This is a genomic window from Bradyrhizobium sp. WSM1253, assembly GCF_000244935.1.
Taxonomy (GTDB): domain Bacteria; phylum Pseudomonadota; class Alphaproteobacteria; order Rhizobiales; family Xanthobacteraceae; genus Bradyrhizobium; species Bradyrhizobium canariense.
This window is the reverse complement of the sequence record NZ_JH600073.1, coordinates 4,507,850-4,620,802: the sequence shown is the minus strand read 5'-3', so window position 1 is coordinate 4,620,802 and position 112,953 is coordinate 4,507,850. Positions and strand designations below refer to the sequence as shown.

99 protein-coding genes and 1 pseudogene (1 of these 100 running past the window's edge) are annotated in these 112,953 nt (G+C 64.8%); 29 read left to right on the top strand and 71 right to left on the bottom strand.

All coding sequences use genetic code 11. The annotated features are described in order from the left end of the window. From addA to ubiE, 10 genes are all read right to left on the bottom strand, one after another. Nucleotides 1-2,564, bottom strand: partial view of a double-strand break repair helicase AddA gene (gene addA / locus BRA1253DRAFT_RS23260; protein WP_007598397.1) — the 5' portion only. The gene continues 946 nt to the left of window position 1, outside the view; 2,564 of the gene's 3,510 nt are visible here — the first part of the coding sequence; its start codon is at nt 2,562-2,564; its stop codon lies off the left edge, out of view. Continuing rightward, entirely contained in the window at nt 2,558-5,704 is a 3,147-nt protein-coding gene (gene addB / locus BRA1253DRAFT_RS23255; protein WP_007598396.1) for a double-strand break repair protein AddB, read from the bottom strand. The genes addA and addB overlap by 7 nt, the downstream gene beginning before the upstream one ends. A 219-nt stretch (nt 5,705-5,923) precedes the next feature. After that, complete coding sequence (locus tag BRA1253DRAFT_RS23250) at nt 5,924-6,646, bottom strand: nucleotidyltransferase family protein (RefSeq protein ID WP_007598395.1); 723 nt, start codon at nt 6,644-6,646, stop codon at nt 5,924-5,926. 124 nt (nt 6,647-6,770) lie between these two features. Continuing rightward, nucleotides 6,771-7,088, bottom strand: a complete 318-nt coding sequence (locus BRA1253DRAFT_RS23245) for a PilZ domain-containing protein (protein ID WP_007598394.1) — start codon at nt 7,086-7,088, stop codon at nt 6,771-6,773. Nucleotides 7,089-7,217: 129 nt separating this feature from the next. Further along, the gene (locus BRA1253DRAFT_RS23240; protein ID WP_007598393.1) at nt 7,218-8,750 is read right to left on the bottom strand and encodes a bifunctional tRNA (adenosine(37)-N6)-threonylcarbamoyltransferase complex ATPase subunit type 1 TsaE/phosphotransferase; all 1,533 of its coding nucleotides are present in this window, start codon (nt 8,748-8,750) and stop codon (nt 7,218-7,220) included. Continuing rightward, complete coding sequence (locus BRA1253DRAFT_RS23235; RefSeq protein ID WP_007598392.1) at nt 8,747-11,251, bottom strand: PAS domain-containing sensor histidine kinase; 2,505 nt, start codon at nt 11,249-11,251, stop codon at nt 8,747-8,749. Before BRA1253DRAFT_RS23235 ends, BRA1253DRAFT_RS23240 begins: the two co-directional genes overlap by 4 nt. Before the next feature lie 376 nt (nt 11,252-11,627). After that, nucleotides 11,628-12,086, bottom strand: coding sequence for a dUTP diphosphatase (gene dut / locus BRA1253DRAFT_RS23230; RefSeq protein WP_007598390.1), 459 nt, complete (start codon nt 12,084-12,086; stop codon nt 11,628-11,630). Further along, nucleotides 12,083-13,546, bottom strand: coding sequence for a bifunctional phosphopantothenoylcysteine decarboxylase/phosphopantothenate--cysteine ligase CoaBC (coaBC, locus tag BRA1253DRAFT_RS23225; RefSeq protein ID WP_007598388.1), 1,464 nt, complete (start codon nt 13,544-13,546; stop codon nt 12,083-12,085). The genes dut and coaBC overlap by 4 nt, the downstream gene beginning before the upstream one ends. Nucleotides 13,547-13,602: 56 nt before the next feature. Then, on the bottom strand, nt 13,603-15,177 hold the full coding sequence (ubiB, locus tag BRA1253DRAFT_RS23220; protein WP_007598375.1) for a 2-polyprenylphenol 6-hydroxylase: 1,575 nt from the start codon (nt 15,175-15,177) through the stop codon (nt 13,603-13,605). Beyond that, nucleotides 15,174-15,935, bottom strand: coding sequence for a bifunctional demethylmenaquinone methyltransferase/2-methoxy-6-polyprenyl-1,4-benzoquinol methylase UbiE (ubiE, locus tag BRA1253DRAFT_RS23215; RefSeq protein WP_007598374.1), 762 nt, complete (start codon nt 15,933-15,935; stop codon nt 15,174-15,176). The genes ubiB and ubiE overlap by 4 nt, the downstream gene beginning before the upstream one ends. A gap of 81 nt (nt 15,936-16,016) precedes the next feature. Here ubiE and mutM point away from each other — a divergent pair, with 81 nt between their 5' ends. Then, on the top strand, nt 16,017-16,898 hold the full coding sequence (mutM, locus tag BRA1253DRAFT_RS23210) for a bifunctional DNA-formamidopyrimidine glycosylase/DNA-(apurinic or apyrimidinic site) lyase (RefSeq protein ID WP_007598373.1): 882 nt from the start codon (nt 16,017-16,019) through the stop codon (nt 16,896-16,898). 6 nt (nt 16,899-16,904) lie between these two features. Then, the gene (locus tag BRA1253DRAFT_RS23205; RefSeq protein WP_007598372.1) at nt 16,905-17,474 is read left to right on the top strand and encodes a GNAT family N-acetyltransferase; all 570 of its coding nucleotides are present in this window, start codon (nt 16,905-16,907) and stop codon (nt 17,472-17,474) included. A 191-nt stretch (nt 17,475-17,665) separates the two neighbouring features. Here BRA1253DRAFT_RS23205 and BRA1253DRAFT_RS23200 read toward each other — a convergent pair whose 3' ends face one another. Continuing rightward, on the bottom strand, nt 17,666-18,409 hold the full coding sequence (locus BRA1253DRAFT_RS23200) for a ParA family protein (RefSeq protein ID WP_007598370.1): 744 nt from the start codon (nt 18,407-18,409) through the stop codon (nt 17,666-17,668). A gap of 280 nt (nt 18,410-18,689) precedes the next feature. Beyond that, nucleotides 18,690-20,048, bottom strand: a complete 1,359-nt coding sequence (locus BRA1253DRAFT_RS23195; RefSeq protein ID WP_007598368.1) for a serine protease — start codon at nt 20,046-20,048, stop codon at nt 18,690-18,692. A gap of 250 nt (nt 20,049-20,298) precedes the next feature. Here BRA1253DRAFT_RS23195 and BRA1253DRAFT_RS23190 point away from each other — a divergent pair, with 250 nt between their 5' ends. Further along, entirely contained in the window at nt 20,299-21,102 is an 804-nt protein-coding gene (locus BRA1253DRAFT_RS23190; protein ID WP_007598366.1) for a molybdopterin-synthase adenylyltransferase MoeB, read from the top strand. Between the two features lie 9 nt (nt 21,103-21,111). Here the strand turns inward: BRA1253DRAFT_RS23190 and BRA1253DRAFT_RS23185 are convergent, their stop codons facing one another. Beyond that, on the bottom strand, nt 21,112-22,119 hold the full coding sequence (locus BRA1253DRAFT_RS23185; RefSeq protein WP_007598364.1) for an aldo/keto reductase: 1,008 nt from the start codon (nt 22,117-22,119) through the stop codon (nt 21,112-21,114). Between the two features lie 115 nt (nt 22,120-22,234). Here BRA1253DRAFT_RS23185 and BRA1253DRAFT_RS23180 point away from each other — a divergent pair, with 115 nt between their 5' ends. Continuing rightward, complete coding sequence (locus tag BRA1253DRAFT_RS23180; protein WP_007598362.1) at nt 22,235-23,143, top strand: LysR family transcriptional regulator; 909 nt, start codon at nt 22,235-22,237, stop codon at nt 23,141-23,143. Between the two features lie 140 nt (nt 23,144-23,283). Here the strand turns inward: BRA1253DRAFT_RS23180 and BRA1253DRAFT_RS23175 are convergent, their stop codons facing one another. Beyond that, entirely contained in the window at nt 23,284-24,285 is a 1,002-nt protein-coding gene (locus BRA1253DRAFT_RS23175) for a D-glycerate dehydrogenase (RefSeq protein WP_007598360.1), read from the bottom strand. A 327-nt stretch (nt 24,286-24,612) separates the two neighbouring features. Between BRA1253DRAFT_RS23175 and BRA1253DRAFT_RS23170 the strand changes: the two genes are divergently transcribed. Further along, a complete protein-coding gene (locus tag BRA1253DRAFT_RS23170) occupies nt 24,613-25,143 on the top strand; it encodes an SH3 domain-containing protein (RefSeq protein WP_007598358.1) in 531 nt (176 codons plus the stop codon). 152 nt (nt 25,144-25,295) lie between these two features. Here the strand turns inward: BRA1253DRAFT_RS23170 and irrA are convergent, their stop codons facing one another. Further along, nucleotides 25,296-25,787, bottom strand: a complete 492-nt coding sequence (gene irrA / locus BRA1253DRAFT_RS23165) for an iron response transcriptional regulator IrrA (RefSeq protein ID WP_007598357.1) — start codon at nt 25,785-25,787, stop codon at nt 25,296-25,298. Nucleotides 25,788-26,141: 354 nt separating this feature from the next. On the opposite strand from irrA, the gene fabA reads away from it, so the two are divergent. The 3 genes from fabA to fabI all read left to right on the top strand — a co-directional run bounded on the left by fabA (nt 26,142) and on the right by fabI (nt 28,883). Beyond that, complete coding sequence (gene fabA, locus BRA1253DRAFT_RS23160; RefSeq protein WP_007598355.1) at nt 26,142-26,663, top strand: bifunctional 3-hydroxydecanoyl-ACP dehydratase/trans-2-decenoyl-ACP isomerase; 522 nt, start codon at nt 26,142-26,144, stop codon at nt 26,661-26,663. A gap of 39 nt (nt 26,664-26,702) precedes the next feature. Continuing rightward, nucleotides 26,703-27,926: a beta-ketoacyl-ACP synthase I gene (gene fabB, locus BRA1253DRAFT_RS23155; protein WP_007598354.1), complete on the top strand. Its 1,224-nt coding sequence runs from the start codon at nt 26,703-26,705 to the stop codon at nt 27,924-27,926. Nucleotides 27,927-28,082: 156 nt separating this feature from the next. After that, the gene (gene fabI / locus BRA1253DRAFT_RS23150; protein WP_007598353.1) at nt 28,083-28,883 is read left to right on the top strand and encodes an enoyl-ACP reductase FabI; all 801 of its coding nucleotides are present in this window, start codon (nt 28,083-28,085) and stop codon (nt 28,881-28,883) included. Here fabI and BRA1253DRAFT_RS23145 read toward each other — a convergent pair. From BRA1253DRAFT_RS23145 to BRA1253DRAFT_RS23130, 5 genes are all read right to left on the bottom strand, one after another. Next, on the bottom strand, nt 28,880-29,476 hold the full coding sequence (locus BRA1253DRAFT_RS23145) for a glutathione S-transferase family protein (RefSeq protein ID WP_007598352.1): 597 nt from the start codon (nt 29,474-29,476) through the stop codon (nt 28,880-28,882). The two genes, fabI and BRA1253DRAFT_RS23145, sit on opposite strands and share 4 nt — an antisense overlap. 101 nt (nt 29,477-29,577) lie before the next feature. Continuing rightward, complete coding sequence (locus BRA1253DRAFT_RS45330) at nt 29,578-29,832, bottom strand: hypothetical protein (protein ID WP_245285956.1); 255 nt, start codon at nt 29,830-29,832, stop codon at nt 29,578-29,580. Beyond that, nucleotides 29,786-30,385: a hypothetical protein gene (locus BRA1253DRAFT_RS23140; protein ID WP_245285955.1), complete on the bottom strand. Its 600-nt coding sequence runs from the start codon at nt 30,383-30,385 to the stop codon at nt 29,786-29,788. The genes BRA1253DRAFT_RS45330 and BRA1253DRAFT_RS23140 overlap by 47 nt, the downstream gene beginning before the upstream one ends. 112 nt (nt 30,386-30,497) lie before the next feature. Next, entirely contained in the window at nt 30,498-30,962 is a 465-nt protein-coding gene (locus BRA1253DRAFT_RS23135) for a GNAT family N-acetyltransferase (protein ID WP_007598350.1), read from the bottom strand. Nucleotides 30,963-30,969: 7 nt separating this feature from the next. Beyond that, nucleotides 30,970-31,896, bottom strand: coding sequence for a hydrogen peroxide-inducible genes activator (locus BRA1253DRAFT_RS23130; protein ID WP_007598349.1), 927 nt, complete (start codon nt 31,894-31,896; stop codon nt 30,970-30,972). Between the two features lie 114 nt (nt 31,897-32,010). Between BRA1253DRAFT_RS23130 and katG the strand changes: the two genes are divergently transcribed. After that, nucleotides 32,011-34,179 (top strand): catalase/peroxidase HPI, encoded by a 2,169-nt coding sequence (katG, locus tag BRA1253DRAFT_RS23125; protein WP_007598348.1) that lies wholly within the window; start codon nt 32,011-32,013, stop codon nt 34,177-34,179. A gap of 242 nt (nt 34,180-34,421) precedes the next feature. Here the strand turns inward: katG and pnp are convergent, their stop codons facing one another. From pnp to rimP, 8 genes are all read right to left on the bottom strand, one after another. Beyond that, a complete protein-coding gene (gene pnp / locus BRA1253DRAFT_RS23120) occupies nt 34,422-36,575 on the bottom strand; it encodes a polyribonucleotide nucleotidyltransferase (RefSeq protein WP_007598347.1) in 2,154 nt (717 codons plus the stop codon). A 376-nt stretch (nt 36,576-36,951) separates the two neighbouring features. After that, entirely contained in the window at nt 36,952-37,221 is a 270-nt protein-coding gene (gene rpsO / locus BRA1253DRAFT_RS23115) for a 30S ribosomal protein S15 (protein WP_007598346.1), read from the bottom strand. A gap of 3 nt (nt 37,222-37,224) precedes the next feature. After that, on the bottom strand, nt 37,225-38,343 hold the full coding sequence (gene truB, locus BRA1253DRAFT_RS23110; RefSeq protein ID WP_007598345.1) for a tRNA pseudouridine(55) synthase TruB: 1,119 nt from the start codon (nt 38,341-38,343) through the stop codon (nt 37,225-37,227). Further along, nucleotides 38,340-38,771 (bottom strand): 30S ribosome-binding factor RbfA, encoded by a 432-nt coding sequence (gene rbfA / locus BRA1253DRAFT_RS23105; protein WP_007598344.1) that lies wholly within the window; start codon nt 38,769-38,771, stop codon nt 38,340-38,342. Before rbfA ends, truB begins: the two co-directional genes overlap by 4 nt. 156 nt (nt 38,772-38,927) lie before the next feature. Further along, the gene (infB, locus tag BRA1253DRAFT_RS23100; protein ID WP_007598342.1) at nt 38,928-41,633 is read right to left on the bottom strand and encodes a translation initiation factor IF-2; all 2,706 of its coding nucleotides are present in this window, start codon (nt 41,631-41,633) and stop codon (nt 38,928-38,930) included. A 70-nt stretch (nt 41,634-41,703) separates the two neighbouring features. After that, nucleotides 41,704-42,387, bottom strand: a complete 684-nt coding sequence (locus BRA1253DRAFT_RS23095) for an RNA-binding protein (RefSeq protein ID WP_007598339.1) — start codon at nt 42,385-42,387, stop codon at nt 41,704-41,706. Between the two features lie 22 nt (nt 42,388-42,409). After that, nucleotides 42,410-44,020 carry a transcription termination factor NusA gene (gene nusA, locus BRA1253DRAFT_RS23090; protein ID WP_007598336.1) on the bottom strand — a complete coding sequence of 537 codons (1,611 nt, stop codon included), beginning with the start codon at nt 44,018-44,020 and terminating at the stop codon, nt 42,410-42,412. A gap of 2 nt (nt 44,021-44,022) precedes the next feature. Beyond that, nucleotides 44,023-44,802 carry a ribosome maturation factor RimP gene (gene rimP, locus BRA1253DRAFT_RS23085; RefSeq protein WP_035993842.1) on the bottom strand — a complete coding sequence of 260 codons (780 nt, stop codon included), beginning with the start codon at nt 44,800-44,802 and terminating at the stop codon, nt 44,023-44,025. 363 nt (nt 44,803-45,165) lie between these two features. Here rimP and BRA1253DRAFT_RS23080 point away from each other — a divergent pair, with 363 nt between their 5' ends. Next, a complete protein-coding gene (locus BRA1253DRAFT_RS23080) occupies nt 45,166-46,248 on the top strand; it encodes a DUF2336 domain-containing protein (RefSeq protein WP_007598332.1) in 1,083 nt (360 codons plus the stop codon). On the opposite strand, the gene BRA1253DRAFT_RS23075 is transcribed toward BRA1253DRAFT_RS23080, so the two are convergent. The 16 genes from BRA1253DRAFT_RS23075 to murJ form a co-directional block, all read right to left on the bottom strand. Then, a complete protein-coding gene (locus tag BRA1253DRAFT_RS23075; RefSeq protein ID WP_007598330.1) occupies nt 46,245-46,955 on the bottom strand; it encodes a tRNA (guanine(46)-N(7))-methyltransferase TrmB in 711 nt (236 codons plus the stop codon). The genes BRA1253DRAFT_RS23080 and BRA1253DRAFT_RS23075 overlap by 4 nt on opposite strands. Continuing rightward, nucleotides 46,952-48,109 carry a M20 family metallopeptidase gene (locus BRA1253DRAFT_RS23070; protein ID WP_007598328.1) on the bottom strand — a complete coding sequence of 386 codons (1,158 nt, stop codon included), beginning with the start codon at nt 48,107-48,109 and terminating at the stop codon, nt 46,952-46,954. The genes BRA1253DRAFT_RS23075 and BRA1253DRAFT_RS23070 overlap by 4 nt, the downstream gene beginning before the upstream one ends. Before the next feature lie 85 nt (nt 48,110-48,194). Then, nucleotides 48,195-48,608, bottom strand: a complete 414-nt coding sequence (locus tag BRA1253DRAFT_RS23065) for a helix-turn-helix domain-containing protein (RefSeq protein ID WP_007598327.1) — start codon at nt 48,606-48,608, stop codon at nt 48,195-48,197. 210 nt (nt 48,609-48,818) lie between these two features. Continuing rightward, a complete protein-coding gene (gene lnt / locus BRA1253DRAFT_RS23060) occupies nt 48,819-50,432 on the bottom strand; it encodes an apolipoprotein N-acyltransferase (RefSeq protein ID WP_007598326.1) in 1,614 nt (537 codons plus the stop codon). Beyond that, on the bottom strand, nt 50,429-51,547 hold the full coding sequence (locus BRA1253DRAFT_RS23055; RefSeq protein ID WP_007598324.1) for a hemolysin family protein: 1,119 nt from the start codon (nt 51,545-51,547) through the stop codon (nt 50,429-50,431). The genes lnt and BRA1253DRAFT_RS23055 overlap by 4 nt, the downstream gene beginning before the upstream one ends. 1 nt (nt 51,548) lies before the next feature. Next, nucleotides 51,549-52,058, bottom strand: a complete 510-nt coding sequence (ybeY, locus tag BRA1253DRAFT_RS23050; RefSeq protein WP_007598322.1) for an rRNA maturation RNase YbeY — start codon at nt 52,056-52,058, stop codon at nt 51,549-51,551. A 61-nt stretch (nt 52,059-52,119) separates the two neighbouring features. Next, on the bottom strand, nt 52,120-53,178 hold the full coding sequence (locus BRA1253DRAFT_RS23045) for a PhoH family protein (protein ID WP_007598320.1): 1,059 nt from the start codon (nt 53,176-53,178) through the stop codon (nt 52,120-52,122). 4 nt (nt 53,179-53,182) lie between these two features. Beyond that, nucleotides 53,183-54,571 carry a tRNA (N6-isopentenyl adenosine(37)-C2)-methylthiotransferase MiaB gene (gene miaB, locus BRA1253DRAFT_RS23040; protein WP_007598314.1) on the bottom strand — a complete coding sequence of 463 codons (1,389 nt, stop codon included), beginning with the start codon at nt 54,569-54,571 and terminating at the stop codon, nt 53,183-53,185. A gap of 190 nt (nt 54,572-54,761) precedes the next feature. Beyond that, complete coding sequence (locus tag BRA1253DRAFT_RS23035) at nt 54,762-55,442, bottom strand: HAD family hydrolase (RefSeq protein ID WP_007598313.1); 681 nt, start codon at nt 55,440-55,442, stop codon at nt 54,762-54,764. Continuing rightward, on the bottom strand, nt 55,443-55,898 hold the full coding sequence (locus BRA1253DRAFT_RS23030) for a Fur family transcriptional regulator (RefSeq protein ID WP_007598312.1): 456 nt from the start codon (nt 55,896-55,898) through the stop codon (nt 55,443-55,445). It abuts the gene before it with no gap. Nucleotides 55,899-55,936: 38 nt separating this feature from the next. Continuing rightward, a complete protein-coding gene (gene rimI / locus BRA1253DRAFT_RS23025; protein WP_007598311.1) occupies nt 55,937-56,422 on the bottom strand; it encodes a ribosomal protein S18-alanine N-acetyltransferase in 486 nt (161 codons plus the stop codon). Beyond that, nucleotides 56,419-57,114 (bottom strand): tRNA (adenosine(37)-N6)-threonylcarbamoyltransferase complex dimerization subunit type 1 TsaB, encoded by a 696-nt coding sequence (gene tsaB, locus BRA1253DRAFT_RS23020; RefSeq protein WP_007598310.1) that lies wholly within the window; start codon nt 57,112-57,114, stop codon nt 56,419-56,421. The genes rimI and tsaB overlap by 4 nt, the downstream gene beginning before the upstream one ends. An 84-nt stretch (nt 57,115-57,198) precedes the next feature. After that, nucleotides 57,199-57,768: a NifU family protein gene (locus BRA1253DRAFT_RS23015; RefSeq protein ID WP_007598309.1), complete on the bottom strand. Its 570-nt coding sequence runs from the start codon at nt 57,766-57,768 to the stop codon at nt 57,199-57,201. A gap of 172 nt (nt 57,769-57,940) precedes the next feature. Beyond that, nucleotides 57,941-58,435 (bottom strand): universal stress protein, encoded by a 495-nt coding sequence (locus BRA1253DRAFT_RS23010; RefSeq protein WP_007598307.1) that lies wholly within the window; start codon nt 58,433-58,435, stop codon nt 57,941-57,943. Nucleotides 58,436-58,542: 107 nt separating this feature from the next. Then, nucleotides 58,543-59,595, bottom strand: coding sequence for a tryptophan--tRNA ligase (gene trpS, locus BRA1253DRAFT_RS23005; RefSeq protein ID WP_007598305.1), 1,053 nt, complete (start codon nt 59,593-59,595; stop codon nt 58,543-58,545). Between the two features lie 67 nt (nt 59,596-59,662). Beyond that, nucleotides 59,663-61,219 carry a murein biosynthesis integral membrane protein MurJ gene (gene murJ, locus BRA1253DRAFT_RS23000; RefSeq protein ID WP_007598304.1) on the bottom strand — a complete coding sequence of 519 codons (1,557 nt, stop codon included), beginning with the start codon at nt 61,217-61,219 and terminating at the stop codon, nt 59,663-59,665. A 125-nt stretch (nt 61,220-61,344) separates the two neighbouring features. On the opposite strand from murJ, the gene BRA1253DRAFT_RS22995 reads away from it, so the two are divergent. Next, nucleotides 61,345-62,346: an adenosine kinase gene (locus BRA1253DRAFT_RS22995; RefSeq protein WP_007598303.1), complete on the top strand. Its 1,002-nt coding sequence runs from the start codon at nt 61,345-61,347 to the stop codon at nt 62,344-62,346. Nucleotides 62,347-62,464: 118 nt separating this feature from the next. Here BRA1253DRAFT_RS22995 and BRA1253DRAFT_RS22990 read toward each other — a convergent pair whose 3' ends face one another. Both BRA1253DRAFT_RS22990 and BRA1253DRAFT_RS22985 read right to left on the bottom strand, forming a co-directional pair. Continuing rightward, complete coding sequence (locus BRA1253DRAFT_RS22990) at nt 62,465-64,159, bottom strand: AMP-binding protein (RefSeq protein WP_007598302.1); 1,695 nt, start codon at nt 64,157-64,159, stop codon at nt 62,465-62,467. A gap of 78 nt (nt 64,160-64,237) precedes the next feature. Continuing rightward, on the bottom strand, nt 64,238-65,431 hold the full coding sequence (locus BRA1253DRAFT_RS22985) for a serine hydrolase (RefSeq protein ID WP_007598301.1): 1,194 nt from the start codon (nt 65,429-65,431) through the stop codon (nt 64,238-64,240). A 348-nt stretch (nt 65,432-65,779) separates the two neighbouring features. Between BRA1253DRAFT_RS22985 and BRA1253DRAFT_RS22980 the strand changes: the two genes are divergently transcribed. Then, nucleotides 65,780-66,100 carry a hypothetical protein gene (locus BRA1253DRAFT_RS22980; RefSeq protein ID WP_007598300.1) on the top strand — a complete coding sequence of 107 codons (321 nt, stop codon included), beginning with the start codon at nt 65,780-65,782 and terminating at the stop codon, nt 66,098-66,100. Nucleotides 66,101-66,224: 124 nt separating this feature from the next. Then, nucleotides 66,225-67,718, top strand: coding sequence for an NAD-dependent succinate-semialdehyde dehydrogenase (locus BRA1253DRAFT_RS22975; RefSeq protein ID WP_007598299.1), 1,494 nt, complete (start codon nt 66,225-66,227; stop codon nt 67,716-67,718). Nucleotides 67,719-67,929: 211 nt separating this feature from the next. On the opposite strand, the gene BRA1253DRAFT_RS22970 is transcribed toward BRA1253DRAFT_RS22975, so the two are convergent. From BRA1253DRAFT_RS22970 to BRA1253DRAFT_RS22960, 3 genes are all read right to left on the bottom strand, one after another. Beyond that, nucleotides 67,930-70,146 carry an SLC26A/SulP transporter family protein gene (locus BRA1253DRAFT_RS22970; protein WP_007598298.1) on the bottom strand — a complete coding sequence of 739 codons (2,217 nt, stop codon included), beginning with the start codon at nt 70,144-70,146 and terminating at the stop codon, nt 67,930-67,932. Between the two features lie 293 nt (nt 70,147-70,439). Continuing rightward, a complete protein-coding gene (locus BRA1253DRAFT_RS22965) occupies nt 70,440-71,354 on the bottom strand; it encodes a phosphoribosylaminoimidazolesuccinocarboxamide synthase (RefSeq protein WP_007598297.1) in 915 nt (304 codons plus the stop codon). Nucleotides 71,355-71,431: 77 nt separating this feature from the next. Continuing rightward, nucleotides 71,432-72,349, bottom strand: coding sequence for a pirin family protein (locus BRA1253DRAFT_RS22960; RefSeq protein ID WP_007598296.1), 918 nt, complete (start codon nt 72,347-72,349; stop codon nt 71,432-71,434). Between the two features lie 272 nt (nt 72,350-72,621). Between BRA1253DRAFT_RS22960 and BRA1253DRAFT_RS22950 the strand changes: the two genes are divergently transcribed. Both BRA1253DRAFT_RS22950 and BRA1253DRAFT_RS22945 read left to right on the top strand, forming a co-directional pair. Next, entirely contained in the window at nt 72,622-73,683 is a 1,062-nt protein-coding gene (locus BRA1253DRAFT_RS22950; RefSeq protein WP_007598284.1) for a helix-turn-helix domain-containing protein, read from the top strand. A gap of 145 nt (nt 73,684-73,828) precedes the next feature. Continuing rightward, on the top strand, nt 73,829-75,253 hold the full coding sequence (locus tag BRA1253DRAFT_RS22945) for a serine hydrolase (RefSeq protein ID WP_007598283.1): 1,425 nt from the start codon (nt 73,829-73,831) through the stop codon (nt 75,251-75,253). Nucleotides 75,254-75,259: 6 nt separating this feature from the next. Here BRA1253DRAFT_RS22945 and BRA1253DRAFT_RS22940 read toward each other — a convergent pair whose 3' ends face one another. Beyond that, on the bottom strand, nt 75,260-76,627 hold the full coding sequence (locus BRA1253DRAFT_RS22940) for an MmgE/PrpD family protein (protein ID WP_007598282.1): 1,368 nt from the start codon (nt 76,625-76,627) through the stop codon (nt 75,260-75,262). A 123-nt stretch (nt 76,628-76,750) separates the two neighbouring features. Between BRA1253DRAFT_RS22940 and BRA1253DRAFT_RS22935 the strand changes: the two genes are divergently transcribed. Next, nucleotides 76,751-77,866, top strand: a complete 1,116-nt coding sequence (locus BRA1253DRAFT_RS22935; protein ID WP_007598281.1) for an aromatic acid exporter family protein — start codon at nt 76,751-76,753, stop codon at nt 77,864-77,866. A 1-nt stretch (nt 77,867) separates the two neighbouring features. Here the strand turns inward: BRA1253DRAFT_RS22935 and BRA1253DRAFT_RS22930 are convergent, their stop codons facing one another. From BRA1253DRAFT_RS22930 to rpsT, 11 genes are all read right to left on the bottom strand, one after another. Further along, on the bottom strand, nt 77,868-78,518 hold the full coding sequence (locus tag BRA1253DRAFT_RS22930) for a 2-hydroxychromene-2-carboxylate isomerase (RefSeq protein WP_007598280.1): 651 nt from the start codon (nt 78,516-78,518) through the stop codon (nt 77,868-77,870). After that, nucleotides 78,515-79,003: a DUF2867 domain-containing protein gene (locus BRA1253DRAFT_RS22925; protein ID WP_007598279.1), complete on the bottom strand. Its 489-nt coding sequence runs from the start codon at nt 79,001-79,003 to the stop codon at nt 78,515-78,517. Before BRA1253DRAFT_RS22925 ends, BRA1253DRAFT_RS22930 begins: the two co-directional genes overlap by 4 nt. Continuing rightward, a complete protein-coding gene (locus BRA1253DRAFT_RS22920; protein ID WP_007598278.1) occupies nt 79,000-80,394 on the bottom strand; it encodes an MATE family efflux transporter in 1,395 nt (464 codons plus the stop codon). The genes BRA1253DRAFT_RS22925 and BRA1253DRAFT_RS22920 overlap by 4 nt, the downstream gene beginning before the upstream one ends. Nucleotides 80,395-80,608: 214 nt before the next feature. Next, the gene (gene murA / locus BRA1253DRAFT_RS22915; protein ID WP_007598277.1) at nt 80,609-81,904 is read right to left on the bottom strand and encodes a UDP-N-acetylglucosamine 1-carboxyvinyltransferase; all 1,296 of its coding nucleotides are present in this window, start codon (nt 81,902-81,904) and stop codon (nt 80,609-80,611) included. 312 nt (nt 81,905-82,216) lie between these two features. Beyond that, on the bottom strand, nt 82,217-84,652 hold the full coding sequence (gyrB, locus tag BRA1253DRAFT_RS22910; RefSeq protein ID WP_007598276.1) for a DNA topoisomerase (ATP-hydrolyzing) subunit B: 2,436 nt from the start codon (nt 84,650-84,652) through the stop codon (nt 82,217-82,219). 283 nt (nt 84,653-84,935) lie between these two features. Next, a complete protein-coding gene (locus tag BRA1253DRAFT_RS22905; RefSeq protein WP_007598274.1) occupies nt 84,936-87,104 on the bottom strand; it encodes a hypothetical protein in 2,169 nt (722 codons plus the stop codon). Between the two features lie 126 nt (nt 87,105-87,230). Further along, the gene (locus tag BRA1253DRAFT_RS22900; RefSeq protein ID WP_007598273.1) at nt 87,231-87,968 is read right to left on the bottom strand and encodes a hypothetical protein; all 738 of its coding nucleotides are present in this window, start codon (nt 87,966-87,968) and stop codon (nt 87,231-87,233) included. A 123-nt stretch (nt 87,969-88,091) separates the two neighbouring features. Further along, complete coding sequence (recF, locus tag BRA1253DRAFT_RS22895; protein WP_007598270.1) at nt 88,092-89,228, bottom strand: DNA replication/repair protein RecF; 1,137 nt, start codon at nt 89,226-89,228, stop codon at nt 88,092-88,094. Nucleotides 89,229-89,337: 109 nt separating this feature from the next. Further along, nucleotides 89,338-90,456: a DNA polymerase III subunit beta gene (dnaN, locus tag BRA1253DRAFT_RS22890; RefSeq protein ID WP_007598262.1), complete on the bottom strand. Its 1,119-nt coding sequence runs from the start codon at nt 90,454-90,456 to the stop codon at nt 89,338-89,340. Between the two features lie 280 nt (nt 90,457-90,736). Beyond that, complete coding sequence (dnaA, locus tag BRA1253DRAFT_RS22885) at nt 90,737-92,149, bottom strand: chromosomal replication initiator protein DnaA (protein WP_035995355.1); 1,413 nt, start codon at nt 92,147-92,149, stop codon at nt 90,737-90,739. Nucleotides 92,150-93,426: 1,277 nt separating this feature from the next. Further along, a complete protein-coding gene (rpsT, locus tag BRA1253DRAFT_RS22880) occupies nt 93,427-93,693 on the bottom strand; it encodes a 30S ribosomal protein S20 (protein WP_007598259.1) in 267 nt (88 codons plus the stop codon). A 404-nt stretch (nt 93,694-94,097) separates the two neighbouring features. On the opposite strand from rpsT, the gene BRA1253DRAFT_RS22875 reads away from it, so the two are divergent. Together BRA1253DRAFT_RS22875 and msrA are read left to right on the top strand one after the other, a co-directional pair. Continuing rightward, complete coding sequence (locus BRA1253DRAFT_RS22875; protein ID WP_007598257.1) at nt 94,098-94,415, top strand: hypothetical protein; 318 nt, start codon at nt 94,098-94,100, stop codon at nt 94,413-94,415. A 195-nt stretch (nt 94,416-94,610) separates the two neighbouring features. Further along, nucleotides 94,611-95,267 carry a peptide-methionine (S)-S-oxide reductase MsrA gene (gene msrA / locus BRA1253DRAFT_RS22870; protein WP_007598255.1) on the top strand — a complete coding sequence of 219 codons (657 nt, stop codon included), beginning with the start codon at nt 94,611-94,613 and terminating at the stop codon, nt 95,265-95,267. A 165-nt stretch (nt 95,268-95,432) separates the two neighbouring features. Here the strand turns inward: msrA and BRA1253DRAFT_RS22865 are convergent, their stop codons facing one another. Continuing rightward, nucleotides 95,433-96,446 (bottom strand): IS5 family transposase, encoded by a 1,014-nt coding sequence (locus BRA1253DRAFT_RS22865; protein WP_007592298.1) that lies wholly within the window; start codon nt 96,444-96,446, stop codon nt 95,433-95,435. A gap of 405 nt (nt 96,447-96,851) precedes the next feature. Between BRA1253DRAFT_RS22865 and BRA1253DRAFT_RS22860 the strand changes: the two genes are divergently transcribed. Continuing rightward, a complete protein-coding gene (locus tag BRA1253DRAFT_RS22860; RefSeq protein ID WP_035993830.1) occupies nt 96,852-97,598 on the top strand; it encodes a polysaccharide biosynthesis/export family protein in 747 nt (248 codons plus the stop codon). Between the two features lie 100 nt (nt 97,599-97,698). Here BRA1253DRAFT_RS22860 and BRA1253DRAFT_RS22855 read toward each other — a convergent pair whose 3' ends face one another. The 4 genes from BRA1253DRAFT_RS22855 to BRA1253DRAFT_RS22840 all read right to left on the bottom strand — a co-directional run bounded on the left by BRA1253DRAFT_RS22855 (nt 97,699) and on the right by BRA1253DRAFT_RS22840 (nt 100,292). After that, the gene (locus BRA1253DRAFT_RS22855; RefSeq protein WP_007598251.1) at nt 97,699-98,178 is read right to left on the bottom strand and encodes a hypothetical protein; all 480 of its coding nucleotides are present in this window, start codon (nt 98,176-98,178) and stop codon (nt 97,699-97,701) included. Between the two features lie 136 nt (nt 98,179-98,314). Continuing rightward, on the bottom strand, nt 98,315-98,986 hold the full coding sequence (locus BRA1253DRAFT_RS22850) for a dienelactone hydrolase family protein (protein WP_007598249.1): 672 nt from the start codon (nt 98,984-98,986) through the stop codon (nt 98,315-98,317). Between the two features lie 182 nt (nt 98,987-99,168). Beyond that, entirely contained in the window at nt 99,169-99,504 is a 336-nt protein-coding gene (locus tag BRA1253DRAFT_RS22845) for a hypothetical protein (protein ID WP_007598242.1), read from the bottom strand. A gap of 23 nt (nt 99,505-99,527) precedes the next feature. After that, nucleotides 99,528-100,292, bottom strand: coding sequence for an alpha/beta fold hydrolase (locus tag BRA1253DRAFT_RS22840; protein ID WP_007598240.1), 765 nt, complete (start codon nt 100,290-100,292; stop codon nt 99,528-99,530). Nucleotides 100,293-100,647: 355 nt separating this feature from the next. On the opposite strand from BRA1253DRAFT_RS22840, the gene BRA1253DRAFT_RS22835 reads away from it, so the two are divergent. Then, nucleotides 100,648-101,742, top strand: coding sequence for an HD-GYP domain-containing protein (locus BRA1253DRAFT_RS22835; RefSeq protein ID WP_007598238.1), 1,095 nt, complete (start codon nt 100,648-100,650; stop codon nt 101,740-101,742). Nucleotides 101,743-101,856: 114 nt separating this feature from the next. Here BRA1253DRAFT_RS22835 and BRA1253DRAFT_RS22830 read toward each other — a convergent pair whose 3' ends face one another. Then, entirely contained in the window at nt 101,857-103,437 is a 1,581-nt protein-coding gene (locus BRA1253DRAFT_RS22830) for an ATP-dependent acyl-CoA ligase (protein WP_007598237.1), read from the bottom strand. Nucleotides 103,438-103,617: 180 nt separating this feature from the next. Next, nucleotides 103,618-104,037, bottom strand: coding sequence for a VOC family protein (locus BRA1253DRAFT_RS22825; RefSeq protein ID WP_007598236.1), 420 nt, complete (start codon nt 104,035-104,037; stop codon nt 103,618-103,620). A gap of 125 nt (nt 104,038-104,162) precedes the next feature. Here BRA1253DRAFT_RS22825 and BRA1253DRAFT_RS22820 point away from each other — a divergent pair, with 125 nt between their 5' ends. Further along, nucleotides 104,163-105,137: a tripartite tricarboxylate transporter substrate binding protein gene (locus tag BRA1253DRAFT_RS22820; RefSeq protein ID WP_007598234.1), complete on the top strand. Its 975-nt coding sequence runs from the start codon at nt 104,163-104,165 to the stop codon at nt 105,135-105,137. A 167-nt stretch (nt 105,138-105,304) separates the two neighbouring features. Continuing rightward, nucleotides 105,305-105,583 carry a DUF3551 domain-containing protein gene (locus BRA1253DRAFT_RS22815; RefSeq protein ID WP_007598233.1) on the top strand — a complete coding sequence of 93 codons (279 nt, stop codon included), beginning with the start codon at nt 105,305-105,307 and terminating at the stop codon, nt 105,581-105,583. Between the two features lie 76 nt (nt 105,584-105,659). Here BRA1253DRAFT_RS22815 and BRA1253DRAFT_RS22810 read toward each other — a convergent pair whose 3' ends face one another. Then, the gene (locus BRA1253DRAFT_RS22810) at nt 105,660-106,907 is read right to left on the bottom strand and encodes a S1C family serine protease (protein WP_007598231.1); all 1,248 of its coding nucleotides are present in this window, start codon (nt 106,905-106,907) and stop codon (nt 105,660-105,662) included. 202 nt (nt 106,908-107,109) lie between these two features. Between BRA1253DRAFT_RS22810 and BRA1253DRAFT_RS22805 the strand changes: the two genes are divergently transcribed. The 5 genes from BRA1253DRAFT_RS22805 (at nt 107,110) to BRA1253DRAFT_RS22785 (ending at nt 110,074) form a co-directional block, all read left to right on the top strand. Further along, nucleotides 107,110-107,727, top strand: coding sequence for a hypothetical protein (locus tag BRA1253DRAFT_RS22805; RefSeq protein ID WP_007598230.1), 618 nt, complete (start codon nt 107,110-107,112; stop codon nt 107,725-107,727). Then, nucleotides 107,714-108,088 (top strand): transcriptional regulator, encoded by a 375-nt coding sequence (locus BRA1253DRAFT_RS22800; protein ID WP_007598229.1) that lies wholly within the window; start codon nt 107,714-107,716, stop codon nt 108,086-108,088. Before BRA1253DRAFT_RS22805 ends, BRA1253DRAFT_RS22800 begins: the two co-directional genes overlap by 14 nt. A 31-nt stretch (nt 108,089-108,119) precedes the next feature. Further along, nucleotides 108,120-108,860, top strand: a complete 741-nt coding sequence (locus BRA1253DRAFT_RS22795) for a di-trans,poly-cis-decaprenylcistransferase (RefSeq protein ID WP_007598228.1) — start codon at nt 108,120-108,122, stop codon at nt 108,858-108,860. 121 nt (nt 108,861-108,981) lie between these two features. Next, nucleotides 108,982-109,530 carry a GNAT family N-acetyltransferase gene (locus BRA1253DRAFT_RS22790; protein WP_007598227.1) on the top strand — a complete coding sequence of 183 codons (549 nt, stop codon included), beginning with the start codon at nt 108,982-108,984 and terminating at the stop codon, nt 109,528-109,530. Between the two features lie 58 nt (nt 109,531-109,588). Continuing rightward, complete coding sequence (locus tag BRA1253DRAFT_RS22785) at nt 109,589-110,074, top strand: Crp/Fnr family transcriptional regulator (protein ID WP_007598226.1); 486 nt, start codon at nt 109,589-109,591, stop codon at nt 110,072-110,074. On the opposite strand, the gene BRA1253DRAFT_RS22780 is transcribed toward BRA1253DRAFT_RS22785, so the two are convergent. After that, nucleotides 110,013-110,840 (bottom strand): metallophosphoesterase, encoded by an 828-nt coding sequence (locus tag BRA1253DRAFT_RS22780; RefSeq protein WP_007598225.1) that lies wholly within the window; start codon nt 110,838-110,840, stop codon nt 110,013-110,015. The two genes, BRA1253DRAFT_RS22785 and BRA1253DRAFT_RS22780, sit on opposite strands and share 62 nt — an antisense overlap. Nucleotides 110,841-111,059: 219 nt before the next feature. On the opposite strand from BRA1253DRAFT_RS22780, the gene BRA1253DRAFT_RS22775 reads away from it, so the two are divergent. Together BRA1253DRAFT_RS22775 and BRA1253DRAFT_RS22770 are read left to right on the top strand one after the other, a co-directional pair. Continuing rightward, a complete protein-coding gene (locus BRA1253DRAFT_RS22775) occupies nt 111,060-111,746 on the top strand; it encodes a DNA-3-methyladenine glycosylase I (RefSeq protein ID WP_007598224.1) in 687 nt (228 codons plus the stop codon). A 240-nt stretch (nt 111,747-111,986) separates the two neighbouring features. Further along, entirely contained in the window at nt 111,987-112,280 is a 294-nt protein-coding gene (locus BRA1253DRAFT_RS22770) for a hypothetical protein (protein ID WP_007598221.1), read from the top strand. Nucleotides 112,281-112,395: 115 nt separating this feature from the next. On the opposite strand, the pseudogene BRA1253DRAFT_RS22765 reads toward BRA1253DRAFT_RS22770, so the two are convergent. Beyond that, nucleotides 112,396-112,953, bottom strand: a pseudogene (locus BRA1253DRAFT_RS22765) (DNA polymerase IV); the annotation flags it as partial.

Here is a 112,953-nt window from a genome sequence, read left to right as displayed (position 1 = left end):
TCCTCGAGCATCGCCTTGCGGGCGTCGGCGACGGGCTTGGGATCGTCCGCCTTGCGTCCGGCCCAGACCACCACCTCGCCGCCATTGCCGCGCGGGACCTGGATCAGCCGGAGCCGCTGCGAATCCGCGGGCGACGATGTGGTGTCGACCATGAACACGACCGAGGCCTCCAGGCCCTTGGCGCCGTGCACGGTCATCACCCGCACCTCGTCGCGCGAGATCTCCATGTCGCGCTTCACCTCAGTATCGGCCGAGCGCAGCCAGGCCATGAAACCCTGCAGCGAGGCCGGCGCCTTGCGCTCGTAATTCAGCGCCAGCTCCAGGAACTCATCGAGCGCGTCATTGGCCTCATGGCCGAGCCGGCGCAGCATGCGCGCGCGTCCGCCGTCGCCCCCGAGCAACCAGGCGTAAAAGGCGAACGGCGTCTCCTCGCGGGCTCGGGTTTCGCAGGCTTCGAGGCGTCGCAACGCCGCAGTGAATGTCTCGCTTGTCGGGGCATGTTCGCCGAGCGCGCGGCGCAGCGATCCCTTGCGGTCATGGGCCAGCTGGAACAGATCGTCGTCATCGAGCCCGAACAGCGGGCTCTTCAGCGCCACCGCGAGCGCGAGATCGTCCTGCGGCAGCAGCAGCGCGTCCGCAAGATTCATTAGGTCGATGATTCCGATGTGCTCAGTGAGCTTGAGCCGATCGGCGCCGGCGACCGGAACGTTGGCGTGCTTCAGCGCCTGGATCACTGCATCGAACGCGTTGCCGCGGCGGCGCACCAGGATCAGCATGTCGCCATAACGCAGGGGACGCCGCTCGCCCTCGTGGCCCGTCAGCGTGCCGCTCTCGACCAGCCGCTTGATCTCGGTCTGGATCCGGCGCGCGAGCTTCACCTCTGGGCTGGTGGCGGCGACGCCGTCGAACGGCGCGCGCCAGCCCTCGATCTCCTGCCTGTCGTCGGCTTCCGCAAGGTCCCAGAGCTCGATCACGCTGGGACCTGCATCGCCGAGAGCGTTGTGCAGGGGATGACCGGTCTCGAGCGAATGGATGCTCTTGTAGATCGCGGGCTCGCGGAAGACGTGGTCCACCGAATGCAGGATCGCGGCGCCGGAGCGGAACGAATAGGTGAAGGCGACCGGATCGAATTTCAGTCCGGCCGCCGTGAACTTGCGGTGCAGCTCGCGTCGGCGTGCGTCGAACTCCCGGGGCTGAGCACCCTGAAAGGAGAAAATCGACTGCTTCTCGTCGCCGACAGCGAAGACGGTGCGATTCAGGCCTTCGCGCGCACCTTCGCCGGCGGTGAATTCCGAGATGATGTGCGCGACGATGTCCCATTGCCGCGGGCTGGTGTCCTGGGCTTCGTCGATCAGCACGTGATCGACGCCGCGGTCGAGCTTGTAATGCACCCAGCCCGAGGAAACGCGGTCGAGCATCGCCAGCGTCTTGTCGATCAAATCGTCATAGTCGAGCAGGCCGCGCTCCTGCTTCTCGCGACGGTAGTTTGCGGCGGCGGCGGTTGCGATATGCAGCAGGGCCGCGCTGCGGTCGCGCATGGTCACCGCGCGGCGCTTCTCGATCAATCCTGCCAGGCGTTGCGCCTCGTTCTCGAACAGGCGGGCGACGGATGGTTTCTGCTCGCCGAACTTCTTGGTCAGCACCGCCTTGCGCGGCAGCTTTTCGTCGGTCAGGAAGACGCAGAGATAGGCATCGACCTGCGCGGCACCGGAAAACGCCTTTGCTTCGCGGAGCCGGCTGGCCTGGTCGTTGTCGGACTTGCTGCCGTCTTCCAGCGCGAAGGCGATGTCGTCCCAGCGCGATCGCGGCAGATACGGGCCGTCGAGAATCTCCGTCTCGACATCCTCGATGCGGTCGTTTGCGTCCACGCCCAGCACGGCCGCCATCTGCGCAGCAGCGGCCTCGGCGTTGCCGGCCTCATCGGTCCAGGCCATGAAGTGGTCGCGGCTGAGACATGCCTCGCGCACGACCTCCTTGAAGGTGACGTCGGCGGCGCTCGCCATCGCGGTCTGCAGCGCGCGGCCGGTGATGCTTTCAGGGTCGCGCGCGGCCTCCAGCAGCACCTTCAGATTGGCGCGCTCCATCATGTCGGTCTGGTCGCGCTCGTCGATCACGGCAAAGCGCGCGGGGACATTGGCCTCGAACGGAAACTGCTGGAGCAGGCGCGTGCACAGCGCGTGGATGGTCTGCACCTTCAACCCGCCCGGCGTCTCCAGCGCGCAGGCGAACAGCTTGCGCGCTTCGCGCCGCAGTTTTCGGTCCGGATGGGGAATGCCGACGTCACGGATCGCCGCATCGAGCGCGGTGTCGTCGAGCGTCACCCAATGCCCGAGCGTGGTGAACACGCGCTCGGCCATGTTGGCGGCAGCCGCCTTGGTGAAGGTGATGCAGAGGATCTTTTCCGGCGGCACGCCCGAGAGCAGCAGGCGGATCACGCGCTGCACCAGCACATGCGTTTTGCCCGAGCCGGCATTGGCCGACACGAAGGCCGACGCGGTCGGATCCGATGCGCGCGCCTGTCGCGCGCGCAACTCATCCGGGATGGGGCGCGGTGCCTTCACCATTCCTCGATCCCCAATCCACCGGCCGCGGACCATTCCTTGATCCGGGCGAGATCGTCATAGGCGCCGTAGCGGTTGGTCCACATCGGCAGGTTCAAGGAGGTATAGGGCTGGTTCTCGTCGTCGAAGGCGCGAATCAGCGCCTCGAGCTTGGCCCTGGCCTCAGCAGCCGCGGTGTCCGGCGGCTGCGGCTCGTCGCCTTGCCTATACTTGAGCTCGAGAACGCGCTCCTCGCCCGGCGGATTGTTGCCGCTCAGGCGAACATAGACGAGCTGGCTCACGGACGCACCAGCATCGATGTCGGGAAAACCGCCCTCGCGCAGGATCGCGGCTTCCAGCGTGAGCTGCGGCGACAGGCCCATGCGGACCTGCTTGCCGGTCGGTGGCTGGCCGGTCTTGTAGTCGAGGATAGCGTAGCCGCCGCCTTGGCGCCGTTCGATGCGGTCGGCGCGAGCGGAGAGACGGAAGCTGCGCCCATGGTCGAGCGGGATCGAGATTTCGCCGCGGGTTTCCGCGGTGATCACCTCGATCGCGCCGCGCCGCGCCGTCTCCCATTCGCCGAACCAGCGCGCGATGCGCTGGAAGCGCGGCCACCACAGCGCCCGCGCCTCGGGTCGCTCCATCAATGGCGCAAAGTATTTTTCGCCGATCGCGCGCAGCACGCGTGAGGGATCATCTGGCAGATCGGTGGCGTAGCGTTCCGTGAACTCGCCGAGCGCATCATGGATTGCCGAGCCGCGGTCGGCGGCCGACAGCGGCATGTCGACGGGATCGAGCGCGTCGAGCCGCAAAATGTGTTTTGCGTAGATCGTATAGGGATCGCGCAGCCAGTCCTCGATCCCGGTCACAGACATCCTGAGCGGCCGGGTCGCGCGGGGCGGTCGCGGCTCGGGCTGCTTGATCGGTCTCACCTCGTCGGGCTGGTCCAGCGCGGCTGCGAACCGCACGTATTTCTCGCCCGCGCGAATCGCGGCCTTCCAGTGCGCATCGCCCGCGACCGCCTCTAACCGATGCAGGAAGCGCGAGGCGACCGCCGGCGCACCGCCGGCCTTGGCGGAGTGGGTGAGGATGACCTCGTCGCCACCGAGCAGTTGCGCAAAATCGTGGGCGGAGAGGCCGATGCGGCGTTCCGGCAGATCGAGGCCGAGCTGGTGCCGCATCGGTCGGCTCAGCCACGGATCGATCCGCGGCGCCGGTGGCCAGACCCCCTCGATCAGGCCGCCAACGATGATGCGGTCGGCCTGCATCAGGCGCGATTCCAGCGGGCCGTAGATCTGCAAGCGCGCGCCCGGCCTGTCCCGCCGCCGCACCGCGCGATCGCTGAACGCGGTCTGGAAGACGTCTGCGTAGTCGGGCAGCGTGACCATCAATCCGCTGGTCGTGCCGCCGCGCAGGAGATCGTCGAAGGCGCTCGCGAGCGCGAGGCCTTCGCGCTCCTCGAACGCCAGCGGGATGCCCTGCTCGTCGCGCGACAGCTCGATCATGATCTCGCGATGCCGATGCGCGAGTTCGGCGAAGTCATATGGTCTTGATGATGCAAGACTCTCGATCGGCGCCAAGGCTTGTCGTAAGCCATCGATCAGCACCTGAATGCGATCGAGGTCTTCGGCCTTGAGACGTGCACGCGGCTCGGCCTTGTGCAGCGCGGAGACCTCGCTGCGCCACAGCTTTGCCAGTTCCTCGCGAAAGCGATTGAATTCGCGCAACAGGCCGGCGGTGCCCGCGGGCGGGCGCGTGCCGCGCAACAAAGCGAGCTCCAGGTCTTCGATCGCCGCCTTCCATGCACCAGACGCCCGGCCGATCCGGCATAGCGGATGCTTCAGCATCGCCAGCAGCGTCGGCGGCTCCAATCCCTTGGTCGCAGCCTCCGCTGTCAGTCGCGCAAAGACGCCGGCGGCGGTTTCCATCAGGACATCGCCGCCGGAATCATCGAATGCGAGATCCCATCGTGTCAGCGCAGCCATCACCCGCCGCGCCAGCGCGCGATCGGGCGTGACCAGCGCCGCGGATTTGTCGAGGTGCCGCGCCTCGCGCATCGCGATGGCGATGGCGAGCGCTTCCATTTCCGGGTTGGGGGCTTCGACAACCGCGAGGTTCTTCATGCCGCCGGTGATCTTCGCGGCCACATCCGGCTGCTTCAGCCGGTCGTGCCATATCTCGGTCTTGGCCGAGGGCCGCATCGATTCCGACGCCAGCAGATCGCGACCGCCTTCCGCCGGTGGCTGGAGACTATCGACGTCGCTGCGCTTGATGCCAAACCGATCCAGCAGCGCGTGCATGGCATATTGCGGATGGTTCGAGACCGGGTGCTCAGCGAACTTGCCGAGCGAATCGCGTACGCCGCCGATGCTGCGCCATGCATCGTCGTCGAGATCAGTGTCGAGGCCGGGCAGCACCACGGCGCCATGCGGCAGCGAGGCGACTGCATGGAGAAATCTTGCCGTGGCCGGCATCGAGCCGGTCGAACCGGCCGCGATCACGGGGCCTTGGTGATGCGCGGTCAGCCGCTTGGCTTCGGCATCGATCAGGAGGTCGCGGCGGGCAGCGGGCTCGATGCGTTTGATTTCGGCGAGATGACCCGGCCAAGCGATGCGCGCGATACGCAAAAATTCAAGCGAGTGCTGCCAGTACCGGTCGAGCATATCAGGTACGAGGCCATCGAGCGCGCTCCAGTCGACGCCGCGCGTGACCATGTCGTCGATCAGACGCGCGAGATCGGAAGCCAGCGCCAGCGTCGAGGCGGGGCCCCCGACGACCAGCGGAGACAGCACCGGGCCCTTGGCCCAGGCCGCGACGAGCTGCGCCAGTGTCAGCCGCCGTTCGAGCTCGCCGAGCCGCGGCGGAATGTCGAGCGGCGTTGCGCCGGAAAACTGTTCGCCCTCATCGGCGAAAGCGAGCTCATCCTCGTCGATGTCGCCGAGCGCGACGATGCGCGGCAGCACGACCGCATCCGCCTTCATCTCGTCGAGGAAGATCTCGCGGACGACGCGCATGGCGCGCCGTGTCGGCAGGTACAGCGTGGCGTCCGCCAGCCGCGCCGGTTCCTTGCGCGCCTCAAAGCCCTCGACCAGCCGGCCGTCGAGCAGGCTGGAGACGACGGTGCGCAGGAACGGAACTGAGATGGGAACGCTGAAAACGCGCATGAGCTGCCTGATTCGGGAATCAGGCGCCAATATAGGGAGGCGGACTCAAATGGATATGGGTGGAGGGAGATAGTCCCCGCTGTTCGCCGGACCAGAACAGGTGCCGTAGGGTGGGCAAAGGCGCAACGCGCCGTGCCCACCATGTTTCCGCGAATTTCAGCTTAGATGGTGGGCACGCTTCGCTTTGCCCACCCTACGGCACCGTGCGCGAGAGCGGCCCTACGCCACGCTCTCCAGAAACGCCTCTTCGGCCGCGTGGACGGCATCAGGCGTGCCGACATGCATCCAGACGCCGTCGAGGCGAAGGCCGAACAGCCGCTCCTGCTCGTTGGCACGGTCGAACATCTTGGTCAGCGAGAACTCGCCCGTGGGGGCATCGGCGAAGATCGACGGCGACAGGATCGCCGCGCCGGCATAGACGAACGGAACGACCTCTTTTTCCTTGCGCTTGCGCAGGGCGCCGTCCGCCAGCATGCCGTAATCGCCGCGGCCGCTATAGCCGATGCTGGTCGCCGTCGGCGCCATCAGCAGCAAAATGTCCATGCGCTCAGGGTCGAAGTTTTCGGCGAGCCGCGTCAGGTTCGAGCGCACGCCGTCGATCCACAGCGTGTCGGAATTGACGTGAAAGAACGGTGCGTCCCCGAGCAGCGGCAGTGCCTTGACCACGCCGCCACCGGTGCCGAGCACCTGGTTGCGCTCGTCCGAGATGGTCACGCGCGGATGCTGGCGGGATGCGGTGTGATCGATGATCTGGTCCGGCAGATAGTGCACGTTGACCACCGCCTCGCTCACTCCGGCGTGGGCGAGCTTGTCGAGCACGTGGTCGAGCAGCGGCTGGCCGGCCACCGGAACCATCGGTTTCGGCATCTTGTCCGTCAACGGACGCATGCGCAGGCCGAACCCTGCGGCGAGCACCATGGCTTTGGTCGGTTTGACGGACATCCTTCGCTTTCTCAGACCTACTGATTTCGCGTTCGCAGCAATCCTAACACGAGGTTCGACTGACCGCACCGCGTCTTAATCGCCTTAACCACCTGCCGTGACGCTTGTACGACGGGTGTTGCCGTTACGCCCCGATGGATGTGGAACGCGTCTTTTTCTTCTTGTCGCCGAGCTTGAGAAAGTTGACGCCGATCTGGTCGCCATTGACCCAGGCGAGCTCGCAGCGTCGGTACGCAAGTCCGGTGGACGACAGCAGCAGAAAAAATTCCTTCAGATGCAGGCCTTCGACCGAGCCGTCGATGGTCAGCTTGGCGCCGCTGTCGGACACGTCCTCCATGGTGCAGTCGCGGCGCCAGGTGCCGTCGATACCCATCATCTGGGCCGCGATCCCGCGTTCGAAAACAACCCGGCTGTTGCCGCGCTGGTCCGTCTTCACCGCCATCTGCCCTGCTCCAGCCCCGTAATCATCCGGCTGCCTCGCCGCTAGATTACCGGTGTCTTGGCTAACAGCCGGTAAATCGGGCCCCGAATCAGCCTTTTCCGCCCCTGCTAGCCTTTTCAGCCTTGGGCCTCAGCCTTGGGCCGGCCTTTGGGGTGGCGGGACATTGGCGAGATACCAGTCGCGCAGATGGGCGAGCGCGGGATGCGCCAGCGAGCGCTGGAGATAGGTCCAGATCCGCGGCTGGTGACGCAGATAATGCGGCTTGCCGTCGCGGCGGTTGAGGCGGGCGAAGGTGCCGAGCAGACGCGTGTTCCGCTGCGCCGACATGATGGCGTAGAGCTCCGCGAAGCCGGCCGCGTCGAAGCTCGCGGCGCTGGCGCGGCGCGCCTTGATGTAGCGCGACAGCAGCGTCAGTTCGATCGCCTCGGGCACATCGATGCGGGCGTCCTGGAGCAGCGACACCACGTCGTAGGATTGCGGCCCCAGCACGGTGTCCTGGAAATCGATCACGCCGACGCGTTCGATGCCGGTGCGATTCCCGAGCCAGATCAGGTTCGGCGAGTGATAGTCGCGGATGATCCACGTCTTCGGCGAGGACTGCGGCTTCTGCAGCAGCTCGCGCCACATCGCGAAAAATTCGGCGCGCTTCCCGTCGTCCAGCGGCGCGTTGCGATCGGGCAGGTACCATTCCGGCATCAACCCAATTTCGGTCAGCAGTGCCTCGGTATCGAAGACGGGAATGGCGTAGGTCTGCCCCCCGAGCGGCAGCGTCTCCGGCAGCGTCTTGCCGTGCAGCACGGCTAGCAAATCGACGGCGGCTTCGTAGCGTTCGGTGATCGGGCGGGGCGGATCGCCCTCAATCACGCCTTCGCTGCCGAAGTCTTCGCTGATCAGGAATCCGTGGTCGAGGTCGGAATGATGGATCGCGGGCGCGGAGATTCCCTGCGCGCGCAGGCCCTCATCGATGGCGACGAAGGGTTTGATGTTTTCGGCGAGATGCACCGCGGCGCTGTAGGATTTTCCGTTGTACATCGCAGCGCCATCCGGGCGCTGCGGCGAGTTCATGAGGATGACGATCTCGTCGTCGCGCAGCAGCCGCGCATAGGAGCGCGTCGAGGCGTCGCCTGCCATCCGCTTGCGCGTTGCCTCCATGTAGCCGGATGCATCGAGGAATTCTCGCAGCGCCTTTAGCCGCGCGACGATGGCGGCAGCCTTGCCATGGCCGGTGATGTCGGCGGCGCGTGCGTTCGAGCCCAGTGCCGGCCGGTGCGTCAGCGCGATGTCGATGCGGTCTTGAGGCATCGCCGAGGGCGCGCGCTCCGGCCATTCGATCAGGACGAGGGTTGCTTCCGGCAGCGGCGACAGCCCGATCTCTTCGAGCTCGCTCTCGTCCTCGACGCGGTAGAGGTCGGCATGCATCACCGGGAATGGCGGCAGCTCGTAGCCCTGCACCAGCGTGAAGGTCGGGCTCGGCACTTCCAGTGCATCGTCGCCGGCGAGGTAGCGGATCATGGCCCGCGCCGCCGCGGTCTTGCCGGCCCCGAGATCGCCGGTGAGCGTGATGACGTCGCCGGGGCCGACCAGCAGCGCGAGGTCGGCCATCAGTTGCGCAGTGGCCGTCTCGTTGTGGAGCGCGACGCAGAATGTGGCTGGCGCAGTCATTCGGCGGCGTCGCGATGCGCCGCCTGGTCGGTCGGGAAATCACAGATCACGACCGTGCCCCTGCCCACGATCGAATCGACCCGGATGTTGCCGCCATGCAGCTCGACGAAGGAGCGCACCAGCGACAGGCCGAGCCCGGCGCCGCGATGACGCGAGCCCTGCGAGCGGCTCTCGAACCAGTTGAACACCTTGTCCTTCATGTCGGCAGGTATTCCAGGCCCGGAATCTGTCACCGTGAAGACCACACTGCGTTCGGTGCGGCGGGCGCTGATGCCGACGGTGGAATCCGGTGGAGAAAACCCGACGGCATTGGCAAGGAGGTTATAGAGCACCTGCACCACGCGCTTCTCGTCGCCGGTGAAGCTGCCGACATCGGGCGCGATCTCGACCTTGAGGCGGATGCGGTCGGTGGCGAGCCGGTCCTGGAGACCCTCGGCGGCAAGCTCGATGGTCTTGCTGACGTCGACCGGGCCGAGTTCCAGCTTCATGGCACCGGCGTCGATGGTGGCGAGATCCAGGATGTTGTTGGTCAGCGCCAGGAGCGCATTGGTCGATTTGGTGACGTAGTCGAGATATTCGGCCTGTTTCGGCGTCAGCGGCCCGGTCGAGGGATCGCTGAGGAAATGCGCGAAGCCGATGATGGTGGTGAGCGGCGAGCGCAGCTCGTAGGAGACATGGTGGACGAAATCCACCTTCATCTGGTCGGCGGCCTCCAGCGCCTCGTTGCGCTCGCGCAGCGCGCGCTCGACGTTCTCGGTGTCGGTGATGTCCTGGAACGTCAGCATCGTTGCGCCGTCGTGCAGGGGCCGGATCATGCCGTCGAGCACGCTGCCGTCCTTGCGCTCCAGCTTCAGCGGAACGTCGGCGCGGCTCTCGATCGAGGTGACAGCCTCGCGGATCTGGCGCCAGACGATCGCGTCGTCGAACAGCTGATGGCACCAGCCCTCGACCGTCTGGATGTGCGGCTCGTCGCGCATGGCGTCAGCGGACAGCTTCCACATCCGGACGAAGGCCGGGTTGAACAGCTGCGCCTTGCCGTTGCTGCCGAACACCGCGACGCCCTCGGCGAGGCTGTCCAGCGTCTCGCGCTGGACCCGGATCATGCCGTCGAAGCGGCGGGCGAGCTCGAGGCTCTCGGTGACGTCGTCGAACAGATAAGTGACGCCGCCTTCGGGGTTCGGCGTGGTGACGACGGAGAGCGCGCGGCCGTCGGGCAGGTACCAGGTGTCCTTGGCAGCCTCGACCGCCCGATAGGCCTCGTGCAGCTTCGCCTTCCAGGCGCGGAAGTCCGGCTGCTCCGGCAATTTGCGCGCGGCGCGGAGCTTGTCGAGCACGCTGGAATCGTCAGGGTTGGCGTCGAGAAAGCTGCGGTCGAGGTCCCACAGCTGACGGTAGGAATCATTGTAGAAGGCCAGTCGGCGCTGGCCGTCGAACACGGCAACGCCGGAGGAGAGCTGGTCGAGCGTGCGGCGATGCGCTTCCGCCATCCGCACCAGCGCCGAGCTCAAGGCATCCGCTTCGCTGGCATCAATGGCAACGCCGACATTGCCGCCGCCGACATTGACGGCGCGCACGTCGTAGATGCGCCGCTCGCCGCCGATCACGATCGGCAGGCGCGAGGTGAAATTGGCCGTTTCCTTCAGCCCCCGCTCCATCGCGGTGCGGTCGGCGCTGTCGAGCAGCTCGAGCTTGCGCTCCTGGGCGTCGGTGATGCTGGCCGCCTCGGTCGCACGGACATAGGCGGGGTTGGCGTAAGCCAGCGCGCCGTTCTCGCCCTTGGCCCAGATCGGCCAGGGTGCGGCGGTCGCGAAGCCGCGCAGCATTTCCGTCTCGTCGGAGAGGGCCTTGTAACGCAGATTGGTCTCGGCCAGATCGCGGCGGAGCCCTGAGAGCTCGCGAATCCTGACGATGGCCTGGCCGCCGATGGCGCGGCCGATAGCCTCCAGCGTGTGGCCATGCGCGGTGGTGAGCGTCAGCTGGAACCCGTCGCCGCGGTCGCGCAGCGCATCGACGGCGTGATCCATCCGGAGCGCCGGTTCCGGCGGCAACCAGGTTCCAAACGCGAGCACGCGCTGTGGAGAGGAGTCGCGCGGCAGCACCATGGAGATGTCACCGGAGATCTGCGCGCGATTGTCGCCGGCCGGCCAGGAGATCAGGATCTGCGGCTCGGCGAACAGCAGTGCGCCGAAGCGGTCGGCCTGGAGCTGGAGTTCCCCGATCCGGGCGCGCAGCCGCGCCTCATTCTTCGCCGTGCGCACGCGCGTGCGCATCAGGAGGATCGCGGCGACCACCGAGAAGCCGAGCAAGGCCAGCGCGGTGGCCAGCACCGCGAGCTCCTGCCGGTTGAAATCCAGCAATGCTGAGAGTGTGTCGACGAGGTCGGCGGCCTCAGCCGGCGCAGCCGGCAGCAGCGCTGCGAGAGCGCTTCCCAACAAGCCGTTGCGCACGAGCGATGTGCACGACAGCAGCGTCCGACGCATCGACACGATCACGCCTGACATAGTTGCCCCAAGATCGCACGAATTTGCGCGCGGCGACCCCCGTCGCGCGCGAATCAAACGACAATACCCTCACCGTGACTCCACCGGTAAGAGTCCAGACCGTGAACGCAACGGCGACCCCAAAAAAATGCGGGGCGCGGTGTTCCAATTCACGTAGTTCCTCGGGTGATTCGAGTGGAATTGCCGTGTGATCGCGCGTCATGCGGAGCTTACCGCGAAGCCGGTGCGTTCCCTCCCCCGCTCGCGGGGGAGGGTTGGGGAGAGGGTATCTCGGCAACGGGACAATCCCCCAGAGGATAGAACCCTCACCCGCGCCTTCGGCGCGACCTCTCCCGCAAGCAAGCGGGAGAGGTGCACACCCAACGCTCACCCCGTCTTAGCGGCCGGTCGAGCCGAATCCGCCGGCACCGCGGTCGGTCGCGGACAGGGTCGCCACGGGAACCAGCGCGGCCTGCACCATTGGCGCGATCACCATCTGTGCGATGCGCTCGCCGCGCTTGACCACGAAGGCGGTCTGGCCGTGATTGATCAGGATCACCTTGATCTCGCCGCGATAGTCCGCGTCGATCGTGCCCGGTGAGTTCAGCACGGTGACGCCGTGCTTGGCGGCAAGGCCCGAACGCGGCCGCACCTGCGCCTCGTACCCGGGCGGCAACGCTATCGCGAGGCCCGTCGGCACCAGCGCATATTGGCCGGGCGCAAGCGTCAGCGGCTCGTTCTCGGCCACCGCCGCCATCAGATCGAGACCGGCGGCATCATTGGTCTGATAGGCCGGCAGCGGCAGCCCTTCCGCGTGGGACAGGCGTTGCAGTTCGACGGTGACTTTGGTGCTCAAGATGCGGGCTCCCGGGATTTGCCGGTCACGCTCTTTGCGATATGCGCGACCAGTTCAATGGCGACCTGTTCCTTGGTCATCGCCGGCCAGGAATCAACTGCAATCTCGCCATCCTTCTTATCGTTCTTCTCACCATTGTTACGGCTGATGAGGTGCACGGTGTTGCGGTCCCCGCCCATCACGCCGGTTGCGGGAGAGACGTCGTTGGCGACAATCCAATCGCAGCCCTTGCGGGCAAGCTTCGACTTCGCGTTGTCGATGAGGTGCTCGGTCTCGGCGGCAAAGCCGATCACCAGTGGCGGACGCTTGTCGGTCAGTTTCGAGATCGTCGCGAGGATATCGGGGTTCTCGACCAGCTGGAGCGGCGGCATGCCGGCCGAGGTCTTCTTCAGCTTCTGCTCGCCTTCATTGACGACCCGCCAGTCGGCGACTGCGGCGGCGAAGATCGCGATGTCAGCGGGAAGCGCGGCCTGCACCTGCTCCAGCATCTGCCGCGCCGATTCCACATGCTTGACCGTCACGCCCTGGGGATCGCTGAGATCGACCGGGCCGCTGACCAGGATCACCTCAGCGCCCGCGGCCTGTGCGGCGGCGGCGATCGCAAAACCCTGCTTGCCGGAGGATCGGTTGGCGATGTAGCGCACCGGGTCGATCGGCTCGTGGGTCGGGCCTGCGGTGATCAGCACGCGCTTGCCGGCGAGTGGGCGCGGCACCGGCGGCCGCAGCAGCCGCTCGGCGGCGGTCGCAATCTCGATCGCTTCGGACATGCGGCCGATGCCGGCTTCACCTGCTTCCGCCATCTCGCCGGAATTCGGCCCGATCAACATCACGCCGTCGCGTTGAAGCTGCGCGACATTGCGCCGCGTCGCCGCGTTGTTCCACATCAGCGGATTCATGGCCGGCGCGAGCAGGACCTTGCGGTTGGTCGCGAGCAGGATGGCGCTGGCGAGATCGTCGGCATGGCCGTTGGCCATCTTGGCCATCAAATCCGCGGTCGCAGGCGCCACCACGATCAGGTCGCACTCCCGCGCCAGCCGGATATGACCGGCGTCGAACTCGCTCTGGGCATCGAACAGGTCGGTGTAGACGCGCTCGTGCGAGAGCGCGCTCACGGCCAGCGCGGTGACGAATTGCTGCGCCGCCTTGGTCAGCACGCAGCGGACCTCGATCCGCCGCTCCTTGAGCCTTCGAATCAGGTCGAGCGATTTGTACGCCGCGATCCCGCCTCCGATGATCAGGGTGACGCTGGCTTCTGGAACGGCGCCGGTGCGTTGAGGAATCGGGGTGGTGAAGGCCGCGGGCGGCGCCGTGAACGGCGTCAGGGGCTCCTCACGGCCTTCGATCAGCTCTCCGAGGATGACCCGGACCTCTTCCTCGACCGACCTGCGGTTCTTGGCCGAGCGCAGCCTGAGGTAAGTTTTGATGCCTTCATCGAGCTTGCGAATGGTCAGGCTCGCCATGACGCCCCTCCAGCACAAATGATAGCGATGCTATCATTTGTGTGATTGCACTGCAATCAAAGATTCCGGACGGCGATCAGGATGCCGATGAAGGTCGCGGCAATGATCCAGAGCGCCACGGTGCGCCAACGGTTCTTGCGGCCCTCGCTGCGGCCCATCGCCGCGATGCTCTCCGGCGACAGCCGGATGCCCTCCCGGGTCATGGTCTCCAGCTGTTCGAGCACCGCAACCGAGCGCTCGGCGATGTCAGGCAGACGCATCAGGATGCGCGCGAGATCGCCGGTCCCGGAGATCGCGCCCTGGACCCGGCCGATCGGGCCGAGATTGCGCTCGATCCATTCCCGCACCACGGGGTCGGCGACCTTCCAGATGTCGAGCTTGGGATCGAAGCCGCGTGCCACGCCCTCGACCACCACCATGGTTTTCTGGAGCAGGATCAGCTCGGGCCGCGTGGTCATGTCGAACAGGCCGGTGACCTCGAGCAGCAGCGTCAGCAGCCGCGCCATCGAGATCTCTTCCGCCGTGCGGTTGTGAATGGGCTCGCCGATGGCGCGGATCGCTTGCGCGAAGTTCTCGACCGAGTGATGCGCGGGCACATAGCCCGCCTCGAAATGCACTTCCGCGACGCGACGATAGTCGCGGGTGATGAAGCCGAGCAGGATTTCGGCGAGGAAGCGCCGCTCCTTCATGCCGAGCCGGCCCATGATGCCGAAATCAACCGCGACGAGGCGACCCGCGTCATCCAGGAACAGATTGCCCGGGTGCATGTCGGCATGGAAGAAGCCGTCGCGCAGCGCGTGGCGCAGGAAGCTCTGAATCACCTTGCGGCCGAGATCGGGCAGGTCGACCTGCGATTCTGCCAGGCGCTTGTGATCGTTCAGCGCGATGCCGTCGATCCATTCCATCGTCAGCACGTTATGCGTGGTACGGTCCCAATCGACGGTCGGTACGCGGAAATCAGGATCGTCGCGCGTGTTCTCCGCCATTTCCGACAGCGCCGCGGCCTCGAGGCGCAGGTCCATCTCCATCGCGACCGAACGCGACATGGTGTTGATGACCTCGATGAGGCGCAGGCGCCGCGCCTCGGACGAATAGGATTCGGCCTTGTATGCGACGAAGAAGAAGTCGGAGAGGTCGCGGCGGAAGCGTGCGGCCACGTTGGGCCGCAGCACTTTCACGGCGACCGCCTTGCGGATGCCGTCGCGCAGGACTTCGCCGCGATGTACCTGTGCGATCGAGGCGGCTGCGACCGGCGCACTGAGGCTCGCGAACACATCGGTCAGCGGCCGTTCCAGCGAGGTCGCGATCACAGCTTCCGCTTCGGCTTGCGAGAACGGCGGCAGGCGGTCCTGAAGGCTTTCGAGGTCGCGCGCCATGATGACGCCGACGACGTCGGGGCGGGTCGCCAGAAATTGCCCAAGCTTGAGATAGGCCGGGCCCATCCGGGTCAGCGCACGCGACAGCCGCGGGCCGTGCTTCGGACCGCGCCGCTCGATGATGCGCGCAAGCTTCAGCGCGAGCTGCCCGGGCGGCGGCACCAGGCTCGGATCGACGGCGCCGAACACGCCCTCGCGCGCAAAGACGAACGCGGCGCGCATCAGGCGCGCACTATGGGTTATGGCAGAGATCACAAACGCCAGCCCGAATGCAGTGCGACGATGCCGCCGGACAATATCTGCCAGTTCACGCGGGCGAAGCCGGCGTCACGGATCATGTCGGCGAAGGCGTTGGGTCTTGGAAACTTGCGGATCGACTCGACCAGATATTGGTAGGACTCGGCGTCACCCGTGATCATGCGCCCGAGCGGCGGGATCACCTTGAACGAGAACAGGTCATAAAGGCGATCCAGCCCGGGCATCTCGACGGTGGAGAATTCCAGGCAGAGGAAGCGGCTGCCTGGCTTGAGCACGCGATAGGCTTCGGCCAACGCGAGATCGATCCGCGGCACATTGCGAATGCCGAAAGCGATCGTATATGCGTCGAAGCTGCGGTCGGCGAAAGCGAGCGCTTCGGCATTGCCTTCGACGAAATCGACCTGGGTCTCGAGATGCCGCTTGGCGGCGCGCTCGCGGCCTACCTCCAGCATCCCGGAATTGATGTCGCAGACGGTGGCATGGAAGCCGGGGCCTGCGGCGTTGGCGGCGCGGAAGGAGATGTCGCCGGTGCCGCCGGCGACGTCGAGCAGCGCGAACGGCCGGTCGCCTCGCGGCGGGTCGAGCGCGGTGATCATGATGTCCTTCCAGACCCGATGCAGGCCGCCGGACATCAAATCGTTCATCAAATCATAGCGCGACGCCACGCTGTGAAACACATCGTTCACCAGCGTCTGCTTGTCGCCCAGGGGCACGTCCCTGAAGCCAAAATGCGTGGTTTCGCCCGGCCGATCCATTACTCTACTCCACGAGGCGGACCATAGCGCGCCCGCCGCAATGGCGCTATCACACCGCCCTCATAAGGTGAATGCCTGACCATGCCCGAATTGCCCGAAGTCGAGACCGTCCGCCGCGGCCTTCAGCCTGTCATGGAGGGCGCAAAAATCCTGGTCGCGGAGGCCCGCAGGCCCGATTTGCGCTTTCCCTTCCAGCCGGATTTCGTGGCCCGACTGAAGGGGCAGGTCGTCACGGGGCTCGGCCGCCGTGCAAAATATCTCATGGCCGATCTCGCCTCCGGCGACGTGCTGTTGATGCATCTGGGCATGTCGGGCTCGTTTCGCGTCATCAAGCCGGACAACGAGGTAGCGCCCGGCGAGTTTCACTATCCGCGAGCCAAGGACTCCACGCACGATCACGTGCTGTTTCGGATGTCCTCCGGCGCCGACATCATCTTCAACGATCCGCGCCGCTTCGGTTACATGAAAGTGATCGCGCGCAGTGCGCTCGACGACGAGCCACTGCTGCGCGGGCTCGGCCCCGAGCCGCTCGGCAACGAATTCGACGCTGCGATGCTGGCGCGATCCTGCGCAGGCAAGACCACGAGCCTGAAAGCCGCGTTGCTCGATCAGCGCGTGGTCGCCGGGCTCGGTAATATCTATGTCTGCGAAGCCCTGCATCGCTCGCATCTGTCGCCGCGCCGGATCGCGGCGACACTCTCGACCAAGAAGGGCGAGACGACGGACCACGCAAAGCGATTGGTCGGCGCGATCCACACCGTGCTGAACGATGCGATCAAAGCCGGCGGATCGTCATTGCGCGACCACCGCCAGACCTCGGGCGAGCTCGGCTATTTCCAGCACTCGTTCAAGGTCTATGACCGCGAGGGCGAGAAATGCACCACGCCGCGATGCGGCGGCATCGTCAAGCGTTTCACGCAGAACGGCCGGTCGACCTTCTGGTGTCCGAAATGTCAAAAATAGCTGCTCATGCAGACGCCGCAACTTGAAACCGAACGGCTGATCCTGCGTCCGCTCGCGCTATCCGACGCGCCGGCGATCCAGCGCCATTTCGACAACTGGAATATCATTCGGCATCTCTCCACCGTCGTACCCTGGCCGTATCCAGCCGATGGCGCAGAAGCTTTCGTCCAGCTGCAGTTCGACAAGGTCTCAGCCGGAGAGGAGATTTATCTCTGGGTGCTGGTGCTGAAGGGCGGCGATGATGAGGCGATTGGAAACATTCATTTCCGGCCCCGTGCCGAAGGCCTGAAAGGCCATCGCGGCTTTTGGCTGGCCGAGCCTTACTGGCGCCGCGGGTTGATGACGGAAGCGGTCGCCGCGGTGAACGACTTCGCCTTCGTTACACTGGGCCTCGATCATTTCTACGTCTGCAACGCGGCCACCAACGAGGCCTCACGCCGGGTCAAGCAGAAGACCGGTGCAGAGTTCGTCGGCTTCGTCGAGCTCGCGCATCACGGCGGACGGTCGAAAGCAGAGAAATGGATCGTGCGGCGTGAAGCCTGGCTGCGCGATAAGGGCAATGTGCGGTTGGATTGAGCCAGAGGGGCGCGATGGTGCGATCCATCCAGGCTACGAAAGCGAATTCGTCGTGCTCGCAATGCCGATGGATGGAGTCCTCTCAAAAACGCGAAGCGAAGCAATCCGGCCGGGCTGGTGGCCGGATTGCTCCGTCGCTGGGGCCCTTCCGGATGGTGAAGGGCCGGCTGGCGTCTGAGCGATTGCCCCGCTCAGGACGCCAGTGTCGTGGTCTCGTCGGCCGCTAGCTCGGCGGCCACGTGCAACATTCCGTCCGCGGCCGCGATGACCTGGTCGATCAGGACATTGGTGGTGGCGGCGAGCTCGAGCCGGGTCTCGATCCAATGCCAGAGGCCGCGGATCTCCTCGGTCGACTTGCCGTTCGGCGCGAATTCGCTCACCGCAAGGCCGCTCGCGAGCGAGTCCTGGTGGTCGTTGCGCATCCCGATCAGCGGGCGCGCGAGCACCTCGGCGAGATCGAGCGCTGCTTCCTCGGCGAGGGTGTTGGCGGCATTGTCGATGCGCTGACCGCGGATCGGAGTCTGGTTCAGGACGAAGCTGTAAGGCCGCTTCCAGGCACGCGCGACGCTCAGCGTCGAAACGGTCGCCTCGATGTCGGCGACGCTCGGGCGGGCCGGGATCAGGCAGAGATCAGAATGGCGGATCGCGGCGGTGGTCGCGGCGCTGAGGCCGGCGGCGGTATCGACGATCGCGAGCTGGAGGCCGCTGTCGGCCAGCATCTTCAGGCGCGGCTCGATGTCGGCGGCGTGATAGATCGGCTCGACGACGAGATCGTCGGTGGTGCGGCGGCGCTGCCAGTTGGACAGTGTGCCCTGCGGGTCGGTTTCGATGAGGCGAACGGTGAAGCCGGCCTGCTTGGCTGCCAGCGCGAGGCCGATGGCGAGCGTGCTCTTGCCGCTGCCGCCCTTTTGGGTGGCCAGTACGATCGTGTGCATTGAAGGTCCTTTGGAGTGCTCGGGTCAGGGAAACGCCACGCGAACGTGCATCGATCTCGATGCTGAGCTCTTCTCGCTCAGGACGTGCCGGCCCGATCCAAAGGGGATCGCGGAGGTCCGAATCAGCAGTCACGATGATGGCGGAATCGGAAAAGCCAGCGAATCCGTACCATTACTGGACCCGTACTCGTACGTGTGCTGTGTGCGCTGACGAGTTGATCGCGTGCCCCGGACACAGCGCAGCGGCATCTCATGCCGCACCGCGCCCGTGACACGAGAGTTACTTGCGCACGCAGATCACGCGCACAACGGCGGCTGTCGCATCTGTGGAAGTGCCGTTCGCCGCGACACCATTCGCTTTCAGGAAATCACGCACCGTCTCCGCGGAGACCATCACCGCCTGCGATGCCGGCACCGCTGTCGCGGGTCCTGCGACCATCGCCGGCTTCAACAGTGCGATCCCTGCGAACTTGCCGTCGGTGTCGATGGCGGGGCTGCCGGAGAAGCCGACGGCCGGCGGCGGTGAGAGCGGGGAATCGCCGCCACCGACAGATGCCAGCGCGGCCTTGAGGCTTGACACACCGGCGGCTCCGCCCTGGCTCTGCGGATCAGCGATACCGATGACATCGATACTCGTCTTTGCCGCGCCGGCGGCGAGGCTGAAGGGCTTCAGGCCGCGGGCACCGTAGATATGCAGCAGCGCGAGGTCGTGTTCCCGGTCCTCGGCGAGCCGGTCGGCGCTGCCATAGCCGGCGATCGTGATCGCGAGACAGGAATCGGTGACGAGGCGGTCGGTGACGATCGCGCCATCGTCGCTGACGACGAGACCGGTGCCATACTCGACGGTCTTGCGCGGCGGCGGCCCGGCTTGCGGCCCTGACGGAAACGCGTTGAACGCGCTCGACATCGCGATCACGACCGGCTCGACCGTGTTCTCGGTCGCCTGATCGTAGAGGATCGTCATGATGCGGACTTCATCACCCCGAGAAGTGCCGCGCATGTAAAATTTCTTCAGGCCCTGCAGACCCGACAGCACGAAGAAGTCGGGCTTGACCACGGTGTACTCGACCTTGCGACCCGGCTCCTTCTTCTCCGCTTCGGCAAGCTTGGCTGTGGTCGGGCTCGCCTCCTTGCGGCGGCTGAGCAGCACCTGCACCGTGCCATTGGGCGAGGTCCATTTCGAGCCGTTGGCGTCGGTCGCCTGCTGCGGCACCAGCTTTGAGGGAATGCCAAGCCGCGCGCCGCTGGTCATTTCCGTCACGATCTTCCAGCCGACGCTGTCCTGCTTCCGCCGCGCCGTCTCGGCGAGCGCGGCGCGTTCCTGCGGATTGAGTACGCCGGTCGGCTTGCCGCCCTTGGCCTTCTGATACTCTTTGATCGCCTCGACCAGGCGCGCGCTGACGTCACCGGTGATGGCGCCGTTGTACTGGCCGACCCAGGCGAGGTCGGACTGCAGCGACAGCCGCTCCGCCTGCGCCATGGCATCGGCCGTCGCAGCCGGCGTCTGCAATGCAGGAGGCCGGATCGGAACGGTCTGGACCGGCTTCGGCTTGGTGCCGGGCATCTGCGGTGTCGTCATCTGGGCGTTCGCGCCTGTCGCAGCCGCAAACATCAGTGTTGCCGCAAGCATCGATCTCATGACAAATCCAGCCAGCCCATTGAACGCAATGCCATTGAAGCACATCTCGTTGGTCGCGAACAATGTTGCGGTGGTTCAGGCCGGCGATAGAAGCCGTGGACTCAGGCCCTCATCCTGAGGAGCGGCCTCAAGGCCGCGTCTCGAAGGATCGCCCGCGGCGATAGCAGGGCCTGCATGGTTCGAGACGCGCGTTCCGCGCTCCTCACCATGAGGATCGACAGCGAGAGCGTAGTAGGAGAGGCGTAGGACGATGCTGAGCCCGGACGAACTCGAACGCTATGCCCGCCATATCGTGCTGCGCGATGTCGGTGGTCCCGGCCAGGCTGCGCTGAAGCGGGCCTCCGTGCTGGTGATCGGCGCCGGCGGGCTCGGTGCGCCCGCGTTGATGTATCTGGCGGCCGCCGGCATCGGTACGCTCGGCGTGGTCGATGACGATGTGGTGTCGCTGTCGAACCTCCAGCGCCAGGTCATTCACACCACGCCCGATATCGGCCGGCACAAGGTCGAGAGCGCGGCCGAACGGATCACGGCGCTCAATCCGCATGTCCGCTTCGTCGGCCACGCCACCTGGCTCAATGCCGACAATGCGCTGGCGCTGATCGGCGACTATGACCTCGTGCTTGACGGCTCCGACAATTTCTCGACCCGCTATCTGGCCTCGGACGCCTGCTTCTTCGCCAAGAGGCCGCTGATCACGGCGGCGCTCGGCACCTTCGATGGCTCGCTGACCACCATCCGTGCGCATGAGAAGAACGAGCAGGGCGAATTCAATCCGACCTATCGCTGCCTGTTCCCGGAGGCGCCGCCGCCCGGGACCGTGCCGGCCTGCGCCGAAGCCGGCGTCATGGGCGCGCTCGCGGGCGTGATGGGCTCGATGATGGCGCTGGAGGCGATCCGCGAGATCGTCGGCTTTGGCGACGGCCTGGTTGGCCGTCTCCTCATGATCGATGCGCGCGCGATGCGCTTCGAGACGCTGCGTTACGCGCGCGATCCGGCCAATCCGCTCAATGGCGATGGGCCTGTGATCACCGATCTCAGCGCCCATCGCACCTGATCGCAGCCGCTACGCCGTGGCCGGCTTCTCGCTGTCGAGATGCGCCATCTGCTCGGCCGCGTAACGCGTACCGGCGGCGACATCGGGCGGGAAGGCCTTTGCCAGCACCGCGAGATGAGCCGGCGTCAGCGTGACCTCGGCCGCACCAAGTGCCTCGCTGAGGCGGTTACGGGTGCGGGCGCCGACCAGCGGCACGATCTCCTTCCCTTGCGCCGCCACCCAGGCGATCGCGACCTGTGCCGGCGTCGCGCCAATCTCGGCGGCGATGGTGCGCAGCTGCTCCACCAGAGCCAGATTGACCTCGAGATTCGATCCCTGGAAGCGCGGCGTCATCAGCCGGTAATCCTTGCCTGCCTTGCCGGAGTCCTTCGACCAATGACCGCTGATGAGGCCGCGCGCCAGCACGCCGTAAGCCGTGATGCCGATGCCGAGCTCGCGGCAGGTCGTCAGGATGTCGCGTTCGATGCCACGCTCGATCAGCGAATATTCGATCTGGAGATCGGCGATCGGGTGCACGGCATGCGCGCGGCGGATGGTGTCGGAGCCGACCTCGGACAGGCCGATATGTTTGATGTAGCCGGCCTTCACGAGATCGGCGATGCCGCCGATGGTTTCCTCGATCGGAATGTTGGGATCGAGCCGCGCCGGACGGTAGATGTCGATGTAGTCGGTGCCGAGCCGCTGCAGTGAATAGGCCAGGAAGTTCCTCGTTGCGGCCGGCCTCGTGTCCATGCCGGTGAATTCGCCGGCAGGACCGCGCAGCGCACCGAACTTGACGCTGATCTGCACCCTGTCGCGCGGCACGTCCTTGAGCGCTTCGCGCACCAGCATTTCATTGTGGCCCATGGCGTAGAAATCGCCGGTGTCGACCAGGGTGATGCCGGCATCCAGCGCCGCGTGGATCGTGGCGATGCTCTCGCCGCGATCGGCGGGGCCGTAGACCTCGGACATGCCCATGCAGCCGAGGCCGAGGCTTGAGACGGTGGGGCCGGTTGAACCGAGTTTGCGCTGTTCCATGATGGCTCTCCTCGAAAAGGCGGTGACTGCGCCGCGTGACGAGGCCAGATATGCGCCTGATCGATTACGCCGATAAGCTGGACAATCGAGAATGGCTTGTTCACATTGGCGAACAATGCCCGAGCCCGACCTGCGTGATCTCGACGTCTTCGTGGCGGTCGCCCGCACCCGCAATTTCCGGCGTGCGGCGATCGATATTCGCGTGTCGGTGTCGAGCCTTAGCCAGCGATTGCGGGACCTGGAGGAGCGCCTCGGCGTCCGCCTGATGAACCGCACGACCCGTAGCGTCGCCCTGACCGAGGCGGGTGAGTTGCTGCTGTCGCGCGTGGCGCCGGCGCTGCGCGATGTCGGCGACGCCCTGGATCAGGTCCGGGGCCTGCGCGAGGTGGCCTCGGGCCGGCTGCGCATCAACGCGCCGCCGCCTGCGGTCGATCTCGTGCTGGCGCCGATGGTCGGGCCGTTCCTCAAGGCCTATCCGCAGGTCGACCTCGACATCGTCTCCGAGAGCGGGTTCGTCGATATCGTCAGCGCGGGCTTCGATGCCGGCGTGCGTTATGGCGAGCATCTCGCGCAGGACATGGTGGCGATCCCGCTGAGCGGCCCGCAGAGCTATGTCGTGGTCGCTTCGCCCGATTACCTCGCACGCCGCGGCAAGCCTGAGCATCCGAAGGATCTACTCGACCACGATTGCATCCGCGCCCGCTACTCCAGCGGTGTCATGCATGATCTGGAGTTCGAGAAGGCCGGTCAGCTGGTGAAAGTCGACCCGCCGGCAAAGCTGATCTCGACCAACATGGGCCTCTCCATGCGCGCGGCGCTCGACGGAGCCGGCATCTGGGCGACGCTTGATGGTTACGTCGGCGAAGCCCTGAAGTCGGGCGCGCTGGTCAGGCTGCTTGAAGACTGGTGCGAGCCGTTTTCCGGACCGTTCCTGTACTATCCAAGCCGGCGCCAGACGCCGCCGGCGCTGCGGGCCTTCATCGATTTCGTCGCCGACTGGCGCAAGCGAAACGCCCGAGGATAGCAGACCCTCATGGTGAGGAGCGCGGAACGCGCGTCTCGAACCATGAAGGCCCGGATCTCGCCTGCGGCAATCCTTCGAGACGACCGCTACGCGGTCTCCTCAGGATGAGGCAGGAGAGCTTATCGCGCAGAAAGTTGAACTCAGAGCATGCTCGGCAGCACGCGATCCGGCGGCTTGTGCGCGTCGAGGAAGGTGCGGATGTTGATGATCACCTTCTCGCCCATCTCGACGCGGCCCTCGATCGTGGCCGAGCCCATATGCGGCAGCAGCGTCACCTTGCCGGCCTTGGCGAGCCGCACCAGCTTCGGGTTCACCGCGGGCTCGTGCTCGTAGACGTCGAGGCCGGCGCCGCCGATCTCGCCGCCTTCGATCAGCTTGATCAGCGTGTCCTCGTCAGTGACCCCGCCGCGCGCGGTGTTGACGATGTAGGCGTCCTTGCGGATCAGCTTCAGCCGGCGCGCCGACAGCAGATGGTAGGTCGCCGGCGTGTGCGGACAGTTCACCGAGATGATGTCCATTCGAGCCAGCATCTGGTCGAGGCTTTCCCAATAGGTCGCGCCCAGCTCTTCGGCGATCTTCGGCGCCACCGGCCGGCGGTTGTGATAGTGGATCTGCAAGCCGAAGGCGCGGGCGCGGCGTGCGACCGCCTGGCCGATGCGGCCCATGCCGATGATGCCGAGGCGCTTTCCGCCGATGCGATGGCCGAGCATCCAGGTCGGCGACCAGCCCGGCCAGGGTTTTCCTTCCGTCAGGATCGAGGCGCCTTCGATCATCCGCCTGGGCACGGCGAGGATCAGTGCCATGGTCATGTCGGCGGTGTCTTCGGTCAGAACCTTCGGTGTGTTGGTGACGGTGATGCCGCGGGCATGCGCGGCCTCGACATCGATGTTGTCGACGCCGTTGCCGAAATTCGCGATCAGTTTCAGCCTGCAGTCGGGCTGGTTGACGATGTCGGCGGAGATGTGATCGGTCACGGTTGGGACCAGCACATCGGCCGTGCGGGCGGCTTCCGCGATCTGCTCGGGCGACATCGGCGCGTCGTCGAGATTGATCCGCGCGTCGAATAGCTCGCGCATCCGGGTCTCGATCGAGTCCGGAAGCTTGCGCGTCACCACGACGAGGGGCTTTTTCTTCACCGACATGTCCTGCCCTCATGAGGCGTTGCGAGCCGCCTCTGTCGCCAAAGGCCGGCCGTTGAGGCCTCATTAACCCGGTTGTTCGACACTGCAACTGCCGTGTCGTCCCCGGCGTTTCCTTCAAGCTCTCCCGACATTTCCGGCCGGAAAATCGGGACAAACCGGTTGTTCAGATGCCCGTCCTCTCTAGCAGAAGGCCGGGCCAAGACAAGAACCACGGGTAAAGGGCTCGGGAACACCCGCATAGGCGGGTCACAGGGGCGGCAGCGGCCTGGTTTTGGAATTTTGGGGCGAGGGCCCGGCTCGGCCGGACCTTCGACAGGAGACGGGTTGATGGCGTTGGGGCGTTTTTGTTCGGTGATGGCGCTCGTTTGCACCTGGTTGAGCGCTTCGGTCAGCCCGGGGCATTCGGCAAAGGACAGCACACCCCAGACTGCCTCGGGCCTCCCGGTGCCGCGCTACGTCAGCCTGAAATCGGATCACGTCAACGTCCGCGCCGGCCCGACCAAGGACAATGACGTCGCCTGGGTCTACACCCGCTCCGGCCTGCCGGTCGAAATCACCGCCGAGTTCGAGAACTGGCGCCGGGTCCGCGATTCCGAGGGCGCCGAGGGCTGGGTCTATCACTCGCTGCTGTCGGGCCGCCGTACCGCCGTCGTCACGATGAAGCACAAGGACGAGCTTGCGCCGATCTATGACCGCGCCGATCCCGACAGCGCGGTGGCCGCAAAGCTCCAGGCCGGCGTCGTCACGCAGGTGAAAAAGTGCACCACAAACTGGTGCCACGTCACCGGCAACGGCTTTGACGGCTGGATTCAGCAGGAGCGCCTCTGGGGCGTCTACTCGGACGAGCAGGTGAACTGACCCAACGGGTCATCCCGGGGCGATGCACAGCATCGAACCCGGGATCTCGAGATTCCGGGCTCGGTGCTGCGTACCGCCCCGGAATGACGGCGTAAAACAATATGGCCGGGAAATCCCGGCCATGAAAATCAAATCAGTGATGTAAGACGATCTCAGCGCTTCTTGCGCAGCCGTACGACCATGTCGATGCGGGCGATCTCGTAACCCGCGGGCACCTCCGGCATCTTGGACAGCGCCAGATGCGGATCCTCGATGTCGACCAGCTCGTGGCTGTTCTCGAGATAATAGTGATGGTGGGTCGTGACGTTGGTATCAAAATAGGTCTTGGTGCCGTCAACGCTGACCTGACGCAGCAGACCGGCGTCGGTGAGCTGGTTCAGCGTGTTGTAGACGGTGGCAAGTGAGACCGGCACCTTGGCCAGCGTCGCTTCCTCGTAAAGCATTTCAGCCGTGAGGTGTCGCGCACCCTTGCCGAACAGGAGCCAGCCGAGCGCCATACGCTGGCGCGTCGGGCGAAGCCCGGCGGATTGGAGCATTTCGTTGACGTCGTGCCACGGGCAACCGGTCAAAGCCGGCTGGCGGCCCGACATAAGAGCCGCCGCATGAGCCTCGTCGTCGCGATGGGGCGCGTTATTTTCGTTCATTTCCAGCTTCGGGCACGCGTGAACACTGTGGTCTCCAACATATATGGAGAGATAGATGCAGATGCAAGTTTCTCGCAACTAGAGTGGTTCTAATTAGCAGGGGAACCGGGCCGGCGGCCCGTCATTTTACCTTCATGAGAGCGCTTTGCTACCCGAAATGGCCTGTGTTAGAGAGCCCGCGGTTCCGCTTAACCGATTTTGGCGCGACCCGGCATTGAAGGCCGTTCGCTATCTATCCGGGGTCCTTCGTTATTCTCGTCTGAGAATGGCAACAGATGTTGCTTTTCGAACAGGATGGGGCCCATTTTCGCCGGAAACGCCGCTCAGTCGGGGTTAGAACACAAAGGCTTCCGCATGCTGAACAGGCGCAACGGTTACGAATATGAAGATCTGCTGGCATGTGCCCGCGGCGAGATGTTCGGCCCTGGCAATGCGCAATTGCCGCTGCCGCCGATGCTCATGTTCGACCGCATTTCGGACATCAGCGAGACCGGCGGCGAATTCGGCAAGGGGGTAGTGCGTGCCGAACTCGACGTGAAGCCCGACCTCTGGTTCTTCGGCTGCCACTTCAAGAACGATCCGGTGATGCCCGGCTGCCTCGGCCTCGATGCGCTGTGGCAAATGGTCGGCTTTTATCTGGGCTGGAGCGGCGGTGAAGGTCGCGGTCGCGCGCTTGGCCTGAACGAGCTGAAGTTCAGCGGCCAGGTGCTGCCGGAGGCCCGCAAGGTTGTGTACAACATCGATATCAAGCGCGTGATGCGTTCAAAGCTGGTGCTCGGTATCGCCGACGGATGGCTTTCGGTCGATGACCAGATTATCTATCGCGCGAAGGATTTGAAGGTCGGCCTGTTCAAGCAGGGCACGAGCCTGGGCTGAGCGCATCACCACGAAGATAACGATTGAGGCGAGGCTGTCATGAGGCGGGTTGTGGTCACCGGGATGGGCATTGTCTCTTCCATCGGAAACAACACCCAGGAAGTGCTTGCGAGCCTTCACGAGGCGAAGTCGGGCATTTCGCGGGCTGAGAAATATGCCGAGCTCGGCTTCCGTTCGCAGGTGCAGGGTGCGCCGACGCTCGATCCCTCGACGGTGGTCGACCGCCGCGCCATGCGTTTCCTCGGTCAGGGCGCGGCGTGGAATCACGTCGCGATGGAACAGGCGATCCAGGATTCCGGTCTTTCGCCTGACGAAATTTCCAATATTCGCACCGGCATCATCATGGGATCCGGCGGTCCGTCCGCGCGCACCATCGTCGAGGCCGCCGACATCACCCGCACCAAGGGACCGAAGCGCGTCGGGCCGTTTGCAGTGCCGAAGGCGATGTCCTCCACGGCCTCCGCGACGCTTGCAACCTGGTTCAAGATCAAGGGCGTGAACTATTCGATTTCGTCGGCCTGCGCGACGTCGAACCATTGCGTCGGCAACGCCTATGAGACGATCCAGATCGGCAAGCAGGACGTCATCTTCGCTGGCGGCTGCGAGGAGCTGGACTGGTCGCTGTCGGTGCTGTTCGACGCCATGGGCGCGATGTCCTCGAAGTACAACGACACGCCCTCCACGGCCTCGCGTCCCTACGACGTCAACCGCGACGGCTTCGTGATTGCTGGCGGCGCCGGCGTGCTGGTGCTGGAAGAGCTCGAGCATGCCAAGGCGCGCGGCGCGCGCATTTACGGCGAGATCGTCGGCTACGGCGCGACGTCCGACGGCTACGACATGGTCGCACCATCAGGCGAGGGTGCCGAGCGCTGCATGCGCATGGCGATGTCGACCGTGAAGACCAAGGTCGACTACATCAATCCGCACGCGACATCGACGCCGGCCGGCGATCCGCCGGAGATCGACGCGCTCCGCAGGGTGTTCGGAAGCGGCGAGAAGTGCCCGCCGATCTCGGCGACCAAGGCGCTGACGGGCCACTCCCTGGGCGCAACCGGCGTGCAGGAAGCGATCTATTCGCTGCTGATGATGAACAATGGTTTCATCTGCGAGAGCGCCCACATCCAGGAGCTCGACCCCGTGTTCGCCGACATGCCGATCGTGCGCAAGCGCATCGACAACGTCAAGATCGGCACCGTGCTGTCGAACTCCTTCGGCTTCGGCGGCACCAACGCCACGCTGGTGTTCAGCCGGCTTGATGCGTGAGGTCCTTGCGGACGCGCTGGTAATTTTCTCGTCATGGCCGGGCTTGTCCCGGCCATCCACGTCTTTGCTCACGTCTTGGCCTCCGGCTTCGAAGGGCGTGGATGCCCGGGACAAGCCCGGGCATGACGAAAGCGGAAAGTGAAAGGTGACCGTGAAATGGAAGGTTTGATGAAAGGCAAGCGCGGTCTGATCATGGGCATCGCCAATGATCATTCGATCGCCTGGGGCATGGCGAAGACGCTGCATGCCCATGGCGCCGAGCTTGCCTTCACCTTCCAGGGCGAGGCCTTGGGCAAGCGCGTCAAGCCGTTGGCGGAGCAGCTTGGCGTCGACATGGTGCTGCCCTGCGACGTCGAGGACATCGCCAGCGTCGATGCCACCTTCGATGTGCTCCGCGAAAAATGGGGCAAGCTCGACTTCGTCATCCACGCGATCGGCTTCGCCGACAAGAACGAGCTCAAGGGCCGCTACGCCGACACCAGCCGCGAGAATTTTTCGCGCACCATGGTGATCTCCTGCTTCTCCTTCACGGAAGTGGCAAAACGCGCCGCCGAGCTGATGACGGAGGGCGGCAGCATGATCACGCTGACCTTCGGCGCTTCGGAACGCGCGATGCCGAACTACAACGTGATGGGCGTGGCCAAGGCGGCGCTGGAAGCCTCGGTGCGCTATCTCGCCTCCGACTTCGGACCGCGCGGCATCCGCGTCAACGCGATCTCCGCCGGCCCGATCCGCACGCTCGCCGGCTCCGGCATCGGCGAGGCGCGCGCGATGTTCGCCTTCATGCAAAAGCATTCCCCGCTCCGCCGCGGCGTCACGCTCGACGAGCTCGGCGGCTCGGCGCTGTATCTGTTGTCGGATCTCTCCGGCGGCGTGACCGGCGAGATCCACTATGTCGATAGCGGCTACAACATCGTCCTGATGCCGAGGCCGGATGATATGAAGACGCAGGACTAACCCGCCGCGATCTGCTCCGCGCGCTGGAACGCCGGCCGTGCCATGCAGCGGGTGAGATAGGCCTCGAAGGCCGGGCGCGACGGCACCATCTTGAACAGGCGCACCGCGAAGTTCAGGCCCGAGCCGATCGTGATGTCGGCGGCGGAAAATTCCTCCCCGAGGACCCACGGCCCCTTGGCAAGCGCGGCTTCCAGCACGTCGAAGACCTGCGTTGCGCTGCCCCAGGCCGCGGTCGATGTCGGGATCTCGATCTTCGTGAAGATCTGGATGATGGCGGGTTCGATGCAGCCCGGCGAGAAGAACAGCCATTGCAGGTAACGCGCACGGCGCGGGTCCGTCACGGCTGGGGCTAGCCTGGTCTCGGGATAGCGATCGGCAATGTAGGCGCAGATGGCGGCGGCTTCGCCGAGCGCGGCATCGCCGTCGGTCAGCGCCGGAACCTTGCCCATCGGATTGACCTTCAGGTAGTCCGGCGCCTTCTGTGCGCCGGTCGAGATGTCCGTCAGCACGCGCTCATACGGCAGGCCACTCTCTTCCATCAGCCAGAGCGTCGTGAATGAGCGCGAACGGGGCGACCAATAGAGCTTGATCATGGAAGCGGACCTTTCATCGGTGGCAGCCGAACAGCGCGCAATTTCATGGCGCGTCCGCAGCGAATCCGCAATGCACTACGCCAGGTATGGAATGCTCCGGCTCAATCTTCCTTGAGATAGCCGGGGAGTCCGCGGTCGAGCCTATCTGCGACGAGTGTTCGTGTCCTCTCGCGCAGCGTCGCGTTGGCTGAAGCTGCCGCGGGCGGCTCGGGGAACAGCGAGTTGTCGAGCTTGGTGAGCGGGTCTTCGGTCAGCCGCAGACTTGCGGCGAAGTTCGCGCCGAAATTCACAAAGGGGCGCTTGATTTCCTCATAGCTTCTGCCGTCGATCAGGTTGATCGAGATGTTGGCGAACAAATGCGAATGCCGGATCAGATTTCCGAGCCCCTGATTGAATGTGCCGATGCCGTTTAACATCAGGCGGGTGCCCGGCAGTTCTCCCTTGTACGTGGTCGCAACCAGATAGCGAGGCGCAGCTCCCGTTCGGAGTGATGCCGCGCACGATCGCTGGCAGGCGTTCGTTGGGATCGGGAATGAATCGCGATTTCGGATTGTAGAAGGGTTCGAAGGCCCCCTTGGGGTAGGCGATCCTGCGAACACCGGGATCGCCACCCGTTGCGGCTTTAACCCGCGCAAACACGAGATCGTCGAGACCCCAGTCGATGGGAATCTCGGTCTCCTCGCTCTCGAAAATGGTCAGCCCGAATTTCTGGACGGAATAGCGCTCGCCGATCACCGAGATCACGCCAAGCCGGCACGGGCCGCTCTCGACCGCGACCGGCTGCTTCGCCACCGGTTTGGCCTTCGGCGCGGCCTTCTTGGCAGCTGGTTTTGCCGGTGCGGGAGATGCGGTGGTTGCGGAAGGGGTTTGCGCTACTGCCGGAGCCAGAAAGGACAGCAGGACGAGCAATGAGGCAGCAGATCGAAACATGGATTCCAGGGGAGCAGCGGCAGGAGGACATCGGAGATGCCACACTAAGTTGGGATCGTGACAACCGCAAGCTGCATCAGAAGATCGTTGTCTATGCGGAGGGCCGCTGCCGCTTCCATCTATAATACTTCATCACAAACCCGTTCGAGGGCTCGATCTCTTGCTTCTCGAACACAAAGCCCTCGCGCTCGTACCAGCGCCAGGCTTTCTCGTTCTCGCGGACGCAGCGCAGATACATCTCGTCCGGCATTTGCGTACGCGTGAAGGCGAGCAATTGGCGGCCGAGCGATTGGCCCTGATAGGCGGGCGCGACGAACAGCATGTCGAGATAGAGTTTTGGCAAATGCAGCGCCAGCATTGCGGCGATCGTGCCGTCGTCGTCGGCGACGAACAGGCTCCAACCGTCCTCGATCTCGCGCCGGACGCGTGCACGCAGGTTTGCGAGCAGGAATTCACTCGTCTCGCCGAGCCCGGTCGAGACCCAGCTCTCCATCCAGACGCGGCCGATCTCGTCGTATTCGTCCGCGCGGGCCGGGCGGATGATGGGATGCGACATCGAGGGCTCAAATCGGCTTGCTGCGCACGGATGGGCGCGCGCGCACCTTGCCCGCCGACAGGCACACCACCTCGGAGATTTGCAGGAGTTGCCGCGCCAGCGGGCTGGTCTTGCGCCAGACCATGCCGATGGTGCGTGACGGCTGCGGGTCGCGGAAGCGCGCGAGCGAGACCGAGGCCGATCGCGTCTCCACCGACACGGCCATCTCTGGGATCAAGGTGACGCCGATGCCGGCGCTGACCATCTGGACCAGCGTCGACAGCGAATTGGCATCCAGCATCTCGCGCGGCGGCGCCGATTGCATGTTGCAGAATGACAGCGCCTGATCGCGGAAGCAGTGCCCCTCTTCGAGCAGCAGCAGCCGCATCTCGCGCATCATCTCCCGCGACGGTGCCGGCGTTCCCTCATCTGCGCTCGGCCGCACCAGCAGGAATTTTTCCTCGAACAGGGCGACCTCGGTGAGCGAGGGCTCCGACACCGGGAGCGCAACGATCGCGGTATCGAGTCGGCCTTCCACCAGTTCCTGGATCAGCCGCGGCGTCATCGTCTCGCGCACGCGGATGTCGAGCTCCGGATGCATGCGCGTCAAATTCTTGGTGATCGTCGGCAGCAGATAGGGCGCGATCGTCGGAATCATGCCGATGCGCAGCCGTCCGGAGAACCGGTCCTGCGAGGCGCGGGCGAAATCGCCGAGTTCGTCGACCGAGCGCAAGATGTCGCGGACGCGCTGCGCGAGCTCCTCGCCAAATCGGGTCAGCGCCACCTGCCGAGCGCTGCGCTCCAGCAGCAGGCCGCCGAGCGCCTCCTCCAGCTCCTTGATCTGCATTGACAGGGCCGGCTGCGAGATCGAACAGGACTCAGCCGCGCGGCCGAAATGATTGTGACGCGCCAGGGCGTCAAAATACCGGAGCTGGCGCAGCGTGAGATTTAGCATCAGAAAATCTTATCGCTGCGATCATTAAAGTCAACTTCCCCTGATCGAACGTGAAGCCTAGAGTGCTTCTACCTGGTCAATGGCGCGAGTTCGACGCCACCAGAGGAGGTATTCATGGACGACACTTCAAAGTGCCCGTTTTCGGGTGGAAAACGTGTGCCGGCGAACCGCGATTGGTGGCCGACCCAGCTCAGCATCGAGATGCTGCACAAGAATTCGGCCAAGTCCGACCCGATGGACAAGGACTTCGACTACGCCAAGGAATTCAAGTCGCTCGACCTGAACGCGGTCATCAAGGACCTGACCGCTCTGATGACCGAATCGCAGGAATGGTGGCCCGCCGACTTCGGTCACTACGGCGGCCTCATGATCCGCATGGCCTGGCACAGCGCGGGCACCTATCGCACCACCGACGGTCGCGGTGGCGCCGGCGCCGGACAGCAGCGTTTCGCGCCGCTCAACAGCTGGCCCGACAACGCCAATCTCGACAAGGCACGCCGTCTGCTCTGGCCGATCAAGCAGAAATACGGCCGCAAGATTTCCTGGGCCGATTTGATGGTGCTGGCCGGCAACGTCGCGCTGGAGTCGATGGGCTTCAAGACCTTCGGCTTCGCCGGTGGCCGCGCCGACGTGTGGGAGCCGGAAGAGCTCTATTGGGGTCCCGAAGGCACGTGGCTGGGCGATGAGCGCTACAGCGGCGAACGTCAGCTCGCCGAGCCGCTCGGCGCGGTGCAGATGGGCCTCATCTACGTCAATCCAGAAGGCCCGAACGGCAAGCCGGATCCGATCGCCGCGGCAAAGGACATCCGCGAGACGTTCGCCCGCATGGCGATGAACGACGAGGAAACCGTCGCGCTGATCGCCGGCGGCCACACCTTCGGCAAGACCCATGGTGCCGGCGATCCGTCGCTGGTCGGACCGGAGCCGGAAGCGGGCGCGCTCGAGGATCAGGGCCTCGGCTGGAAGAGCAAGCACGCTTCGGGCATTGGCGGCGATTCCATCACCAGCGGCCTCGAGGTGACCTGGACGACGACGCCGACGAAGTGGAGCAACAACTTCTTCGAGAACCTGTTCAAGTACGAATGGGAGCTGACGAAGAGCCCGGGCGGTGCGCAGCAGTGGACGGCCAAGGGCGCCGAGGCGATCATTCCCGACGCCTTCGACAAGTCCAAGAAGCATCGGCCGACGATGCTGACGACCGATCTGTCGCTGCGTATGGATCCGGCCTATGAGAAGATCTCGCGCCGCTTCCTGGAGAATCCCGATCAGTTCGCGGACGCCTTTGCCCGCGCCTGGTTCAAGCTCACCCATCGCGACATGGGCCCGATCCAACGCTATCTCGGCCCGCTGGTGCCGAAGGAAACGCTGATCTGGCAGGACCCGATCCCGGCCGTGAATCACGAGCTCGCGAGCGAGCAGGATATCGCCTCGCTGAAGACCAAGATCCTGGCTTCGGGTCTGTCGGTCTCGGAGCTGGTCTCGACCGCCTGGGCGTCGGCCTCGACGTTCCGGGGCTCGGACAAGCGCGGCGGCGCCAACGGCGCGCGCATCCGCCTCGCCCCGCAGAAGGATTGGGAGGTGAACGAGCCGGCTCAGCTCTCGAAGGTCCTGGGCAAGCTCGAAGCGATCCAGAAGGACTTCAACGCGTCATCCGGTGCGAAGAAGGTCTCGCTGGCGGACCTCATCGTGCTCGGCGGCACCGCCGCGGTCGAGAAGGCCGCCAAGGATGCCGGCGTCGACGTCAAGGTCGGCTTCACGCCGGGCCGCATGGATGCCTCGCAGGAGCAGACCGACGCCGCTTCGTTTGCTCCGCTGGAGCCGCGGGCCGATGGCTTCCGCAACTTCATCGGCAAGCGGCAGCAGTTCATGATGCCCGAGGAAGCTCTGGTCGATCGTGCGCAGCTGCTCCGGCTTACCGGTCCGGAGATGACGGTGCTCGTCGGCGGTCTGCGCGTACTCGGTGCCAATGCGAACGGTTCGAAGAACGGCGTCCTCACCTCGAAGGTGGGAACGCTGAGCAACGACTTCTTCGTCAACCTGCTCGACATGAGCACGCAGTGGACGCCGGCCGGCACCGACGGCACCTATGAGGCCCGCGACCGCAAGACCAACGCGGTCAAGTGGACCGGCACGCGCATCGACCTGATCTTCGGCGCACACTCGCAGCTTCGCGCCTACGCCGAGGTCTATGCCACGTCGGATTCCAAGGAGCAGTTCGTCAAGGACTTCGCCAAGGCTTGGACCAAGGTGATGAACCTCGACCGCTACGACATCGCGGCTTGAGGTGTTTGACCTCTCCCGCTTGCGGGAGAGGTCGACGCGCTCCGGGCGATGCGAAGCATCGTCCCGCGCGGCGGGTGAGGGCTCTCTCCTCATTGGGAGTCTCTCTGCGGAAGCAACCCTCTCCCGGACCCTTTCCCGCAAGCGGGAGAGGGAGCGCAGATCGGCCGGAGCAGGCACAAACGAACACAAACAAAAAGGGCGGCCGCGAGGCCGCCCTTCGTGTGTCTGGCAGGTAGCGAGATTTACTCGCCGGCCGCTTCGCGCGCGGGCTGCTGGCTCTCGCCCTTGCCCTCGAGGTCTTCGCCGGTCTCCTGGTCGACCACCTTCATCGACAGGCGGGTCTTGCCGCGGTCGTCGAAGCCGAGCAGCTTGACCTTGACCTTGTCGCCTTCCTTGACGACGTCGGAGGTCTTCTGCACGCGCGCCGAGGCGAGCTGGCTGATGTGGACGAGACCGTCCTTGGAACCGAAGAAGTTCACGAAAGCGCCGAACTCCATCACCTTGACGACGGTGCCGTCATAGATCTGGCCGACTTCCGGATCGGAGGCGATCGACTTGATCCACTTGATCGCGGCCTTCATGGCCTCGCCGTCGTTGGAGGCGACCTTCACGGTGCCGTCGTCCTCGATGTTGACCTTGGCGCCGGTCTTCTCGACGATCTCGCGGATCACCTTGCCACCGGTGCCGATCACTTCGCGGATCTTGTCGGTGGCGATCTTGAAGGTCTCGATGCGCGGCGCGTATTCGCCGAGCTCGGCACGGGCGTTGGTCAGCGCCTTCGACATCTCGCCGAGGATGTAGATACGCCCATCCTTGGCCTGGCCGAGCGCGACCTTCATGATCTCTTCGGTGATGCCCTCGATCTTGATGTCCATCTGGAGCGAGGTGATGCCCTGCTCGGTACCGGCGACCTTGAAGTCCATGTCGCCGAGATGGTCCTCGTCACCGAGGATGTCCGAGAGAACCGCGAAGCGCTTGTCTTCGAGGATCAGCCCCATCGCGATGCCCGCGGTCGGCCGCTTCAACGGCACGCCGGCGTCCATCAGCGCGAGCGAGGCGCCGCAGACCGAAGCCATCGACGAGGAGCCGTTGGATTCGGTGATCTCCGATACCACGCGCGTGGTGTAGGGGAATTCGTGGTGCGGCGGCAGCACCGGGTGGATCGCGCGCCACGCGAGCTTGCCGTGGCCGATCTCGCGGCGCTTGGTGCCGCCGAGGCGGCCGGTCTCACCGACCGAGTAGGGAGGGAAGTTGTAGTGCAGCAGGAACGTCTCTTTGTACGTTCCCGACAGCGCGTCGATGTACTGCTCGTCCTCGCCGGTGCCGAGCGTGGTCACGACCAGCGCCTGGGTCTCGCCGCGGGTGAACAGGGCCGAGCCGTGGGCGCGGGGCAGCACGCCGACTTCGGCGACGATGTTGCGCACGGTCTTGGAATCGCGGCCGTCGATGCGCTTGCCGGTGTCGAGGATGTTCCAGCGAACGATCTTGGCTTCGAGCTCCTTGAACACGCCGCCGATGCGCAGCTTGTCGTATTTCGGCTCCTGGCCTTCCGGGAAGTAGTGCGCGATCACCTTTTCCTTGACCTTGCCGACCGCGGCGTAGCGATCCTGCTTGACCGGAATGGCGTAGGCGGCGCGCAGTTCCTGCTCGACCATGCCGAGCATTTCCTTTTCGAGCGCCGAATTGTCGATCGTGGTGACCTCGCGCGGCTCCTTCGCGGCCTTTTCGGCGAGCTCGATGATCGCGTTGATCACCGGCTGGAAGTGGCGGTGACCGAACATCACGGCGCCGAGCATGATCTCTTCGTTCAGCTCCTTGGCTTCCGATTCGACCATCAGCACGGCGTCTGCGGTGCCGGCGACGACGAGGTCGAGCTGGGTGTCGACCATCTCGTCGAGCGTCGGGTTGAGGATGAACTCGTCATTGGCGAAGCCGACGCGCGCGGCGCCGATCGGGCCCTTGAAGGGAGCGCCCGACAGGGTCAGCGCAGCCGACGAGGCCACCAGCGCGACGATATCGGGATCGTTCTCCATGTCGTGCGAGAGCACGGTGACGATCACCTGGGTCTCGTTGCGCCAGCCGTCGACGAACAGCGGACGGATCGGGCGGTCGATCAGGCGGGAGACCAGCGTTTCCTTCTCGGTCGGACGACCTTCGCGCTTGAAATAGCCGCCGGGAATGCGGCCGGCTGCGTAGGTCTTCTCCTGGTAGTCGACGGTCAGCGGCAGGAAGTCGACGCCTTCGCGCGGTGACTTCGCGGCAACGACGGTGGCGAGCACCACGGTCTCGCCGTAGGTCGCGACGACGGCGCCGTCGGCCTGGCGGGCGATCTTGCCGGTTTCGAGCTTGAGAGGGCGTCCACCCCAGTCGATCTCGACTGAATGCTTATTGAACATAGAGGTCTTCTTTCATGGGTTCTCGAAAGAAGGACGGGTCGAAAAACAAAAACCATGCGCAAGATTGCGGGACGTTGATCGAAGCGGGCGATCAGCGTCCTGCGATCCTGCCATGGTTTTTGGATTTCGGATGGCGTCCATCCCTTCGGGTCATACGGGCGCCTTGCCCGTTGTGCCCAGCCGCCGGATTGCTGCTGGACTGTCAGTCGGCACGAACGCGAACACCGAAGCGCGGTGTTCGCCCATCATGCCCGGATGCTCGCCGTCAACGGCTCGCATCCGACGCGCACGCAGCCTCGACGAAAAACCTTTAAACAAACGCTTTCGTTCGAAATCACGCGCGAAAACGCGCGCCGGTTGGCGCGCGCAAGAACTCTTAACGACGAATGTTGTGCTTCTCGAGCAGCGCCTTGTAACGCGCCTCGTCCTTCTTCTTCACATAGTCGAGGAGCGAGCGGCGGGTCGAGACCAGCTTCAAGAGGCCGCGACGCGAATGGTTATCCTTCACGTGGGTCTTGAAATGGTTGGTGAGGTTGGCGATGCGTTCCGACAGGATCGCGACCTGAACCTCTGGCGAGCCGGTATCGCCGGCCTTGTTGGCATTCGTCTTGATGACTTCCGCTTTGCGTTCTGCGGCAATCGACATCGGTCAATTTCTCTCGTTGCGATCGGCGCTGGCAGTCAGGCCGGTCAGGTTGAACACACGCTTGGGGATGATTTCGCCATTGCCGACTTCGGCAAGCGCGAGAAGCCGGCCTGCCACCGTGACATAGACTGTGCCGCTACAAGTGGGCGCATCCCGTCCGCGCAACAAAACGGCTTGGCCCCGATGGAGCCTTGCCGCATCAGCCCGAGTGACGGCCAGTGCCGGGATGTCGTCCAGCGCGGTCTCAACGGGCATAAGCGCGTCGGCGAGGCTACCCTCGCCGGACGCGGCTCTATCGCACAAAGCCTCCAACTGATCCAGCGGAATCATGTCGTTCTCGCCAAATGGGCCGACCAGGGTCCGCCGCAGCGCGCAGATATGGCCGTAAGTGCCGAGAATCCGGCCCATATCGCGGGCCAGCGCGCGGACATAGGTGCCCTTGCCGCACTCGGCCTCGAACACGGCCCGGTCACTATCCGGTTGATCTACAAGGCTTAAACGGTGAATCTCGACGGGGCGGGGGGCCAGTTCCACGATCTCGCCGTCGCGGGCGAGGTCGTAGGCGCGCTCGCCCTGGACCTTGATCGCGGAATAGCGCGGCGGGATCTGCTGGATCACCCCGGTGAAACGGGGCAGCAGGGCCTCGATGGCCTCCCGGGTCGGGCGCTGGTCCGAGGTTGCGGTCGCCCGGCCCTCGATGTCGTCGGTGTCGCGCTCCTCGCCCCAGCATACCGTGAAGCGGTAGCGCTTGCGGCCGTCCATGACGAAGGGGACGGTCTTGGTGGCCTCGCCGAGCGCGATCGGCAGGCCGCCGGAGGCGAGCGGATCGAGCGTGCCGGCATGGCCGGCGCGTTTAGCGTTGAACAGGCGCTTGAGCACAGCAACGGCCTGCGTCGAGGTCATGCCGATCGGCTTGTCGAGCACGACCCAGCCGTGGACGTCGCGGCGGTCGCGGCGCGGCTGGTTGCCCTTCTGCTTGTTGGCGCGCGGATCGTTGTTGACGCGGCGCGGCTCCTGGTGCGGCTGAGAATTGCCGCTCACATCCGCAAAATTATTTTTCTGCACGTCGAGCTGATCGGCCTCTTCGCCGCCGATCGTGCCGTGAGCCGGGTCCATCGTCATCGTTCTTCTTCCCGATCCGTATCCGGATCCTGTTCCAGGTCCTTCTGCACCGCGGGTGTTCGCAAAAGCTTCTCGATCCGTTCCGCTTCGTCGAATCGTTCGTCGACGCGGAAGCGAAGGTCAGGTGCAAATTTCAGGTTAACGCGCCGCGCGACCTCGCCGCGCAGGAATTTCTTGTTGCGCTCGAGCGCAGCGAGGACGACCTCGGTGTCGCGGCCACCGAGCGGCATCACGTAGACTGTCGCGAGCTTCAGGTCGGGCGACATCCGCACCTCCGGCACGGTGATGATGTGGCCTTCGAGGTCAGCATCATGCACGCTGCCTTGCGCCAGAATCTCGGCTATCGCATGGCGAACCTGCTCGCCGACCCGCAACTGACGTTGCGAGCCGCCGGACGCGGAACTCTTTTTCTGATGATGGCGGGGCATGGTCTGAAAATCACCTCGTCATGCCCGCTTTTGGGACACGGGCATTGTCATTTGTCTTGCTGAAACGAAGAGGGGTGGATGGCCGGAAAAAATCCGGCCATCGCACTCCCGCAATTCAGTTCAAAAAAGATCCAGGCGCTTCGGTAAGATTTGGACTTACAGGGAGCGCTGGATCGTCTCCACGCGGTAACACTCGATGACGTCACCGGCGCGCATATCGTGATAGTTCTCGAAGGCCATGCCGCATTCCTGACCGGACTGGACTTCCTTCACTTCGTCCTTGAAGCGCTTCAGCGTCGACAGCTTGCCCTCGTGCACGACGACGTTGTCGCGGATCAGACGCACGTTGGCGCCACGTTCCACGGTGCCATCGGTGACGCGGCAGCCGGCGACCTTGCCGACCTTGGAGATGTTGAAGATCTCCAGGATCGCGGCATTGCCGAGCATGGTTTCCCGCAGGGTCGGCGCGAGCAGGCCGCTCATGGCCTTCTTCACGTCGTCCACGAGGTCGTAGATGATGTTGTAGTAACGGATCTCGATGCCGTTGCGCTTGGCGGCCGCAGCGGCCTCCTTGTTCGCACGAACCGAGAAGCCGATGATCGCGGCGTTGAAGCCTTCCGCGAGCGTCACGTCCGATTCCGAGATGCCGCCGACACCGGCATGCAGGATACGCGCGGCGACTTCGTCGGTGCCGAGCTTCTCCAGCGAGCCGAGGATCGCTTCCAGCGAGCCCTGCACGTCGGCCTTGATGATCAGCGGGAATTCCTTGCGGCCCGCCGTCTTCAGCTGAGACATCATCTGCTCGAGCGAGCCGCGCATGCCGGAGATCGAGGCAGCCGCGTTCTCGCGCTTCTGGTGCGCGCGGTAGCTGGTGACCTGGCGGGCGCGGGCTTCGTTCTCGACCACGGCGAGACGATCGCCGGCTTCCGGCGGACCGTTGAAGCCGAGCACCTCGACCGGCACCGACGGACCTGCCTCCTGCACCGTCTCGCCCTGATCCGAGATCAGCGCGCGGACGCGGCCCATTTCAGCGCCGGCGACGATGATGTCACCGACACGGAGCGTGCCGCGCTGGACCAGAACGGTCGCGACCGGACCGCGGCCACGATCGAGCTTGGCTTCGATCACGGTGCCTTCGGCCGGACGATCCGAATTGGTCTTGAGGTCGAGGATGTCGGCCTGGAGCGCGATCATCTCGAGCAGCTTGTCGAGATTGGTCTTGTTCTTCGCCGACACTTCGACGTCGACGACTTCGCCGCCGAAGGATTCCACCTGCACCTCGTGCTGGAGCAGCTCGGTGCGCACGCGCTCGGGCTTGGCGTCGGGCTTGTCGATCTTGTTGATCGCAACAATGATCGGCACCCGCGCCGCCTTGGCGTGGTTGATGGCTTCGATCGTCTGCGGCATCACGCCGTCGTCGGCCGCAACCACCAGCACGACGATGTCGGTGACCTTGGCGCCGCGGGCGCGCATCGCGGTGAACGCGGCGTGGCCGGGCGTGTCGATGAAGGTGATCTTCTTGCCGCTTTCGGGCGACAGCACCTGATAGGCGCCGATATGCTGGGTGATGCCGCCGGCTTCGCCGGAGACGACATTGGCATGACGGAGCGCGTCGAGCAGCGAGGTCTTGCCGTGGTCGACGTGACCCATCACGGTCACCACCGGCGAGCGCGGCTCGGTGTCGGTGGAATCGTCGATGGCGTCGAACAGGCCTTCTTCAACGTCGGACGCGGCAACGCGCTTGACGGTGTGACCAAGCTCCTCGGCGATCAGTTGCGCAGTGTCGGCATCGATCACGTCGGTGATCTTGTGGATCGCGCCCTGCTTCATCAGCATGCGGATGATTTCCACCGCGCGCTCCGACATGCGGTTGGCGAGCTCCTGGATGGTGATCGCTTCCGGAATGACCACCTCGCGGATGAGCTTTTCTTTCGGCTCGTTCGCGGCATGGCCCTTCAGGCGCTGGGTGCGGCGGCGGAACGAGGCGATCGAGCGCTCGCGGACGTCGTCGGCATTGAAGGCGGTGACGACCGTCAGGCGGCCGCGCTCCTTCTGCGGGCCGGGCTTGTGGGTGGGCTTGGGAGCGACCACAGGCCGCGCAGCGCCGCCGGGGCCGCGACGGATCTGGCGCGGACCTTCGTCCTCGTCCGGTCCGGCTGCGACAGCGGGGGCGCGGCCCACCGGGCCTCCCGGCCGCTGCGTGGTCGTTCCGGGCCGCGCGGTCGTTGTTCCCGGGCGTGCCGTGGTGGTTGTACCGGGCCGCGCCATCGGCGCTCCTGGCCGCGCTGCAGGAGCGGCCGAGGTCGCCGTTGCAGGGCGGCCCGCGGATTGCGGTTGCTCGCCTTCGCCAAAACGCTTCTTGGCCTCGGTTTCGGCCTTCCGCTTGGCTTCCTCTTCGTGGCGGTGACGCTCCTCCTCGGCCTTGCGACGGGCCTCGGCAGCCTCGCGATCGGCACGCTCGGCGCTTTCGCGGACCGCGCGGCGCTGGGCCTCTTCCTCGGCATGGCGGCGCTCTTCGACTTCGCGCACCTTGGCATCGGCCAGCGCGCTGGCGCGGGCGGAACGTTCGTCCTCGGTCAGCGTACGCAGCACCACACCGGAGCCGGCGTTGCGCGGCGGCGCGGGGCGGGCCGGAGCAGGCTTGGGCGCGGCGGCGGCCGGCGCGGGCTTCGCCACCTCGGCCACCTGCGGCTCGGGGCTGCCGTCGACACGGCGCTTGCCACGCTTCTCGACCACGACCTGCTTGCTACGGCCATGACTGAAGCTCTGGCGCACGGTGCCCGTTTCGACGCGCGGCTTGAGCGATAGCGTCTTGCTCGGAACGCTCAGCTTCTTGTCGCCAGGGGTCTTGGTATCAACCATTAAGCAGTCCTAATCCTGATCTTGTTGTCTTGTGCGTTGCCGCACCGTGCTATCGGGTGGTCGTTGTCTCTCAGAAATCCTGGCCGGGCTTTTCGGCAGTCCTGTCAGCGTCCGCCATCCGGTATCGGACCAGCATCTGGCTACGTGACAGGAATGACTTGCTCGCCGGGCCCGCGAGCAGGGCAGCATGTATCACATTTGACCGGGTAAGTGCCAAATCCAATTCTGTCGATTTTAGTGCGGTGACGACGGGAATCGGCGGCTTGGCGCCGCGATTTCCCTCATTTTGACGCGCCAGCATGTCCAATTTGCGGATTCCGTCCGCGGCCCCGTCGCTGGCATGGATCAGGACCTCGACCGTACCTTCCCGAAGCGCGCTTTCGACCTTGCCGAAACCGGCGACGATCTGGCGCGCTTTGGCCGCAATCCCAAGGGCTTCGACCACGCTCCGGACCAGGAGCGCCTCGATCTCGGCGGGAAGCGTCTGAGGGATGCGCAGCTCGCGCTTGAAGGCTTTGGTAAAATGGTGACGCCGAACGGCTTCCGCAACCACCTCGCGCGAGGCGGTGACCCACATGCCGCGTCCGGGCAGCTTGCGCTTGAGATCGGGAACTATGTGCCCTTGGGGCGAGACGACGAAGCGGATCAGCTCGTCGATCGGCCGGACCTCGCGGCTGACCGCACACATCCGCATGGTCGCGGACCTTTCGGTCCGCGGTCCATGGTCGAGTTCGGGGTCAGTATCGGCGAGCATCCGGGTGACATCCTCCTTCGCCCTAAGCCGGCTGATCTTCGGTCGCCTCGGCCTCTTCAGCGGGCTTGGCGAGATCGGCCTCGGTGATCCAGCCGGCCTTGACGCGGGCCTGCATGATCATCGCTTCAGCATCGTCACGCGAGATATCGAGGCCATCGAGCGCGCCCGGATATTTGGTCTGTTCGCCGCCTTCCTTGCGCTCGGTCCAGCCGACCAGATCGTCCGTGGCGCAGCCGGCGAGATCGTCGACCGTCTTGATGTCGTTCTCGCCGAACTTCACCAGCATCTTCGAGGTGACGCCGGGCACGTCCTTGACGGCGTCCTCGACCCCGAGCTCCTTGCGCCTGGCCTCGAGCTCGGCTTCCAGCTGTTCGAGATATTCACGGGCGCGGTTCTGGAGCTCCTGCGCGGTCTCCTCGTCGAAACCTTCGATGCCGGCGAGTTCCTTGACGTCCACCATCGCGAGTTCCTCGACCGACGTGAAGCCTTCCGACGCCAGCAATTGGCCGACCACTTCGTCGACATTGAGAGATTCCATGAAGACGCGGGTGGAGTTCTCGAAATCGGCCTGGCGGCGCTCCGATTCCTCCTGCTCGGTCAGGATGTCGATGTCCCAGCCGGTGAGCTGCGAGGCCAGACGCACATTCTGGCCGCGGCGGCCGATCGCCAGCGAGAGCTGGTTGTTGGTGTCGGGCACGACGACCTCGATGCGCTCGCGGTCTTCGTCGATGACGACCTTGGAGACTTCGGCCGGCGCCAGCGCGTTGACCACGAAGGTCGCGATGTCGGGCGACCAGGGGATGATGTCGATCTTCTCGCCCTGCAATTCGTTCACCACCGCCTGCACGCGCGAACCGCGCATACCGACGCAGGCGCCGACCGGATCGACCGAGGAATCACGGGAAATCACGCCGATTTTCGCGCGCGAGCCTGGATCGCGGGCAACCGCCTTGATCTCGACGATGCCGTCATAGATCTCGGGCACTTCCTGCGCGAACAGTTTGGCCATGAACTGCGGATGGGTGCGGGAGAGGAAGATCTGCGGCCCGCGGGTCTCGCGGCGGACGTCGAAGATGTAGGCGCGGACGCGGTCGCCGTTGCGGAACACTTCGCGCGGCAGCATCTCGTCGCGGCGGATGATGGCCTCGCCGCGGCCGAGATCGACGATGACGCTGCCGTATTCGACGCGCTTGACGACGCCGTTGACGATGTCGCCGATGCGGTCCTTGAATTCCATATATTGCCGGTCGCGCTCGGCTTCGCGCACCTTTTGCACGATCACCTGCTTGGCGGACTGCGCGGCGATGCGGCCATATTCCAGCGGAGGCAGGGTGTCGGCGATGGTGTCGCCGACCTGGGCACCGGGATTGGCGCGCTGCGCATCCACCAGCGAGATTTGGTTGGAATGGTTTTCGACCGTCTCGACCACCAGCATGTGGCGCGACAGCCGGAGCTCGCCCTTCTTCGGGTCGATCTCGGCGTGAACGTCGGTCTCGCTGCCGTAACGGGCCCGCGCCGCCTTGGCGATGGCATCCTCCATCGCCGCGATGACGATGCCGCGGTCGATCGATTTCTCGCGCGCAACGGCGTCGGCGATCTGAAGCAATTCAAGTCGATTGGCGCTGACTGCCATGGCTAGTCTCCTTCGTCAGGATCGATCTCGCCCCGCCGCGCGCGTTCGGCGGCCAGGCGATGTTTCTTGGTATTGGTCGGAGCCGGCTTTTTCGTCGCGGCCGGCGCCGGCTTCTTGGTCGGTTTGGTGTTCTTGGTCGTTTTTTCGCTGATGCTGGCGTGCGGCGCCGCCGGCGGCTCGAGGCCGAGATTGCGGCGCATCTCGCGTGCCTGGGCCTTGCCGCGGCGCATGGATTCCGCAATCAGCTCGTCGGTCAGCACCAGCCGGGCCTCGGCGATGTCTTCCATCGTCAGGAGAACGTCGGCAGTCTCGCCCGCCTTGACGTCGTCGCGATGCAGATGCACGCGGTCGCCTTCGACGGGGCCGATCGTGCCGCGGAACCGCTTTCGGCCCTCATGGGCGACCGCCATCTCGACCTTCACCAGATGGCCGACATAACGCTCGAAATCGGAGCGGCGCACCAGCGGGCGGTCGATCCCCGGTGAGGAGATTTCCAGCCGATAGGCGCGATCGACGGGATCGGCGACGTCGAGCACGGGCGACAGCGCCCGCGAGATCGCCTCGCAATCCTCGATCTGCATGGAGCCGTCCGGCCGCTCGGCCATAACCTGCACGGTGCAGCCGGATTCCCCGGAAATGCGGATCCGCACCAAGCGGTAGCCCATGCCTTCGAGCACCGGTCCGGCGACCGCGGACACCCGTGCCGCCACGCCCGGCTCGACTACGAGCCTCGGCTCGGCCAGCAATTCGGCATCCGTGGAACCAGGGTTCGGTTCGGTCATGGCAGAGGTCAAGGCGCTCGATATGGTTAAGGCTTGGTTTAAGATCTCAAAGCTCGCTTCGGAACTCTCCCGACAGATCGCCGGGCCGCACATCTTTCACCAAGCCGCGTTCAGGTAATAAAAAAGAGCGGGTCCTTTCGGGCCCACTCTCACTACGCGGATCGTATGAGAAGATGAATTGGCGCTGATATAGCCCTTTCCGTCTTCCCGGACAAGGCCCATGCAGGGCAGGCTGGTCTTTTTGCGCCCTGCCTGCGGCCCCGCGCAACGCTTCCTTCACCTCCGAGGCCTAAATTCCCCGATTGTGGGGCGGCTTGGACCAAGGGCGCACCCGCGGCGTGCCCCGTACGAGTTTGCGTTTTCATGACCGTTGCCACGTCGCTCATTCCCGGACTGGACGATATCGTCAAACGCGGCGACCCGCGGCGTCGCGGCGAGATCGCGCACGCCATCTCCCAATTGTTCTTTCAGGACGCCGAGAACCTCCGTCCCGATGTCATCGATCTCTTCGACAATCTGCTGATCGATCTCGTCCCGCATGCCGAGCTTGCCTCGCGCGTCGATCTCGCCGAACGCTTCTCACGCCTGAGCAACGCGCCCCGGCATCTCGTGAGTCAGCTCGCGCGCGAAAACGAAATCGCGGTGGCGGGTCCCGTGCTGCGCCATTCCCCCGTGCTCGACGACGATGCTCTCGTCGAGATCGCGCGACTGAAGGGCCAGGGCCATCTGCTGGCGATGAGCGAGCGCCCCACGCTGTCGGCTGTCATCACCGACGTGCTGGTCGAGCGCGGCGATCGCGACGTGGTGCGCCGCGCCGCCGGCAATTCCGGCGCGGAGTTCTCGCCTGGCAGCTATTCCGAGTTGATCAAGCGTGCCGCGCAGGATGGCGTGCTGACCCTCAGGATCGGCCAGCGTAGCGATCTTTCGGGCGAGAACCTGAAACAGCTTCTTGACGGTACGCTCGACGTCATCCGCCGTCGCCTCTCGAGCGTGGTCAATCCCGTGCGCCAGGTCGAGATCAAGCGCGCCATGGCGGCCATCGAGGAAGCCACGCTGCCGCCGGGCCCGCGTCGCGATTTCTCGGGAGCGCAACGTACGATTCTGGCCTTGCATCGCGGGGGCCATCTTGGCGAGAGCGCGCTGTTTGGCTTCGCGAAGGCCCACAAATACGAGGAGGCGATCGCGTCGCTCTCGGCGATGTCCGGCGTCCGCCTCTCTGTCCTCGACCGCCTGATCACGGGTGACCGCTACGATCCAATTCTGGTTCTGGCACGTGTGCTGAATGTCAGCTGGCCGACGGTGCGGGAGCTGATCCTGATGTGGTACGGCCCGAATCGCACGCCAGCCGATGCCGACCTTGAGCAGGCGCGCGCGAACTTTACTCGGCTGATGCCGACGACCGCAGAGCGCGTCGTGAATTTCTGGCGCAACCGGCAGACGATCTAGACCCGCCTGAATCGCAGATACGCCGCCTTGCGGCCTTCGCGCGTGGCCTTTCGGCCGTAGCGCGTCATCGTGTATCCGTCCCACGGCAGGCGAAAATCATCGGCGCGCTCCGCGAGCCAGACAAAGTCCTGCGAACGCGACAGATGCGACAGCGTCCAGGCGCAATAATCGTCGATGTCGCAGACGAAACGAAATTCGCCGCCGGCTTTCAGCACGCGCGCCATCGCGGCGATGGTCCAGTCCTGCACGAAGCGCCGCTTCCAGTGCCGCCGTTTCGGCCAGGGATCGGGATGGATCAGGTCGATCCGCGACAGCGAAGCCTTCGGCAGCCAGGCCAGGAGCTCGGCGGCATCGCCTGCGAACAGGCGGATGTTGCCGATCTCGGCGGCCTCGATCTGCGCGAGGATCTTCGCCATGCCGTTGACGTAAGGCTCGCAGCCGATGAAGCCGGTTGTGGCGAAGTTTTGCGCTTCTGCCGCAAGATGCTCGCCGCCGCCGAAGCCGATCTCAAGCCGCAAATCGTCGACGGCGGGGCCGAAGAGCTCGCGGGCATCCGCCGGTGCTTCGCGGTCGATGGCGAGCGCAAGGCGCGGCAGCAGATGATCGATCAGCTCGGCTTGGTGCTGCCTGAGCTTGTGGCCCTTGCGGCGTCCGAAGAAGGCGCGCTCGCTGTCCTCGCGATCGGGATCTGATTTGCGCTCACTCATCGTAGCGTCTGGTACAGGCGATGGAGCAGCCGCGCGCGCGGTTCGAGCGACGAGACATAGAGCTGCTCGTAATGGGTGTGCGCGCCCTTGCCGTCGACGCCGAGCCCGTCGAGCGTCGCGGTGTGGGCGGCGGTGAAATTACCGTCCGAGCCGCCGCCGGTGTGAACGTCGAGCAGCTCGAAACCGATCTCCGTGGCAACGGTCTTTGCATGTTCGTACAGCGAGGCGCCTGCATTGCTCTTCTCGTAGGGCGGACGATTGAGCCCGCCCGTGACCTTGACGGTGACGCCATCCGTCTTCGATGTCAGGGCGAGGATCTTGCCGACGAATTCATCCGCGTCCTTGAAGCTCGGCACGCGCAGATCGATTTCGGCATGGGCTTCTTCCGGCGTCACGTTGGGCCGCGTGCCGCCGCGCACCACCCCGACATTGACGGTGACGCCGCGCGCCAGATCGTTCATCGCTTCCAGCGCCAGGATGACATTGGCGAGCTCGCGGATCGCGCTGCGGCCATCCTGGGGCCGCGTGCCGGCATGCGCGGGCACGCCCTTGATGAACACTTCGAATCGCCCGACGCCCTTGCGGCCGGTGACGATCTTGCCACCGTCGCGGGCCGGCTCCGTCACCAGCACGTATTTCGCCTTGCGCCCTTCGGTCTCGATGAGTGCGCGAGAGGTGGGGCTGCCGATCTCCTCGTCGGAGGTGAACAGATGGGTGATGCCGAGCGGCGGGCGATCGGCCGTGGCACAAAGCGCGCGAAAGGCGTGATGGGCGATGTAGGCGCCGCCCTTCATGTCGTAGATGCCGGGACCGAACGCGCTGTCGCCTTCGACCTTGAACGGCAGGCGCTCGATGAATCCCATGGGATGAACGGTATCGAGGTGGCTCAGCACCAGGATGCTGGGCCGGTCCTGGCCCCAGGTCGAGCGCGCCACGAGATGATCGCCGCAGCCGTCGACGCCGGCGATGCGCTCGAGCGTAACAGGGAGATCGCGGTATTGCTCCGCGACCATCGAGACCAGCTTGTTGACCTGTTCAGGTGCGTCCGTTGGCGTCTCGACCTCCACCCAGCGGCGGATGCCATCGAGAATAGTTTGGGAATCGAACCAATTGGAGCTGACCATGAGCGCATCTGTGCCTTTGAATCGCATCATCGAGGAGGACGCGCATCAAAGCGCGGCCGCAAATGACGACATAGGCCAGATTTGACGCAGTCTCAAATCGGATTGAGAGGGCGCGTCAGCGCTTGTCGGGGCCTTCGCGGGCAGCGATCTGCTCGACGAGATCGACGATCGAGCGGCGCATCTTCGAATCCGTGATTCGGGTGAACGCTTTGGTCAAAGCGAGTCCTTCGGAAGTTGCGAGGAAATCCGAGACGTAAGACGGCGATGCGCCTTCCGCGAAGCCGTCCGGCCCCGCCACGCCGCTCGGACCGCCCTCGAACAGGAAGGACACCGGCACCTGGAGAATTTCGGCAATTTGCTGGATGCGGCTCGCGCCGACCCGGTTTGTGCCCTTCTCGTATTTCTGCACTTGTTGGAAAGTCAGGCCCAAAGCTTCACCGAGCTTTTCCTGGCTCATGCCCAACATGATGCGGCGCATCCGCACGCGACTGCCGACATATTTGTCAACAGGGTTGGGCGCTTTCGACATTTCCTCAGCCCTCCAAACATCACCTTCGGCGCAATCAGGAATGCCTCAGGTGTAAGCAACGTCAAAATCAGACCCTGTTATTGGAAAACATTGCGGAGAAATTTAGCAATGCCCACTGTCTTTTGCAGCCGGTGCAGAATGAGGAGGCCGCGTGCAGTCTGTCAACCGTGGGACTACGGTTGTCAAAAGTTATCGGCCGCGGCTGCGTGATCAGGGGCGCCGCTTGGCAACACGTCGGCGGACCGCCAGAAACACGGCGAGCGCGACGAGCATGGCCGCGGGGACATCGCCCACGCGCGCATAGATGGTCGGCGGGATCGCGGCGGGCAGATTTGCATCCAGAACGCCTTCGATCCCGAGACCGAGGCTGGCGACGATGCGTCCCACCGGATCGATCACTGCGGAAACGCCGGTATTGGCGGAGCGAACCAGCGGCAATCCGAGCTCGATCGCGCGCATCCGCGCCTGTTCGAGGTGTTGGTAGGGGCCGGTCGAGATTCCGAACCAGCCGTCATTGGTGAGGTTCACGATCCAGCCCGGACGCTCATTGCGTCCAGCCACCTCGCCGGGAAAGATTGCTTCGTAGCAGATCAGCGGCAGCGCGGAGGGCGCGCCGGGGACCGCCAGCGCATGCCGCACGGTGCCGGGAATGAAGCCGCCGCGCACACGCGTGAGTTGCTCGAAACCGAGCTTCTCCATCAGACCCTGGTAGGGAAGAAACTCGCCGAACGGCACCAAATGCAGCTTGTCGTACATAGAGAGCACGCTGCCGTCGTGATCGATCACATAGATCGAATTATAGGCGCGGGTGATCGGCGTGCCCCGCGGCAGGTCGGGCGCGCGGACCGAGCCCGTGATCAGCACCGTGCCCTTGGGCAGAAGCTCCGCGATTTGCGCCATCGCATCGGCTTCGCGAGTGAGGAAGAACGGAAAGGCGGATTCCGGCCAGATCAGGATGGTGGCATCACGCACGCCGGTCGATCGCGGTCCGGAGGCGCGGTCCGACAAGGCCAGATATTTCTTCATCACCTCCGCCTTGGCGGCGTAGTTGAATTTCGCGTCCTGCTGGAGATCCGGCTGCATCAGGCGCAACTTGGTGCCGGCGACCATCGTGGTCGGATGCAGCGACAGGCGGATCGCGCCGAAGATACCCATGACAAGCAGGAGCGCCAGGGCCGCGGCCGGTGCGCGCCACGCCAGGCGGCGATCGGGCGTGCGGTCGATCAGCGCCGCGGGGCTCGCGAAGATCGCAACCGTCAGGAACGTCATGCCCCACAGGCCGATCAGCGACGCCGTTTGTGCCAGCGGCAGCGGCTCGGACAGCGCATAGCCGAACGCGTTCCAGGGAAAGCCGGTCAGCGCATGACCGCGCAGCCATTCGGTGATGGTGAGGCTTGCCGCGAGCGCAAGCACGCGCGTCGCGTTCTTGGTCCAGAGCAGGCGGGCGAGCGCAAAGCCCATTGCTGTGAAGATGGACAGATAGGCCGGCAGGCCCAGCACGGCGAACGGCGTCAGCCAGGCGAAGACATCAGCGTCGACGAAGAAGGCGTAGCCGATCCAGTAGAGGCCGGGCACGAAATAGCCGAGTCCGAACCAGTAGCCGGTCAGCGCTGCGGCGGGGACGCCGCGATATCGTCCCGCGCCGGCGCCGTCGATCAGCCAGACCAGCACCGGAAAGGTGATGAAAAGCACCGGGAAGGCGTTGAACGGTGCCAGCGCCAGCACCGAGAGCGCGCCGGCAGCCATCGCGACGAGCGCGCGCTTCCATCCCCAGGTCAGGATGATGGCAAGCGCGATCTGGCGAAATCGCTGGAAAGGGCTCACTGCGGACCGGTCCCGTCGCTTGGCGGCGGGGTGGGGGTGTCGCTGGCCGCCGGCTGGCTGCCATCCGGCGCGGCCTCGCGGCGCCGGCTCTCGCGCTGGGTGCGCGGTGCGGGACGCTCCTTCCGCGTCGAGATCCGCAGTCGCTTGACCCGGCGCGGATCGGCATCGAGCACCTCGATCTCGTAATGGCCGGGGCCCGAGATCACCTCGCCGCGCACCGGCAGGCGCCCGACGAAACTGACGAGATAGCCGCCCAGCGTCTCCACTTCCTCGCCGGCCTCGCCGGTGACGAAATCTTCGCCGATCACGGTGCGGACGTCGTCGAGGCTGGCGCGGGCATCCGCGATGAAGGCGTTGTCGGGCAGCCGCACGATCGAGGGCGGCTCGTCGCTGTCATGCTCGTCGTCGATCTCGCCGACGATCTGCTCGACGATGTCCTCGAGTGAGACCAGCCCGTCGCTGCCGCCATATTCGTCGACCACCAGCGCCAGATGGATGCGAGTGGCCTGCATCTGCGCGAGCAGGTCGATCGCCCGCATCGACGGCGGCACGTAGAGCAGCTTGCGGATGATGCGCGCTTCCTCGAGCGGCAGCGCGAGATCGACCGTACGCAGATCGAGCCCGGCCGGCAGCGGTTTCTTGCGCTTGGTTTTCGTGACCCCCGACACGCGCGCACGCGCGGTCATGAAGGCAAGCAGATCGCGGATATGGACGATGCCGACGGGATCGTCGAGCGTCTCGTTGTAGACCACAAGGCGCGAATGGCCGGCGCTCTCGAAGCGGTCCATCAACTCGCCGAGCGGGATGTCGCGCTTCACCGCGATGATGTCGGCGCGATGCACCATGACATCGGCGATGCGACGCTCGTGCAGGCCGAGGATGTTGCGCAGCATGGTGCGCTCGACCGTCGAGAAGCCGGTGTCGTCGGGCGTCGTGGCGTCGAGCACGACCTGGAGGTCGTCGCGTACCGAACCCGCCTTCCAGCCGAACAGGCTGCGAATGGCACGCAGCAGCCAGCCTTCCGCGGTCGGGCGCATCACCTCGCCTGAGGTCACCACGACCGGTAAATTGGCCGTGTTGCGCGGATTGTCGTGAATCGGGTCCGAATCCGGCATCTCAATGCGTCCCTGGGCGGTCGGCATAGGGATCGGGAATGCCGAGATGAGCCAGGATCTCTCGTTCGAGCGCTTCCATTTCCTCGGCGTCGTCTTCGTTTTCGTGGTCGTAGCCGACCAGATGCAGGAAACCGTGCACGGCGAGATGGCTCAAATGATGATCGAACGGCTTTTGTTCCTCGTCCGCCTCACGCCGCATGGTCTCGTAGGCGATCGCGATGTCGCCGAGCATGCGCGGCGCATCGCCCGGTTTCCATTCGCCTTCCGGCTGCAGCGCGGGAAACGACAGCACGTTGGTCGGCTTGTCGATGCCGCGCCAGTTGCTGTTCAGCGTGCGGATGCCGGCATCATCGGTCAGCATCACCGCCACTTCCGCCTCCGCAACGTCTTCGTCGACATTCTCGGCGGCGGCCGCCACGGCGCGCTGGATCACGGCTTCGGATTCGGGCTCCCGCTGCCAGCAATCGGCGACGACGAGGACCTCGGTGATGGGAAGATTGGGGTGTGACATTGTCCTTGTTCCGAACGAAGGGGCGCCGTGTCCGCGCCCATATGGTCCGGTTGCTGCCTCGTCAGGATTTACCGGCGGCCGGCCGCTGCGGCGCCCCTTCGTAGGCGGAGACGATCCGCGCCACGAGCTCGTGGCGGATCACGTCTTCGGCCTTGAAATGAACTTGCGCAATGCCTTCGACGCCGCTCAGCAGGCGCGTCGCTTCGGCGAGGCCCGAGGTCTGGCCGTTCGGCAAGTCGATCTGCGAGGGATCGCCTGTCACGATCATGCGGCTATTCTCGCCGAGGCGGGTCAAAAACATCTTCATCTGCATCGACGTGGTGTTCTGCGCCTCGTCCAGGATGATGGCCGCGTTGGTCAGCGTGCGGCCGCGCATGAAGGCGAGCGGCGCGATCTCGATCTCGCCGGTCTGCAGCGCGCGCTCGACGATGCGCGCGTCCATCAGGTCATAGAGCGCGTCGTAGATCGGGCGAAGATAAGGATCGACCTTCTCGCGGAGATCGCCGGGCAAAAAGCCGAGCCGCTCGCCGGCTTCCACCGCCGGGCGGGACAGGATGATCTTGTCGACTTCCTTGCGCTCGAACAGTTGCGCGGCATGCGCGACCGCGAGCCAGGTCTTGCCGGTGCCGGCGGGGCCGATGCCGAACACCAGCTCGTGGCGCTTCAGCGCGCGGATGTAGGAATCCTGCGCCGCCGTGCGCGCGCGCACCGGGCGCTTGCGCAAATTGATGCTGTCGAAGGTGGATTTGGCTGACTTGGCGTCGAACTCGAACAGCGAGCCCTGCGCGATCACGGCACGGATCGCGCCCTCGACCTCGCCCTGGTCGAGGTCCTGTCCCTTCATGGCCTGGGCGTAGAGCGTCTCCAGCACGCGGCGCGCGGCATCGCAGCCGTCACGCGAGCCGCCGATGGTGATGTGATTGCCCTTGGAATCGACGACGACACCGAGCCGCCGTTCGATCTGTGCCAGATGCTGGCCGTAAGGGCCGACCAACGCGGATGCGGCGCGGTTGTCGTCGAAGTCGATGACGACCTGGGTCTCGGGCGGAACCTGCATGTCGCGGTCAAATTTGCGGCTGGGAGCGATGGAAGAAGACGAATCCGATGCGCTTTTGGGCAAGGGTTCAGGCTCCAGTGGCGATGGGCGATAAAGCGGGCTCGTGCGCCATGGCGAGCTCACCGAGGAAGCTGTAGCGTTCGAGGCTGTCGATCCGGACCGGCAGGATTTGTCCGATGATGTCGGGCGAGGCCATCACATGGGCGGGCTGGAGGAATGCGGTGCGGCCGACGATCTGGCCATCCTTGCGGGCCGGACGCTCGAACAGGACATCGACCGTTGAGCCAATCGCAGCCTTGTTGAAGGCCGATTGCTGGCTGTCGATCAGTTCCTGGAGCCGCTCCAATCGCTGGTCCATCTCGGAGGGGGACACCGTCTCCTGCATGTCCGCGGCCGGCGTTCCCGGCCGGGCGGAGTATTTGAACGAATACGCAGCAGCGTAGCCGATTTGCGTGACAAGCGCGAGGGTCGCGAGAAAATCTTGCTCGCTCTCGCCCGGGAAGCCGACGATGAAATCTGATGAGAAAGCAATGTCTTGGCGTGCGGACCGGAAACGGTCGATGACATCAAGATAATCATCGGCGGTATGTTTCCGGTTCATGGCGGCCAAAATCCGGTCCGAGCCCGACTGCACCGGCAGGTGCACGAACGGCATCAAGGCATCGAGATCGCGATGGGCTGCAATCAGACTGTCATCTACATCGCGGGGATGGCTGGTTGAATAGCGTAGCCGCGCGACGCCCGGAAGCGCCGCGAGGTGCTCCAGCAGCCTGCCGAGCGGCCAGCTTTTTCCGTCCGGCCCCTCGCCATGATAGGCGTTGACGTTCTGCCCGATCAGCGTGAGCTCGCGCACGCCGTTCTCAGTGAGCCGCTTTACGTCATCGACGATCTTTGCCACCGGCCGCGAGACTTCCGAGCCACGCGTGTAAGGCACGACGCAGAAGGTGCAGAACTTGTCGCAGCCTTCCTGCACCGTGACGAAAGCGGAAATGCCGCGGGCGCGGATCGCGCCGGGCTTGGGCTGCGCGAGGAAGCCGAACTTGTCCTCCGCAGGGAATTCGGTCTCGATGGCGCGGCCTTCATTGCCGGCGCGCTTCAGCAGCTGCGGCAAATGATGATAGCTCTGCGGTCCCACCACGACGTCGACCGCGGGCGCACGGCGCACGATCTCCTCGCCTTCGGCCTGTGCCACGCAGCCCGCGACCGCTATCTGCATGGTGCGCCCATCGCGCGCGGCGGCGTCCTTGGCGACGCGCAGGCGGCCGAGCTCCGAATAGACCTTTTCCGAGGCCTTCTCGCGGATATGGCAGGTATTGAGGATGACGAGGTCGGCGTCGTCAGCGCTGGCCGTCTCCACGAATCCTTCCGGGGCCAGCGTGTCCACCATGCGCTGGGCATCGTAGACGTTCATCTGGCAGCCATATGATTTGATGTGCAGCTTGCGCGGCGGCGTCATGGAACCCGGAAATGAGGTGGGAGGACCGCCCTCAGATATAGGCTGGGGCTGCGGAAATCCAGCGATTGGGGTCTTTTTGGTCGCATTCCGGGGCGCGGCGCAGTCGCGAACCCGGAATCCAGAGGTTTTGGCACGAGATTCCGAGTTCGATGCTGGCGCATCGCCCCGGAATGACGCCGAGAGGAGGGATTCAGCCCGCCAGAGTGTCCGCAGCGACCCGCCGGACCAGCTCCGGCAATTGCCGCATATCGTCGAACGTCAATCCGGCCCCCGCGCTCCGTAGTCTTTCGGCGTGGCCTGGCGGGCAATGGCTGCCACCGTGAAAGCCCAGCACGGTCATCCCGGCGGCATGCGCGCCGGTCACCCCGGGGACGCTGTCCTCGATCACGAGGCACCGCTCCGGCGCGACTTTCATCTGCGCGGCGGCGAACAGAAAAAGATCGGGCGCGGGCTTGCCGCGCGCGACCTGGCTCGCGGAAAAGATGTTCGGAGCGAGCAGATCGTAGAGACCGGCGCAGGTCAGGCCGTGGTGGATCTTCTCCGGCGTGCCGCTCGACGCAACGCATTTGGGCAGATCGATTGCACCAATCGCTGCCGCCACATGGGTGATCGGCTGCAAATCGCTGGCATAGAATTGCAGCGTCGCCGCATTCACCTGGCTCTCGAGATCGTCGGGAAGATTGCGGCCGATCTCCTGTTCGACCATTCGCCGCGCATCTTTCTCGGATACGCCGAGGAAGCGGACCAGCACCTGCTCCGATGTGATCGGATAGCCGTGCCGGGACAGCACATCCGCATGCGCGCGACAGGAGATCACCTCGCTGTCCACGAGCACGCCGTCGCAATCGAAGATGACGAGATCGATCGCCACTTAACTTGTGGGTTTGTCGTCGTCGAGCGGGACGCAATAGAGTTCGAGCCGATGATCGACCAGCTTGTAACCGAGCTTGCGGGCGATCTCCGCCTGGAGCTTCTCGATCTCCTCGGAGGTGAACTCGATCACCTTGCCGTCGCGCAGGTTGATGAGGTGGTCATGATGGCTGTCGCGCATCTGCTCGTAGCGCGCGCGGCCTTCGCGGAAATCATGGCGCTCGATGATGCCTGCATCCTCGAACAGCTTGACGGTCCGATACACGGTCGAGATCGAGATCTTGTCGTCGACTGCGACACAGCGGCGGTACAGTTCCTCGACGTCGGGATGATCGACCGCCTCCGCGAGCACGCGGGCGATGACACGGCGCTGCTCGGTCATGCGCATGCCGGTGGCGGCACAGCGCGCCTCGATGCCGGACGCCTTGGAAGCGGGGGAAGGTTTAAGACCAGTCATGTAATGTCCGCCTGACGGGGCGCTTTCTGCCATCAATGTTACGACAAGTCACGTCGCATCAGAAGTGCGTTCAATTGTTCCCCGTTCGGCTGCTTATAGTAGCGTTCGCGGCGTCCGACCACCATGAATCCGGTTCGGTCGTAGAGCCGCCGCGCCGGCTGGTTGTTTTCTTCGACTTCGAGAAATATTGTACGGACGCCGCGTCCTGCCAGGTGGCCGAGATGGGTCATCAGCAGTGTGCGAGAGAGGCCGCGGCCGCGATGGGCCTGGTCGACCGCGATCGAGAGGATCTCCGCTTCGTCCGCGCCGATCCGCGACACCGCGAAGCCCACGGTGTTGCGGCCGAGGCGCAACCGGTGCACCAGCGTGTTGCGCTCGCTGAGCATGCTCTCGAACTCGCCTTCGCCCCAACCGCGCGCGAAGGAGGCGCCGTGGAGCTGCGCGAGCCGTGCAACGTCGCGCGCGACAGCCGGCTCGACGACGGGCGTCCCGCCGCGCCACCATTCCGAGAACCATTTCATCATGAGCTTGCGGCTTGTGCTGCAAGCGGCAGTTGTGCGGGCGGCTTTGCGTCGGGCGCCCGCAGATAGAACGGCCGCGCCGGATTTGTTGCGGGATCGGCCGCGGCGCCAAGCCATGCCACCCAGCCGATGTCGGGCGCGGGCTGCGCGTCCACCGCGACCGGCTGCGGCATATCTTTCGGCCAGCGCTCGGCGAGGATGTTTGCGGCATTGCCGACCAGATGCGGTGCGCCGAATTGCGACGCCGCGATCGCTTCGTCGATGGGAGCGACGCCCGGCCGCACCAGCTGACTGCCGTCACCGGCCACGATCTGGAAATAGACGTGGTCGTGCCGCGCGTCGATCGCCGAGATCACCGGCGCCGCTCCGCTCTGGCCGACGACGGCGGCGGCATAGGCCGACAAGGTGGTCAGGCCGACGGCGGGCCGCTTCGCAGCGAGCGCAAGGCCGCGGGCCGCCGAAATGCCGACGCGCAGGCCGGTGAAACTTCCGGGGCCCATGGTGACCGCGATGCGGTCGAGCGCGGTGAAGGCGAGATTGGCTGACTGCATCACGCGCGCGATCATCGGCATCAGCGCTTCGGCGTGGCCGCGCTTCATCAGAAGCTGCTCCTGTGCGAGGAGCTGGCCGGAATCGGTGTCGAGAACGGCAACCGCGCACGCTTCCAGCGCGGTATCGATGGCGAGGATCAGCATGGAACGATCGTAGCACCATCTGTCATGGGATGCTCGCCATCATGGCCGGGCTTGTCCCGGCCATCCACGCCTTTGCGGACCAGCCTACATCGGTCGGACTTCGACCACGTCGGGGACGAAGTGCTTGAGCAGGTTCTGGATGCCGTGCTGGAGCGTCGCGGTCGATGACGGGCAGCCGGCGCAGGAGCCCTTCATGTTGAGATAGACAATACCGTCCTTGAAGCCGCGGAAAGTGATGTCGCCGCCGTCATTGGCGACCGCCGGCCGCACGCGGGTCTCGATCAGATCCTTGATCATGTCGACTGTCTCGGCATCGGCCTCGTCGAAGAATTCGTCCTCGTCGTCGAGATCGGAATCGCTCGCGGCGGCACCGTCGGCGAGCAGCGGCGCGCCGGACATATAGTGCTCCATGATGGCGCCGAGGATCGCGGGCTTGAGCTGTTGCCATTCACCGTTCGCCTTGGTCACGGTGATGAAGTCCGATCCGTAGAACACTCCGGTCACACCGGGGACCTCGAACAGCTTTTCGGCGAGCGGCGAGCGTGCGGCCGATTCGCGGTTGTCAAATTCCATCGGTCCGCCGTCGACCACGACGCGGCCGGGAATGAACTTCAGCGTGGCGGGATTGGGAGTGGCTTCGGTTTGAATGAACATGGTTTTCTCCAGACGTCGCCGGTTCAAGGCCGGCGCGTGCTCTATCCACTAGCAGATGGCGACGGCGAACGCACGGTCAAGGGGTAAGCTGGCCGTTCACCTGTTATATCAGCGGGTTAGGGTGCCCGCTTCTCCCTCCGCAGACCAACGAGGCGAGGTGAAGAGCAACAGCCTAAGACAGCGAATCCACGCTCTGGTCGCTCAGCGCGCCGGAAATGACCGTCACCGGCACCGGGAACGTGCCGAGCGCGTGCGCGAGCAGCGAGACCAATGGCCCCGGGCCCTCCGCGCCCGGGTTCGCGGCGAGCACCAGCATGGCGATGTCGGGATCCTCGTCGATCACCGCCAGCAGCTGTTCCATGGCGGCGCCTTCCCGGATCACCCGTTCCGGGGTGATCGCGGCGATGCCGTTGGCGCGGCCGGCGGCACGGTCGAGCGCGGCTTCCGCCGCCTCCTGCGCTTCGGCGCGCATGATGTCGGCGACCCCCAGCCATTCCTGGCTCTGCTGTTCGGGCTCGATGATGCGGAGCATCACCACACCGCCGCCGGCGCGGATCGCCCAGCGGCTGGCGTAATAGACCGCACGGTCCCACTCGGCAGTGTCGTCGACGATGACGAGGCATTTGGGCTTGTGACCCGGCTCGAAACAAAGTCGCTTGCTGGTCATGCATGTCCCGGAATGTGCACGGCTGACATGCTGCCACACTCCGTCGTGCTTGGGGAGAGCGGAAGCGGCCGGCGCCGTGACGTCGGCCGCGTTTTCGCGAACGCGCTTTAGCGCCGGCGGATGAAGCCGACGATGTCCTTCGAGAGCTTCATGGTCTCGTCGGCGATCGCGCGCGCCCGGTCGGCGCCGTCGTTCAGGATCGCGTCGATATGGCCGGGGTCGGCGACGAGGCGCTTCATCTCGCCGGCGATCGGCGCGAGCTTGGTGACGCACAAATCCACCAGCGCATTCTTGAAGCTGGAGAACTGGCCGCCGCCGAAATCCCTGAGCACGTCAGCCTTGGAGCGGCCGGAAAGCGCGGCGAAGATGCCGACGAGATTGTCGGCCTCGGGACGCGCTTCCAGACCCTTCTCCTCGGTCGGCAACGGCTCCGGGTCGGTCTTGGCCTTGCGCACCTTCTGCGCGATGGTGTCGGCATCGTCGGTCAAATTGATGCGCGAATTGTCCGACGCGTCCGACTTCGACATCTTCTTGGTGCCGTCGCGCAAGCTCATCACGCGCGTCGCCGGGCCCGTGATCAAGGGCTCCGGCAGCGGGAAGAACAGGCCGTCATTGGCGCCCTGGCTGCGGATCGACTCGGCGAAGTCGTTGTTGAACTTCTGCGCGATGTCGCGCGAGAGTTCGAGATGCTGCTTCTGGTCCTCGCCGACCGGAACGTGGGTGGCGCGGTAAAGCAGGATGTCGGCGGCCATCAACACCGGATAGTCGAACAGCCCGACGGACGCGTTCTCGCGGTCTTTGCCGGCCTTCTCCTTGAACTGGGTCATGCGGCCCAGCCAGCCCATGCGCGCGACGCAGTTGAAGATCCAGGCGAGTTCGGCGTGGCCCGAGACCTGGCTCTGGTTGAACACGATGTGCTTGCTCGGATCGATGCCGCTGGCGATGAACGCCGCGGTCACCTCGCGGGTGTTGCGTGCGAGTTCGACCGGTCCACCCCAGACGTCCACGCCCTGCGTGATCGCGTGCATATCGACGACGCAATAGATGCAGTTGTGGGTTTCCTGCATCTTCACGAAGTTGACGATCGCGCCGAGATAATTGCCGAGGTGCAGATTGCCCGTCGGCTGGACGCCCGAAAAAACCCGTTCAACGAATGCCATGGCAGCTTTCCTGCAAGATACGGGGCGTCGTTTCCAACAGCGGCGCTGCCCCGTCAAGGGTATTTCGCTAAACTCGGGCGCCGGGATCGGGCTGGGCGGGGCGCTTCAAGGCACCGGCCGCCTCGCGCCAGGACGCGACGCGGAGGATTTGCAGGAGCAAGCCATAGACGACGATTCCGGCGGCGATCTGTGATCCCAGCGCAATGAAGCGGATGAGCCCATGGGCCTCCGAAGGCAAGAGGCCCGCCGTCAGCCACAGCAGGCCGCCCATGACGAGCGCGGCGAGCACGATCCGCGGCAGCCGGTTGCGGGCGGCGGCATCGACCGAGAAGCCGAATTCACTGTTGCCTTTCCGGAGCAGCGAGATCGCACTGCTCCAGGCGCCGGCGGCAATGCTGGCAGCGATCCCGCTCGCGCCGAAGAAATGACCGAGCAGGACCGCGAGCGCGACCGCGACCACGAACCCTTTGGCAGTCGCAAGCAGCGGCGTCATCGTGTCGCCGCGGGCAAAATAGGCTGGCGAGAGCGCCTTGATCAGCACATGCGCCGGCAGTCCCAGCGCCAGCCACATCAGGGCGCACGCCGTGGCCGCACTGTCCTCCGCGCCAAAGGCGCCATGCTCGAACAGCAGCCGCACGATCGGCTCCGCCAGCACGATCAGGCCGAGCGTCGCCGGCAATGCCAGCCCGGTCGCGAGTTCCAGCGCGCGCGATTCGGCATGCGCAACCGCGTCACGGTCACCGCTCCTCACCGCGTGCGTCAGCTCCGGCACCAGCACCGTACCCATGGCGACGCCGACAATGCCAAGCGGCAGCTCGATCAGGCGGTTGGCGAAATAGAGCCAGGAGACCGCGGCGGGCGTGGCGGAGGCGATGATCGCACCGGCCACCATCAGCCATTGCGGGCCGGAGCTCGCGATCATGCCCGGGATCGCCTTGGCGAAGAAGCCGCGCATGTCCTTGTCGAAGCTCACGCGCAGCGGGTTCGCCAGACGCGCACTTCGCTGCGACAGCAGCATCAGGAGCTGCAGCAGGCCGGCGATGCCGACGGTGGCCGCCAGCATCCACGCGGCGAAGGTTGCATCGGCGTGCCCCAGCAGGAGTGCTGCGATCGCGGCGATCAGCGCGATGTTGAACAGCAGCGGTGAGAACGCGGTGAGTGCAAAGCGTCCCTGCGCGTTGAGCAGGCCCATCAGTACCGTGACGGGTCCCGCGAAGGCGAGATAGGGCAGCATCAGCCGCGCATTCTGGACGGCGAGATCGAGCGATGCGCTGCCGACGAAGCCCGGCGCGATGATCATGATGATCAGCGGCATCAGAAGTGCAATTACGACCGAGATTGCGATCAGGCCCGCGCTCACCGTGCCGAGCACGCGTCCCGCGAACGCCGCCGCAGCCGCCTCGCCTTCGCTGTCACGAACGCGCAGCCAGGCCGGGATCAACGCCGCATTCAAGGCCCCCTCGCTGAGCAGGCGCCGCACCACATTGACGAGCTGAAATGCCGCCAGAAACGCGTCCGCCACGGCGCCGGTGCCGAGCAGCGCCGCGATCAGGGAATCGCGTGCAAAGCCCAGCAGCCGTGAAGCCAGTGTCCCCGTCGAGACGGTCAGGAAGGAGCGGATCATCGGAACTGCATAATACCGTTGCTTGCCCGCGGAGGGCCGGCCGTGATAGGCCGCGAGCCAGATTTCAGACCGACAGGAAGCGGATTTCCGCGGGTATCGCAATCCGCCAAACAGGATCAAGGTGAATGGCTGACGTGAAATATGACGTTCTCGGCATCGGCAACGCGCTGTTCGACGTGCTGGTCAAGACCGACGAAGCCTTTCTGGGCAAGCACGGCATGACCAAGGGCAGCATGTCCCTGATCGACGAGGCGCGGGCCGCCGCCATCTACAAGGACATGGGTCCGGCGACGGAAGTTTCCGGCGGTTCGGCTGCCAACACCATCGTCGGCATCGGCAGCCTCGGGGCGCGCGCCGCCTATGTCGGCAAGGTCAAGGACGACCAGATCGGGAAGCTCTACGTCCACGACATCCGCGCGGCCGGCGTCGCCTTCAACACGCCCGCGGCGAAGGACGGCCCTGCGACCGGCTGCTCCTACATCCTGGTGACCGATGACGGCGAGCGCACCATGAACACCTATCTCGGCGCCGCGCAGGATTTGTCGCCCGCCGACATCGACCCGGCCGAGATCGCCGCGGCCGGCATCGTCTACCTCGAGGGCTATCTCTGGGACCCCAAGAACGCCAAGGACGCCTTCGTCAAGGCGGCCAAGATCGCCCATGATGCCAGGCGCAAGGTGGCGCTGACATTATCGGATTCCTTCTGCGTCGATCGTTATCGCGACGAATTCCTGGGGCTGATGCGCAACGGCACCGTCGATATCGTGTTCGCCAACGAGTCCGAGCTGCATTCGCTCTACCAGACCTCGGACTTCGACACGGCGCTCAAGCAATTGCGCAACGACGTCAATCTCGGCGTGGTCACCCGCAGCGAAAAGGGCTGCATGGTGGTTTCGGCTGAAGACGCCGTCGCAGCGCCGGCGTCTCCGATCGCGAAACTCGTGGACACCACCGGCGCCGGCGACCTCTTCGCTGCCGGCTTCCTGTTCGGTCTGGCGCGCAACCTGCCCTACAAGCAGTGCGGCGAGCTCGGCGCGCTCGCGGCCGCCGAAGTGATTCAGCACATCGGCGCGCGTCCGCAGGTGTCGCTGAAGGAGCTGGCTGAGCAGCGCGGGTTGACGGTTTAAGGTGGACTCTCTCTCACCCGTCATTGCGAGGAGCGCAGCGACGAAGCAATCCAGACTGCCTCTGCGGAAAGATTCTGGATTGCTTCGCTGCGCTCGCAATGACGATTGAGTTGGCAACCTACGCAGTCTTCGCGGCCTTCAGTCCAAGCCGTTGCTCCACCTCGTCGCGCATCAGGAATTTCTGGATCTTTCCGGTCACGGTCATCGGAAACTCGTCGACGAATTCCACGTATCGCGGAATCTTGTTGTGGGCGATCTGGCCGTCGCAGAAGGCGCGCACCTCTTCCATCGTCAGCGTCTCGCCGGACCTGACCCGGATCCAGGCGCAGAGCTCCTCGCCATAGCGGGTATCCGCAACGCCGAAGATCTGCACGTCCTGAATCTTGGGGTGCCGATAGAGAAATTCCTCGATCTCGCGTGGATAGAGGTTCTCGCCGCCGCGGATCACCATGTCCTTGATGCGGCCGACGATGTTGCAATAACCCTGGTCGTCGATGATGGCGATGTCGCCGGTATGCATCCAGCCATTGGCGTCGAGCACATCCGCGGTCTTCTCCGGCTCCTCCCAATAGCCCAGCATCACGCTGTAGCCACGGGTGCAGAGCTCGCCCCGTTCGCCGCGCTTGACGATCTTGCCGTCGAGATCGACGACCTTGACCTCGACATGCGGATGGATTCGCCCGACCGTCGAGACGCGGCGATCGAGCGGATCGTCGACGGCGCTCTGGAAGCTGACCGGGCTCGTCTCGGTCATGCCATAGGCGATCGTGACCTCGCCCATGTTCATCTCGCTATTGACGCGCTTCATCACCTCGATCGGGCAGGGTGCACCGGCCATGATGCCGGTGCGCAACGATGTCAGATTGAAGTTCGAGAATTCGCTGTGGTCGAGTTCGGCGATGAACATCGTCGGCACACCGTACAGCGCGGTGCATTTTTCCTGCTCGATCGTCCGCAGCGTCGCGAGCGGATCAAACCCCTCGCCGGGATAGACCATGGTCGCGCCGAGCGTGACGGAGGCGAGATTGCCCATCACCATGCCGAAGCAATGATAGAGCGGCACCGGAATGCAGATGCGGTCCGCTTCGGTCAGGCGCATGGCGCGGCCGACGAAATAGCCGTTGTTGAGAATGTTGTGATGGGTCAGCGTCACGCCCTTGGGCGATCCCGTCGTTCCACTGGTGAACTGGACGTTGACGGCATCGTCGAATTGCAGGGAGGCACCGAGCGCGGCGAGCTGCTCACGGTGCGGGGGTCCGGCCATGCCGGCGACCTCGTCGAACGGAATCGTGCCCGGACAGGCGGGGCCGCCGATCTGGATCACGATGCGCAAGTCCGGCAGCCGCGCGGCGCGCAATTGCCCGGGCTTGGCGGTCGCAAGCTCCGGCAACAGCGTGTTGAGCATGTCCATGTAGTTGCTGGTCTTGAACGCCGTCGCGGTGACGATGGCGCTGCATCCGACCTTTTGAAGCGCGAATTCCAGCTCGCTCAGCCGGTAGGCCGGATTGATCGTCACCAGGATAAGGCCGGCCTTGGCGGCGGCGAATTGTGTCAGCGTCCATTCCGGCCGGTTCAGCGACCAGATGCCGATCCGTTCGCCGCGTTCGAGACCGAGCGCGACAAAGCCGGCGGCGAGCGCGTCGACCCGCTCGGCAAACTCCCTCCATGTCCACCTCACGCCGTGGCTGGGCGAGACCAGCGCCTCGCGATCGCCCCAGCGCCGCGCGGCCTGATCGAGGCTGCGCCCGATGGTGTCGCCGAGCAGCGGCGTGTCGGAGATGCCGCAAACGTAACTGTCGGCTTTGTCTGCCAAGATCATGTCCTCCAGTCAGGTGCGTGACGGCCGGGACAACAAGCCCGGCCGTGACGCGTCGTGAGAGTCAGGCGCGCCTTACGCCGCCTTCTGCCCGCTGCCGGCATCGAGCCCGGCATAGACACCGCGCTCGAAGCCGGCAAAAGCCTCGAGACACTTTGCGTCGGCGAATGGCAGCAACTGCATCAGGATCACGCCGGTGACGTCGCGCGCCGGGTCGATCCAGTAGTAGGTGTTGGCGAGGCCCGCCCAGGCGAGGCTGCCCGCGCTGCGCCCCTCGGCGGTCTTGGCGGTGTTGATCATGAAGCTGAGGCCCCACTTCTTCACCTGCTCCGGATAGAGATCGACGTCATTGGTGTACATCGGCGCCGCCGTGGTCATCTTGCCCATGGCGAGATCGCCGATGTGGTTCTGCCCCATCGTCGCGATGGTCTCGGCCTTCAGCACCTGATTGCCGTTGCCGCGGCCCTTGTTGAGGATCATCTGGGTAAACCTGATATAATCGGCCGCGGTCGAATAAAGGCCGCCGCCACCCATATGGAATTCCGGCTCCTGTTCGAGCTCGAACGGGATCGCGGCGAGCTGGCCATCCTCGCCACGCGCATGCATGCCGACCAGGCGCTTGCGCATGTCGGCGGTGATCTTGAAAGCGGTATCGCTCATGCCGAGCGGTGCGAACAGATTGTCGCGCAGATAGGCATCGAGGCGCTTGCCGCTGACGGCTTCCACCGCCTTGCCGACGAAATCGATATTGGTGCCGTATTCCCAGCGCGTGCCGGGGTCGGTCATAATAGGCGTCTTCAATGCCGCGTTCTGGCAGGTGGTGATGGCGGGGATGCCGTTCTTGTCCAGATAGACCGCGAGATCGCCGTTCCACATGTTGTAGCAGAAGCCTGCCGTGTGGGTCATGAGCTGGCGCAGCGTGATCGGCCCCTTGGCTGGCCGCAGCTTGGCCTCGCCCTTGGCGTCAAAGCCTTCGAGCACCTGCGGCTTGGCGAGATCAGGCAACACCTCGCCGATCGGCGCATCCAGCGACAGCTTGCCCTGTTCGACGAGCTGCATCGCGCCCGCTGATGTCACCGCCTTCGTCATCGATGCGATCCAGAACACGCTGTCGGCGGTCATCGCATCCGGCTTGGACAGGTCGCGTTTGCCGAACGCGCCCTGATACAGCACGTCGGTACCGCTGGCAGCAATGGCGACGACGCCGGGAATCTCTCCGGCTTCGCTCTTCTGGCGCAGAATCTGATCGATCTCAGCTTTGCCTTGCATACGCGTTTCCTCCGGTTTGATTATTGTTGGAAGCGATCGATTGTCCTCCCGCGTCCGCCGCCCGGCAAGCACATCCGCGTACCTGCCGCGGTCGCGATGTCGTGACTTGACGGTCCGTCACCCACGCAGGACGACAATAGGCCGAACCGCAACACGCAGTCACAATCTTCGGTGGATGTCCGCAACCAGCCGTGCCCTTGGATGGGCCTGGGCGAAATGTTTCGAAAGTTTTCGAGCACTTGAAACATTTTGTGAGTTGTGGCGTTCAGCACCGGGCCCAATCGCGGGCAAACGTTAAGACTTGATGCAAATTTGGCGGCCGCCCACCGGCCGCCAGGGGGACCTCAGATGATTTCGACCTGGAGCGAATGGAAGCGCTATCCCCGTGCCGGACGGGGCGAAAACCTGGAAGCGCCGATCGCGCCTGGGATCTATGAGGTCCGCATCGCCGGCACCGGTGCGCTCTATTCGTTCGGCGCGGTCGACAATCTGGCGCAGGCGCTTGCGCTGCTGCCGGTCGGCTCGAAGTCCTGGTTCGGCCGCCGCAACGCGTCCGACGTCCCCGATCTCGAATACCGGACCTGCGCGACCTCCTCCAAGGCCGACGCCAAGGCGGCCGCCGAGCGCATGATCGGGCGGCGCGAGACCTATCTGAGCGGCGCGGCGTAAGGACGCGCCGCTCCTAGCCTGGCTCCCAGCAGATGTGCGTTGCGGGACGGTGCATTGCGCGCCGCTTCTCCCTATATTCCGGCCGAACCGGAACAGCCCGCAAAAGCCCCGCAGGAGCAACGCCATGACCCCGTCCGCCGCCGCACGTGCGCAGCACGCCACGTCCAATTTGCGCGACCGGTTGAAGGACCCGTCGCTGCTGAAGGAGGCCTGCTACATCGACGGCGCCTGGGTCGGCTCGCCGGTCTTCGCGGTCAACAATCCCGCCACCGGCGTCGAGCTTGCAAAGGTTCCGCAGCTCTCCGCGGATGATGCCACCAGGGCCGTCGAAGCAGCCGAACGCGCCTTCCCGGGCTGGGCCAAGCACACCGCCAAGCAGCGCTCCAATATCTTGCGCAAATGGTTCGAGCTGATCATCGCCAATCGCGAGGACCTCGCGCTGATCCTCACCTCTGAGCAGGGCAAGCCGCTCAGTGAAGCGCTCGGCGAGGTCGACATCGGCGGCGCCTATGTCGAATTTTTCGCCGAGGAAGCCCGCCGCGTCTATGGCGAGACCATTCCGACGCAGCGGCCGGATGCGCGCTTGCTCGCGATCAAGCAGCCGATCGGCGTCTGCGGCGCGATCACGCCGTGGAATTTCCCGAACTCGATGATCACACGAAAGGTTTCGCCGGCGCTTGCGGCCGGCTGCACCGTGGTGCTCAAGCCCGCCAATGAAACGCCGCTGTCGGCGCTGGCGCTTGCCGCGCTCGCGGAGAAAGCCGGCGTGCCCAAGGGGGTGTTCAACATCATCACCGGCGATGCCGCGCCGATCGGCAAGGTGCTGTGCGAGCATCCGGCCGTGCGTTTCGTCGGCTTCACCGGCTCGACTGCGGTCGGCAAGATTCTCTACCGGCAGGCCTCCGTCGGCGTGAAGCGGCTCGGCCTCGAGCTCGGCGGCAACGCGCCGTTCATCGTGTTCGACGACGCCGATATCGATGCGGCGGTCGAAGGCGCCATCGTCTCGAAATACCGTAACATGGGCCAGACCTGCGTCTGCGCCAACCGCATCTACGCCCAGGACAAGATCTACGACGAGTTCGTGCAGAAGCTGTCGAAGAAGGTCGCGGCGATGAAGATCGGCGACGGTACGGAAACCGGCGTCACGCAAGGCCCGCTGATCAATTTGAAAGCGGTCGACAAGGTCGAGCGCCACATTGCGGACGCCGTGAAGCGCGGCGCCAAGGTCGTCACCGGCGGCAAGCGCAGCGAGCTCGGACGCTCGTTCTTCGAGCCGACGGTGCTCTCCGACGTCAAGCCGGACTCGCTGGTGGCGCAAGAGGAAACCTTCGGCCCGCTCGCGCCGGTGATCCGCTTCAAGGACGAGGCCGACGTGATCGCGATGTGCAACGCCTCGCCGTTCGGGCTCGCCTCCTACTTCTACTCCCGCGATCTCGGCCGCGTCTGGCGCGTCGCCGAAGCGCTGGAGTCGGGCATGGTCGGCGTCAACACCGGCCTGATCACGACCGAAGTCGCGCCCTTCGGCGGCGTCAAGGAAAGCGGCCTCGGCCGCGAAGGCTCGCATCACGGCATGGAAGAATATGTCGAGATCAAATACGTGATGATGGCGGGGGTGTAGGGCTCGCCATCATTCGCGGATGTGATGAACGCAATGCCCCCTCCAGGGTCGTCCTGGCGAAAGCCAGGACCCAATACCCCGGCGAGGCGTTTGGCGGAGATTGGTGGTCCGGTACTTCCACCGCCTGCGATAGATAGATTCCGCGGTATGGGTCCTGGCTTTCGCCAGGACGACATCCAATGTGTGGTGCGCTAGTTGCGCTACGGCCTCGCTACCGCCGCAACACCGCGATCGTGCGGTTCGCGAATGTCAGCCGCTCCGCCATGACCGACACGAAATAGGTCAGCAGCTTGTGGCTGAGTGCGGGATCCTCGACCTTGATCGCGTCGAACTGGTGCGTATTCAGCACGTAGAGCACGCTGTCGACTTCGGCCTGGATGGTGGCGCTGCGCGGTGTCTGTGACACCAGCCCCATCTCGCCGATCGTGGTGTAACGGCCGAGGCTGCGCACGCGCGTGGTGCGGTCGTCGTCGGCAGGAATCATGATACCGACGCGGCCGTCGAGGATGAAATGCATGGAATCGGCGGGATCGCCGGCTTGCACGATGACCTCGCCGGCTTCGACCTCGATGCGCTGGCAGCGGCGGATCAGTTCGTCGGCGCCATCCTCGCTGCCAAGCATTCGCGTGAACCAGTCGCGCAGGCTGGCTTCTTCCTGCGCCAGCTCCTGATGCTGCGAGATGAGCTCGTTCTCGCACCATTCCAGCGCGCGATCGAGCTCGGGGATGATGGTGACGCCCTCGCCGACGAAGTCGCTGGAGCGCAGCACCTTCTCGGCCGTGGCCGACAGATGCACCAGGATCAGCTCGACGCCGAGTTCGCCGGCGCTGCGCTTGATCTGGGCGAAGCTATAGGCAGCCGATGAATCGACGCCGGTGACGAGCTTGAAGTCAAACAGCAGATAGCGGCATTCGGGCCGCTCCTGCAGCAGCCGCTTGACGTGCTGGTAGAGCCGGTTGGCGGAGCCGAAGAACAGATAGCTCTGGAGATTGAGTCCCTGGATCTTGCCGCCATGGGCCAGCAGCACGTCCTGATCGTCGCGCGAGCGGTCGAGCGAGGAGCGGTACTCCGAGCCGTCGAAACTGTACTTGATCGACTCCACCCGTGCGGCGCTGAACGCAAACGTCGCGCAGCCGATGATGACGCCGATCAGGATGCCCGGCACAAAACCCCAGGCGACGATGATCGCGATGATGGTGATCAGCGACAGATATTCCAGCTTCGACAGCCGCTTGCGCGACTCGACGATCCATTTGTGCAGCTGGTCGGCGCCGAGATAGAGCAACAGGCCGCCGAGCACGAATTTGGGGATGAAGCCAAGCAGCTCGGGTGCGACGGCGAGCACCAGCAGCGACAGCGCTGCGGCCGTGAGGCCGGACAGGCGCCCGCGGCCGCCGCTGGAGAAATTGAGCATCGAGCGGCTGGTCGAGCTGCAGCCGGGGTAGCCGCCCAGCACGCCGGTCAGGATATTGGCGGCGCCGGTGACGTTCAGCTCAGATTCCAGATTGGCTTCGCGATGCGTGGCCACCTCGATGCCGGTGGTGTTGAACAGCGTGCTCGATGCCGTGACGAAGATGACGGCGACGACATTGCCAAGCAGGTCCGGGATGGCAAACCAGGGATATCGGGCGAGATCGTCGCTGTGCCAGGGCAGCATGAAGACCGCTTGCGGCGGGGACTGAAAGGTCCAGCCCAACGTGCGCGCGTCGTCGAAGGAAACGCCGGTGATCCAGAATGCCAGATGCGCGGTGAGCACGCCGCCGACCAGGATGATCGGCAGTCCGAACGGGCTGCGCGAGCGGTGCCAGGTGAAATACAGCACCAGCGCCATCGCGCAGGCGGCACCCAGCTCCAGCAGGATGGTACGGTTGGCGAAGTGCGACAGTGTCGCGAATTGCAGGGGATGGTCGGTGATCACCCGGACCGCACCCATGACGATGAGAAGTCCGGTTGCGCCGAGGAAGCCGCCGACCACCGGATAAGGCACGTAGCGGATGGCGCGGCCAAGCCGGGTCAGGCCCAGTCCACACAGCACCAATCCTGTCAGCATCGTCGACAGGCCGAGCGTGATCAGGACCGGTGACAGCAACGGCGCTGGCAGGTTCGCCGTCTCGATGCGTTCGACCACGGAGGCCGCCAGGATACCCGTCACCGCCGCGGTCGAGCTGTCGGGGGCTGCAATCGCGAAGGGCAGGGAGCTGCCGAGCGCGACGACGGCCGCAAGCACCGCAGAGCTGACGAAGGTTGCCGTGATGCCGTAGGACAGATAGGGCGACAACGGCCCCGCGAAGATCAGCAGCGAGTAGGACAGTCCGAATGTGACGGTCAGGACGCTGGCGGCGCTCCCGCCCAATATATCATTCAGCGCGCGCTTGAGAGCCGGATTAAGCCCGGTCGACGGAGTGAAGCCAATCGCTGGATCTGTCACGCCGTGACACTCGCTCGTGAATATTCCCCTCCGAGAGGTAGACGACTGCGAGCCCAGCGCAACAGGATTCTTGCAAGCCGGATGGAAGAAACCGAAGCGCCCGCCATTCGTCGTCGTCCTGGCGAAAGCCAGGACCCATTACCCCGGGGAGCAGTTTGGCGAAGTCTGTGCATTCGGGATTTGCACCGAACGCACGCGAGAGACCTCGCGGTATGGGTCCTGGCTTTCGCCAGGACGACGCCGGGGAGGCATCGAGCCGGCGGGCAATGACGGAGCGGGACGAAACAGCCGAGCTAAATCTTCAGCTCACTCCCCGTCACCCGGCGGTATGCTTCCAGATATCGCTTGCTGGTCGCGTCCACCACGCTTGCGGGCAAAGGCGGCGGCGGGGCGTCGCCATTCCAGCGGCCGGCGCGGCGTTCGACGTCGAGATAGTCGCGCAGCGGCTGCTTGTCGAAGCTCGCCTGCGGCTGGCCGGGCTTGTAGGCGTCGACGGCCCAGAATCGCGAGGAGTCCGGCGTCATGACTTCGTCGATCAGGATGATGCGGCCGTCCTTGTCGCGGCCGAATTCGAACTTGGTGTCGGCGATGATGATGCCCTGCTCGCGGGCGAGCTCCTCGCCGAGCGTGTAGATCGCGCGCGTCATGCTCTCGAGCGTGTAGGCCGTCTCGTCGCCGACGACCTCGCGCATCTTCGCGATGGTGATGTTCTCGTCATGGCCGGTCTCGGCCTTGGTCGCCGGGCTGAAGATCGAAGGCTCCAGCTTCTCGCTTTCGACAAGGCCTGCTTTCAGCTTCTCGCCGGCCAGCGTCCCGCTTGCCGCATATTCCTTCCAGGCCGAGCCCGAGAGATAACCGCGGATCACGCATTCGATCGGAAATACCGTAGTGCGGCGGCACAGCATGGCGCGGCCGAGAATTTCGGCGCGATGCGGCTTCAAGGCCGGCACAGCGGCGATGATCTCGTCGGTGTCGGCGCTGATCATGTGATGCGGCACCACGCCTTCGAGCTCGCCAAACCAGAAGGCGCTGATTTGCGTCAGCACCGCGCCCTTCATCGGAATGGTCTCGCCCATCACGACGTCGAAGGCGCTGATGCGGTCGGTGGTGACGAGCAGCAGGCGGTCGTCGTCGACGGCGTAGATATCGCGCACCTTGCCGCGCCCGATCTTAGGCAGGGGCAGGTCGCTGGAGAGCATGGCGGTCATCGGCAGAACTTTCGGAGCAAGGCCTTGCGACAGGACATCCGGCCGCGCCTGATCGCGCGACCGGAAACCGGGATAGCCTATTCCGGCAGCGGAATGAACTCATGTTCCTGCGGAACTGCGGCGAAGCGGCCGGTTTTCCAGTCCTGCTTGGCCTGCTCGATCCGCTCCTTGCTGGAGGAGACGAAATTCCACCAGATGTGGCGCGGGCCCTCCAGGGCGTCGCCGCCCAGAAACATCATCCGCGTGGCCTTGAGCGCCCTCACCGTGATGCGGTCGCCCGGACGGAAGATTAGCAGTCGCGGCCCCTCGTAGCGCTCGTTCGCGATCTCGACCTCGCCATCGACGACGTAGATGGCGCGCTCCTCGTGATCGGGATCGAGCGGCACGATCGCGCCCGCGACCGCCGTGACCTCGGTATAGAACCAGGGCGACACCATCGAAACAGGCGAGGTGACGCCGAAGGCCGAGCCCGCGATCACCTTCGCGGTGAAGTCGCGCTCGGAGACCATCGGCAGGTCACCCGCGCCGTAGTGCTGGAACGACGGTGCGATCTCTTCCGATCCGGCCGGCAGCGCGATCCAGCTTTGCAGGCCCAGCATCTTCTGCCCCGAGGCGCGCTGCACATCCGGCGTGCGCTCGGAATGCGCGATGCCGCGGCCGGCTGTCATCAAATTCATCGCGCCGGGCTGGATCTCCTGGATGTTGCCCTCGCTGTCGCGATGCATGATCGCGCCGTCGAACAGATAGGTGACGGTAGCAAGCCCGATATGCGGGTGCGGCCGTACGTCCATGCCCTTGCCGGAGACGAATTGCACCGGCCCGAAATGATCGAAGAAGATGAAGGGTCCGACCATCTGCCGCTTGCCGTGCGGCAGCGCGCGCCGCACCGCGAAGCCGTCGCCGAGATCGCGCGTGCGCGGCACGATGACGAGATCGAGCGCATCGCAGGACATGGGATCGCCGAGCACGGGATCGTTCGAGGGTTGCCAGCTCATGGTAGGGCTCCTTTTGGCTTTTTCGAGCTAAATCGTAGCAGGATTTCGTGCGGCCGTCGCGGCTAAGCCTGGGCCACACACTCCGCCGTCATCGCCCGCGAAAGCGGGCGATCCAGTACGCCGCGGCCTATCGGTTCGATCACTGCCGTCTCGGCGTACTGGATCGTCCGGTCAAGCCGGACGATGACAGCTGTGGTGCGGATGGTGCTTGAAAACATACGCCTGACGAAGGATGTTTGGCTGATGTCAACCGCGACCCATCGCATCACCCGATGACCCTTGCCGCAACCGAGCTCGCCTTTCGCGCCGCCGCCGTGGCGCTGCTGCTGGTGCTGGCAGCGTCATTGCTCTCGGATTTCCGCAATGTGCTGGCAGCCCGGCTCGGTGCGGCCTTTGCGCTCGGCTCGGCCGCGCATGCTGTGAGCTATTCCGTCGGAACTTCATCGCTGGTCCCGGCATGGCATGCGCCGCTGATCGCGGTGTCGACCGGCAATATCGTGGTGTTCTGGCTGTTCACGCGCGCATTGTTCGACGATGAGTTTCGCCTGCGCCGGTGGCACGGATTGACCTGGGGGTTGGTGACAGCGTTCAGCTTCGTCAGTTGTCTCTGGATCGCACCCGGCGGGCATGTCCGGTTCGCCGTCACCGCGGTGAACCTGATTGTGCTCGGCTTCATTGCGCTCGCGATCATGCAGACGATCGGCTCATGGTCGGCCGATCTGGTCGAGCGCCGCCGCCGTGTTCGCATCTTCATCGTCTGTGCTGCCGCGCTCTATGGCGGATTGAACGCGCTGCTCCAGATCCTTGTCGCCGGCAGCGAGGTCGGCGATGTCGCCAACACCGTCAACGCCGGCGTGCTCGCCGGCATCGTTGTGGCCATCGTCTATGCGATGATGCGGGTCGACGGCGCCGACCTGTTTCCGGCCGCCGCGGAGGCTGCGCCGGCGATCGCGGCGAGCCAGCCTGTGGGCGAGGACGCCGCCGACCAAAAGCTGATCGACGCCCTGATGCGGCTGATGGCGCACGAGCGGATCTATCGCCAGGAGAACATCAGCATCGGCGTGCTCGCGGGCCGGCTGAAAATTCCCGAATACCGGCTCCGTCGGCTGATCAACCAGGGGCTCGGCTACCGAAATTTCAATGTGTTCCTGAACAACCACCGGATCGAGGAGGCCAAGGCCGCGCTGGCCGATCCCGCTCAGGCCGAGGTCCCCGTCATCACCATCGCGATGGACTCTGGCTTCCAGTCGCTCGGCCCTTTCAACCGCGCCTTCAAGGCCGTGACCGGCGTGACGCCGACGGAATACCGGCGGCTCAAGGTGAATGCTGTCTAGGCCTTAGTGCACTGAAATATCTAGAGTATCTCAGAATCGGCGAGCGTCTCGCGGTTTCCAGCTACGCCGTTTTCCAAATTCGGCGAGCGGGCATCGCGTGAATGCCGCTTCGTCTCCGGCACACGCCTCAAGCCGGAGCAAGCCCGTGACCCGCCGCAAGATTGTCCTTCTCACCGCCACCATCGTCTTTGCCGGCCTCGCGCTCGGCGCGGTTCGCGCCCATGACGTGCCCAAGGTCGCCACCGGCTTCATCGCCGACGTGCTCTGTTCCGAGACGTTTGTCTCGGGCCTCGATGTCAGGCGTAATTTGACGGAGACCATTGATGCGATGCCGGGCGCCGGTTTGCTCACCTGGGCGATGGACTATCAGGTCGATCGCGCGCGCAAGGACGTTACGGTGACGCTGTTCGGCATTGGCCGCAGCCATGCCGTGTATCGCGAGGGCCTCGGCTGCACGCTTGAGCACGGTGCGGAGATTGCCGACGTCCGGCTGCCGCCTGATGACAGGCAGCCGGCGTTGTTGCCCGAGATCGCCGGCCCCGCAATCGTGTCGCCGCAAAGCCCGGAGCTGTCAGCCGCGCTCGATCGCGCCTTCGCTGAGCCGACATCGCCGCCATTCCGCCGCACCCGCGCAATCGTCGTCATGAAATCGGGTCGCGTCATCGCCGAGCGCTATGCGGACGGCATCGGACCGGAGACGCCGCTGCTCGGCTTCTCCATGACCAAGTCCGTGATCTCGGCTCTCACCGGGATTCTCGTGCGCCAGGGCAGACTGAAGCTGGACGGGCCCGCACCGGTCGCCGCCTGGACAAATCCGGACGATCCGCGTCACGCCATCACCCTCGATCAATTGCTGCGCCACACCGCCGGCCTGGCGCTCGGCAGCTCGCTGCAGGCCTCGCTCGGCTCGGCGTTCGAGCCGGTCAATCGCATGAAATTCGTGGAGGCCGACATGGCCGCCTATGCCGCGAGCATGCCGCTTGCGACCGCGCCGGGCACCGTGTGGAATTATCACGATGGCAACACCATCATGCTCGCGCATCTGATCCGCAAGGCCGCCGGCGGCAATTCCGAAGGAGCGCTTGCCTTCGCGCACCACGAATTGTTCGTGCCGCTCGGCATGCGCCACGTCACGCTCCAGCTCGACGGCGCCGGCACGATCAAGGGGTCGAGCGAGATGCTCGCATCCGCGCGCGACTGGGCGCGGTTCGGCCAGCTCTATCTCAACGACGGCGTCGCCGGCGGCAAGCGCATCCTGCCCGAGGGCTGGGTGAATTATTCGGTGTCGGCGACGCCCAATGCCTGGGTCGGTATCGGCGCCGGCTTCTGGACCAACCAGGGCGACAGCTTTGGCGCGACCTTCCGCGTCGAGCACGGCTGGCCGCGTGATGCCTTCTTCGCCAAGGGCACCATCGGTCAGTACACGATCGTGATTCCGTCGGAACGACTCGTGATCGTGCGGTTAGGCCGTTCGCCGAACGCGCCGCCGGAAGCCGACGGTGTGTTCGATCTGGTGCGCGACGTGGTTGCGGTTACGCGCGAGAAGGGAAAGCTGGCGGGGGTGAATTGAGGTGCTTCACCTCCCCAGCTCCGTCGCCTTCGCCACGCGATCGAACCGCTCCAGCGTCATGATCGCGTCCGCGAATTTCTCCGCGCGCGCGTTCAGCACCGGGCGGGCCAGCGTCAAAAACTTCTGCTGCATCGCCCGCGCATCGGGGAAGGAGGTCGGCTCTCCCGAGGGATCGGCATAGAGCCGCTCGTGCACGCCGTCGTCCGTCGTGATACTCACGCGCGCGCCAAAGGGGTGAGTGCGGCCGACTTCGAGACGATCGTCCTGTACCACGTCGAACTTGTCGGCGAGCGCGTCGATGGCTGCGTCCCCAAGGCGGGTGTAGTCGTCCCAGCCAAATGACCCCTGATCGAGCGCGAGCGCGCCGGTGAAGAACATCGAGAACTGGCCGCCGACGATCGAGGTCGGGTGCCGCTTGGTCGCGGCGTCGCCGGTGAGCGTGATGCCGTTGCGATGCAGGCCGATCTCCACCCGCTTGACCTGATCGGGTGTCAGATTGTGCTCGCGCCGCATCGCGATCAGCGCGTCGATCGCGGCGTGGGTATAGCGGCAGCTCGGATACGGTTTGACGCCGATCTTCATGGTCTCGTAGGTCTTGCCGAGCTCGGCGACCGCCTTGTCGGGATGCGCATCGTCGGTGTAGCCGGCGAGCAGGCCATGCTTGCCCTCGACGGATTCCGTCGCGCCGACGAAATCGTTGCGCGCCAGCGTCGCGGCGATCACGCCATTCATCGCGGCGGCGCCGACCTGGTAGCGTTTGTTCCAGGCGCCATTGACCAGGAATTGCAGCGAGCCCGCGGCTTGGCTGCCGGCGACTCCGAAGGCGGCGATGAGCTGTTGCTCGGAGAGGCCGAACAGTTTGCCGGCGGCCGCGGCTGCGCCATAGGTGCCGGCGGTGGCGGTCGGATGGAAGCCGCGGGCATAATGCGAGGTCGGGTCGAGCGCGTTGCCGAGCCGGCAGCAGACCTCATAGCCCGCCACGATCGCGGTCAGCACGTCGCGGCCCGACGCGCCGACCATCTCGCCGACGGCGAAGGCGGCCGGAACGACCGGCGCGCTCGGATGCAGCGAGGAATCCGCATGCGTGTCGTCGAAGTCGAGCGAATGGCCGAGGGCGCCGTTGAGCAGCGCCGCGACCGCCGGCGTCCAGGTCTTGGTGTCGCCGAACACGGTGGATTCGCCCTTGGTATCGAGCGCAAGCGCCTCCAGCATCTTCAGGATCGAGGGGGTGGATTCCGCTTCGCTGCGGGCGCGGATGGCGCTGCCGAGGAAGTCCAGCGTCAGGACTTTTGTCCGATCCAGCACTTCCGTCGGAATATCCTGGAATTTCAGGTTGGCGACATAGGCGGCGAGCGTTGCGGTTTCGTGAGCCATCGTGTTTCCTCGTTTTGGCGCGCAAGTTAGGCGGGCTGATTTGGCCTTTCAAGCGGCCTCGGGGCTGCGGGCATCAGCTATGCTTTTGGCTGGCTTACGAGGGTTGGACGGGGATACGCGACCATGGCATTCGCAGGAGAGCTGTTCGACCGGGTCTGGTCGCGAAAGACCCAATTGGGGCTGGCGGTCCGGGTCACGGTGGCGGCCACCGGCGCCTACGCGCTCGCCACCGCGCTGCATCTCTTGTTGCCGCTCTGGGCCGTCCTCACGTCCATCATCGTGACCCAGATGAGCGTCGGGCGCTCGCTGAAGGCGACACGCGACTACATGCTCGGCACCATCGGCGGCGCGATCTATGGCGGCGCCATCGCAATCCTGATCCCCTATTCCGGCGAACTGGGCCTGCTGGGTCTGCTGGTGCTGGCCGTGGCGCCGCTTGCCTTTGTCGCATCGATCTATCCGAATCTGAGCTCTGCAACGGTGACGGCCGTGATCGTGCTCGTGCTTCCCTCGATGCATCATGCCGATCCCATGGCCTCTGCGATCGATCGCGTCAGCGAAGTCGCGGTCGGCGCGGTGACGGGGCTGCTCGTCTCCTTCCTGGTGCTGCCCTCGCGCGCGGTGCGGCAAATCCGCGCCAGCGCGGCAAAACTGCTCGAATTGATCGCGGAGGCCTTCACCGAATTGCTCGCGGGCCTGACGCGCGGCCGCGACAATGACGCGCTGCATCGGATTCAGGACGGTATCGGCACCGCAATGGTGGGAATGAATACCATTGGCGCCGAAGCCGAGCGCGAGCGCTCGGCGCGATTGTCGAGCGGGCCGGACACCGGCCCGTTGTTGCGCACGATCTTGCGGCTGCGCCATGACGTCGTGATGATCGGCCGCTCGACCGTGGTGCCGTTGCCGGCCGAGGTGCAGACACGGCTTGCCGCACCGCTGACGGAAGTCTCGACCGTGATCGCGCGCTTCCTGCGTTCGGCGGCCGCAGCCTTGCGCGAGGGCGCCGGCGCGCCGCCGATCCACCCCGTGCATGTCGCGCTTCAGCACTATGCCGAGGCAGTCGCCGCCGTGCGTCAGGATGGCCTGATCCGCGGCCAGCCCAGCGACACCGCGGAGCGCTTCTTCGCGCTCGGCTTTTCGCTGGAGCAGATGCACCAGAATCTCTGCGATCTCGATCGCGTCGTCGGCGAATGGTCGGAGGCCGCGACCGACAAGCCCGCGCGCGTGGCGGAGTGAGCTAGCGCCGCGTCAGGCCCTTGTCCTGCATGCGCCAGACCAGCAAATCGATGCGGTCCTGGCCGAAGAACGGCTCGTTCTCGAACACGAAGGTCGGCACGCCCCAATGGCCGGAGGCGGCGTGGTCCTTCTCGTTCTCCGTGATCACCTGCTCGTAGCGATCCGGGTCGGCGGTGATCGCGGCATCCATCGCGGCGAGATCGAAGCCGGCCTTGTCGGCGGCGCGCGCAAGATGATCGCCTTCGTTCCAGCCCGCCACCGAGCCGTCCCACAGCACGCGGGCGATCGCGTCGGTGAATGCGAGCGAGCGTCCCTCGAGCTGCGCCATGGCACCAAGCCGGGTCAGGCGGTGGATGTAGGGTTGCTCGGCCGCGACGTCGAATGTTGTCTTGTCCTGGACGATCGGATCCGGCCTCGGAAAGCGGAACGGAATGCCCTCGTGCTGCGCCACGCGCCTGCTGTCGAGCACCACATAGCGAATGAAGTTCGGGCTGGCCTTCTTGAAAAACCCGGGCACTCGGACTGCGAGCGGATAGACCGGCCGCAAATTCACCGCCAGATCGTAGTCTTCGACGAGCTTCAGCGTCTTGGGCAGCGCCAGATAGCTGAACGGGCTGCGAAAGGAGTAGAAGAGGTCGACGGAGAGCGTCACCGGGCCGGCTCCGCAATCCGCCCCATCATGCTGCGGGCCACAAGCTTGTGGAAGGGCGTGATGAGCGCGAGGTAGGCGCGGCCCAGCCGATTGTTAGTCCGCACCAGCGTGGTCAAGGTGACGTGGCGCGGCACCGCTTCGCCGGCCACATCGACCACGATGCGGAAGTCGAGATGATAATCATCGAACCCGGCGACCAGCTGCTCCGGCGTTTCGCTCAGCACCGGAAACAAGCCGATCAAACCGCCCGGCGCTGGCGTGCCCTCGCCCGATGTCTTCAATCCAAAGGGCGTCACCAGAATGTTGCGCAGGCGTGTCAGTGCACCGATCCAGCGCGGTCCCTGCAACACCATCCTGGTGCAGGCCTCGCGGGCATTCACCGGTGCTGTGCCGATCTCTACGCGAAAGGCGTCGATGAACTGCGCACCGGCCAGCAGCGTGCCGGCGTCAACATCGGGGGTAACTTCGCGGACAGTCCCGTTCATCCCGCCAGTCTGCGCGTCAGCATCCGGAAGCGCAAGATCAGAAGTCCGGCATAGACGAACGATCCGATCGACAGTCCGATCCAGACACCGACCGCGCCGAGATCGGCGTGAAAGGCAAGCCACCAGGCGATGGGAAAGCCCACGCACCAATAGCCGATCGCGGCGAATACCAACGTCATCCTGGTGTCATTGATGCCGCGCAGCGCGCCGCCCATGATGGTCTGGATGGCATCGGCAATGAAGAAGGTCGCGCCGACCAGCAGCAGCGTTGCGGTCAGCTCCACGGTCGCCATGCTGGCTTCGCTGCTGCCGAAGAACAGCCGTCCCAGCTGATAGCGGCCGAGAATGATCGCAACGGTCAGCGCCGAGACGAACGCGATCCCGATCACGGCGGCGACGAGACCTGCGCGCTTCACTGCGGCCGGGTCGCCGCGGCCGAAGGCGTGGCCGACCCGCACGGTGGCCGCCATGCCGATACCGAGTGGGACCATGAACAGCACGGCGGTGACCTGGAGCGCGATCTGATGCGCCGCGAGCGCAGTGATCGAGATCAACCCCATCAGCAGCGCCGCCGAAGAGAACAGGCCATATTCCAGCAGCAGCGAGAACGAGATCGGGGCGCCGATCGCGATGAGTTTGCGCATCAGGGGCCAGTCGATTCGCCAGAGATGGGCAAGCGGACGATAGTCCGCGAACGGCTTGCGCAGCCCCGCAATGGCGAGCGTGGCGACGAACGTGCCGAGATTGACGATGGTGGTCGCAAGCCCCGCGCCGAACAGGCCGAGCTCCGGCAGGCCGAACAGGCCGTGGATCAGGGCGTAGACCAATGCGGCATTGACGGGGATCGCCGCGAGCGTGATCCACAGCGGGGCCTGCGGCCGGTTCACCGCGCTCATCATGCTGCGCAGCGCGATGAAGCCGAGCGCCGGCGCGATGCCCCAGGCGAGGCCATTCAGATAACGCTGGGCGAGCGCGGCCGAGTGCGGCGCCTGACCGAGTGCGACCAGGATGTGCTCGCCATAGAGCGGCGAGGCCATCATCGGCAGCGAGATCAGCAACGCGACCCACAAGCCGACGCGCAAGGAGCGGCGGATGCGTCTGATATCGCCGGCGCCAAAGGCCTGCGCGACCAGCGGCGACACCGCCGCCATCAATCCGAGCCCGAAGGTGAAGCTGACGAAATAGACCGTATGCGCCAGCGCTGCTGCTGCGACCGCGCTCTCGCCGAGCCGCCCGATCAGCGCGAGATCGGTCGTGATCATCGCGATCTGCCCGAGCTGCGTCAGCATCATCGGTACGGCCAGCCGCAGCGTCTCGACGAATTCGTCGGCGAGAGGATTTGGCGGCACGCCGGCTTGCGGCTGCGAACGAGGCTGGATGGTGTCGAGCATGGCCGGGTCAATAGCACAGCCGGGCGACGAAAACATGGCCTCGCGCGTGTCCCGGACGCGCTGCAGCGCGAAGCGATGCTGCGCAGAGCCGGGACCCAGAAAATCGCGAGCGCAGTTCTCAGCCGCATGGGCCCCGGCTCAGCAGCGCATCACTGGCGTGCTGCGCTGCGTCCGGGGCACGAGACCATTCTTCGATCTCGAGCCGGAAAGCGCCTCACCCCTTCCGCTCGGGCACGCGCCTGATCTTCGCGCCGAGCGCATTCAGCCGTTCGTCGATGCGCTCGTAGCCGCGCTCGATCTGGTCGGCGTTGTTGATGGTCGAGGTGCCCTCGGCACAGACGGCCGCGAGCAGCATGGCCATGCCGGCGCGAATGTCGGGTGAGGTCATCGTCGCGCCGTGCAGCCGGCTTGGACCGGCAATGATGGCGCGATGCGGATCGCACAGCACGATGCGCGCGCCCATCGCGATCAGCTTGTCGACGAAGAACATCCGCGATTCGAACATCTTCTCGAACATCAGGATCACGCCCTCGCATTGCGTGGCGGTGACGATCGCGATCGACATCAGATCGGCGGGGAAGGCCGGCCAGGGCTGGTCCTCCAGCTTCGGCACGTGGCCGCCAAAATCGTCCTGGATCTTCAGCGTTTGGTTCGAGGGCACGATGAGATCGTCGCCCTCGATGCGGCAGACGATGCCGAGCCGCTCGAATCCCATGCGGATCGAGCGCAGATGCTCGACGCCCGCGCGCACGATGCGAAGCGGCGAACGCGTCACGGCTGCGAGCCCGATCAGCGAGCCGACCTCGATATGGTCGGGCTGGATCCGGTAGGTCGCGCCGCCCAGCGTCGCCGGACCGTGCACAATCATGGTGTTGGTGCCGATGCCCTCGATCTCAGCGCCGAGCGCAACGAGGAAGTTGGCGAGGTCCTGCACATGCGGCTCGGACGCGGCGTTGCGCAAATAGGTGGTGCCTTCGGCGGCGACGGCTGCGACCAGCGCGTTCTCGGTCGCGGTCACGCTGGGCTCGTCCAGGAACACGTCGGCGCCGGTCAGCTTCGAAGCGCGGAATTCGAGCCGGTCGGTCGCGGTGACCTTGGCTCCCAATTGCTCGAGCGCGAGCACATGCGTGTCGAGCCTTCGGCGGCCGATGACGTCGCCGCCGGGCGGCGGCAGCATCACTTCGCCGCAGCGGGCGAGCAGGGGGCCCGCGAGCAGGATCGAGGCACGGATGCGGACGCACAAGTCCGGATCGAGATCGGCCGCGCGGATGCTCTTGGCGTGAATATGAAGCGTGTTGCGGGCGGTCCATTCCGCGGCAGCGCCGACTGAGCGGATCAGCTCGACCAGCGTCTCGGTGTCGCGGATCCGCGGCACGTTTTCCAGCGTCACCGGATGCTCGGTGAGCAGGGCTGCCGCGATGATCGGCAGCGCGGAATTCTTGTTGCCGGACGGCTCGATCGAGCCCGAGAGCCGGTGACCGCCCTCGACGATGTACTGGATGGGCGCCACGTGGTCTCTCGCTGTGTTTTTGGGTGGGGCGGCTGGTTTGGAGGCGGAAACTACCGAGAATTGAGCGCGGGAGCAATTCTGCACTTGTCGCGGCTCGATCGCTTCGCAGCCCCGACACAGGTGCGCTCCCTCTCCCGCTTGCGGGGGAGGGCTGGGGAGGGGGTGCTTCAGCGATGGGATTGTCGAAGTTTACGGAGCGTATCCCGGCGAGGAGAAAGCCCCCACCCGGCGCTTCGCGCCGACCTCCCCCGCAAGCGGGAGAGGTTGCAGCGAGCGCTTGGCCAGCAGTTCGAAATCCAAAAGCCAGCGGCCTCAGATATCGATCGTCGCGCTCAGCGAATGTTCCTGGATGAAGTCGCGGCGCGGCTCGACCACGTCGCCCATCAGCTTGGTGAAGATGTCGTCGGCCTCATCGACCTCCTTGACCTTCACCTGGAGCAGTGATCGCGCATTGACGTCCAGCGTCGTCTGCCAGAGCTGCTCCGGATTCATCTCGCCCAGCCCTTTGTAACGCTGCAGCGAGACGCCCTTGCGGCCGGCGTCGGTGACCGCTTCGAACAGATCGACCGGGCCGTAGACCATGTGCTCGGTGTCCTTGCGCCGCAGCTTGCCGGGGCGGGCATAAACGTCCTGGAGCTTGACCGTGTACTCGTCGAGCTTGCGGGCTTCGACCGAGCCCAGGAACGCGTCATCGATGAGGGCGACGTCCTTGACGCCGCGCACCGTGCGCTCGAACTGGAAGCCATGGCCTTCGACGTATTGACCGATCCAGCCGCGCTCGACCTCGTCGGCGAGCGTGTCGAGGCGGGCGGCGATGTATTGCGCGGCCGCGGCGGCCTTCTCCGGATTGCCGTAGATCGCCTTGTTGAGCACGCCGGTGATGGCGGCCTGCTCGATCACCTTGCGATTGTAGCGGGTGTGCAGGCTGCGCAGGACGCCACGGACGGCGCGGGCGTCGTCGACCAGCGAGCGCAGGTCGCGGCCGGTGCGATCGCCGCCGGTGCCGGGAATATAGACGCAGTCGTCGAGCCCGGTATCGATCAGATAATCTTCCAGCGCCCGCTCGTCCTTCAGATATTGCTCGGACTTGCCGCGGTTGACCTTATAGAGCGGCGGCTGGGCGATATAGAGATAGCCGCCGTCGATGATCTCGCGCATCTGCCGGTAGAAGAAAGTGAGCAGCAGCGTGCGGATGTGGGCGCCGTCGACGTCGGCGTCGGTCATCACGATGATCTTGTGATAGCGCAGCTTCTCGATCGAGAATTCGTCGCTGATGCCGGTGCCGAGCGCGGTGATCAGCGTGCCGATCTGCTCGCTGTGCAGCATTTTGTCGGGACGCACACGTTCGACATTGAGGATCTTGCCGCGCAGCGGCAGCACGGCCTGGAATTCGCGGTTGCGGCCCTGCTTGGCACTGCCGCCTGCCGAGTCACCCTCGACGATGAAGAGCTCGGATTTCGCCGGGTCCTTCTCCTGGCAGTCGGCGAGCTTGCCGGGCAGCGAGGAGACCGACAGCGGGCTCTTGCGCGTCAGCTCGCGCGCTTTTCGCGCGGCTTCGCGGGCGGCCGCCGCCTGGATCACCTTGCCGACGATCATCTTGGCTTCGGAGGGGTGCTCCTCGAACCAGGCCTGCAGCGCCTCGTTGAGCACGTTCTCGACCACGGGACGCACTTCCGAGGACACCAGCTTGTCCTTGGTCTGCGACGAAAACTTTGGATCCGGCACCTTCACCGACAACACGGCGGTGAGGCCTTCGCGGCAATCGTCGCCGGTGAGCGCGATCTTTTCCTTTTTCGCGTTGGCCTCGGCATAGCCGTTGACCTGGCGCGTCAGCGCGCCGCGGAAACCGGCGAGATGGGTGCCGCCGTCGCGCTGCGGGATGTTGTTGGTGAAGCACAGCACGTTCTCATGGTAGCTGTCGTTCCACCACAATGCGGCCTCGACGCCGATGCCGTTGGATTCCGCGCGTACCATGATCGGCGCCGGCACGATTGCCTTCTTGTTGCGGTCGAGATATTTGACGAATTCCTCGACGCCGCCGGAATAGTGCATCTCCTCGCGCTTCTCGACCGCGTGACGCATGTCGGAGAGGGCGATGTTAACGCCGGAATTGAGGAAGGCGAGCTCGCGCAGCCGGTGCTCCAGCGTGGCGAAATCATACTCGATGTTCTTGAAGGTTTCCGTCGAGGCCTGGAACGTCACCTCGGTGCCGCGCCTGCCGGGCGCGTCGCCGACCACCTTGAGCGGCGCGACCGCATCGCCATGGGCGAATTCGATGTAGTGTTCCTTGTTGTCGCGCCAGATGCGCAAGCCGAGCTTGCTCGACAGCGCGTTGACGACGGAGACGCCGACGCCGTGCAGGCCGCCGGAAACCTTGTAGGAATTTTGGTCGAATTTACCGCCGGCATGGAGTTGGGTCATGATGACCTCGGCCGCCGAGATGCCTTCGCCCTTGTGGATGTCGACGGGAATGCCGCGGCCGTCGTCGCGCACGGTGACAGAATTGTCGGCGTTGAGGATCACGTCCACGCGCGTGGCGTGGCCCGCGAGCGCCTCGTCGATCGCATTGTCCACGACTTCGTAGACCATATGATGCAGGCCCGAGCCGTCATCGGTGTCGCCGATATACATGCCCGGGCGCTTGCGGACGGCGTCGAGACCCTTGAGCACGCGGATCGATTCCGCCCCGTAATCGCTCGGATTTGAGGGTTCGTTTTCGGCAGGCGTCTGCCGAGCAGGTTCTGTCATGAGAGGCCTTCGAGATGTCGCCCGAATCAGCCGCGCAAAAGGCGCTGATATGCGGGCTATTTGTGCCACGAAAGACGGATTGCGCCTAGCGCAAAGTATCTCCCGGCAAGTCTTTGATTAGATGGGATTTTTTGGCCGGTTTTCAAGGCTTTCGAAGGCCAATTCGAGGCGCTGAAAAAAGCGCGATTCGAGAGGCCGTTCGGGGTCGCTGAAAGGCGCGGATATTGCGGGGAACGAAGGGTGTTCCGAGGCGCTTGGAACGCCCCGGAACGGCCTTGCAGGCTCAATACATCTGCAGCGGCAGCACGTCTCCGTTTGGCCCCACCAGGAGGCCCCAGGCATCGCCGGCGGCCACGGTGAGGCTTTCGGTGCGGGCAGGGCGCCCCGGCAGACGCAGCGCGTACTGGTACTTGCCGGGCGGCAGATCGAGCATCGGGCCTTTCGGCGATTGCGGTCCGCCGGCACCAGCCGCGATCTTCACCGTTTGATTGTTGATCGTCAGCGATGCTTCCTTCGGCCCCATATTGCCGAGCATCAGCCTGGCCTGTCCCGCCTTCGGCATGATGTCGGCCTTTGCCGCGGCCTGCGGATTCCGCTGCACCAGACTGACCGTCGTCTCGTCCCTGGCGCGGCCGAGCTTCAGCACGGCCGGTCCCTCCGGCGAGGTGAACGCGAGTTCCGCCCGCTCGGCCGTTACGATTGCGCCGTCGGCCTTCTCCTGCCAGCCGCGGTTGGTCAGCTCCGTGCGATAGAAGGCGAGGACCTCGCCAAGCTCGGCGGGGATGCTGGCTTCGAGCTCGGTCCGGAACGACTGCTCGCTGCCGGGGAATTTCGTGGAGCTGATGCCGGTCGAGCTGTGCTGCGTCGGCACCGGCAGGGCCGAATCGGGATCGGGCGTGAGCGGCTCCTTCGATTTGGTCTGGACCACCTTGGCTTGCCTCGATTTGGCCTCGACGGGCTTCGCCGCGGCGATAACAAGACCGGAGCCGTTGGCGCTAACGTTTACCTTCGGCCCCATCTGCATCACGGTCATCGAGATCGACTTCCCGCTCTTGGAGAATTCCATCATCGCCATGTTGGGCTGGTTGATGACGGAGGGCTGCTCCTTCCAGCCCGCAGGCTTGAGCGATGCGCGATAGAACGCCGTGAGCGCCTTCACGCTCGATGACGAGGAGAATTCGAGCCTGCCCTCGCCGCCTTCGAAGTTCACGCCTTCGGCGTTTTCAGGCAGCGGCAGCGGGGTCTTGCTGTCGGCGAGCGCGTTGAGCGGCGCGTCCGACAATGCGGCCGCCTGCACCTTGCGTCTGGCTTCGTCGGCGGTGATGAGCTGCTTGGCCGCGCCTAGCGCATCCCCAAGGAACTTGTCGTCGGCCTCTTTCTTCGCCTTGGCGCGGGCGGCAAGCGCGGAGTCCTTCAACTGCGCCGTCAGGCTGACCATGGTGAAATCGTATTTGCGGCCAAGCCGCAGCAGGCCGGTTTCCTCCGCGGAAGAGATCTTGATCGCGACCTCGTCGCCGGGCGCGAGCGGTGCGCTGCCGTCCTCATGCCAGCCGCGCGCGGCGAGCTCGCGGTGATAGAAGGCGAGTACCGCGGGCAGCTCGGCCATCGCGGCGGCCGACATCTCGCGCTTGTTGTCGCTCGCGCTGCCGAGGCCCATGGCCGTCTTGGTCGGGCTCGGCCGCGGCAGGCCGGCCAGATCGCTATCGGCTTTGAGCTCGCCGGGCAGCGCGAAGGGCGCGACCCGGATATCGACATGGGTGCGGCCATCGTCGCGGCGCGTCAGCGTCAGCATCACGGGCTTCTGCTGGTAGAAGCCGGTCTCCTTGCTATCGGCATGCGCGTAGAACGCGCGCAGGCCGTTGGGAACGGTTTCATCCAGGCCCCTCGTCCAGCGCGCGGCGGTTTCCGGCGTGAGCTTCTGCCAGCCGATGGCAGCCATCTGGCTGCTGTAGAAATCCGACGTTGCATCGAGCGGCGTCGGCGCGATGCAGCCGAGATAGGGCCGGGTCCCGTCGAACACGATGTCGCTTGCGCCCTCCGGAAACGGCACGTTCCCGTAGATCCGGTCGGTCGTGTAGTAGACCACGGACTGGTCGGGCCGGCCCGGGGCCTGCGTGAAATGAACGGAAAGGCCCTGTCGTCCCTTCCTGAACTTCAGCAGGCTGCTTTTCTCCTCCAGCGGCATCACATAGGGCACCCAGCCGTTGTCGCTCAGGAGCTTTTGGACCGCGGGCAGCGTCACGGCCTGCCGCGTCGGTACGCGATATTCGACGCTATAGGGATCGGGGCGCGAGATGTCTTCCACCGCACCTTCGATCTGGGGCAGCGCGTGGACGTCGACGATTCCCTCGTCGGCGCCGGCCGCGATCGAGCAGCTCGCCATCAGGAAGAGACCGCATGCAAGCAGCCGCCATCGTGCCGGGACTTGCATCCCGCGCGGGATCATCGCCATCGTTACGTCTCCAGGATGCCGCGCGGCGCTTGGGCGCGCGCGATTGCAACGGCTGCAACACCGTCGGCGGGGCCTCAGACCAGAAGTCGCGGCAGGAACCGGGCAGGTTCAAAGCTCCCGGACTAGTCAATACAGTTGGAGTGGCGACCATGCCTCGCCGTCGCGCCCGACGGTGAGCTCCCAGGCGTCGCCGGCCGCGACGGTGAGGATGTTGCTGTGGGCCGGACGGCCGGGGACGTTCAGTTCGTAGGAATATTTGCCGGGCGCCAGATCCAGCGATACGGCGTTAGCGCCGGCGGCGCGCTTGATGATCCGCGCGTCGATCCCGAGCACGGCTTCCGTCTCGCCGATGTTGCTGAACACCAGCTTCGCCTGGCCCGGTTCGGGCATGACGTTCGCCCGGATTGCTGTATCCGAGTTCTTCTGCATGAGATGGACCGAGGTGTTGCTGTCCTTGCGGCCGAGCTCCAGCATGGCCGGTCCGAGCGGAGAGACGAACGCGAGCTGGACGTGATCGGCGGAGACGACGGCGCCATCGTGCTGCTCCTGCCAGCCGAGCTTTCCGAGCTCCCTGCGGTAGAAAGCGAGGACGTCGCCGAGCTCGGCGGGCACGGTGGCTTCGAGCTTGACGCGAAGCGGCGCTTCGACGCCCCGCATCAGGGTGGTGTGGATTCCTCTAAAGCTGTAGCGGGTCGGTGCGGGCAGCGTGACATCGGGATCCGGCGTGAGATCGGCTGAAAACAGCGGCTTCGGCATCCAGGCGCCGGCGCTTGCAGCGAGCATGCACGTCGCGAGCAAGACGAGGCCGCACGCAAACGCCCGCCATCGTGCCGGAGCTTGCGCCCCGGACCTCGCCGTCCGCATCTCACTCTCCCGGGTATCGCGCGTGATGTTTCATTGCGCGATTGTAAAAACCGGCTGCGTCACCGTCGGCGCCGCCTCCGGCAACTAGTCGCGGCGGAAATGGGGCTGGTTCAATGGCGGCGACTACCGCCGGGCCGATACCTGTCCGCTTTCGACGTCAAAGATCTCGCCCCCGGCGCCGATCTCGGCGAAGGCAGCGGGATCTGCGCCGGTCAGCCACACCTGCGCGCCGAGCTTGCGCAACTCGTCGAACAGCGCAGCGCGCCTGCCGGGATCGAGATGCGCGACGACCTCGTCGAGCAGCAGCAGCGGCACGATGCCGGTCATCTCGGCGACCAGACTCGCATGCGCCAGCACCAGCCCGATCAGCAACGCCTTCTGCTCGCCGGTCGAGGCATCGCGCGCCGGCATGCTTTTCGGCGCGTAGATCACCTGGAGATCGGTGAGATGCGGACCATCCGTGGTGCGGCCGGCGATGGCGTCACGCGGACGATTGTCGCGCAGGATCTGGCGGTAGCGGTCCTCGACCGACGTCGCGGTCTCCGTCAGCAGCGCGTTCTCCATCCAGCCGTCGAGCGCGATCTGTGCCGAGGGGAAGGCGGAGGCCTGCGCGCGTGCATTCAGCATGCCGGTCAGCCGCGCCGCGGTCTGGCCGCGGGTTGCGGCGACGGCGACCGCAAGCTCCGCGGTCTCGCGCTCGATCGCGTCACACCAATGGTCGTCGTAATTGCGCGTCTCGAGCAGGCGGTTGCGCGAGCGCAGGGAACGTTCGAGCGCGGAGATGCGGCTGGAATGGTCACTGTCGATGGCAAGCACCAGGCGGTCGAAGAAGCGCCGCCGCTCGGACGCCGCGCCCATGAACAGCCCGTCCATCGCCGGCGTCAGCCACACCATGCGGATGTGGTCGCCGAACGACGCCGCCGAATTGACCGGTTCGCGGTCGATGCGGCAGCGCCGGCTGACCGGGCTATCTGCGCGCGGCGGATCGATGCCGGTGCCGAGCGTGGCAAGGCCCAGCGCGCCCTCGACCTGTGCCGACACCGCCCAGGAGCCGTCGCCCTGGTTGTCGGCGACGTCGTCCAGCGTCGCGCGCCGCAGGCCGCGTCCCGGCGACAGGAACGAGATCGCCTCGATGCAATTGGTCTTGCCTGCTCCGTTCGGCCCGACCAGCGCCACCATGTCAGCCTTAGCCTCGAGCCCCGCCGCCCGGTAATTACGAAAATGCGTCAGCGTCAGGCGATGAATGCGGGAGGGGGTCATTGTCTTTGTCGTTGCCGGGCATCCACGTTTGGGTCCTCCAAAGACGTGGATGGCCGGGACAAGCCCGGCCATGACGGATGTAGTCGATGCGAAGGGGAGCCGGTAGCCCTCACACCCGCATCGGCATCAGCACGTAGAGCGCGCTCTTGTCGTCGCGGTCTTGCACCAGGGTCGGTGAGCCCGGGTCGGCGAGCCGGAGCGTTGCGACGTCGCCTTCGATCTGGGCGGCGATGTCGAGCAGATAGCGGGAGTTGAAGCCGATATCGAGGGCGTCGGAAGCGTATTCGACTTCGAGCTCTTCGGTCGCACTGCCGGAATCCGGATTGGTCACTGACAGCACCAGCTTGCCCGGCGACAGCGAGAGTTTCACGGCGCGCCCGCGCTCGCTGGAAATCGTCGAGACGCGGTCGACCGCGTTCTCGAAATCCTTCTTGTCGACGACGAGCTCCTTATCGTTGCCCTGCGGGATGACGCGGCCGTAATCGGGGAAGGTGCCGTCGATCAGCTTCGAGGTCAGCACCACATTGCCGATGGTGAAGCGGATCTTGGCCTGCGACAGCTCGATCGTGACCTCGGCCTCGTTGTCCTCGATCAGGCGCTGCACCTCGCCCACCGTCTTGCGCGGCACGATCACGCCGGGCATGCCCTCGGCGCCCTTGGGCTGGACCAGGTCGAGCTGGGCGAGGCGGTGGCCGTCGGTGGCGACGCCGCGCAGGGTGGCGGCTTTGGCGGAGCCCGCGGCATGCAGATAGATGCCGTTGAGATAGTAGCGGGTCTCCTCCGTGGAGATCGCGAACTGGGTGCGGTCGATCAGCCGCTTGACGTCCTTGGCGGCGAGGCTGAACGAATGCGACATGTCGCCGGCGGCGAGATCCGGAAAATCATTCTCCGGCAGGGTCTGCAGGGTGAAGCGGGAGCGGCCGGCGCGGATCGCCAGCACGGCGCGGTCGCCGTCGGCTTCGAGCACAATCTGCGAACCGTCCGGTAGCTTGCGCACGATGTCGTAGAACATGTGCGCCGGCACGGTGGTGGAGCCCGCGGTCGCGGTTTCCGCCGCGAGCGTTTCGGTGACCTCGAGGTCGAGGTCGGTCGCCTTCAGCGACAATTTCGCATTCTCGGCCCTAACAAGCACGTTGCCGAGGATCGGAATCGTATTGCGGCGCTCGACCACGCGGTGGACGTGGCCCAGCGACTTCAGGAGTTGCGCGCGTTCGACCGTAACCTTCATTGCACTACTCGCCCGATCCCCAAGGAAACACAAATCTGGAAAAGCCGGGCGGCGGGACGCGCGCCACGGCACCGAAGACCCCGGAAAGCCGGATCATCCAGCCGATATGACCAAAGCCGTCAGGGTCGCGCAAGGTGGCGCGTAAAGTCATCCGTTTCAAGGGATTGCGCGATGGTTCCCCACGATTTACCCGCAAAGACGGGGCCCGCCGCCCAGGCAGAGGAAGGCCGCCGCCCAGGCAGGGCCGGGGCGGCGGGAAGGAAGGAGAAGGCCTAGGCGTTTATTCCTGAAGCTGGCGCTTGAGCGATTCGACCTCGTCCGACAGCGCCGTGTCCTTGGAAACCAGGGCCTCGATCTTGCGCACCGCGTGCAGCACCGTGGTGTGGTCGCGCCCGCCGAAGCGGCGGCCGATTTCCGGCAGCGATCGCAGGGTCAGCGTCTTGGCGAGATACATCGCCACCTGACGCGGACGAACCACGTTGGCGGTCCGGCGCGAGGACAAGAGGTCGGAGCGGCTGACATTATACTGCCGTGCCACCACGCGCTGGATGTCCTCGATCTTGATCCGCTTCGGCTCCTGCGGCCGGATCAGGTCGCGCACCTCGTGCTCCGCCATCTCCAGCGTCACCGGCCGGTTGTTGAGCTTCGAGTGTGCGAGCAGGCGGTTGATCGCGCCTTCGAGATCCCGGCCGTTATGGGTGATGGCGCGGGCCAGATAGGTCAGCACCTCCTCCGGCACCTCGAAGGTCGCATGATGGGCGCGGGCCGCGGCGACGCGCGACTTGAGAATACCGTGCCGCAGCTCCTCGCCAAGCGAGGCCATCTCGACCACGAGGCCGCCGGCCAGCCGCGAGCGCACGCGGTCGTCGAGGCTTTCGAGATCGGACGGCGGACGGTCGGCCGCGATCACGACCTGGCGGCCGGCATCGATCAACGCATTCAGCGTGTGGCAGAACTCGGCCTGGGTCGATTTGCCCTGCAGGAACTGGAGATCGTCGATCACGAGCACGTCGATGCCGCGCAGCGCTTCCTTGAAGGCGAGCGCCGTCTGCGTCTTCAGCGCGGCGACGAAGCCGTACATGAATTTCTCTGCAGTGAGATAAAGCACTTTGCGCTCGTTGCCGGAATTGCCGGCCCAGGTCACCGCCTGCAGGAGATGCGTCTTGCCGAGGCCGACGCCTGCATGAATGTAGAGCGGATTGAACATGACGGGATCGCCGCGACGACCCTCGGCGACCTGACGCGCAGCCGCATGCGCCAGCGTGTTGGAGCGGCCGACGACGAAGCTTGCAAACGTCAGGCGCGGATCGAGCGGCGAGCCGCCGAGCGCATCATGATTGGCGGAGACCGGCGCGGTCGCGGTCGAACGCAGCTCCGGCGCAGGCGAGCGGCGCGTTTCGACCGGCGCGGGCGCTTCCTTCTGCTGCATCACGGGGCGCACGGCCGTGCGAACGGTGAGATCGATGCGATGCACTTCGGGCATCTCGGCCTGCCAGCACGACAGCACGCGCTCGGCATAATGGGCCTGGATCCAGCTCTTCAGGAAGCGGGTCGGCACCGACAGACGCACGCTCTCGTCCTGGACGCCTTCCAGATCCATGCGCGCAAACCAGCTCGTATAGACGTCCTCGCCAACGTTCGAGCGCAGCCGACTCTTCACGCGTGACCAGCGATCCTGTTCCGGGGTTGTCATCATTTGAGAACTTTTCTTGAGAGATAAGGTTGCGTGGTGAGCGCCATGCAGAGTTCCTGCCAGGGATACCTGCCGGGATATTTGCAATGGCGGGACCTCAAGCGATTTCACCTGCAGGCATGGCTCGACCGTTCGGCGGAAACGCCGCATCCGATCAGCAATGTCTAGAGATGGAGGGGTCGCGAGGTCAGCGCGTACTCGGCGCTCCGTGACACGCGGGAGGCTTGGTGTCCGACGAATCTAAAACGGCGTCGCTGGAAGTCGAAATGCTGGAAGTCGAAATGTGTTTCAATACCGCGTTGAGTTCGTAAGACATGATACCTCCCCATCCTGCCGTGATTGCTCGCGACAAGGTCCTGCGTGTCCAAACGACACCCGCGTCTTCATCGGATGCCCGCCCGTGTACTCGTCGTCCGCTCGGCCTCGCCATCATGCCTGTCGGGGCAGCTTTCAAGATGTCTCTTAAGCGCGAGAGAAAGATCCCGCTTGGAGACATTCAGACAAAGAGCTACCGTTCCCACATTGCTGTGGGTTTTGATCCGACAATCGCTTGTTGAAGCGCCGCCTACGTGCACATCGCCGCCGATTTGCACGCTCGCCCCGTTTCCGATACCGCGCTGGTCTCAAGATCGTGGGCGCCGCTGACGCCTTAAGGAATACACTATGCGGAAAGACTCGCAACGGAATTGATTCAGACTTGAGGCATCAAAAATCTTGATCTGCGTTAACGCCACGCGGACTTGTGCACAGGCTTCAGAGCAAGTTTTTGGATTCGTGCACAGAATCGAAGATGCCGCGTTTGATGTGACAATTCTCCGTCACCGCCAAAAATTTTTTACAAAAGCGTCACGCGCGCGACGCGCGGGCGAGTTTTCCAAATGCTTGGCGTCACTATGTCGATAAGTTGTTAGCGAGACATCGTTTTTTGAGTCTCGTTTCACAGGGTAACTCCATTGCGTCTCGCGATCCGGGGAAACTACGGTGTGCAGAACTCGCAGGCGCGCGAATTCAACTTGTGCCCACCTCGCAAGGACTTTTTGCACCGCGGTGGAAGTTTCCGCTGTTGCAAAACCATTCGCAGGTAAAACTACGGGCGCATCATGGTGCAAACGTCGCAATCCTCCGATCGAAGGTCGCTCGCAGCGTGACTACTTGCGTGAATATGACAGGCAACAAAAAAGCCCGGCGCGATGCCGGGCTGTTTGACGTGTGCGATGTGCGGCCGGATCGTCCGATCGAACGACGCGATCGGACGGCGTGCCAGAACGCTCGCGAGCTTACTTGGCGAGCTTGGCGATCTGCGCGGTAAGCCGCGAGACTTTGCGGCTGGCATTGTTCTTATGAATGATGTTTCGCTGCGCGGCGCGCATCAAGGCGGGCTCGGCATTCGCCAGCGCCGTCACGGCAGCGGCGCGGTCGCCGGTCTTGATGGCTTCTTCGACGTTACGCACGGCACCGCGCATCTGGGTGCGGCGCGACTTGTTGACGGCGGTGCGGCGGGCGATCTTGCGCGTCGCTTTCTTGGCGGAAGTGGTATTGGCCATGGTCTCAATGTCCTTTGCGGGTACCGGTCGCGTCTTGGTCGGGTAGCGCCGGCTTGCTTGACCGCGTAATCGACGCTCGGAATTAGGGTGTTCGGTTGCTAGGCTGTTCCCGGAACGTGAGCGACAGCCTTGCGGGCCGTCTCTGAGGCCCAGGGAGCCTCTCAGCCCAAGGAGCCTGCATCTGCTCAAAGAACAGCGGCGGCAGGATTGCGCCCGCCGCCAGTTGGCGCCCTTATAGAGAGGGTCTTTGGCACCGTCAACGCTTTCCCGGGCTGGACAAGCAGCCCCTCAGGCCAGGGATGAGTGCCGTAACGCCCTGAAGAGGTTGAATTTCTGCCGTCTCCCTTGTATTGGCTGGCGGCGTTCCGAGGGTCGTCCGATCGGACGACTATAGAGGGTGAGGCATGATCCGCGGCTTTTTCCGACTGATTGGGCTGTTGCTGCTCGCCGGCGGGTTCATCTTCATGGTCTATGACGGCGCCCGCTGGGTGGCCGACCAGACCCTGCGGTTCACCCGCTTCGGCCAGTTCTGGAACGACATCAATCAGGCCAGCCAGACGGCGTTCCGGACCTGGGTCGAGGCCAAGGCGCCCTGGATCTGGACCTCGGTGATCCGCCTGGTGCTGGATCAGCCGGTTTTCGCCGTCCTCGGCATTCTCGGTATCCTCCTGATGATCCTGTTCCGCCCGCGCAAGCCGTTGATCGGCTATTCCCGGGATTGAGCTTTCAATTCCCGGGATTGAGCTTTCAATTCGCGCGACTGAAGCGGCCGCGCGCGGCGTAACAGGGCTGCCCCTTTGCGCGTAAAGACCTATATTCCCACCTGATCGCGAGCACGTCGCCTGAGCGCTTGGTTCATCGCCTTGGCTCAATAGCTTGTCCTCGGCGACGGACAGCTCGTTCCCGGAGATCCGTCCATGCTGTTCATGCGCAAGACCACCGCATTGCCGAGCGCCAATGAAGCGCTGCCGGGCCGTGCGCAAGCCATTCCGACCGCGACCACCCATTTCGTCAACGGCACGAAGTTGCAGCCGCCTTATCCCGCCGGCCTCGAGCAGGCGGTGTTCGGGCTCGGCTGCTTCTGGGGCGCCGAGCGCAAGTTCTGGGAGCTTGGCGACGGCGTTTACACCACCGCCGTCGGCTATGCCGGCGGCCACACGCCGAACCCGACCTATGAAGAGACCTGCTCGGGCCGCACCGGTCACACCGAAGTGGTGCTGGTCGTGTTCGATCCGACCAAGGTGTCCTACGAGAAGCTGTTGAAGACGTTCTGGGAGAGCCACAACCCGACGCAGGGCATGCGTCAGGGCAACGACGTCGGCACGCAGTACCGAAGCGCGATCTACACCTATTCAGACGCGCAGAAAAAAGCGGCCGATCAATCGAAGGCGCTCTATCAGAAAGCGCTTGCTGCAAAAGGTCTCGGCACCATCACCACCGAGATCGCACCCGCCGGCCAATTCTACTTTGCCGAGGACTATCATCAGCAATATCTGGCCAAGAATCCCGCCGGTTATTGCGGCCTTGGCGGCACCGGCGTGTCCTGCCCGATCGGCGTCGGTGTGAGCGCGTAAGCCAGCCGCGAAGGTGGTGCACCTCTCCCGCTTGCGAGGGCTTTGCTTAATTGGCCGAGCGGGAGTGAGGCTCGATATGGGGTATTTTTTTGTGCGGCCTCGGATGGCGCGCGAACGCAGACGGTCTTGTTTTCGTGGCCGATCGATGGCCTTGGGCTGTGGCGGTCACACCACACCTCCCGCGGGACACAGGACCGCCCATCGTTTGAGGTTCATGGCCAGGCAGAGAAGACGCAGATGGGTATGATTGCGTGCCAGGCCCAGATAGCGGGCTCGCGCCCAGCCGTAGACGCCCTTGAGGCGCGCGAAGACCTGCTCGACCGGGGCGCGGCGCCGTCCCACGGCGTCGTTGAAGCGCTTCTGCCGTTCGGTCAGGGGATGATGCTTGTTGGGCCGGAACATCAGCCGCGGCTTGATGCCCCGGGCAGCCAGCCCGGCGCGACGCTCATGCTTGTCATAGGCCTGGTCGGCGTAGACCGCCTTCTCGTCACCGCTGATCAATTCGTCGGCGGGCACCGTATCGTTGACCGCAGCGTCGGTCAGCTTGCTGCGACGAATGATCGCCGAGCCCTGGTCGACACCGACATGCGCCTTGTAGCCGAAGTATCGCTTGCCACCCTTCTTGGTCCATCGCGCATCCGTATCGCGCTCGCTATTGACCAGCTTGCTCGGCGGGCGTCCGTCCGGGCCGGGAGGCAGCGGGTCCTTTGGCGGCTTCGGCGGTTTCACGGCCGCCGGGATCAGGCTGGCGTCGATCAATGTGCCTCGGCGCAGCACCAGCCCGCGCGCGTCGATCTGGCGCAGCATCTCGGCAAACAGCGTCTCGTCCAGGCCAGCCTGCTGCAAAGCTTCGCGGAAGCGCCAGATCGTCGTGTGGTCGGGCGTCTCGTCGCCCAGCGCAAAGCCGCAGAAGTCGCGGAACGAGGCCCGGTCATCGAGCGCTTCTTCCAGTTCCGGATCGGACAGACCGTACCATTGCTGCAACAGCACAGCCTTGAACATCACCAGCCGAGGATAGGCCGGCGCGCCACGCTCCGGCTCCGGCAGGCCGCTCAGCACGCGCTCGACAGCCGCCCAATCCACCAGTTCGCCAATCCGCCTCAGGACCGCACCCCCTTTGCCCCGCCGCGACGCCAACGCATCTGCGAAGCTCGGTTGCCCCACCTGCCGATATGCCATCCCCAGATCCTCTTCAGATGTCTCTTAGAGAATCGCAGATTCGCGATTTACGCAAAGCCCTCGCTTGCGGGAGAGGTCGGCGCATTTGAGAGCAGTTTCCTGTGGCCCATCCTTCGAGATGCCCGCTTTAGGCGGGCTCCTCAGGATGAGGACGGCGTCTGCGGCAATAGTGCCAGCAGGCACCGATGCCGATTAGCCTCATCCTGAGGAGACCGCGGAGCGGTCGTCTCGAAGGACGAGGCGCTTGTTCAGCTTGGCCCAAAAGGCCATATGCGCTAGCCGCGCCCGCAAGCGAGAGGGAGCGCACTGCGCCGCAGCCGCATCGTCGCGCCGCCCGCCCCTCAACGCTTTATTAACCATAACCGGTGCATCACTGGATCTGTCTCGTTTCGAGGGATAAGTCCGGTGCCGGTTGCACGCGCGTTTCGATGGTCGATCTTGGCAGCGTCCCTGGCAGCGTCCGCCGCGCTTGGCCTTGGCGGCTGCATGCAGACCGCCGGCCCCGTCGCGGTGATGCAGCCGCGCGCCGATCTCGACTCCATGGCCTATGGCCAGCCCTATTACGCGCCTCAGCCGGTCGTCGTCGGCGACGGTGGCGGCGCCATCGGGGCGTTGCGCAATTCCTTTGCCTCTTCGCCCGCGCCCATGCCGGTCGGTTATGCCGCGCCGATGGCGGCGCCGGTCCGCTACGATTCCTCCTACCATCTCGACGCCGGCGACAGGCTGCGCGTCGTGGTCTACGGCCAGGAAGGTCTCACCAACAGCTACGCGATCGACGCCGGCGGTTCCATCACGATGCCGCTGATCGGCGGCGTGCCGGCACGCGGCCGCACGCCGGCGGGTCTGGCCGGCGAGATCGCCGCACGGCTGCGCAACGGCTACATCCGCGAGCCCTCGGTCGCCGTCGAGATCGAGGCCTATCGCCCGTTCTTCATTCTCGGCGAAGTCTCCGCGCCCGGCCAGTATCCGTACGTGCCGAACATGACGGTCGAAAGCGCCGTGGCAATCGCGGGCGGCTTCTCGCCACGCGCCAAGCGCGATGTGGTCACCGTCACGCATACCGAAGCCGGCGGCGCCATGCGCGCCGTGGTGCCGCTCGGCACCCCACTGGCGCCGGGCGACACCGTATTTGTCGGCGAGCGCTGGTTCTAGAGCGTTTTCGAGCGAAGTGGATACCGGTTCGCGTGAAGAAAACGCGTCAAAAAAGAATCTAGAGCCTCGGTTCTGATGCAATCAGAACCGAAGCTCTAGCTCACCTTCTGAAATCCAGCCGCCCGTTCGGAAAACATCCATCGATGCGCGCGGCATCGACCACGCGCCCGATCCATGGCCGCGTGATCGCTGGATTGGTTAGGTTGATGTATTTCCCGACCAGGCGCGCGCCCTCGCGCGCAGCATCGATCAGCCCGTGCCGTCGGCCGTGATCCCAATCGAAGCGCAGATAGATGCGTCCGCCTGCGACCCGCACCTCCGCGCGCCCGTCTTTCCACGTCTCCGGCGTATCGCCGGCGATGGTCGGATCGGCGCCGCCATTCCAGCGGCTGGCCCACGGGCCTTCCAGAGGATCGGACGGCGCCTGAATGTCTGCCCAATGCGCCGCGTTGACGTCGGCCGCATCGCCCGAAAGTAAGGCGGTTGCGGCATAGTCCATGACCTCGCGATCGTCAGGACCGGGAACGTCCATGGTGCCGAACGGATTGCGGATGACGATGTTCGTATTGGCCTGCTGCATCACGATCTCCCGGCGTGAGTTGGCTTGATCAGCCAGCTCTATCGCCGCCCGGCAGGATGCAGCCACCCGATTCCTGCTCTCCGCCCTCGTCATTCCGGAGCGCGAGCCCGGAATGACGGTGGAGAGATCAGCCGCGCTATCGCAAATGCTTCGCGAAAAATTCCATGCTGCGCGGCCAGGCGATGTCGGCGCTGGCCTTGTCGTAGCTCGCCCGCTCGTCGCAATGGAAGCCGTGCTGCGCGCCCGGATAGACGAAGATTTCCACGTCCGGCCGCTTCGTCTTGATGGTCTCGACGTCGGTCAGGGGAATGCCGGCATCCTTTTCGCCAAAATGCAGCTGTGTCGGAACTTTTGGTGTTTCGTCGGCAAAGCGCACGACGGCGCCGCCGTAATAGCCGATCGCGGCCTTCAGGCCCGACAGCCGCGTCGCCGCGACGAAGGCGACGCTGCCGCCCAGGCAAAAGCCGATGATGCCGACCGGGCCGACGCTCTTCACCGCATCGATCGCGGCTTGCGTGTCGCGCAGCATCGCGTCCCAGTCGGGATTGGCGACGAATTTGCGCGCTTCGGCGATCTCGTCAGGCGTGTAGCCCGACTGGAAGCCCGGCGAGGTCCGGTCGAAGATCGACGGCGCGATCGCGACATAGCCTTCCCCGGCGAGGCGATCGCAGACCGAGCGGATGTGATGGTTGACCCCAAAAATCTCCTGGATCACCACCACCGCGCCCTTCGGGGGGCCTGCGGGATCAGCGCGATAGGCGCCGAGCTGGAAATTATCGGAGGCGGTCAGTCTGATGTCTTGTCCCACGCGGGTTGTCCTTCTTGTTGATCGTCGATCACGAACTCCGCTCTCTCTCCTCATCCTGAGGAGCGCGCTCTTCGCGCGCGTCTCGAAGGATAGAGGCCGAGATGCAGCAGCGGGGCCTTCATCCTTCGAGACGCTTGCTTTGCAAGCTCCTCAGGATGAGGGGAGGCGGTTGCGCGCCCACCTCACTCCCACATCCAGTTCTCGCCGTAATCCTCCTTCCATCCCGCCAGCCGGCCATGACGGAACTGCAGGAACAGGCGGTGACGGTTGGAGATCAGTCCGCTGCCGCCGATGTTGCGAAGCGCGAGATAGATCTCGTTGCCGGGGCGTCCGCGCACATATTGCAGAGGCTGGCCGAGGGCGCGCGCGGTTTGCCCTGCATCCATGCCGAAGGCGAGCGGCGTGTTGTTCGACAACGTCGCGACGAAGGGCAGGCGGGGCGGTGTCCCGCCGAATTGCTCGGCCTGCGCGGATACCGACAGCAACACCGCGCCCGCAGCCAACATCGCTCGCTTCATTGCCGTGTTCCCGTCCGATCGTCCTATTCCGGCAAGTTCTTCAGGAAAGGCAGCACCGCGTCAATAAAAGCCTTGGGCTGGTCGATGTTGACGGCGTGTCCGGCGGCGGGGATCACGACCTTTTGTGCGCCGGGAATTTTCGCGGCCATGTAGTCCGACGCGGCGAGGAACGGTGTGTCGTCGGCGCCGACCACGACCAGACTGGGCACCTTGATCTCCGGCAGCAGCTCGATCACCTTCGCATCGCGCTGGGTCAGCATGCCGCGTGCGGCGAGCGCCAATCCCTTGGCATTGCGATGGCTCGCGGTGGCGCGCTCGCGCGTTGCGGCCTTCAGCACGTCGAGCCCTTCGCGATCGAGCTTGTCGGCAGTGGCGAGCGCCCGCGCGTTCCAGGCCTCGCGTGCATCGTCCTTCTTGAATCCCGGTCCGGTGTCGATGATCAGCAGCGCGCGAACGCGCATTGGATGCGCGCGAGCGAAGGCAAGCGACATATAGCCGCCGAGCGACAGCCCGCCGATGATGGCGCGCTCAGTGCCGACCGCATCCAGGATCGCCGCGATGTCGCCGACCGTGAGCGCTTCGCTATAAGCGGCGGGATCGTCGGGATAATCGGACTGGCCGTGACCGCGCATGTCCCACAAGATCAGCTTGTGGTCCCTGGCAAGCGCCTCGACCTGCCAATGCCACATCGCCGAGGTCGATGAGTAACCGTGAGTCAGCAGCAGCGGCGGGCCTTCGCCATGGATCTCGTAATAGATTCCGACGCCGTCTCGATCGATCCTCGGCATTGTTTCCACCCTTTTTGTTTTCTTATTCTCTCTCACGACGCCGAAGCCGTGAAGGGCGTGATGAAGACGTAAGGCTAGCGTGCTGAACAAGATGATCCGCCGGAGGTCAACCTCCGGCGGATTAGTTTGCATTTTCAGGCGGCCATGACGGAGAAATTCCCCTTTGTCATCAATGGCCCGCCTACTGTGCATGGGGTTGTTTTCGCCCTTTTTGCGCCATTCCTGCCATGGAACCCGAGATCCCTAAAATTGCACTCAATTCCGGAAGGCTCCATTGAGCACGCCTCTTAAGGGCCGGAGAACCTGATCCGGCTTAGGCTTCTGCCCGAAACACGCCCGTGCTCTTGGGGAAGCCATGAACGCCTCAGCCAAACCCGCCGCCAAACGCCGGCTCCTGCTCGCCTCCGACCGGAGCGACGAGAGCAGCGAACTCGCCAGCATCCTCAAGGCCGTCGGCGACGTTGCGACAGTGACGACGCAGGAACTCCCCGAGCAGCCCTCGCGCGATCTCTCCGGCCTCGTGGTCGACATCAATCTGCGCTCGCCCGAGAGCGTGCAACGGGTGCGCAACAAGCTGCGCGGCGATGCCTATCGTTCGATGCCTCGTCTGTTCGTGCTTGCGGACGCCCTGCATCACGGCACCATGCAGGCCTGGGCGCTGGGCGCCACCGACACCATCTCGCGGCCGCTTCAGCCCGAGGACATCCTGCAGCGCATCCGCGCAGCCTTCCCCGACACCGCCGTCTATGACGCCACCGATCGCGGCAAGACGCTCAACCGCGGCGTCGAGGCCGCGCATGCGGTGCTGAAGAAGATGTTCGAGAAGCTGCCGCTCGGCGTGCCCCTGACCTTCGACGACGTCATCGCCGCCGAGAGCAAGATCCTGAAGGCGATCAAGCACTCCTCGCTGCGCGAGTGGCTCACCACGGTGGGCTGCCACCATGTCGGCAGCTATCGGCACTGCCTGTTCGTGACCGGATTTGCGGTCTCCTTTGCCCAGCATCTCGGCATGCGCGAGGACGACCAGCGCCGGCTGACTCGTGCCGCGCTGCTGCACGACGTCGGCAAGGCCTTCGTTCCCTCCGCGCTGCTCGACAAGCCCGGCAAGCTCACCGACGAGGAGATGGCCGAAGTCCGCCAGCATCCGCGCCGCGGCTATGACGCGCTCGCAGCTCAAGGCGGCTTCCCGCCGGAGATGCTGGACGTTGTGCTGCATCACCACGAATTCCTCGACGGCTCCGGCTATCCCAACAATCTCTCGTCGAACCAGATCAGCGATATCGTGCGGGTCACGACCATCGTCGACATCTACGCGGCACTCGTGGAGAAGCGCGCCTATCGCATGCCCTTCACCCACTCGCGCGCGTTCACGATGATGGAAGGCATGAGCGGCAAGCTGGACCAGCAGCTATTGCAGGCGTTCCGCCCGGTGGCGCTGGGGTCGTTCTGAGCTCCCGTGTCGTAGCCGTAGGGTGGGTTAGCGTAGCGTAACCCACCATGCTTCCACATTTGCCGGACGAAGTTGGTGGGTTACGCCTTCGGCTAACCCACCCTACTTTACGCCTCACCCCACCATCTTCCTCAGCTCCGCCTTCGCCACCTTCTCCAGCGTCGAGCGCGGCATGTCGTCGACAAAGCGGATCTCGCGCGGCACCTTGAAGTCGGCGAGGCTCTTGCGGCAGGCAGCCATCACGTTGTCATGCAGATCGGGCCGCGCAGCGGTGACGCCGCCCTGCGGGATGATGAAGACGACCGGCACCTCGTCCAGCATCGGATGCGTCTTCGCCACCACGGCGGCCTCGCGCACGCCGGGGACCATTGCGATCACCTGCTCGATCTCGGACGCCGCGACGTTCTCGCCGCCGACCTTGAGCATGTCCTTGCTGCGATCCCCGAAGCGAATATAGCCGTTCTCCAGCCGCACCACGCGATCACCGGTGAGGAAGAAGCCGTGCTCGTCAAAGCACTCGCGCGTCGCCTTCTCGTTGTGCAGATATTCGGCGAACAACGACAGGCCGACAATGCCCTTGATCGAGAGGTTGCCGGTGTCGCCGACCTCGGTCGCCCGTCCGTCATCGTCGGTGATGCGGATCTGGTATTCGCTCGCGGCGCGGCCGATCGACATCGGGATGTTGGGCTGGTCGATCTCGCCGACGATGCCGTGGGTGATGGTCTCTGTCATGCCCCACCAGCCGATGATCTTGACGCCGAAGGCGGCGAAGGCCGGCGGTTCGTTGATCGCGGTGCCCCACAGGCGGAATTTGTGATCCCTCGGGATCTCCTGCTCGAGCAGCGCCTTCATGCAGAACGGAATCGTCGAGGTCCAGGTCGACCCGTGCTCGCGCGCGGCGCCCCAGAACCGGCTGGCGGAAAAGCGCGGCTGGATCACGCAGGTGGCACCGACCCATAGCGTCGCCAACATCGAATAGGCCAGCGCGTTGGTGTGGAACAGCGGCAGATAGGCCTGGTGCACGTCGCCGGCGTGCAGGTCCTCATGCGCGGCGTTGATCTTGGCGCCCCACAGCGCGTTGGCGTGGGTCCACAGCACCGCCTTGGGGCGCGATGTCGTGCCCGAGGTGTATTGCACGCTGCACGGCGCGAGCGGATCGGTCGCACGCCTGGGACGGTCGGCGCTGTCGGCGAACAGCGATTCGAAACTATCGCCGCGCGAGACCGGTTTTGCGGGCGCCGTGCCGGAATCATGCGAGGTCACCGCCATCCAGCGGATGTTGCGGCAGTTCTGCGCGACGATCTCGGCATAGGCCGGCTGCGTGATCGCGGCGACCGCGCCGCAATGATCGGCAAAATAGTCGAGCTCGGCCGGTGCCGAGCGCGTGTTGGTGGTCACCGCGATCGCGCCCAACTCGACACAGGCGAACCAGGCCAGCAGCGCCTCGATGCAATTGTCGAGATGGATGAGCACATATTCGCCCGGCTTCACGCCGCGCTTCGCCAGTCCCGCCGCGAGCGCGCCGACCCGCTCGTGAAACTCGCCATAGCTCCAGCGCCGCGCGGGCGCGTCGAACGGCGCCCAGATCAGGAACGGATGTGAGCTGCGCACCTCGGCCCGCATCTTCAGCAGCCAGGGCACGTCGAGCCCGTCGAATGGGCCGACGATTCCGGCGGCGGCTTGCGAATTCGGCATATGTCCTCCCGTGCAGCCTGCATCTTGCTCGCGGCTGCGTTTTGATGATTGCGTCTTCCTGCTCTTTCGGCCGTCTTGCGAGCGTAGCGAAGCAATCCAGAATCCCTCCCCGGAGAGAGTCTGGATTGCTTCGTCGCAGGGCTCCTTGCAATGACGGTGCGTGGGGCAGGCGGCTTGGCCTTACCGGCCGCCGTCCTCGTATGACGAAATTTCGATCAGGCTGCCATCCGGATCCCTGCAATAGACCGAGCGCAGCGTGCCGCGGGCGCCCTGCTTGAGAACCGGGCCTTGTTCGATCGCGACGCCATGTGCCTTCAAATGCGCCACCACCTCGTCGGGGCTTGCTGAGGTGAGGAAGCACAGATCCTCGCTGCCGGCGGTCTGGTGGTCCGCGGTGAACCACTCCACCTTGTCGGCATCGCGCGGCCGGACGTTGATCTTCTGGTTACCGAATTGAAGAGAAGTCCGCGGCGCTTTGCCGCCGCCGGGGTCGAACACCTTGACTTCCATGCCGAGAATCTTGCCGTACCACTCGGCGGTCACTGCGACGTCCGCGACATTGATCACGAGATGATCGAGGGCTTCGACCTTGATCGCCATGCCTTATCCTTTCGTCGTGATGCGCCCCGTGCACTTTCCGCCTGCGGCAAGCTTTGTTACAACCGCGCCGACGCCATTTTCAAGCTGTCTGGCTTCAAGAACAACACGTTGGGAGAACCCTTGAAATGATCACTCGCCGTACCGCGCTGAGCCTGCTCGCCGCCAGTCCGCTTGCAGCCAGCCCGCTGTCGAAGGCCCTTGCCGCCGATTACCCGACCCACCCGGTGAAATGGGTGGTCGGCTATCCGCCGGGCGGGGCGACCGACATCCTGGCGCGGCTGATCGGTCAGCGGCTGTCGGAGAAGTTCGGCCAGCAATTCGTGATCGAGAACAAGCCGGGTGCCGGCAACAATATCGCCACCGAATCGGTCGTCAACGCCGAGCCCGACGGCTACACGTTGCAACTGGTCAATCCGGCCAATTACATCAACGCCTCGCTCTACACCAACCTGAAGTTCAACTTCGTGCGCGACATCGCGCCGGTCGCCTCGTTCCAGCGCGTGCCGAACGTGATGACCGTCAACAAGGACGTGCCGGCCAAGACCGTCGCCGAGTTCATCGACTACGTGAAGGCCAATCCCGGCAAGGTCAACATGGCCTCCTCGGGCAACGGCACCTCGGTGCATCTGTCCGGCGAGATGTTCATGGCGCTGACGGGCTGCAAGATGCAGCACGTGCCCTATCGCGGCGCCGCGCCCGCGATCACCGACATGCTCGGCGGCCAGGTGCAGGTGATCTTCGACAACATGCCCTCGATCATCCAGCACATCCGGTCCGGCTCGCTCCGTGCCATCGGCGTCACCACGGCGGAGCGCTCGCCGCAGCTGCCCGACGTGCCGGCGATCGGCGAGACCGTGAAGGATTACGAGGCGAGCGCGCTGTTCGGCATGGGGGCACCGAAGAACACGCCCAAGGAGATCATTGCCAAGCTCAACAGCGAGATCAACACGCTGATAAAGGAGCCGGACATGGCCAAACGCCTGGTCGAGCTCGGCGGCGAGCCGCGGGCACAGACGCCCGAGGCGTTCGGCGAGGAGATCAAGGCCGAGACCGAGAAATGGAAGAAGGTCGTCGAGTTCGCCGGCCTGAAGGTCGAGTAGCGATCTTGTGATGTCCGTGATTGGAGCCCTGCCCGTTCGGCAGGGCTTTTTTCTTGCGTATCAAGGTTTCTTGCGTGTCAGCGCCAGTCGATCTGGAATAAAACGGCGTGGCGAAACCTGATGTTATATGGCGCGTATCTCGCGCTGTGAGGATAGGAGTTGGGATCATGCGCAAGACGCAATTGGCACTGCTGGGCCTCGGCGCGACACTCCTTGCCGGCTTCTCCGCCGTCACGCCGGCAGCGGCGCACGACTATCCCTGGTGTGCCCAGGGCGGCGGGTACGAGTATCCCGGCGATTGCACCTACAGCACCTATGGACAATGTCAGGCCAGTGTGTCGGGCCGGCTCATGGCCTGCGGGCCCAACCCGCTCGTCGCCTACGGTCAATCGTCCCTGCCGCAACCGCGGCAGTCGCGGCGCACGCGGCCCGTGGCGCCGTATTAAGGAACCCTCGGTTTGACTGGTAGCCCGGATCGCGTTCGCGCCATCCGCGGCCGCGCAGACGCCGCCTGCCTTGCCGCTACCGCTTCGCCTCAGCCTGCTCCGTGCCGTTGCACGAGATCAGCATCGTATAGGGCCGCGCATTGCCGGCGATGTCGGTGGTCTTGATCTCGCCCTTCGGTTCGGCAGTCTGGTAGGGCACCACGGAGTTGTCGAGGAAGTCGCGCAGCGCGCCGGTCTTGATCGCGAAGTTGATGTTCTCGGGGATGTTGCCGGTCGCAGCGGCGACCCGTAACCCGTCCAGCTTTCCTGTAACGACGCCGACGATCTGCCCGGCGGTGTCGAACAGCGGGCCGCCGCTATTGCCGGGCTGCACCGGCGCACTGATTTGCAGGAAACGCGAATCGTTGCGCATGCCGCTGAGCGAGCTGACGATGCCAGTCGTCACGGTGAAATCCGAAGTCAGCAGCCCATGGAACGGAAAGCCGATCGCGACGACGGAATCGCCGGAGCGGATCGAGCGGTCGCGGATTCGAGCGAACTCCTTGAACGTGGTCGTCGACGGCGCCTGCAACAGAGCGAGATCGTTGTTGGCATCGCTCGACACGACGCGCAGCACCATCGAGGCGTCGCCGGTGAGATTGCCCTTGATGTCGCCGACGCAGCCATCGATGACATGGTTGTTGGTGACGATGTGTCCGCCGGCGCTCACGACAAAGCCGGTGCCGCTCTTGGCTCTGGCAGGTTTGCTGCCGTTGGCTGGCGGTGCCTGCTTGTCCGGCGTGGCCTGCGGCTTGGCGGCAACCTTTGTGAAATCGCCGGCCTTGCTCAGCCCGTCGGCTTTGACCTTGGTGACGCAATTGGCCAATGCCGCAATCACGGGCCCGGCCGAGGTCAGGTCGAAATTCAGCACGGTGCGGCCGCTCGTCGCGACCATCAGGCTCGCCTTCTGAAACGTTCGGACCACGTTCGCAGGCATGACGGAGCTGAGCATGTTCGTCTGGTTGGCCGTGGCGAACAGTCTGGCCTGCTCCTGTCCGTCAAAGATGACGTCGATCGCGGTGTTCTCGCCCTTGGTGAAGCGGTAGCTGGGACTCGCAAAGCTCAATATCCACGAGCCCCCAGAATTCTGGCCGACGACGAGAATGACTCCGTTGGCATAAGGCGCCGTCGCGGCACAATGCGAGAAGGCTCCCGTTTCGTCGTTGCTGAACGCACCGCCGACCCAGTTGCCGATTTTGACGCTGCCGAACGGCCCGGCCGCATGCGCTGCGATGACGACGCTCAGCTGCAATAAAGACGCAACGATGAATGACTTAAGCCACATACTTTTCCCCCAGAACGCATTCGCGCGCATCTTATCTGCGGGAGGAGGTGTCGCGCAACCGGCAGTTGTCTGGCGAGGACAGGTCTTCTCGGGCGACGTTCGGGGCTTGCCTTTACTTTGCGATTCGATATACTTTGCGGTACAAAGTAACCTGACCGATAGTCCCGGCAAGCATGGGCGGAACGAGGTTTTGGCGTTGCCAATGCGCGATCTCGACAAGGCACTGGCCGACATCGTGGCGATCCGCAGCCAGATTGCGGCCGGCACGGCGTTCCGCGGCTACGGCCCGGCGACGATGGCTGCGACCGGCGCGGTCGCGCTTCTCACCGCGATCCTGCAATTCTGGCTGCTCGGCGATCCCACCGGCGAGCCGCTCGGTTTCTTCTTCGGCTGGTTCATTGCCGCCGCGCTCTCCGGCCTGATCATCGGTATCGAGATGCGCGCACGTTCGCGCCGCCATCATTCGGGCCTCGCCGATGCGATGATCCACCAGGCCGTCGAGCAGTTCCTGCCTGCAGGCGTTGCCGGTGTGCTGCTTGCGGTGGTGATGTGGAAGTTTGCGGGCGAAACGCTGTGGCTGCTGCCAGGCTTGTGGCAGATCCTGGTGTCGCTCGGCATTTTCGCCTCCGTCCGTTCGCTGCCACGCACCGTGGCGCTCGCCGGCGCATGGTATTTCATGTCCGGTTTTGCGGTGGTGGTGCTCGCGAGCCAAACCCACACGCTGTCGCCCTGGACCATGGGCGTGCCCTTCGTAATCGGGCAGTCGGTGATGGCGGGCATTCTGCATTTCGCATCCGGAGACCATGATGTCGAAGACTGACAGCGCACCCTTCTCTTATGAAGGACTGGACCGCGTGATCCACGAGAAGGCGAGGCTCGGACTTCTGACCTCGCTGATGGCGCATCCGAAGGGTCTGGCGTTCGCCGATCTCAAGCAGCTCTGCGGCCTCACCGACGGCAATCTCAGCCGGCATCTCGCCGTGCTCCAGGAAGCCGGCCTCGTCGAGGTGACCAAGGGCTATGAGGGCAATCGCCCGCACACGACCTGCCGCCTGACCAAGGCCGGCCGCCGCCGCTTCCTCGACTATCTCGCCGTGCTCGAACGCCTGGTGCGCGACGCCGCCAAGGCTGCCGGCCGCGAAGCGGCGCCGCTCGGCCGCCTCGGTATCGTCTCGACCTGATCCTCCCCCTTTTTTGACCGGAGACTTTGCAATGCAAAGTGACCTTGTGTCCCGCAACGAGAAGCTTCACGTCGGCATCATCATGGACGGCAACGGCAGATGGGCGACGCGGCGCGGCCTGTCGCGTGTGCGCGGCCATGAGGCCGGTGTCGAGACGATCCGCCGCATCGTCGAAGCCGCGCCCAAGCAGGGCATCGGCACGCTGACGCTCTACGCCTTCTCCACCGACAATTGGCGAAGGCCGAAGGCCGAGGTCGCCGCGCTGATGACGCTTCTGCGCTTCTATCTCGCCAACGAGGTGCAGAGCCTGGTCAAGAACGGCGTTCGCCTCACCGTGATCGGCCGTCGCGACCGCTTGCCCGACGGCATTGCCAATGCGATTTCGCGTGCGGAAGATGCCACCGCGCACGGAAGCTCGCTTCATTTGCGCATCGCCGTCGACTATTCCGCGCGCGATGCCATCCTCAACGCGGCGGCAAAGGCGGCGGCGCTGACCAGTCTCACCCGCGAGGCGTTTTCGCAGCTCGTCACGGGCGAGGCCGGTTTGCGCGATGTCGATCTCATCATCCGCACCTCGGGTGAGAAGCGGCTGTCGGACTTCCTGCTCTGGGAAGGTGCCTATGCCGAGCTGCACTTCACCGAGCGGATGTGGCCCGAATTCGACGCGGGCGATCTCGCCGCGGCCCTGGCCTCCTTCCACGGCCGCGAGCGTCGCTTCGGCGGCCTGCAGGCGATCGTGCCGGAGGAGGTGCCTTCACTCTCTCGCGTGTGACGCTCGGCACCGAGGAACGAACTGTTCGTTTTCGGCCGCAAGATTGGCAGCACCGTCCAAGCGGTCAGCGCGTGGTCTCGGCTAGGTCTGCATTCGATGCAACCTGCCGAGAGCCTCGCGCATGTTACGCTTATTGCTGGATGCCATTGTCGAGTCCGCCGAAGCGAACGCCACGGTCCGTATCAGGCCGGCCAGCGCGTTCGATGTCGAGGGCCTCTCGATCTATTTCACGAGCCTCTCCACGACATCGCGCAACAAGCGCTTCATGGGCGCGCGGGCGGACTTTGCAATGGTCGCGGCCGAATGCGTCGCCAGGATCAGCCATCCCGGTCACTTCACCCTGCTCGCCGAGATCAGGCACGAAGGGCAAGGCACGATCATCGGCGAAACCAGATACGCCTACGATGCGGCTGCACGGCATGGTGATTTCGCCATCTCCGTTGCCGATGTCTTTCAGCGCAAGGGCGTCGGCCTCCGCATGATGACAGCCATGGAGAAGCACGCGAGCGATCTCGGTCACGAGATGATTGCAGCCGAGACCGCGCGCGTGAACGCCGAGATGCGCGGCCTTGCAAAGAAGGCGGGGTTCGAGGATACCGGTCTAGGAGACTGGCAGTCGGTCCATCTCGCGAAGCGTCTGCGGCGGGTGCGGGGCTTGCCACAAATTTGAGCAAGCGCACGACGCCGATCGTGCCCTAGTATCTCCCTGCGACGGGAGCTTTGGTCGGATGCGCGCAGTTCTGGATTATTGCACCGGTGGGACTGAGCGGCAGGTTGCGGCCGGCACGCTTATCGTCGCCGAGGGCGGCACCACCGGTCATCTCTATGTGCTGATGCAGGGCAAGCTCGAAGTGCTCAAGGGCGAGATGGTGGTCGCCACGGTGGCCGAGCCCGGCGCCGTGCTGGGCGAAATGTCGGTGCTGCTGGGGCAGCCGCACACTGCGACCGTACGGGCCTGCTCTGATTCCGTCGTCTACGAATTCGAGGATGCCGCCTCGTTCCTCAAGCAGGAGGCGGGCGTGGCGCTTCTGATCGCCAAGATGCTGGCGCAGCGGCTCAATGTCGCCAACACCTATCTCGCCGATCTGAAGCAGCAATATGCCGGCCACGGCACGCATCTGGCCATGGTCGGCGAGGTGCTCCAGAGCATGATCAACCTGCCGCCGCTCGAGGTCTCGCCAGGCTCGGATCGGCAATCCGATCCAAGAATGTGAGCCAGTCGGGCGGCGTCTCGATCGGAGCGGCGGGCCGCTGCAGCGGCGCGCCAAGATCGATCCATTGCGCCTCGCCGGCCGCAAGCCAGAACGCCCTGTCCGCATCGAGGTCCAGCACGATATACGTTGGCGGTCGGCCCGGCTGCAGGCCCGCGTTGAACACCCAGGTCTGGCCGAGCCGGTCGAACCACGAACCATCGGTAATGAACGGCGATTGATGCACATGCCCCGAGATCACCATCGAGGGCTGATACTGCATGATCCATTGCACCAGCTCGACGTCGCCGAAGAAGCGTTTGCCGCCCCAGCTCGTCGGTGAATCCGCCGGCGGCGCATGATGGATCCAGATCCAGCGCCGTGGCCGGCCGGCCGCGGCCGCGCCGAGCTGCGCGACGAGGCGTTGCTTGACTAGAGGCCCATCCCACCATGGGCACACCGTGAACAGCGTGTCGCCGACGGTGAGGCCGTCGCCGTCGCAGGCAATGCCCAACTCGCGCACCTCCGAAATCCAGCGCGAGATCTTTTCGCCTTCCGCATTGCGCTCGTCGAGATCGTGATTGCCGGAGCAGAGGATCACGCGGGTCTTCGCTGCGAGCAGCGCGAGGTACTTCTTCACCACCACGATCTGCGCGCGAAAATCCACCATCGAGCCGATGTCGAGCGCATCGCCGGCGAAGATCACGAGGTCGAATTGCGGAGCGGCGCTGACGAGCCAGTCGAGCTGAGGCAGCGAATAGTGCAGGTCGGCCACGACCAGACAGCGCATTGGAAATCCAGGGGCGAGACGTCAAGAATGCTCGGAATTGCAAAATATCTGAACGCAAGAAGCAGACCAGCCGCGTCTCTCGCCAATTCAACGCGGGCAGTATGCTGCGGCGCATCCGCGGCTGCAAGTATCGAAGCGTCGCCGGGCTGGACCGGATCATCGAATTCTGATGTCGTGGCGTATCCTCAACAGCTCGTGTCCCCAACAGCTCGTCTCCCCATGACCTCCTTCAAGACCATTCGTGCGCGCGCCGAAAAACGCAAGGGCGGGGCCAAGGCGCTGGAAAAGCTGATGCCCGAAAAGCCCGACCTGAAGGGCCTCGCCAAACGCGGTGACGATCGCATCCTCGCCGAGATGACGAAGCGTGTGTTTTGCGCGGGCTTTGCCTGGAGCGTGATCGAGACGAAATGGGACGGGTTTGAAGAGGCCTTCCTGCGTTTCCAGCCGGCCAAGCTCACCTTCCAGCCGGAGGATTATTGGGAGGGCCTGCTGCGCGACGCGCGCATCGTGCGCAACGGTGCCAAGATCATGTCGGTGCGCGACAACGCGGCCTTCGTCCAGGAGATCGCAAGAGAGCACGGCAGCTTCGGCAGGTTTCTGGCGAAGTGGCCGCCATCCGACCAGATCGGCCTGCTCGATCTCCTGAGCAAGCGCGGCAGCCGGTTGGGTGGCAATACCGGCCAGATGCTGCTGCGGTTCGTCGGCTGGGACGGCTTTGTGACGTCCAGGGACGTCGTGGCCTGCCTGCGCGATGCCGGTCTCGACATCGCCGAAGTGGTCAAGTCGAAAGGCGATCTGGCAAAAGTGCAGGCGCAGTTCAATGCCTGGGCCGAGGAGACCGGGCTCCCCTACACATATCTGTCACGCATCTGCGCGCTGTCCGTCGGCGAGAACAGAAGCGAGTAGCGAATTCGGCTCTTGGAATTTGGCTCTTGGATTCGGCTCTGGGGATGCCGAATCATGTGCGTCCTGTGGCGATCTCGTGCCGCAAGCGCGGCAGGGCGCAACCCGTGATCACGAAATGTATTTTTCGGGAACATTTGTGCGGAGCACCTGTTCGGGAGATAGGCCAGGCGAACATCGGCGCAGGGAACGCCCGGTCTGGCTCAGCTCAATGAAACCGACGTGACAGAAACGGAGCAGCTCATGAAGCTCACATCCGAACAGGTGAAGCAGACCGTCAACCAGCTCGGCGCTCAGGTGCTGCCCGACGAGCATCCCGCCATGCCGCAGCTCAACAGCATGTTCGGCGAACACACTTTCTTCGTCGATGAGACAGGGCTGAAGGTCGTCGAGCCCACGGCGCCCCCCGGCACCGAGCGCCAGAGCGGCGAAGTCGTCAGCCTCGCCGATTGGGGCGATTCCGAGCTGACACGCCTGATGGCGCACGAGCCCGAGCCGACCGGCGTGATCGTCGTGTTCGAGCACGTGAGGCATTGATCGGGCCCAGGGGATCGACCTTCGGTGGCGAGTCTGAAAACCCGCCACCGTAGATTCGCGTGGCGAGCGCGCTCTACGTGGCTGTCTGCGTCCGCGGAAAGCCCGTCAGTTTGGTTCAGATGCCGAGAGTCAGTTGCGGCGGCTCCGCATCGTCCCCGGCCTGGAGGGAAGACAGCGAGACTCCTAGGAGCCTGACGCTCTTCGGCAGCGGCATCTCGCCTTCGAGCAGACCGCAAGCCAGCCGCTCAAGATCGTCCCGGCCTGCAACCGGCGAAAGAGCGGACCTGCTGCGCGTGATGATCTCGAAATCGGCAAACTTGATCTTCAAGGTGACGGTGCGGCCGCGGCTGCCCGTCGCCTCGCAATGGCGCCACACCTTGTCGACGAGCGGCTTGAGCTCGGCGACCAGCGTGTCGAATTCGGTGAGATCGCTTGAGAACGTGGTCTCCGCGCCGATGGACTTGCGGACCCGGTTGGCCCGGACCGGCCGTTCGTCGACACCGCGCGAGATCCAGTAGTAATAGGCGCCCGACTTGCCGAAATTCGCATTCATGAACTCCAGCGTCTGACGACGAATATCGAGACCGGTGAACATGCCGAGCGCGTTCATCTTCGCGCCCGTGGCCGGGCCTATCCCATGGAATTTGCCGACGGGCAGCGTCTCGACGAAGGC

What these genes read in the sequence shown, in the direction of transcription:
- addB (WP_007598396.1), bottom strand. Translation starts at nt 5,704, where the DNA reads ATGCGCGTTTTCAGCGTTCCCATCTCAGTTCCGTTCCTGCGCACCGTC.
- BRA1253DRAFT_RS23250 (WP_007598395.1), bottom strand. Translation starts at nt 6,646, where the DNA reads ATGTCCGTCAAACCGACCAAAGCCATGGTGCTCGCCGCAGGGTTCGGC.
- BRA1253DRAFT_RS23245 (WP_007598394.1), bottom strand. Translation starts at nt 7,088, where the DNA reads ATGGCGGTGAAGACGGACCAGCGCGGCAACAGCCGGGTTGTTTTCGAA.
- BRA1253DRAFT_RS23240 (WP_007598393.1), bottom strand. Translation starts at nt 8,750, where the DNA reads ATGACTGCGCCAGCCACATTCTGCGTCGCGCTCCACAACGAGACGGCC.
- BRA1253DRAFT_RS23235 (WP_007598392.1), bottom strand. Translation starts at nt 11,251, where the DNA reads ATGTCAGGCGTGATCGTGTCGATGCGTCGGACGCTGCTGTCGTGCACA.
- coaBC (WP_007598388.1), bottom strand. Translation starts at nt 13,546, where the DNA reads ATGGCGAGCCTGACCATTCGCAAGCTCGATGAAGGCATCAAAACTTAC.
- ubiE (WP_007598374.1), bottom strand. Translation starts at nt 15,935, where the DNA reads ATGGATCGGCCGGGCGAAACCACGCATTTTGGCTTCAGGGACGTGCCC.
- mutM (WP_007598373.1), top strand. Translation starts at nt 16,017, where the DNA reads ATGCCCGAATTGCCCGAAGTCGAGACCGTCCGCCGCGGCCTTCAGCCT.
- BRA1253DRAFT_RS23205 (WP_007598372.1), top strand. Translation starts at nt 16,905, where the DNA reads ATGCAGACGCCGCAACTTGAAACCGAACGGCTGATCCTGCGTCCGCTC.
- BRA1253DRAFT_RS23200 (WP_007598370.1), bottom strand. Translation starts at nt 18,409, where the DNA reads ATGCACACGATCGTACTGGCCACCCAAAAGGGCGGCAGCGGCAAGAGC.
- BRA1253DRAFT_RS23195 (WP_007598368.1), bottom strand. Translation starts at nt 20,048, where the DNA reads ATGAGATCGATGCTTGCGGCAACACTGATGTTTGCGGCTGCGACAGGC.
- BRA1253DRAFT_RS23190 (WP_007598366.1), top strand. Translation starts at nt 20,299, where the DNA reads ATGCTGAGCCCGGACGAACTCGAACGCTATGCCCGCCATATCGTGCTG.
- BRA1253DRAFT_RS23185 (WP_007598364.1), bottom strand. Translation starts at nt 22,119, where the DNA reads ATGGAACAGCGCAAACTCGGTTCAACCGGCCCCACCGTCTCAAGCCTC.
- BRA1253DRAFT_RS23180 (WP_007598362.1), top strand. Translation starts at nt 22,235, where the DNA reads ATGCCCGAGCCCGACCTGCGTGATCTCGACGTCTTCGTGGCGGTCGCC.
- BRA1253DRAFT_RS23175 (WP_007598360.1), bottom strand. Translation starts at nt 24,285, where the DNA reads ATGTCGGTGAAGAAAAAGCCCCTCGTCGTGGTGACGCGCAAGCTTCCG.
- BRA1253DRAFT_RS23170 (WP_007598358.1), top strand. Translation starts at nt 24,613, where the DNA reads ATGGCGTTGGGGCGTTTTTGTTCGGTGATGGCGCTCGTTTGCACCTGG.
- irrA (WP_007598357.1), bottom strand. Translation starts at nt 25,787, where the DNA reads ATGAACGAAAATAACGCGCCCCATCGCGACGACGAGGCTCATGCGGCG.
- fabA (WP_007598355.1), top strand. Translation starts at nt 26,142, where the DNA reads ATGCTGAACAGGCGCAACGGTTACGAATATGAAGATCTGCTGGCATGT.
- fabB (WP_007598354.1), top strand. Translation starts at nt 26,703, where the DNA reads ATGAGGCGGGTTGTGGTCACCGGGATGGGCATTGTCTCTTCCATCGGA.
- fabI (WP_007598353.1), top strand. Translation starts at nt 28,083, where the DNA reads ATGGAAGGTTTGATGAAAGGCAAGCGCGGTCTGATCATGGGCATCGCC.
- BRA1253DRAFT_RS23145 (WP_007598352.1), bottom strand. Translation starts at nt 29,476, where the DNA reads ATGATCAAGCTCTATTGGTCGCCCCGTTCGCGCTCATTCACGACGCTC.
- BRA1253DRAFT_RS23135 (WP_007598350.1), bottom strand. Translation starts at nt 30,962, where the DNA reads ATGTCGCATCCCATCATCCGCCCGGCCCGCGCGGACGAATACGACGAG.
- BRA1253DRAFT_RS23130 (WP_007598349.1), bottom strand. Translation starts at nt 31,896, where the DNA reads ATGCTAAATCTCACGCTGCGCCAGCTCCGGTATTTTGACGCCCTGGCG.
- katG (WP_007598348.1), top strand. Translation starts at nt 32,011, where the DNA reads ATGGACGACACTTCAAAGTGCCCGTTTTCGGGTGGAAAACGTGTGCCG.
- pnp (WP_007598347.1), bottom strand. Translation starts at nt 36,575, where the DNA reads ATGTTCAATAAGCATTCAGTCGAGATCGACTGGGGTGGACGCCCTCTC.
- rpsO (WP_007598346.1), bottom strand. Translation starts at nt 37,221, where the DNA reads ATGTCGATTGCCGCAGAACGCAAAGCGGAAGTCATCAAGACGAATGCC.
- truB (WP_007598345.1), bottom strand. Translation starts at nt 38,343, where the DNA reads ATGACGATGGACCCGGCTCACGGCACGATCGGCGGCGAAGAGGCCGAT.
- rbfA (WP_007598344.1), bottom strand. Translation starts at nt 38,771, where the DNA reads ATGCCCCGCCATCATCAGAAAAAGAGTTCCGCGTCCGGCGGCTCGCAA.
- infB (WP_007598342.1), bottom strand. Translation starts at nt 41,633, where the DNA reads ATGGTTGATACCAAGACCCCTGGCGACAAGAAGCTGAGCGTTCCGAGC.
- BRA1253DRAFT_RS23095 (WP_007598339.1), bottom strand. Translation starts at nt 42,387, where the DNA reads ATGCTCGCCGATACTGACCCCGAACTCGACCATGGACCGCGGACCGAA.
- nusA (WP_007598336.1), bottom strand. Translation starts at nt 44,020, where the DNA reads ATGGCAGTCAGCGCCAATCGACTTGAATTGCTTCAGATCGCCGACGCC.
- rimP (WP_035993842.1), bottom strand. Translation starts at nt 44,802, where the DNA reads ATGACCGAACCGAACCCTGGTTCCACGGATGCCGAATTGCTGGCCGAG.
- BRA1253DRAFT_RS23080 (WP_007598332.1), top strand. Translation starts at nt 45,166, where the DNA reads ATGACCGTTGCCACGTCGCTCATTCCCGGACTGGACGATATCGTCAAA.
- BRA1253DRAFT_RS23075 (WP_007598330.1), bottom strand. Translation starts at nt 46,955, where the DNA reads ATGAGTGAGCGCAAATCAGATCCCGATCGCGAGGACAGCGAGCGCGCC.
- BRA1253DRAFT_RS23070 (WP_007598328.1), bottom strand. Translation starts at nt 48,109, where the DNA reads ATGATGCGATTCAAAGGCACAGATGCGCTCATGGTCAGCTCCAATTGG.
- BRA1253DRAFT_RS23065 (WP_007598327.1), bottom strand. Translation starts at nt 48,608, where the DNA reads ATGTCGAAAGCGCCCAACCCTGTTGACAAATATGTCGGCAGTCGCGTG.
- BRA1253DRAFT_RS23055 (WP_007598324.1), bottom strand. Translation starts at nt 51,547, where the DNA reads ATGCCGGATTCGGACCCGATTCACGACAATCCGCGCAACACGGCCAAT.
- ybeY (WP_007598322.1), bottom strand. Translation starts at nt 52,058, where the DNA reads ATGTCACACCCCAATCTTCCCATCACCGAGGTCCTCGTCGTCGCCGAT.
- miaB (WP_007598314.1), bottom strand. Translation starts at nt 54,571, where the DNA reads ATGACGCCGCCGCGCAAGCTGCACATCAAATCATATGGCTGCCAGATG.
- BRA1253DRAFT_RS23030 (WP_007598312.1), bottom strand. Translation starts at nt 55,898, where the DNA reads ATGACTGGTCTTAAACCTTCCCCCGCTTCCAAGGCGTCCGGCATCGAG.
- rimI (WP_007598311.1), bottom strand. Translation starts at nt 56,422, where the DNA reads ATGATGAAATGGTTCTCGGAATGGTGGCGCGGCGGGACGCCCGTCGTC.
- tsaB (WP_007598310.1), bottom strand. Translation starts at nt 57,114, where the DNA reads ATGCTGATCCTCGCCATCGATACCGCGCTGGAAGCGTGCGCGGTTGCC.
- BRA1253DRAFT_RS23015 (WP_007598309.1), bottom strand. Translation starts at nt 57,768, where the DNA reads ATGTTCATTCAAACCGAAGCCACTCCCAATCCCGCCACGCTGAAGTTC.
- BRA1253DRAFT_RS23010 (WP_007598307.1), bottom strand. Translation starts at nt 58,435, where the DNA reads ATGACCAGCAAGCGACTTTGTTTCGAGCCGGGTCACAAGCCCAAATGC.
- trpS (WP_007598305.1), bottom strand. Translation starts at nt 59,595, where the DNA reads ATGGCATTCGTTGAACGGGTTTTTTCGGGCGTCCAGCCGACGGGCAAT.
- murJ (WP_007598304.1), bottom strand. Translation starts at nt 61,219, where the DNA reads ATGATCCGCTCCTTCCTGACCGTCTCGACGGGGACACTGGCTTCACGG.
- BRA1253DRAFT_RS22995 (WP_007598303.1), top strand. Translation starts at nt 61,345, where the DNA reads ATGGCTGACGTGAAATATGACGTTCTCGGCATCGGCAACGCGCTGTTC.
- BRA1253DRAFT_RS22985 (WP_007598301.1), bottom strand. Translation starts at nt 65,431, where the DNA reads ATGCAAGGCAAAGCTGAGATCGATCAGATTCTGCGCCAGAAGAGCGAA.
- BRA1253DRAFT_RS22980 (WP_007598300.1), top strand. Translation starts at nt 65,780, where the DNA reads ATGATTTCGACCTGGAGCGAATGGAAGCGCTATCCCCGTGCCGGACGG.
- BRA1253DRAFT_RS22975 (WP_007598299.1), top strand. Translation starts at nt 66,225, where the DNA reads ATGACCCCGTCCGCCGCCGCACGTGCGCAGCACGCCACGTCCAATTTG.
- BRA1253DRAFT_RS22965 (WP_007598297.1), bottom strand. Translation starts at nt 71,354, where the DNA reads ATGACCGCCATGCTCTCCAGCGACCTGCCCCTGCCTAAGATCGGGCGC.
- BRA1253DRAFT_RS22960 (WP_007598296.1), bottom strand. Translation starts at nt 72,349, where the DNA reads ATGAGCTGGCAACCCTCGAACGATCCCGTGCTCGGCGATCCCATGTCC.
- BRA1253DRAFT_RS22950 (WP_007598284.1), top strand. Translation starts at nt 72,622, where the DNA reads ATGACCCTTGCCGCAACCGAGCTCGCCTTTCGCGCCGCCGCCGTGGCG.
- BRA1253DRAFT_RS22940 (WP_007598282.1), bottom strand. Translation starts at nt 76,627, where the DNA reads ATGGCTCACGAAACCGCAACGCTCGCCGCCTATGTCGCCAACCTGAAA.
- BRA1253DRAFT_RS22935 (WP_007598281.1), top strand. Translation starts at nt 76,751, where the DNA reads ATGGCATTCGCAGGAGAGCTGTTCGACCGGGTCTGGTCGCGAAAGACC.
- BRA1253DRAFT_RS22925 (WP_007598279.1), bottom strand. Translation starts at nt 79,003, where the DNA reads ATGAACGGGACTGTCCGCGAAGTTACCCCCGATGTTGACGCCGGCACG.
- BRA1253DRAFT_RS22920 (WP_007598278.1), bottom strand. Translation starts at nt 80,394, where the DNA reads ATGCTCGACACCATCCAGCCTCGTTCGCAGCCGCAAGCCGGCGTGCCG.
- gyrB (WP_007598276.1), bottom strand. Translation starts at nt 84,652, where the DNA reads ATGACAGAACCTGCTCGGCAGACGCCTGCCGAAAACGAACCCTCAAAT.
- BRA1253DRAFT_RS22905 (WP_007598274.1), bottom strand. Translation starts at nt 87,104, where the DNA reads ATGGCGATGATCCCGCGCGGGATGCAAGTCCCGGCACGATGGCGGCTG.
- BRA1253DRAFT_RS22900 (WP_007598273.1), bottom strand. Translation starts at nt 87,968, where the DNA reads ATGCGGACGGCGAGGTCCGGGGCGCAAGCTCCGGCACGATGGCGGGCG.
- recF (WP_007598270.1), bottom strand. Translation starts at nt 89,228, where the DNA reads ATGACCCCCTCCCGCATTCATCGCCTGACGCTGACGCATTTTCGTAAT.
- dnaN (WP_007598262.1), bottom strand. Translation starts at nt 90,456, where the DNA reads ATGAAGGTTACGGTCGAACGCGCGCAACTCCTGAAGTCGCTGGGCCAC.
- dnaA (WP_035995355.1), bottom strand. Translation starts at nt 92,149, where the DNA reads ATGACAACCCCGGAACAGGATCGCTGGTCACGCGTGAAGAGTCGGCTG.
- rpsT (WP_007598259.1), bottom strand. Translation starts at nt 93,693, where the DNA reads ATGGCCAATACCACTTCCGCCAAGAAAGCGACGCGCAAGATCGCCCGC.
- BRA1253DRAFT_RS22875 (WP_007598257.1), top strand. Translation starts at nt 94,098, where the DNA reads ATGATCCGCGGCTTTTTCCGACTGATTGGGCTGTTGCTGCTCGCCGGC.
- msrA (WP_007598255.1), top strand. Translation starts at nt 94,611, where the DNA reads ATGCTGTTCATGCGCAAGACCACCGCATTGCCGAGCGCCAATGAAGCG.
- BRA1253DRAFT_RS22865 (WP_007592298.1), bottom strand. Translation starts at nt 96,446, where the DNA reads ATGGCATATCGGCAGGTGGGGCAACCGAGCTTCGCAGATGCGTTGGCG.
- BRA1253DRAFT_RS22855 (WP_007598251.1), bottom strand. Translation starts at nt 98,178, where the DNA reads ATGCAGCAGGCCAATACGAACATCGTCATCCGCAATCCGTTCGGCACC.
- BRA1253DRAFT_RS22845 (WP_007598242.1), bottom strand. Translation starts at nt 99,504, where the DNA reads ATGAAGCGAGCGATGTTGGCTGCGGGCGCGGTGTTGCTGTCGGTATCC.
- BRA1253DRAFT_RS22840 (WP_007598240.1), bottom strand. Translation starts at nt 100,292, where the DNA reads ATGCCGAGGATCGATCGAGACGGCGTCGGAATCTATTACGAGATCCAT.
- BRA1253DRAFT_RS22835 (WP_007598238.1), top strand. Translation starts at nt 100,648, where the DNA reads ATGAACGCCTCAGCCAAACCCGCCGCCAAACGCCGGCTCCTGCTCGCC.
- BRA1253DRAFT_RS22830 (WP_007598237.1), bottom strand. Translation starts at nt 103,437, where the DNA reads ATGCCGAATTCGCAAGCCGCCGCCGGAATCGTCGGCCCATTCGACGGG.
- BRA1253DRAFT_RS22825 (WP_007598236.1), bottom strand. Translation starts at nt 104,037, where the DNA reads ATGGCGATCAAGGTCGAAGCCCTCGATCATCTCGTGATCAATGTCGCG.
- BRA1253DRAFT_RS22820 (WP_007598234.1), top strand. Translation starts at nt 104,163, where the DNA reads ATGATCACTCGCCGTACCGCGCTGAGCCTGCTCGCCGCCAGTCCGCTT.
- BRA1253DRAFT_RS22815 (WP_007598233.1), top strand. Translation starts at nt 105,305, where the DNA reads ATGCGCAAGACGCAATTGGCACTGCTGGGCCTCGGCGCGACACTCCTT.
- BRA1253DRAFT_RS22810 (WP_007598231.1), bottom strand. Translation starts at nt 106,907, where the DNA reads ATGTGGCTTAAGTCATTCATCGTTGCGTCTTTATTGCAGCTGAGCGTC.
- BRA1253DRAFT_RS22805 (WP_007598230.1), top strand. Translation starts at nt 107,110, where the DNA reads ATGCGCGATCTCGACAAGGCACTGGCCGACATCGTGGCGATCCGCAGC.
- BRA1253DRAFT_RS22800 (WP_007598229.1), top strand. Translation starts at nt 107,714, where the DNA reads ATGTCGAAGACTGACAGCGCACCCTTCTCTTATGAAGGACTGGACCGC.
- BRA1253DRAFT_RS22795 (WP_007598228.1), top strand. Translation starts at nt 108,120, where the DNA reads ATGCAAAGTGACCTTGTGTCCCGCAACGAGAAGCTTCACGTCGGCATC.
- BRA1253DRAFT_RS22790 (WP_007598227.1), top strand. Translation starts at nt 108,982, where the DNA reads ATGTTACGCTTATTGCTGGATGCCATTGTCGAGTCCGCCGAAGCGAAC.
- BRA1253DRAFT_RS22785 (WP_007598226.1), top strand. Translation starts at nt 109,589, where the DNA reads ATGCGCGCAGTTCTGGATTATTGCACCGGTGGGACTGAGCGGCAGGTT.
- BRA1253DRAFT_RS22780 (WP_007598225.1), bottom strand. Translation starts at nt 110,840, where the DNA reads ATGCGCTGTCTGGTCGTGGCCGACCTGCACTATTCGCTGCCTCAGCTC.
- BRA1253DRAFT_RS22775 (WP_007598224.1), top strand. Translation starts at nt 111,060, where the DNA reads ATGACCTCCTTCAAGACCATTCGTGCGCGCGCCGAAAAACGCAAGGGC.
- BRA1253DRAFT_RS22770 (WP_007598221.1), top strand. Translation starts at nt 111,987, where the DNA reads ATGAAGCTCACATCCGAACAGGTGAAGCAGACCGTCAACCAGCTCGGC.